This window comes from Streptomyces sp. NPDC048441, assembly GCF_043200235.1.
GTDB lineage: Bacteria > Actinomycetota > Actinomycetes > Streptomycetales > Streptomycetaceae > Streptomyces.
The window spans coordinates 691,313-805,948 of record NZ_JBICXM010000002.1 but is presented as its reverse complement, the minus strand read 5'-3'; the positions used below and the strand labels follow the sequence as shown (position 1 = coordinate 805,948).

93 protein-coding genes (2 of these 93 only partly in view) are annotated in these 114,636 nt (G+C 70.9%); 37 read left to right on the top strand and 56 right to left on the bottom strand.

Going from position 1 to position 114,636, the window contains the following annotated elements; all coding sequences use genetic code 11:
• From ACGFSB_RS07830 to ACGFSB_RS07790, 9 genes are all read right to left on the bottom strand, one after another.
• Nucleotides 1-979: the 5' portion of an alpha/beta hydrolase gene (locus tag ACGFSB_RS07830; protein WP_393395656.1), read on the bottom strand. The gene continues 644 nt to the left of window position 1, outside the view; 979 of the gene's 1,623 nt are visible here — the first part of the coding sequence; the start codon lies at nucleotides 977-979; the stop codon falls past the left edge of the window.
• Nucleotides 980-1,094: 115 nt separating this feature from the next.
• A complete protein-coding gene (locus tag ACGFSB_RS07825) occupies nucleotides 1,095-1,868 on the bottom strand; it encodes a TIGR04222 domain-containing membrane protein (RefSeq protein ID WP_393395840.1) in 774 nt (257 codons plus the stop codon).
• A gap of 40 nt (nucleotides 1,869-1,908) precedes the next feature.
• Nucleotides 1,909-2,721 carry a DUF4142 domain-containing protein gene (locus tag ACGFSB_RS07820; protein ID WP_393395653.1) on the bottom strand — a complete coding sequence of 271 codons (813 nt, stop codon included), beginning with the start codon at nucleotides 2,719-2,721 and terminating at the stop codon, nucleotides 1,909-1,911.
• Between the two features lie 121 nt (nucleotides 2,722-2,842).
• A complete protein-coding gene (locus ACGFSB_RS07815) occupies nucleotides 2,843-3,856 on the bottom strand; it encodes a TIGR04222 domain-containing membrane protein (protein WP_393395650.1) in 1,014 nt (337 codons plus the stop codon).
• 9 nt (nucleotides 3,857-3,865) lie between these two features.
• The gene (locus ACGFSB_RS07810; protein ID WP_393395647.1) at nucleotides 3,866-5,188 is read right to left on the bottom strand and encodes a DUF692 domain-containing protein; all 1,323 of its coding nucleotides are present in this window, start codon (nucleotides 5,186-5,188) and stop codon (nucleotides 3,866-3,868) included.
• Nucleotides 5,189-5,297: 109 nt separating this feature from the next.
• Nucleotides 5,298-6,065: a DUF4142 domain-containing protein gene (locus ACGFSB_RS07805; RefSeq protein ID WP_393395645.1), complete on the bottom strand. Its 768-nt coding sequence runs from the start codon at nucleotides 6,063-6,065 to the stop codon at nucleotides 5,298-5,300.
• 101 nt (nucleotides 6,066-6,166) lie between these two features.
• A complete protein-coding gene (locus ACGFSB_RS07800) occupies nucleotides 6,167-6,745 on the bottom strand; it encodes a TIGR03086 family metal-binding protein (protein WP_393395642.1) in 579 nt (192 codons plus the stop codon).
• A gap of 7 nt (nucleotides 6,746-6,752) precedes the next feature.
• A complete protein-coding gene (locus ACGFSB_RS07795) occupies nucleotides 6,753-7,193 on the bottom strand; it encodes a hypothetical protein (protein WP_393395639.1) in 441 nt (146 codons plus the stop codon).
• Nucleotides 7,194-7,269: 76 nt separating this feature from the next.
• The gene (locus ACGFSB_RS07790; RefSeq protein WP_393395636.1) at nucleotides 7,270-7,959 is read right to left on the bottom strand and encodes a TetR/AcrR family transcriptional regulator; all 690 of its coding nucleotides are present in this window, start codon (nucleotides 7,957-7,959) and stop codon (nucleotides 7,270-7,272) included.
• Nucleotides 7,960-8,112: 153 nt separating this feature from the next.
• On the opposite strand from ACGFSB_RS07790, the gene ACGFSB_RS07785 reads away from it, so the two are divergent.
• The 4 genes from ACGFSB_RS07785 to ACGFSB_RS07770 all read left to right on the top strand — a co-directional run bounded on the left by ACGFSB_RS07785 (nucleotide 8,113) and on the right by ACGFSB_RS07770 (nucleotide 11,429).
• Nucleotides 8,113-8,841: a TetR/AcrR family transcriptional regulator gene (locus ACGFSB_RS07785; protein WP_393395633.1), complete on the top strand. Its 729-nt coding sequence runs from the start codon at nucleotides 8,113-8,115 to the stop codon at nucleotides 8,839-8,841.
• A 70-nt stretch (nucleotides 8,842-8,911) separates the two neighbouring features.
• Nucleotides 8,912-10,063 carry an MAB_1171c family putative transporter gene (locus ACGFSB_RS07780; RefSeq protein ID WP_393395630.1) on the top strand — a complete coding sequence of 384 codons (1,152 nt, stop codon included), beginning with the start codon at nucleotides 8,912-8,914 and terminating at the stop codon, nucleotides 10,061-10,063.
• A gap of 317 nt (nucleotides 10,064-10,380) precedes the next feature.
• Nucleotides 10,381-10,842 carry a helix-turn-helix domain-containing protein gene (locus tag ACGFSB_RS07775; RefSeq protein WP_393395627.1) on the top strand — a complete coding sequence of 154 codons (462 nt, stop codon included), beginning with the start codon at nucleotides 10,381-10,383 and terminating at the stop codon, nucleotides 10,840-10,842.
• Complete coding sequence (locus tag ACGFSB_RS07770; protein WP_393395624.1) at nucleotides 10,839-11,429, top strand: toxin; 591 nt, start codon at nucleotides 10,839-10,841, stop codon at nucleotides 11,427-11,429. The genes ACGFSB_RS07775 and ACGFSB_RS07770 overlap by 4 nt, the downstream gene beginning before the upstream one ends.
• Before the next feature lie 10 nt (nucleotides 11,430-11,439).
• On the opposite strand, the gene ACGFSB_RS07765 is transcribed toward ACGFSB_RS07770, so the two are convergent.
• The 3 genes from ACGFSB_RS07765 to ACGFSB_RS07755 all read right to left on the bottom strand — a co-directional run bounded on the left by ACGFSB_RS07765 (nucleotide 11,440) and on the right by ACGFSB_RS07755 (nucleotide 16,812).
• Nucleotides 11,440-14,901 (bottom strand): aminotransferase class I/II-fold pyridoxal phosphate-dependent enzyme, encoded by a 3,462-nt coding sequence (locus ACGFSB_RS07765; RefSeq protein WP_393395621.1) that lies wholly within the window; start codon nucleotides 14,899-14,901, stop codon nucleotides 11,440-11,442.
• Nucleotides 14,902-14,946: 45 nt separating this feature from the next.
• Nucleotides 14,947-15,888 carry an NAD-dependent epimerase/dehydratase family protein gene (locus ACGFSB_RS07760; protein ID WP_393395618.1) on the bottom strand — a complete coding sequence of 314 codons (942 nt, stop codon included), beginning with the start codon at nucleotides 15,886-15,888 and terminating at the stop codon, nucleotides 14,947-14,949.
• A gap of 150 nt (nucleotides 15,889-16,038) precedes the next feature.
• The gene (locus tag ACGFSB_RS07755; protein WP_393395615.1) at nucleotides 16,039-16,812 is read right to left on the bottom strand and encodes a peptidyl-tRNA hydrolase; all 774 of its coding nucleotides are present in this window, start codon (nucleotides 16,810-16,812) and stop codon (nucleotides 16,039-16,041) included.
• A gap of 42 nt (nucleotides 16,813-16,854) precedes the next feature.
• On the opposite strand from ACGFSB_RS07755, the gene ACGFSB_RS07750 reads away from it, so the two are divergent.
• On the top strand, nucleotides 16,855-17,802 hold the full coding sequence (locus tag ACGFSB_RS07750; protein WP_393395612.1) for an ATP-binding cassette domain-containing protein: 948 nt from the start codon (nucleotides 16,855-16,857) through the stop codon (nucleotides 17,800-17,802).
• Complete coding sequence (locus ACGFSB_RS07745; RefSeq protein ID WP_393395609.1) at nucleotides 17,799-18,467, top strand: ABC transporter; 669 nt, start codon at nucleotides 17,799-17,801, stop codon at nucleotides 18,465-18,467. Before ACGFSB_RS07750 ends, ACGFSB_RS07745 begins: the two co-directional genes overlap by 4 nt.
• Nucleotides 18,468-18,491: 24 nt before the next feature.
• Here ACGFSB_RS07745 and ACGFSB_RS07740 read toward each other — a convergent pair whose 3' ends face one another.
• From ACGFSB_RS07740 to ACGFSB_RS07725, 4 genes are all read right to left on the bottom strand, one after another.
• Nucleotides 18,492-18,638 carry a hypothetical protein gene (locus ACGFSB_RS07740; RefSeq protein ID WP_393395606.1) on the bottom strand — a complete coding sequence of 49 codons (147 nt, stop codon included), beginning with the start codon at nucleotides 18,636-18,638 and terminating at the stop codon, nucleotides 18,492-18,494.
• A gap of 10 nt (nucleotides 18,639-18,648) precedes the next feature.
• Nucleotides 18,649-19,563: a polysaccharide deacetylase family protein gene (locus ACGFSB_RS07735; protein WP_393395603.1), complete on the bottom strand. Its 915-nt coding sequence runs from the start codon at nucleotides 19,561-19,563 to the stop codon at nucleotides 18,649-18,651.
• 207 nt (nucleotides 19,564-19,770) lie between these two features.
• Entirely contained in the window at nucleotides 19,771-21,363 is a 1,593-nt protein-coding gene (locus ACGFSB_RS07730; RefSeq protein ID WP_393395600.1) for a carboxylesterase family protein, read from the bottom strand.
• A gap of 10 nt (nucleotides 21,364-21,373) precedes the next feature.
• On the bottom strand, nucleotides 21,374-21,958 hold the full coding sequence (locus ACGFSB_RS07725) for a dihydrofolate reductase family protein (protein ID WP_393395597.1): 585 nt from the start codon (nucleotides 21,956-21,958) through the stop codon (nucleotides 21,374-21,376).
• A gap of 212 nt (nucleotides 21,959-22,170) precedes the next feature.
• Between ACGFSB_RS07725 and ACGFSB_RS07720 the strand changes: the two genes are divergently transcribed.
• Both ACGFSB_RS07720 and ACGFSB_RS07715 read left to right on the top strand, forming a co-directional pair.
• Nucleotides 22,171-23,376, top strand: coding sequence for a Cmx/CmrA family chloramphenicol efflux MFS transporter (locus ACGFSB_RS07720; RefSeq protein ID WP_393395594.1), 1,206 nt, complete (start codon nucleotides 22,171-22,173; stop codon nucleotides 23,374-23,376).
• Nucleotides 23,377-23,447: 71 nt separating this feature from the next.
• Entirely contained in the window at nucleotides 23,448-24,026 is a 579-nt protein-coding gene (locus tag ACGFSB_RS07715; RefSeq protein ID WP_393395591.1) for a TetR/AcrR family transcriptional regulator, read from the top strand.
• A gap of 71 nt (nucleotides 24,027-24,097) precedes the next feature.
• On the opposite strand, the gene cpt is transcribed toward ACGFSB_RS07715, so the two are convergent.
• Complete coding sequence (cpt, locus tag ACGFSB_RS07710) at nucleotides 24,098-24,631, bottom strand: chloramphenicol phosphotransferase CPT (RefSeq protein WP_393395589.1); 534 nt, start codon at nucleotides 24,629-24,631, stop codon at nucleotides 24,098-24,100.
• A 175-nt stretch (nucleotides 24,632-24,806) separates the two neighbouring features.
• Here cpt and sph point away from each other — a divergent pair, with 175 nt between their 5' ends.
• The gene (gene sph, locus ACGFSB_RS07705) at nucleotides 24,807-25,802 is read left to right on the top strand and encodes a sphingomyelin phosphodiesterase (RefSeq protein WP_393395586.1); all 996 of its coding nucleotides are present in this window, start codon (nucleotides 24,807-24,809) and stop codon (nucleotides 25,800-25,802) included.
• Between the two features lie 48 nt (nucleotides 25,803-25,850).
• Here sph and ACGFSB_RS07700 read toward each other — a convergent pair whose 3' ends face one another.
• Complete coding sequence (locus tag ACGFSB_RS07700; protein WP_393395583.1) at nucleotides 25,851-27,215, bottom strand: alkaline phosphatase PhoX; 1,365 nt, start codon at nucleotides 27,213-27,215, stop codon at nucleotides 25,851-25,853.
• 94 nt (nucleotides 27,216-27,309) lie between these two features.
• Entirely contained in the window at nucleotides 27,310-28,404 is a 1,095-nt protein-coding gene (zapE, locus tag ACGFSB_RS07695; protein ID WP_393395580.1) for a cell division protein ZapE, read from the bottom strand.
• 37 nt (nucleotides 28,405-28,441) lie between these two features.
• Between zapE and ACGFSB_RS07690 the strand changes: the two genes are divergently transcribed.
• The 4 genes from ACGFSB_RS07690 (at nucleotide 28,442) to msrB (ending at nucleotide 31,906) form a co-directional block, all read left to right on the top strand.
• The gene (locus ACGFSB_RS07690; protein WP_393395577.1) at nucleotides 28,442-29,242 is read left to right on the top strand and encodes a pyrimidine reductase family protein; all 801 of its coding nucleotides are present in this window, start codon (nucleotides 28,442-28,444) and stop codon (nucleotides 29,240-29,242) included.
• 145 nt (nucleotides 29,243-29,387) lie between these two features.
• Nucleotides 29,388-29,861: an indole-3-glycerol phosphate synthase gene (locus tag ACGFSB_RS07685; protein WP_393395574.1), complete on the top strand. Its 474-nt coding sequence runs from the start codon at nucleotides 29,388-29,390 to the stop codon at nucleotides 29,859-29,861.
• 213 nt (nucleotides 29,862-30,074) lie between these two features.
• On the top strand, nucleotides 30,075-31,469 hold the full coding sequence (gene murC / locus ACGFSB_RS07680; RefSeq protein ID WP_393395571.1) for a UDP-N-acetylmuramate--L-alanine ligase: 1,395 nt from the start codon (nucleotides 30,075-30,077) through the stop codon (nucleotides 31,467-31,469).
• Nucleotides 31,470-31,498: 29 nt separating this feature from the next.
• Nucleotides 31,499-31,906, top strand: a complete 408-nt coding sequence (msrB, locus tag ACGFSB_RS07675) for a peptide-methionine (R)-S-oxide reductase MsrB (RefSeq protein WP_393395568.1) — start codon at nucleotides 31,499-31,501, stop codon at nucleotides 31,904-31,906.
• A gap of 26 nt (nucleotides 31,907-31,932) precedes the next feature.
• On the opposite strand, the gene ACGFSB_RS07670 is transcribed toward msrB, so the two are convergent.
• The 4 genes from ACGFSB_RS07670 to ACGFSB_RS07655 form a co-directional block, all read right to left on the bottom strand.
• Nucleotides 31,933-35,709: a CHAT domain-containing protein gene (locus ACGFSB_RS07670; protein ID WP_393395565.1), complete on the bottom strand. Its 3,777-nt coding sequence runs from the start codon at nucleotides 35,707-35,709 to the stop codon at nucleotides 31,933-31,935.
• Between the two features lie 54 nt (nucleotides 35,710-35,763).
• Nucleotides 35,764-36,711 (bottom strand): hypothetical protein, encoded by a 948-nt coding sequence (locus tag ACGFSB_RS07665; protein WP_393395563.1) that lies wholly within the window; start codon nucleotides 36,709-36,711, stop codon nucleotides 35,764-35,766.
• 10 nt (nucleotides 36,712-36,721) lie between these two features.
• Nucleotides 36,722-37,072: a hypothetical protein gene (locus ACGFSB_RS07660; protein WP_393395560.1), complete on the bottom strand. Its 351-nt coding sequence runs from the start codon at nucleotides 37,070-37,072 to the stop codon at nucleotides 36,722-36,724.
• 181 nt (nucleotides 37,073-37,253) lie between these two features.
• Nucleotides 37,254-38,609, bottom strand: a complete 1,356-nt coding sequence (locus ACGFSB_RS07655; RefSeq protein WP_393395557.1) for a M28 family metallopeptidase — start codon at nucleotides 38,607-38,609, stop codon at nucleotides 37,254-37,256.
• Between the two features lie 443 nt (nucleotides 38,610-39,052).
• Between ACGFSB_RS07655 and ACGFSB_RS07650 the strand changes: the two genes are divergently transcribed.
• From ACGFSB_RS07650 to ACGFSB_RS07635, 4 genes are read left to right on the top strand one after another with little or no spacing between them, the layout of a single operon-like run.
• A complete protein-coding gene (locus ACGFSB_RS07650) occupies nucleotides 39,053-40,024 on the top strand; it encodes a hypothetical protein (protein WP_393395554.1) in 972 nt (323 codons plus the stop codon).
• Nucleotides 40,025-40,027: 3 nt separating this feature from the next.
• The gene (locus tag ACGFSB_RS07645) at nucleotides 40,028-41,599 is read left to right on the top strand and encodes a CHAT domain-containing protein (RefSeq protein ID WP_393395551.1); all 1,572 of its coding nucleotides are present in this window, start codon (nucleotides 40,028-40,030) and stop codon (nucleotides 41,597-41,599) included.
• A 1-nt stretch (nucleotide 41,600) separates the two neighbouring features.
• Nucleotides 41,601-45,251: a hypothetical protein gene (locus tag ACGFSB_RS07640; protein WP_393395549.1), complete on the top strand. Its 3,651-nt coding sequence runs from the start codon at nucleotides 41,601-41,603 to the stop codon at nucleotides 45,249-45,251.
• The gene (locus tag ACGFSB_RS07635) at nucleotides 45,235-46,635 is read left to right on the top strand and encodes an FHIPEP family type III secretion protein (protein ID WP_393395547.1); all 1,401 of its coding nucleotides are present in this window, start codon (nucleotides 45,235-45,237) and stop codon (nucleotides 46,633-46,635) included. Before ACGFSB_RS07640 ends, ACGFSB_RS07635 begins: the two co-directional genes overlap by 17 nt.
• A 52-nt stretch (nucleotides 46,636-46,687) precedes the next feature.
• Here the strand turns inward: ACGFSB_RS07635 and ACGFSB_RS07630 are convergent, their stop codons facing one another.
• Together ACGFSB_RS07630 and ACGFSB_RS07625 are read right to left on the bottom strand one after the other, a co-directional pair.
• Complete coding sequence (locus ACGFSB_RS07630; protein WP_393395544.1) at nucleotides 46,688-47,152, bottom strand: hypothetical protein; 465 nt, start codon at nucleotides 47,150-47,152, stop codon at nucleotides 46,688-46,690.
• A 141-nt stretch (nucleotides 47,153-47,293) separates the two neighbouring features.
• Entirely contained in the window at nucleotides 47,294-47,704 is a 411-nt protein-coding gene (locus ACGFSB_RS07625; protein WP_393395541.1) for an organic hydroperoxide resistance protein, read from the bottom strand.
• 109 nt (nucleotides 47,705-47,813) lie between these two features.
• On the opposite strand from ACGFSB_RS07625, the gene ACGFSB_RS07620 reads away from it, so the two are divergent.
• Nucleotides 47,814-48,302 (top strand): MarR family winged helix-turn-helix transcriptional regulator, encoded by a 489-nt coding sequence (locus tag ACGFSB_RS07620; RefSeq protein WP_393395538.1) that lies wholly within the window; start codon nucleotides 47,814-47,816, stop codon nucleotides 48,300-48,302.
• A 22-nt stretch (nucleotides 48,303-48,324) separates the two neighbouring features.
• Here ACGFSB_RS07620 and ACGFSB_RS07615 read toward each other — a convergent pair whose 3' ends face one another.
• The 6 genes from ACGFSB_RS07615 to ACGFSB_RS07590 all read right to left on the bottom strand — a co-directional run bounded on the left by ACGFSB_RS07615 (nucleotide 48,325) and on the right by ACGFSB_RS07590 (nucleotide 54,540).
• Nucleotides 48,325-49,332, bottom strand: coding sequence for an ABC transporter substrate-binding protein (locus ACGFSB_RS07615; RefSeq protein WP_393395535.1), 1,008 nt, complete (start codon nucleotides 49,330-49,332; stop codon nucleotides 48,325-48,327).
• A 16-nt stretch (nucleotides 49,333-49,348) separates the two neighbouring features.
• The gene (locus tag ACGFSB_RS07610; RefSeq protein WP_393395532.1) at nucleotides 49,349-50,128 is read right to left on the bottom strand and encodes an ABC transporter ATP-binding protein; all 780 of its coding nucleotides are present in this window, start codon (nucleotides 50,126-50,128) and stop codon (nucleotides 49,349-49,351) included.
• A 1-nt stretch (nucleotide 50,129) separates the two neighbouring features.
• Nucleotides 50,130-51,200: a FecCD family ABC transporter permease gene (locus ACGFSB_RS07605; protein WP_393395530.1), complete on the bottom strand. Its 1,071-nt coding sequence runs from the start codon at nucleotides 51,198-51,200 to the stop codon at nucleotides 50,130-50,132.
• Nucleotides 51,201-51,374: 174 nt separating this feature from the next.
• Complete coding sequence (locus tag ACGFSB_RS07600) at nucleotides 51,375-52,613, bottom strand: MFS transporter (RefSeq protein WP_393395527.1); 1,239 nt, start codon at nucleotides 52,611-52,613, stop codon at nucleotides 51,375-51,377.
• A gap of 41 nt (nucleotides 52,614-52,654) precedes the next feature.
• Nucleotides 52,655-53,482 (bottom strand): Rossmann-like domain-containing protein, encoded by an 828-nt coding sequence (locus ACGFSB_RS07595; RefSeq protein WP_393395837.1) that lies wholly within the window; start codon nucleotides 53,480-53,482, stop codon nucleotides 52,655-52,657.
• Nucleotides 53,483-53,550: 68 nt separating this feature from the next.
• Entirely contained in the window at nucleotides 53,551-54,540 is a 990-nt protein-coding gene (locus ACGFSB_RS07590) for a pyridoxal-phosphate dependent enzyme (RefSeq protein ID WP_393395525.1), read from the bottom strand.
• Between the two features lie 136 nt (nucleotides 54,541-54,676).
• Between ACGFSB_RS07590 and ACGFSB_RS07585 the strand changes: the two genes are divergently transcribed.
• Nucleotides 54,677-55,633, top strand: coding sequence for a kinase (locus ACGFSB_RS07585; RefSeq protein ID WP_393395834.1), 957 nt, complete (start codon nucleotides 54,677-54,679; stop codon nucleotides 55,631-55,633).
• Here ACGFSB_RS07585 and rbsD read toward each other — a convergent pair.
• The 7 genes from rbsD to ACGFSB_RS07550 all read right to left on the bottom strand — a co-directional run bounded on the left by rbsD (nucleotide 55,630) and on the right by ACGFSB_RS07550 (nucleotide 63,812).
• On the bottom strand, nucleotides 55,630-56,019 hold the full coding sequence (gene rbsD, locus ACGFSB_RS07580) for a D-ribose pyranase (protein ID WP_393395523.1): 390 nt from the start codon (nucleotides 56,017-56,019) through the stop codon (nucleotides 55,630-55,632). The two genes, ACGFSB_RS07585 and rbsD, sit on opposite strands and share 4 nt — an antisense overlap.
• Nucleotides 56,016-56,945 carry a ribokinase gene (locus ACGFSB_RS07575; RefSeq protein WP_393395520.1) on the bottom strand — a complete coding sequence of 310 codons (930 nt, stop codon included), beginning with the start codon at nucleotides 56,943-56,945 and terminating at the stop codon, nucleotides 56,016-56,018. Before ACGFSB_RS07575 ends, rbsD begins: the two co-directional genes overlap by 4 nt.
• Nucleotides 56,946-57,017: 72 nt before the next feature.
• Nucleotides 57,018-58,967 (bottom strand): substrate-binding domain-containing protein, encoded by a 1,950-nt coding sequence (locus ACGFSB_RS07570; protein ID WP_393395517.1) that lies wholly within the window; start codon nucleotides 58,965-58,967, stop codon nucleotides 57,018-57,020.
• Nucleotides 58,957-60,552, bottom strand: a complete 1,596-nt coding sequence (locus tag ACGFSB_RS07565) for a sugar ABC transporter ATP-binding protein (protein WP_393395515.1) — start codon at nucleotides 60,550-60,552, stop codon at nucleotides 58,957-58,959. The genes ACGFSB_RS07570 and ACGFSB_RS07565 overlap by 11 nt, the downstream gene beginning before the upstream one ends.
• Nucleotides 60,549-61,565, bottom strand: a complete 1,017-nt coding sequence (locus ACGFSB_RS07560) for a LacI family DNA-binding transcriptional regulator (RefSeq protein WP_393395512.1) — start codon at nucleotides 61,563-61,565, stop codon at nucleotides 60,549-60,551. The genes ACGFSB_RS07565 and ACGFSB_RS07560 overlap by 4 nt, the downstream gene beginning before the upstream one ends.
• 175 nt (nucleotides 61,566-61,740) lie before the next feature.
• Nucleotides 61,741-63,024 (bottom strand): cytochrome P450, encoded by a 1,284-nt coding sequence (locus tag ACGFSB_RS07555; protein ID WP_393395510.1) that lies wholly within the window; start codon nucleotides 63,022-63,024, stop codon nucleotides 61,741-61,743.
• Nucleotides 63,021-63,812 carry an alpha/beta fold hydrolase gene (locus ACGFSB_RS07550; RefSeq protein ID WP_393395507.1) on the bottom strand — a complete coding sequence of 264 codons (792 nt, stop codon included), beginning with the start codon at nucleotides 63,810-63,812 and terminating at the stop codon, nucleotides 63,021-63,023. Before ACGFSB_RS07550 ends, ACGFSB_RS07555 begins: the two co-directional genes overlap by 4 nt.
• A gap of 223 nt (nucleotides 63,813-64,035) precedes the next feature.
• Between ACGFSB_RS07550 and ACGFSB_RS07545 the strand changes: the two genes are divergently transcribed.
• The 4 genes from ACGFSB_RS07545 (at nucleotide 64,036) to ACGFSB_RS07530 (ending at nucleotide 69,385) form a co-directional block, all read left to right on the top strand.
• Nucleotides 64,036-66,315, top strand: coding sequence for a GTPase-associated protein 1-related protein (locus ACGFSB_RS07545; protein WP_393395505.1), 2,280 nt, complete (start codon nucleotides 64,036-64,038; stop codon nucleotides 66,313-66,315).
• Nucleotides 66,316-66,468: 153 nt separating this feature from the next.
• Nucleotides 66,469-67,128, top strand: coding sequence for a tellurium resistance protein (locus tag ACGFSB_RS07540; RefSeq protein WP_393395832.1), 660 nt, complete (start codon nucleotides 66,469-66,471; stop codon nucleotides 67,126-67,128).
• Nucleotides 67,125-68,042, top strand: a complete 918-nt coding sequence (locus tag ACGFSB_RS07535) for a protein phosphatase 2C domain-containing protein (RefSeq protein ID WP_393395502.1) — start codon at nucleotides 67,125-67,127, stop codon at nucleotides 68,040-68,042. Before ACGFSB_RS07540 ends, ACGFSB_RS07535 begins: the two co-directional genes overlap by 4 nt.
• A complete protein-coding gene (locus ACGFSB_RS07530) occupies nucleotides 68,036-69,385 on the top strand; it encodes a protein kinase (RefSeq protein WP_393395500.1) in 1,350 nt (449 codons plus the stop codon). Before ACGFSB_RS07535 ends, ACGFSB_RS07530 begins: the two co-directional genes overlap by 7 nt.
• Nucleotides 69,386-69,408: 23 nt before the next feature.
• Here ACGFSB_RS07530 and ACGFSB_RS07525 read toward each other — a convergent pair whose 3' ends face one another.
• The 11 genes from ACGFSB_RS07525 to ACGFSB_RS07475 all read right to left on the bottom strand — a co-directional run bounded on the left by ACGFSB_RS07525 (nucleotide 69,409) and on the right by ACGFSB_RS07475 (nucleotide 88,027).
• A complete protein-coding gene (locus ACGFSB_RS07525) occupies nucleotides 69,409-71,520 on the bottom strand; it encodes a hypothetical protein (protein ID WP_393395498.1) in 2,112 nt (703 codons plus the stop codon).
• Nucleotides 71,521-71,523: 3 nt separating this feature from the next.
• Nucleotides 71,524-71,970 (bottom strand): hypothetical protein, encoded by a 447-nt coding sequence (locus ACGFSB_RS07520; RefSeq protein ID WP_393395495.1) that lies wholly within the window; start codon nucleotides 71,968-71,970, stop codon nucleotides 71,524-71,526.
• A gap of 29 nt (nucleotides 71,971-71,999) precedes the next feature.
• Nucleotides 72,000-73,649 carry a hypothetical protein gene (locus tag ACGFSB_RS07515; protein WP_393395492.1) on the bottom strand — a complete coding sequence of 550 codons (1,650 nt, stop codon included), beginning with the start codon at nucleotides 73,647-73,649 and terminating at the stop codon, nucleotides 72,000-72,002.
• Complete coding sequence (locus tag ACGFSB_RS07510) at nucleotides 73,646-75,520, bottom strand: Hsp70 family protein (RefSeq protein ID WP_393395491.1); 1,875 nt, start codon at nucleotides 75,518-75,520, stop codon at nucleotides 73,646-73,648. The genes ACGFSB_RS07515 and ACGFSB_RS07510 overlap by 4 nt, the downstream gene beginning before the upstream one ends.
• Nucleotides 75,517-77,658, bottom strand: coding sequence for an Hsp70 family protein (locus ACGFSB_RS07505; protein ID WP_393395488.1), 2,142 nt, complete (start codon nucleotides 77,656-77,658; stop codon nucleotides 75,517-75,519). Before ACGFSB_RS07505 ends, ACGFSB_RS07510 begins: the two co-directional genes overlap by 4 nt.
• Complete coding sequence (locus ACGFSB_RS07500) at nucleotides 77,655-78,110, bottom strand: nucleotide exchange factor GrpE (RefSeq protein WP_393395485.1); 456 nt, start codon at nucleotides 78,108-78,110, stop codon at nucleotides 77,655-77,657. Before ACGFSB_RS07500 ends, ACGFSB_RS07505 begins: the two co-directional genes overlap by 4 nt.
• Nucleotides 78,111-78,159: 49 nt before the next feature.
• Nucleotides 78,160-78,480 (bottom strand): hypothetical protein, encoded by a 321-nt coding sequence (locus ACGFSB_RS07495; protein WP_393395482.1) that lies wholly within the window; start codon nucleotides 78,478-78,480, stop codon nucleotides 78,160-78,162.
• Nucleotides 78,477-84,200 (bottom strand): CHAT domain-containing protein, encoded by a 5,724-nt coding sequence (locus tag ACGFSB_RS07490; RefSeq protein WP_393395479.1) that lies wholly within the window; start codon nucleotides 84,198-84,200, stop codon nucleotides 78,477-78,479. Before ACGFSB_RS07490 ends, ACGFSB_RS07495 begins: the two co-directional genes overlap by 4 nt.
• Nucleotides 84,201-84,210: 10 nt before the next feature.
• A complete protein-coding gene (locus ACGFSB_RS07485) occupies nucleotides 84,211-86,175 on the bottom strand; it encodes a hypothetical protein (RefSeq protein ID WP_393395476.1) in 1,965 nt (654 codons plus the stop codon).
• A gap of 78 nt (nucleotides 86,176-86,253) precedes the next feature.
• A complete protein-coding gene (locus ACGFSB_RS07480; RefSeq protein ID WP_393395473.1) occupies nucleotides 86,254-86,733 on the bottom strand; it encodes a hypothetical protein in 480 nt (159 codons plus the stop codon).
• A 73-nt stretch (nucleotides 86,734-86,806) separates the two neighbouring features.
• Entirely contained in the window at nucleotides 86,807-88,027 is a 1,221-nt protein-coding gene (locus ACGFSB_RS07475; protein WP_393395471.1) for a hypothetical protein, read from the bottom strand.
• 219 nt (nucleotides 88,028-88,246) lie between these two features.
• On the opposite strand from ACGFSB_RS07475, the gene phsA reads away from it, so the two are divergent.
• The 3 genes from phsA to ACGFSB_RS07460 all read left to right on the top strand — a co-directional run bounded on the left by phsA (nucleotide 88,247) and on the right by ACGFSB_RS07460 (nucleotide 92,297).
• Nucleotides 88,247-90,178, top strand: coding sequence for an O-aminophenol oxidase PhsA (phsA, locus tag ACGFSB_RS07470; protein WP_393395468.1), 1,932 nt, complete (start codon nucleotides 88,247-88,249; stop codon nucleotides 90,176-90,178).
• A 110-nt stretch (nucleotides 90,179-90,288) separates the two neighbouring features.
• The gene (locus ACGFSB_RS07465; protein WP_393395465.1) at nucleotides 90,289-91,050 is read left to right on the top strand and encodes a PDZ domain-containing protein; all 762 of its coding nucleotides are present in this window, start codon (nucleotides 90,289-90,291) and stop codon (nucleotides 91,048-91,050) included.
• Nucleotides 91,051-91,175: 125 nt separating this feature from the next.
• Nucleotides 91,176-92,297 (top strand): M24 family metallopeptidase, encoded by a 1,122-nt coding sequence (locus ACGFSB_RS07460; protein WP_393395462.1) that lies wholly within the window; start codon nucleotides 91,176-91,178, stop codon nucleotides 92,295-92,297.
• 18 nt (nucleotides 92,298-92,315) lie between these two features.
• Here ACGFSB_RS07460 and treZ read toward each other — a convergent pair whose 3' ends face one another.
• Entirely contained in the window at nucleotides 92,316-94,061 is a 1,746-nt protein-coding gene (gene treZ, locus ACGFSB_RS07455) for a malto-oligosyltrehalose trehalohydrolase (protein ID WP_393395829.1), read from the bottom strand.
• 154 nt (nucleotides 94,062-94,215) lie between these two features.
• On the opposite strand from treZ, the gene ACGFSB_RS07450 reads away from it, so the two are divergent.
• Complete coding sequence (locus tag ACGFSB_RS07450) at nucleotides 94,216-94,767, top strand: FHA domain-containing protein (protein ID WP_393395460.1); 552 nt, start codon at nucleotides 94,216-94,218, stop codon at nucleotides 94,765-94,767.
• A 35-nt stretch (nucleotides 94,768-94,802) separates the two neighbouring features.
• Here the strand turns inward: ACGFSB_RS07450 and ACGFSB_RS07445 are convergent, their stop codons facing one another.
• The gene (locus tag ACGFSB_RS07445) at nucleotides 94,803-96,053 is read right to left on the bottom strand and encodes a M14 family zinc carboxypeptidase (RefSeq protein WP_393395457.1); all 1,251 of its coding nucleotides are present in this window, start codon (nucleotides 96,051-96,053) and stop codon (nucleotides 94,803-94,805) included.
• A gap of 256 nt (nucleotides 96,054-96,309) precedes the next feature.
• Here ACGFSB_RS07445 and ACGFSB_RS07440 point away from each other — a divergent pair, with 256 nt between their 5' ends.
• Entirely contained in the window at nucleotides 96,310-97,419 is a 1,110-nt protein-coding gene (locus ACGFSB_RS07440) for a cytochrome P450 (protein ID WP_393395454.1), read from the top strand.
• Here ACGFSB_RS07440 and treY read toward each other — a convergent pair.
• Complete coding sequence (gene treY / locus ACGFSB_RS07435; RefSeq protein WP_393395451.1) at nucleotides 97,399-99,825, bottom strand: malto-oligosyltrehalose synthase; 2,427 nt, start codon at nucleotides 99,823-99,825, stop codon at nucleotides 97,399-97,401. The genes ACGFSB_RS07440 and treY overlap by 21 nt on opposite strands.
• 81 nt (nucleotides 99,826-99,906) lie before the next feature.
• On the opposite strand from treY, the gene ACGFSB_RS07430 reads away from it, so the two are divergent.
• A complete protein-coding gene (locus ACGFSB_RS07430) occupies nucleotides 99,907-101,232 on the top strand; it encodes an MFS transporter (protein ID WP_393395448.1) in 1,326 nt (441 codons plus the stop codon).
• Here ACGFSB_RS07430 and glgX read toward each other — a convergent pair.
• Nucleotides 101,207-103,315 carry a glycogen debranching protein GlgX gene (gene glgX / locus ACGFSB_RS07425; protein WP_393395445.1) on the bottom strand — a complete coding sequence of 703 codons (2,109 nt, stop codon included), beginning with the start codon at nucleotides 103,313-103,315 and terminating at the stop codon, nucleotides 101,207-101,209. The two genes, ACGFSB_RS07430 and glgX, sit on opposite strands and share 26 nt — an antisense overlap.
• Nucleotides 103,316-103,473: 158 nt before the next feature.
• Between glgX and ACGFSB_RS07420 the strand changes: the two genes are divergently transcribed.
• From ACGFSB_RS07420 to ACGFSB_RS07405, 4 genes are all read left to right on the top strand, one after another.
• On the top strand, nucleotides 103,474-104,259 hold the full coding sequence (locus ACGFSB_RS07420) for a Tat pathway signal sequence domain protein (protein ID WP_393395442.1): 786 nt from the start codon (nucleotides 103,474-103,476) through the stop codon (nucleotides 104,257-104,259).
• A 64-nt stretch (nucleotides 104,260-104,323) separates the two neighbouring features.
• Nucleotides 104,324-105,637: a copper amine oxidase gene (locus ACGFSB_RS07415; RefSeq protein ID WP_393395439.1), complete on the top strand. Its 1,314-nt coding sequence runs from the start codon at nucleotides 104,324-104,326 to the stop codon at nucleotides 105,635-105,637.
• 103 nt (nucleotides 105,638-105,740) lie between these two features.
• Complete coding sequence (locus tag ACGFSB_RS07410; protein WP_393395437.1) at nucleotides 105,741-106,982, top strand: SAV2148 family HEPN domain-containing protein; 1,242 nt, start codon at nucleotides 105,741-105,743, stop codon at nucleotides 106,980-106,982.
• Nucleotides 106,983-107,130: 148 nt separating this feature from the next.
• Nucleotides 107,131-107,865 (top strand): 3'-5' exonuclease, encoded by a 735-nt coding sequence (locus tag ACGFSB_RS07405; RefSeq protein ID WP_393395826.1) that lies wholly within the window; start codon nucleotides 107,131-107,133, stop codon nucleotides 107,863-107,865.
• A gap of 15 nt (nucleotides 107,866-107,880) precedes the next feature.
• Here ACGFSB_RS07405 and ACGFSB_RS07400 read toward each other — a convergent pair whose 3' ends face one another.
• A complete protein-coding gene (locus tag ACGFSB_RS07400) occupies nucleotides 107,881-108,735 on the bottom strand; it encodes a phosphotransferase enzyme family protein (protein WP_393395434.1) in 855 nt (284 codons plus the stop codon).
• A 184-nt stretch (nucleotides 108,736-108,919) separates the two neighbouring features.
• On the opposite strand from ACGFSB_RS07400, the gene ACGFSB_RS07395 reads away from it, so the two are divergent.
• From ACGFSB_RS07395 to ACGFSB_RS07385, 3 genes are read left to right on the top strand one after another with little or no spacing between them, the layout of a single operon-like run.
• Nucleotides 108,920-109,843: a carbohydrate ABC transporter permease gene (locus ACGFSB_RS07395; protein WP_393395431.1), complete on the top strand. Its 924-nt coding sequence runs from the start codon at nucleotides 108,920-108,922 to the stop codon at nucleotides 109,841-109,843.
• A complete protein-coding gene (locus ACGFSB_RS07390; RefSeq protein ID WP_393395429.1) occupies nucleotides 109,840-110,676 on the top strand; it encodes a carbohydrate ABC transporter permease in 837 nt (278 codons plus the stop codon). Before ACGFSB_RS07395 ends, ACGFSB_RS07390 begins: the two co-directional genes overlap by 4 nt.
• Nucleotides 110,676-111,989, top strand: a complete 1,314-nt coding sequence (locus ACGFSB_RS07385) for an ABC transporter substrate-binding protein (protein WP_393395426.1) — start codon at nucleotides 110,676-110,678, stop codon at nucleotides 111,987-111,989. Before ACGFSB_RS07390 ends, ACGFSB_RS07385 begins: the two co-directional genes overlap by 1 nt.
• Nucleotides 111,990-112,010: 21 nt before the next feature.
• On the opposite strand, the gene ACGFSB_RS07380 is transcribed toward ACGFSB_RS07385, so the two are convergent.
• On the bottom strand, nucleotides 112,011-112,739 hold the full coding sequence (locus ACGFSB_RS07380; protein WP_393395423.1) for a response regulator: 729 nt from the start codon (nucleotides 112,737-112,739) through the stop codon (nucleotides 112,011-112,013).
• Entirely contained in the window at nucleotides 112,736-113,932 is a 1,197-nt protein-coding gene (locus ACGFSB_RS07375; protein ID WP_393395420.1) for a sensor histidine kinase, read from the bottom strand. The genes ACGFSB_RS07380 and ACGFSB_RS07375 overlap by 4 nt, the downstream gene beginning before the upstream one ends.
• A 221-nt stretch (nucleotides 113,933-114,153) precedes the next feature.
• Here ACGFSB_RS07375 and ACGFSB_RS07370 point away from each other — a divergent pair, with 221 nt between their 5' ends.
• Nucleotides 114,154-114,636, top strand: the 5' end (the start) of a protein-coding gene (locus ACGFSB_RS07370) for an MMPL family transporter (RefSeq protein ID WP_393395417.1). The gene runs 1,743 nt beyond the window's last position; only the first 483 of its 2,226 coding nucleotides appear in the window; it begins with the start codon at nucleotides 114,154-114,156; the stop codon falls past the right edge of the window.

Below are 114,636 nucleotides of genomic sequence, written 5' to 3'. Positions count from 1 at the left end.
TGCCGCCCGCGGGCTTGGCCACCAGCTTGGCGCGCACCTTCTCGTAGCTCTTCAGGACGGCTTCGGGGGTCTTGCCCAGGTGGTACGTCTTGTCGTGCTTGGCGACCCACGTGCGGAAGTCGGCCCAGCGCTGTTCGAAGGCCGCGGACTGGTCGAGGTTGTTCTCGTACCAGATCTGCGCCGGGTCGGGGTTGACCGCCGAGTCGAACACCATACGGCGCACGTGCGAGGGGAAGAGCGAGGCGTACACGGCGCCGAAGTAGGTGCCGTACGAAGCGCCCATGAAGGTCAGCTTCTTCTCACCGAGCGCTGCCCGCAGCACATCCAGGTCACGGGCGTTGTTCAGGGTCGTGAAGTGCCGCAGGGCCTTCCCGGAGCGCTTGGCACAGCCCTGCGCGTACGCCTTCGCCTGCGCGACGCGCTTCAGCTTGTACGCGGTGTCGGGGTGGATCGGTGCCTGCGTCGGCGCCTTGACGTACTCCTTCGGGTTCTGGCAGGAGATCGGGGCCGAGCGGCCGACGCCGCGCGGGGCATAGCCCACCAGGTCGTACGCCGCCGCGATGCGCTTCCACTCGGGGAGCATTCCGACCATCGGGAAGTACATGCCGGAGCCGCCGGGACCGCCGGGGTTGAACACCAGGGCACCTTGCCGCTTGACGGCCTTTCCGCGTCTGGGCTCGGCCTTCTTGGTGGCCTTGACCCGGCTGACGGTCAGTTTGATCTGCTTGCCCCACGGATGGGCGTAGTCCAGGGGCACGGAGACGGTGGCGCACTTGACGGAGGGGGGCAGGCTCTCCGCCGCGGCGCAGGCGCCGAAGCGGGTGCCGGCCGCCAGCGCGCGCTGGACGGCGACGACGGTGCCGTGCGCCTCCGGGTAGGGGGAGGTGTCGGCCGCGGACGCGCTTCCCGTGGGGGCGGCGACGAGGGCGGTCAGGACCAAGGATCCGGCGGTTCCGTAGAGGGCGGCTGCTGCTCTCATCGCTCTTCATCCCTTCATTCGGCCATGCGTTTCAATTCGGCCGTGCGTTGCTCGAACAAAAGGGATGATTAGTTTGGTAAATGGCGAAGTAAAGCACCGCCCTGCCGGTGTCGGCTCAATGACCCCGTTGCGCCGTATCCCGCCGCGTGTCCCGGTGTCCGAAGGCCGCGCGCAGCTCCGGGTCGGCGAGCGCGCGGGTGCCGCGTACGGCGACGGCGGTGAGGTCGGAGCCGCCGCGGGCCGGGAGCGCGCTCAGGAGGCGCTGGCCCGCGGGCGACGCCCAGCGGGGGTAGGGGTGGATCTCGAAGCGGGCGACGGCGAGGCAGCTCGCGTTCAGGGCGAGGGGCAGCGCGAACCACGCGGCGACGGGCACCTCCCCGGCGGGTACCTGGCCGGGCATGGCAAGCGCCACGGCCCCCAGGGCGAGCGCCGCCACCGCTGCCGCCCGCACCTGCCGTACCGCTCCCGCGACCCCCGCCGAACTGCCGTCCGGCAGGGCGAGTCCCGCCGCGACCAGGCGGTCGGCGAGGCCGCGCATCGCGTCGGTGGCCGCCGCCGCACGGCGCACCAGGGCTATCCGCGACTGCCCATCGGGGCCTATCGCGCCGAGCACGGAACGCTCCATGTCGTCCCCGCCCACGGGGTCCACCACCGTCGCCCAGCCGGTGTGCGCGAGCAGCAGGCGCCGGGCACGGGCCATCGACACCAGGGTCAGGTCGGCGACGCGTGCGGGGCCCCCGGAGAGGAACGCGGCCTCGTAGAGCGTCAGTTCATGGCGGTGCGCCGGGTCCGCGGTGCGCGGGCCCGCGCGGTAGGCGGTGAGGCAGAGCCGGGCGCAGGCCAGGCCCGTCGTGACCCAGGCCAGGAGGAGGAGCGGGAGCCAGAACATGCCGGTGTTGTATGCGAGGGGGCGGGGTGCGCGCCACGGGTTATTCAGCATGTGGACGTGAGCTCTTGTCCTCCCTGCTCCTCTTGCTCCTCTTGTCCTTGCTGCCCTTGTCCTTCGTCGGCTTGGGGCGGGACGCCGGTGGAGGCAGCGAGAACGTGGGGGAGGGGGAGACCGGGGTCGCGGGGGACGGCGAGTCGGCCGGGCCCGGCGGGGCCGGGGAGCGGGTCACCGGGGCGGGGGCCGCCGACGCCGCGTCGCGCGCCAGCTCGTCGAAGTCCACGAGGCCCGTGCCCTCGAGCACCTTGATGTGGTCGAGGACCGTCGTGTTCGCGTCGTCGGCGAGCGCGCGCACCAGCGAGTTACGGGTGGTCGCGCGGACCTCGGCGACCACCGAGAAGACCCTGCCGTGGGCGGCGCGCAGGATGTTGGTGAACTTCTCGTCGTACGCCTCGCCGTGCGCGTCGCTCAGCTCGCCGAGCCAGTCCCGCTGCTGGGGGTTCGGCTGGCTCGGCAGTTCGAGATCGAGCCGCGTCGCCACCTCGCGCACCCGCGCGTCCAGAAACGTATGGCCCTCGACGAGGTGCTCGCCCGCGGTCTTGACGGCCTTGGTGGTGCCGCGTTCCTCGGCCTGCTGCCCGGCGGGGAGCTCCCAGAGGCCCGCGAGGCGGACCTTGGTGATGAACTCGCGGTCGAGCGCGGAGAGCGGGCCGAATTGCGTCGACACGGTCTCCGCGTCGAATCTGTCCAGGCTGGTGCCCGACCTGTCCTCGTACGACCAGACGGGGAAGAGCAGAGCGGCCAGGGTCGCGACGAGCCCCGCGACGATGAGGCCGGTGCCGTTGATGGATCGCATGACGCCTCCTGTTGCGGCACCGCACGCTAGTGCGCCGCGGGGAGGCAATTTCGGGTTACCGCCCGGAGTACGTCAACTTCCGTACGGGTAGGCAGTATCGAATGCGGGCGGTCACAGCGGCCTAGGAGCTGCCGCCGCCGCAGCCGCCACCCCCGCCTGAGCTGCCGCCACCGCAGGAGGACCCGCCCCCGCCACCGCAGGAGGACCCGCCCCCGCCACCGCAGGAGGAGCCGCCACCGCAGCCCCCGCCGGAGCTCCCGCAACCGGAGCCGCCGCACGACGAACCGCCGCCGCCTCCGCCGCCCCCGCACCACGCGATGCTGCCCGCCCCGGAGCTCGCGTACGACGAGGACCTCCCCGTCGTACGCCCCGGCCGGATGCGGTGCGCGGCCTCCAACTGCGTACGAAGGCCGGGGTCGAGCACGCCGACCAGGCCGGCCACCGCCACGCTGTGCGCCGCACCGGACGCGTGCGCGCCGACGGCGCGGTACTCCGCGAGCGCGGTCCGGCCCGTGGAGGTCACCCGGGCGCGGGTGGTGCGGCTGCAGAGCTGGCCGATCAGGGCGCCGATCAGCCAGGCCGCGATCAGGAGGATGGTCGACCAGCTCACGGGGTGCCACCCGGGGCCGTTGTCGTCCTCGACGGAGACGACGCCGATGACGAGGAAGAACCCGGCGAAGCTCAGGGCGTTGTGCCGGATCTTCCAGCGGCGCAGGCGGTCAAGGGCTTCGGGCCGCACCATCAGGCCGCGCCGGGCCAGTGCGTCGCCGGTCGCCTGCACGGCGGGGCTGCGCATCACGCCGACGCGCAGCGAGTGCAGGGCGCCGCTCGGCGCGGCGGCATGGGCCTGGAGCACCGCGCCCTCCACCGGGTCGCGGACCTCGGCCGAGCGGATCTCGACGATGCCGGGGTACGCGACCACCAGGCGCCCGTCCTCGTGCAGGGCGGCGATCGCGGCGTCGGCGACCCGGCCGGGGCCGCCGGCGAGGAAGGCCGCCTCCAGCGGGTCGAACACGGCTCCGTGCTGTGCGTCGGGCCCCGGAGGCACGGCCCGCCGTATCCGGGAGACGCCGACGACGAGTCCGACCGTCGAAGCCGCGATGAGCAGGGCGAAGCAGCTGGACACGACCCCCATGACCGCCTCCTAACCTCGCCGCAGGGCGAACCGCGCCGCCCGCAGCCACCGCGTGACCGGCCGCGCGTCCAGCGGCGCGGGGCCGGACCGTTCCAGCCACCACTGGGTCAGCCGACCGCGGGTCTCCGCGTCCTCGGGCTGCCCCGCGAGCAGCAGCCGCTCGGCGAAGTCCAGCGCGTCACGCCGGTATCCGCCGGACATCGGCCGTGCCTGGGCGTATGCGAGGAACTCCGCGCGATAGGCGGTGCCGAGAATCTCCGGCAGCTCGGGAGCCACCTTCGCCACGACGTCCGCCCGCTTGCCGGCCAGCGCCCGGCCCTGCACGCCGAGCCGCGCCCGGTCGAACCCTTCGGGCACGGGCGTCCCGGCCACGAGCGCGGAGAGGAGCGCGGTCTGCGCGAGGGCGAGGCGCTGGCGGGTGAGGGCGGAGACGGTGGCGGCAGCGGAGGGCTGCGCGGCCGGTGCCGTGACGACGGCGCACTCGCCGGAGACCGGAGCCTTCGTCCGCCCCCGCACCCGCAACCTCGCCCGTATCGCGTCCAGCTCCCGCTCGAGATCCTCGGGCTCCGGGAAGTTCTCGTCCCGCTCCAGGAGGACGCCCGGCGGGGTCACCCGTGACGCCAGGTCCGACAGGATCGCGAGGACCGGCTCCGGGACCGGGTGCGCGTGGCTGTCGTGCCAGACGCCGTCCCGTTCGACGCCGCCCGCGACATGGACGTACGCGATGGCCTCGACCGGCAGTTCGTCCAGGGCCTTGGCCGGGTCCTCGCCGCGGTTGACGTGGTTGGTGTGGAGGTTGGCCACGTCGATGAGGAGGCGTACGCCCGTGCGCTCGACGAGCTCGTACAGGAACTGTCCCTCGGTCATCTCCTCGCCGGGCCAGGAGATCAGCGCCGCGATGTTCTCCACCGCGAGCGGCACCGGCAGCGCGTCCTGCGCGATACGGACGTTCTCGCACAGCACGTCGAGGGCGTCGCGGGTGCGCGGCACCGGCAGCAGGTGGCCCGCTTCGAGGGGCTGCGAAGCCGTCAGCGGGCCACCGGCGCGTACGAACGCGATGTGCTCGGTGACAAGCGGCGAACCGAGCGTCTGCGCGCGCTCGGCGAGCGCCGCGAGGCGGGTCTCGTCGGGGCGCTCCGCGCCGCCGAGGCCGAGCGAGACGCCGTGCGGCACCACTGTCACACCGCGCTCGCGCAGCCGCAGCAAGGAGTCGGGGAGGTGACCTGGGCACAGGTTCTCCGAGACGGCCTCGACCCAGTCGATGCCGGGCATCCGTTCCACGGCGTCCGCGATCTCCGGACGCCACCCGATTCCGGTCCCCAGGTGCTTCATGTTCCCCCTCCTCCGCCAAGACCCCGCGTCGTGCCCGTGTCTTGTGAACGTGTGCAGGGCTCATGACCCCGACAGACGCCGACGAACCCCTGAGGAGGGACGTTCAGAGCTACATTTGAGGTTCCGGCCGGTCCGTATTGACGTCTCCCGGCGCCGCGGGCGATGGCCGCGACGTGGTGGACACATCGCCGCTCGGGCCTGCGGGCGGCGGCTCGGGGGGTGTGTCGCCGGAGGGCGGGGGAGGCCCGCTGGGGCTGGCTGTCGCGGTGGCGGCGCCGCCGTTCGCGATGCCGTCGAAGTCGACGCGCCCGGTCGCCTCCAGCATCGTGATGTGGTCGAGGACCGTCTGGTTGGAGTCGGTGGCCAGCTGCCGGATCAGCGAGTTGCGGGTGCTGTCCCGCACCTGCGCGATCACGGCGAACACCTTGCCGTGCGATGCGCGCAGCAGATTCGCGAACTTCTGCTCGTACGTCTGCCCGCTCGCCGCGGTCAACTCATCGAGCCAGCCCTGCTGTTGGGGATTGGGCTGGTTCGGCAGCTCCACGCCGAGCTGCGCCGCGACGGCACGGGTCCGCTTGTCGAGGTCCGTGTGGCCGACGATCAGATGGTCACCCGCCTCTTTGATCGCCTTGGTCGGCGCGCGCTCGACGGCCTGTTGCCCCGCGGGTATCTCCCACAGCCCGGCGAGCCGCACCTTCACGAGCAGGTCGCGGTCGGCCGCCGAGAGCGGGCCCCACTGCGTGGCCACGGAACCGGCGGCCAGATTGGCGGGCCCTGTGCCCGAGCGGTCGGCGTAGGACCACATGGGGAACGCGAGCGCGCCCAGTGTGGCCACGAGTGCCGCGATGATCAGAGCCGTGCCGTTGATGCGCCGCAATGTGCCGTGCCTCCTGTGCCCGTCGACTTGCCGTGGAGGGCAAGCTACTTCGTGGTACCGGGAGGTACGGAAGAGGCGTGCGTGATGTTCAATGACGCGCGCTACTGGGGTGATCGTCCAAGGAGTGCCAGCATCTCGTCCAGCGGGGACGCGTTCTCCGGTGTGGGCAGGACCGGCGCGAACGCGGCGCCGGGGCCCCGGCGTTCGGGGTCCTTCGGTACCTGGCGGGCGATTTCGAGTGCGGCCTCGATGACCGGCCGGGCCAGGCCGGGATCGACGCCGATGGCCGTCGCCACGTCCCAGGAGTGGACCACGTAGTCCAGGAAGTGGAAGCCGACGGCGATCCGTCCCGTGAACGTCCCGCCGATCTCGGGAAGCGTGAACCCCCGCTCCAGGACGCCTTCTTCGGCGAACGCGGCGAGCACGTGGCGTACCGACTCGTCGTAGAGCTTGAACGGGTCGCGGCCGAGGTCGGGCTCGATCCAGTACGTACGGTCGGCGCCCGAGCCGCGTGCCGCCGCCGCGAATCCGTGGTGCTGCGCGGTCATGTGCGTCACCAGACGCCGCAAGGTCCAGCCCGCGCAGGGCGAGGGGCGTTCCCAGTCGTCGTCGCGGGCCGTGCGGAGGAGGCGGAACGATTCCTGGACGGCGGTGCGGTCGAGCGCGATGAGGTCGGTCATGAGGTTCTCAAGGTCCTTCCTGGGCGTGAACGGACGGAGCGGGCCAGGGACTTGGGTCGGTGAGCAATGCGTGCGCGGCGGCCCACGCCGCATCCGGGTCGAGCCGGTCCGCCGTCCAGGCGGTGGCGCGCATCGTGCCCCGGTCCCGGTGTGCGCGGACGATCCGTACGTGGTCGGGGCGCCCGACGAACGCGTGCAGTGACCGCTCGCCGGTCCAGATCGAGACGGACCCCGAGCGCTTGCGCCACGGGTCGATCCAGAGCCACATGCCGACGGCGCCGGGCGTCCCGGGCCAGCTCCGGCGCAGCCGCAGCCCCGACAGGGCGATCGGGGCGGTCTGGGTGTGACGGTCGGCGGTGAATTCGGTGACGCTCACCAGGACCGGGCCCCGCGCGTGCGTCTCGGGTCCCGCTTGCCAGGGCGTACGCCTGATCGGTGAAGGAGGCATACGATGAGAGTAAATCTAAACGAACGGTCGTGCTACTTGTTATCGCAGTCGGTACGGAACCCATGTGCGAGGCGGTTCAGGGGAGTTGCCGCGCCTGTACGGGATCTGCCGCCGCCGCGTGCAGACGTGCCGTGATGGCGACGCCCGCCCTGCGGTAGGCGTCCGGCTCGTCGTGCAGTACCGACTGCGCGTTCGCCGACTCCATGAAGGCGATCAGCTCGAAGGCCAGTTGGGGGACATCGGTGTCCGGGCGCAGCTCGCCGGTGTCGCGTGCCTCGGTGACGTACCGCACAAGACGGTCGGTCCAGTCGCGGTCGGCGAGGACCAGCGCGTCGTGCACCGCACCCTCGCGGGCCCCGAACTCGGCGATCACTCCGTAGAAGAAGCAGCCGCCGGGGAAGACCCGCTCCCGTGAGTAGTCGAGCCAGCGCGTACACAGCTGCCGCACCCGGCCGAGGCCGGGCGGGGACAGCCTGTCCGGTTCCACCACGTGGTCCAGGAAGATACGGCCCGCCGCGCGGATGGTCGCGAGCTGCAACTCCTCCTTGGAGCCGAAGAGCGCGAAGACCCCGCTCTTGCTGAGCTTCAGCTCGGTGGCGAGACGGCCGACCGACAGCGCGTCCAGGCCCTCGACCGATGCGATGTCGACCGTGCGGCGCAGGACGAGGCGCCGGGTCTGATTACCGCGCTCGACACGGCCGTCGAGTTTGGTGCCGGCTGGGACTGCGGCCTCGCTCGCGCCGTCGGCCCTGCTCCTGCTGCCCATGTCGGCCTCCTCAGCGCAGGGCGGGTGTCCGTTTCGCTGCTGCGAATCTTACGGGTTGTGACGGTACGGCCGAGTGTCTGGATCACAACGCGGGGCCGAGGCTGTCGGGCGTCCGCTCTCATGGTCGTTGTCGCCGACAGGTACGGTCTGGGCATGGATACTTCCGGAGCAAGCGACGCCGATGAGAACACCGGAACGCGGGCGGCCGCCAAGGTCGCAGCGCGGCAACTGCTCGCGAAACTGGGGGCCGGGGGGCTGTCCCTGGACGCCGTCGCCCGGAGCGGCGGTCTTTCCGTCACCGATGTGGAAGCCGTCTTCCCTCATCGGGACGACCTGCTGACCGCGCTGGTGATCGACGCCTACAACGAGTCCGGTGCCGCGATGGAGCAGGCCGATCGGTCGGCCTCGGACGCCCAGGCGCCGGCGGGCGCACGGCTCCTCGCGGCTACTCGCGCGCTGCGGCAGTGGTCCTTCGACAACGCCGCCGAGTTCACGCTCATCTACGGTTCGCCCATTCCGGATTACCACGCCCCGCAGGACACGGTCCCGCCTGCCTCGCGCACCCCCGCGGTCCTTGCCGGCATCGTGCGTTCGGGTCTTGAGGCCGGGGAAGTCACGCCACCCCGGCGGGCGGTGCCCGGACCTCCGCTGCTGCGGCCCGAGGCCGTGGAGCTCTTCGGCGGCCTGCCCGAGGCGCCATTCTCGGACATCATCGAGCGCGGCATCGTGCTGTGGAGCAGTCTGATCGGGCTCCTGGTCTTCCAGGTCTTCAGCCGTACGCACGACAGCGTCAGCGACGAGGCCGCGTTCTTCGACTACGCCATCGCCGTGGCAGCCGAGAGTGTCGGGCTCGTGGTTCCCGTGGGTGAGACCTCCGCCTGATCCATCCACCGTTGAACTGTCTTTCACTGAACCGCCGTTCACGTGCGCGGCCCTTGCAGGGAATCAGACTGTGAACACCACCAGAACCCTCCTCTTCGCCATCTCGGCGCTCTCCTCATATGCCGCGCTCGGCTACCGGCTGTCCCAAGTCCGGCGCAGCTGGCGGGAGAGCGCCTACCGCACACTGGTCGTCACATTGGTGTTCCAGTGCCTCACGTTCACCATGGGCGCGGTGGCCATGGGAAGCGACAGCTTCCTGGGCGTCGGCAACCTCGCCATACTCCTTATGCACCTGTCGGCGGTCGCCTTCTGCGTCAGCGCGCAGATCATCCTGCTGCGCTGGGCCGCCGCCGACGAGGCGGCGATACGCAAGGCCCGATACTGGATGATCACCGGCGTCGCCCTGAACGCACTCCTTGTGGCTCTCTTCTTTCTCGCCGATGGTCCTGGCCGGCCGGCTTCGGACTTCGACGGCACCGACCGGCCGCTGGTCCTCACCTATCTGCTGTTCTTCGTCGTCTCCCAGGCAGTTCCGTGCGTCACCATCTTCCGCCAGTGCGGCACGTACGCCCGTATGACCGACAACGTCTCACTGCGCCAGGCCTTGCGGCTGCTGTCCGTCGCGGCAATGATCCTTTTCCTCTACTGCACGGCCAGAGCGGTCAACATCCTCACCGGCGCGGCAGGGGTCGACATCGGAGTCTGGCAGGTCGCCGCTTCCGTCTTCAGCGCGGTGGGCATCGCCGTTCTCTCACTCAGCCTGACCCTGCCCTCCTGGGGCGCCTCAGCGGCCAAACTCCTGGAATGGGCGAGTAGTTACCGGTCGTACCGGGCGCTGTACCCGCTCTGGCGTGACCTGTACGAGGCCTCTCCGGACATCGTCCTGGAGCCGCCCGGGACTTCGGTCTCCGACCTCGACTACCGCTTGCACCGGCGGGTCGTCGAAATACGCGACGGATGGCGGGACTTGCGCCCCTACATCGACCGCGGCACCAATGGTGCGGTCGGACCGGACTCAGGTACGAGCGAGGAGTCCCGGCAGGCGTTCTCCGAAGCGGCTCAGATCAGACAGGCGCTGCACGCCAAGCGAAACGGCACCGTGCCCGACGACAACGCGGACACCGGCGACTTCGAAGATCGAGATACGGACAACTTCACGGCGGAAGTAGCCTGGCTCACCCAAGTCTCGGTCGCCTACAGTAAGCTCGGCGACGCAAGTTGAGAGCTCCCGCCCGGTCCGCATCCCCCGTCGGACCGGGCGGGCTTCGTTCCCCCGCTGCCCCCGTTCCCCCGCCTTTTCAACGGCTGGGGTGGGCATGCCCCCATCGCAGCCGGCCTGGCCCACTCCCCGAGAGCCGGACCGACATCGCCGACCGGCCAGCAGCCAACTTGACCACCCCCGTGAGCCAAGTTAGCTGACAGCTATCGGCGAGCCCCAACGTTGGCGGACTCTCGGTCAATTGTCAACTGTCCGCTAATCTGCGAAACTTACAGATAGCCGAGGGCTATGCCGAGGAGGTGACGGGAGGGAGATTCACGATGTCCGAGACCGAGACTGAGACCGAGACTGAGGACCGGCCACTGCTTGCAGTGCGTCTGGACGACCTCTTCAAGACGGTTCGCCCGAAGGGCCGGCACTGGACCAACGCAGAGGTGGCGGAGGAGCTGAAGCAGGCACACTCCGAACTCAAGGTCGGTGGCGTGTATCTGTCGCAGCTGCGGACGGGCAAGCGCTCCAATCCTTCCCCCGACCTGCTGGCCGCCCTGGCTCGCTTCTTCGGTGTGTCGGTTGCCTACTTCTTCGACGACGAGGTCGCCCAGTCGGTGCTCGGCGAGGTCGCCGCCATCGAGGCGCTGCGACAGGCGGGGGTCCGCTCCGTGGCCATGCGGGCGGCCGGCATGAAGAGGGAGAACCTCCAGGCCATCACGGCCATCATGGATCAGTACCGGCACATGCAGGGTCTTCCGCCCGTCGCCGACCCCCCATCGGAGGCGGAGTGAAAGGTCCGAAGAAGGAGCGGAAGGAGCGGTCCACCGATCAGGACCGCCACAGCCAGCTCAAGAGGCTCCGCAGGACGGGCGCGCAGCGGATAGCTGAACTCGAGCTGCCGGAGGTGGCCGATGTGGCCGAGCTGTGCCGCCATCTCGGAGAGATCCGCGACCGCCCGATCACGTTGGTCCCGATGCAGATGCCCGCGTCGCATCCGTGCGGGATGTGGGTTGCCGCACGCGACGAGGACCTGGTCTTCTACGACGCCAAAACGACCAGCACGCATCAGGAGCACATCATCTTGCATGAGCTGGGCCACATCATCTGCTGTCATCGGGGCGCGGGCCTGCTGGACGAGGCGACCGCCCGGCTCCTCTTCCCCAACCTCGACCCCGACCTCGTACGCGACATGCTCCTGCGCGCGACGTACGACGACGTTCAGGAACAGGAGGCGGAGATCATCGCCTATCTGCTCTCCCAACGAGTGGGTGGCACCGGGCAACAACAGGGCGATGCTCCCCCTGCCGAGGAAGCGGCGGACCGCGCGGACTCCGGAAAGAGCGCCATGCTCAGCCGGATCGAACGCACCCTGATCTGACGTGAGTTGCTCATTCCGTGGCGGATGCCACCTCCTCGGCCAGAATCGACACGGTCCTGCGGATGTCGTCCTCACCGTGTTCGCTGGTGACGAAGAACCGCAGCCTCGAGAGGCCCTCCTCCACGGCGGGATGGAAGATCGGATCCGCGATGACGCCCCGGTGGAACAGCCGGTCCGCGACACGCAAGGTCTTCGTCGAGCTACCGAGAAGGCACGGAACGATCGGGGTGTGGGCACTGGATCCCGTCGCCAGACCGGCCGAGGCGGCAAGGCTGAGGAAGAGCTCCGCGTTTCGCCGCAGAGTGCGCACCCGGTGCGGTTCCGCGGTGATCAGCTCGGCGGCGGCCAGCGCCGCGGCCGCGTTGGCCGGGGTCAGGCCGACGCTGTAGACGAAGCCCGGCAGTGTGTGACGCAGCCACCGCACCATCCGGGCCGAGCCGCCGAGGTAACCGCCGCAGCTGGCGAATGCCTTGGAGAGGGTGCCCATCCAGAGATCCACGTCGGACCGGACGGCACCGTGGAACTCGCCGACGCCGCGGCCGCTTTCGCCCACGGTGCCGATGCTGTGCGCCTCATCGACCATCAGCAAGGCGCCGTACCGCTTCTTCAGTTCGATCGCGGCGGGCAGGTCGACGAGATCGCCGTCCATGCTGTAAGCGCCCTCGACGGCGATCAACACCCGCCTGAACCGGGACCGGTTGATCCGCAGCAGGTGCTCCAACTGGCCGAAGTCGTTGTGGGCGAACGGGCGTCGCGCCGCGCCGGACAAGGCGCAGCCTTGAAGGATGCTGTCGTGGGCGAGCGCATCGTGGAGGACGAGGTCCCCCGCGCCGACCAGGTGCCCTATCGCGGTGACGTTGGTGGCATGGCCGCTCACCAGCGTCAGGCAGTCCTCGACGCCGAGGAATTCGGCGAGAGCCCGCTCGAGTCCTACCGTCAGGTCCCGTTCACCGGAGAGCACACGGCTCGCGGAGACCGAGGTCCCATACCGGTCCACCGCCCGGTGCACGGCCTTGTTGACCACCGGATGGCCGGAGAGCCCCAGGTAGTTGTAGCTGCCGAAGGAGACGTACGAACGGCCGCTGATCACCGTCGTGTCGCGAATGTTGCCCTCGTGGACCCGGAAGTACGGGAAGTCCGCACCACTGCCGGTGATCGCGCTCAAGCGCTCCTCGAACTGCCGCACCTCCGGGAAGTCATCGACGCCCGCGGCCTCGGCGTCCCAGGCGGCCCGTGTCTCCTGCGGCAGGGGTTCACCGGGGATCAACGCCTCCGTGAGCCCGGGGGCGACCAGCGCGGCCAGCTGCTCGACGGTGAGGTCCGGCGAGAACAACTCCTCGGTGCGGAAGCCCGGTATTCGCTTGCCGATGCTGACCTCCAGCTCCTGAAGCATCAGGGAGTCGAAGCCGAGATCTGTCACGAGGGACATCTGCTCGCTCAGGTCGGCGAGGGGGAAGACCCCAGTCCGCGAGACCTCTTCGAGCACGATGGACACGGCCGAAGCGTCACCGGCTCGTGCCGCCGCGGGGGCCTCGACCGGAGCGGGCTTGTCCTCTTCGACCGCTTCAAGAGTGTGGGCGGTGGCCTCACTCTCGCGAGCCGACTCGTCCACCGCCCAGTGGTGGCGGGGGGCGAGCGGACTCGGTGGCAGGGTGCACGGGGGTGTGCGCTCTGCCACCGGGCGAAGCCCCGGGCCGGTGACAGAGCGCCGCGCGAGCTCGGTCAACGCGGCCGTGTGTGCCTCGATGGACAGCGCGCCCGGCGCCGGTACGGCGACCTCCGACGGGTCACCTTGGTCAGCTGGGGACACCGTGCCGGCCACCTGCCCCGGCCCGAGCTCTCCCGTACGGCCCGCGGTCAGGCTCTCGGCCGCCGCGGTCAGCTTCGTGACCGCGTCGGCGGTGTCCTTCGCCACCACAGCAAGGCGTTCGGCGAAGGGGGCCCGGTGCGCCAGGGTGGCCGCCACCTGGGCCGTCGGCAGCTGATCGGCGGCCATGGTGTGCGCGAGATCCCCCGCGTAGCGGGCGAGGCCGGCCCGGTCGCGGGCGCTGAGAACCAGGAGGTGCGGCCCCGATTCCGGTGCCGGGAAGCCCGATGCCGTGGTGCACTCCTCCACCACCAGATGGACACCGGTGCCGCCGAAGCCGAACGCGCTCACTCCCGCCCGGCGCGGCTGCCCGGACTCCGGCCACGGGACCGCCTTGGTCGGGACGGTCAGATGCGCGCTTTCGAGCCCGGAGCTGTCGGCCAGATCGAACTCCGGCTGCGGCGGAATCACTCCCCTGTGCACCGCCAGGACGGTCTTGATCAGTCCGGCCACCCCTGCGGCGTTGAGGGAGTGGCCGACCACCGCCTTGACCGCGCCGAAGTAGGCGGGTGCGCCGTGCTGACCACGCAGCTCGCGCAGGACACCGACCTCGACGGGATCGCCGACCGCGGTCCCGGTGCCATGGGCCTCCAGGTACCCCGTCGCATCCGGGGCGAGGCCGGCATCCCGGTAGGCCCGGCGCAACGCCCGGAGCTGACCGGACGGCTGAGGATTCATGCCACCGTGCACGGTCCCGTCGTTGGCCGTTCCCACACCCCGGATCACCGCATAGACCCGGTCACCTGCCGCCAGCGCGTCGGCCAGGGGGCGCAGGACCAGGACCCCGGCGCCCTCTCCCAGGACGAAGCCGTCGGCCTCCGCGCCGAACGGCAGGCACCTGCCGCTGCGCGAGATGGCGCCGACCCGGCAGAGTCCCACCAACAGGTCGGGGGTGAGAATCAGTTGGGCGCCGCCCGCGAGTGCGATACGGCTTCGTCCCGCACGCAGGGCGTGGACGGCGTTGGCGACGGCCATGAGTCCACCGGAGCATGCCGAGTCCAGCGCATAGCTCTCGCCGTGCAGATCGAACACCGAACTGATCGTGCTCGGCCCCATGTTGAGCAGGAGCCCGGACACGGATGTGCCGTGCAGTCCGCCGACCGCACGGACCGTCTGGGCCCACTGAGGGTCGGCCATCCGTGCCCCGAACTCGCCGCCGGCCAGCTGACGCATCCGGATCCGAAGGGTGCTGATCTCGCGGTAGCCGCTATCGGTGAGCGATGTGATCACCGAGGTCTCCTCGCGGTCGAAGCCCTCGGCCTCCCACCCCGCGTCCTGGATCGCCTCGCGGGCGAGGTCGACGAGGAGACGGTGCTGCGGGTCCATCGACCGGGCCCGCCGCGGTGGGATGCCGTAGTGCGACGCGTCGAAGTGACCCACGTCCGGCAGTAGTGCCATGGTGTCCGTATAAGCCGTGGACACGTCCCGGAAGTTGTCACTGAGGAAGGCGTCGCGGCGCCACCGCGAGTCCGGAACGGCGCCGAACTGCGTCTGTGGCGCCTCCAGGAGCCGCCAGTACTGGCTCACATTCCGCGCCCCTGGAAAGCGGCAGGCCATCCCCACGATCGCGACGTCATCACGCCGCGCCCCCGCTGAATCCGCCATGGAATCCGTCCTGTCGGAAGTGTCACCTGTCATCCGGTGCTGGTGTCACCCAGTGCCGGCCAGTCGCTCACGCCACCAGTCCACGGTCGCCTCGACCTGCTCATCGACCGGGGTGGCTCGTACGTCGAACGCGGCCTCGTAGGCACTGGAGTCGACGACGAACGAACGGTCGAACTGATAGCGGAGTTCCCTCAGTTCACGGATCAGCGGAGAGAAGAGCGCCGCGGCGCCGAGCACGGCCGACGGGAGCCTCCGTACCGCGACCGATTCCGTTCCGGACCGAGCGGCCAGGCGGTCGACCATCTCCCGGACGGACAGCGCGGGCTCCGTCGGTACGTGCCAGGCCCGTCCCCAGGCCCGCTCCTCGACGGCGACCTCGACCAGGGTCCTGGCCACATCGGGGAGATAGGTCCAGCTGTGCGGAGTGTCCGGGTCCCCGAGCGTGGAGACCGGCTTGCCGCGCAGCACTCGTGGCACGACCCGCGCGGCCAGATGCCCGCCATCGGTCACGCCGGGCCCGAAGAAGTCCGAGGCCCGCACCTCCACCGCCTTGACGCGACCCTGCTCATGCAGTTTCCGCGCCTGCTCCCAAACGGCGGCGCGCACCCGCCCCTTGGATCCTGTCGCCGCGAGCGGCAGCTGCTCGGTCATGGGACCGTCCACCGGACCGTAGCCATAGAGGTTGCTCAGCACGACCAGGACGGCCCCGGTCGCTTCGGCCGCCTCGCAGATCGACGAGGCGAGCGGCGGCCAGTCACTCGCCCAGCGATGGTAGGGCGGTGCGGCACAGGAGTAGATCGAGGCCGCGCCTTGTGCGGCCTCGATAAGTCGCTTGCTGTCCGTCGCATCCAACGCGACGTGCTCGATGCCGGGTTCTGGGCTGCGACCCGACTTGGTGATGACTCGTACCGAATGGCCCTTGTCGGCCAGCTGCCGAGCAGTGGCCGCACCGGCGGGCCCGAAACCTATGACGACATGAAGACTCACGCGCGCACATTAGCGCGAGCCCGTGGTGCTCTTGCGTCGGGTGCGCCAGGTGGGGCTGGATCGCTGATGATTTCGGCCAAACTTCACGACGGTCCGCGGTTCGACGGTCACCGGTCGCGAGAGCGACCGCGCGCAGCAGCAGAAGCCCGTCTACGGCTGTCGTTCGCGCGGGAGGGGGCAGTAGTGACTGCCCCCTTCTGCTACGACGGTTTTCCCGGGCGCGATCTCCGTGAAGCCCGCGTCCCGCACCACCGGCAGGCCGCTCGCCACGAGTTCACGCCAGAGCGCGGCGTCCGGGGTGCGGACGGAGAGCGGGAAACCGGTGTCCCGCCAGGCCGAGCGCTCCTCGTCCGACAGTTCCCACCATGCCAGTTGGGCGCCGTGACCCGCCTGCGCCATCGACTTGCCCGCCGTCATCTCGACCTCGGGGCTCATCCACAGGACGGGCGCGGCCGGGTCCGCGGGCGGCAGCGGCTCCGGGTCGTCCAGGTCCGTGCCCGAGACCTGGAGCCGGGCCAGATCCTTGGGCCAACCGTCCAGCGGAACCGGCGGGAAGACGCGGACCTCCGCCGACTTGCCGGTGACCGTGATGCCGGGGAGCGCCTCGGCCCGCCGCCACTCGGCGCCGCGCGCCCGCCGCACCACCTTGCGGATCCGGGCGTCCTGCCAGTCCCGCATGGCCTGCGCCCATTCGCCTTCGCCCAGAGACCGCTCGTCGCCGAGCATCACGAGCACCGCGCGGGCCGCTGTCTCCAGGGCGTCCGTACGGTGCGGCGGCTCGGCGCGCTCGATCCGCGCGACCAGCGGCAGTACGTACTGCGGCGCTTCGTCACGTGTCGTCCGCTCGGCGCGGAAGGGGCTGTCCTGGAGGTTCTGGTGGTCCTGGGGCTCGGGGGTTGCCCCGGCGGTCTGGTCGCTGCTCACCTGTTCAGTCTGCCAGGCGGACCCGTGCGCGAGGATGGCCGCATGGACAGCGATCTTGCGGGGGCCGTGCTGCGGCTCGATGGGGTGGGGCGGCGCTATGCCGTCGGCGGGCCGTGGGTTCTTCGTGGTGTCGGTTTCGGCATCCGCGCGGGCACGCTGGTGCGGATAGAGGGGGCGAACGGCACGGGCAAGTCGACCCTGCTGCGGCTGCTCGCCGGGATCGATGCCCCGAGTGAGGGCCGTGTCGTGGGCCGGCCGCGCACGGCGTACGTCCCCGAACGCTTCCCGGCGGCGCTGCCGTTCACGGCCGCCGGGTACCTCACGCACCTGGGGCGCATCCACGGCCTGGCGAAGGGGGCGGCCGAGCGGGGCGCGGAGGAGTGGCTGGAGCGCTTCGGTGCCGGGAGTCATGCGCGTACGCCTCTCTCGGAACTGTCCAAGGGCAGCAGCCAGAAGGTCGCCGTGGCGCAGGCGCTCCTCGCGGGCCCCGGCCTCCTTGTGCTCGACGAGGCGTGGACGGGCCTGGATGCCGCCGCCCGCGACGAACTCGACCGGGCGGTGGCCGAGCGGATCGCGGAGGGTGGCGCCGTGGTCTTCGTTGACCATGATCCACGGCGACTCCCGGGGATGGTGGACGTGACGTACGCGGTGGTGGGGGCGGAGGTCAACCTCCGTACCAGGGAAGGCAGTTCGGATGAGGCAGCTGCCGCGGACGGCGGCCCTGCGGTGGTGATCGAGGCGCAGGGTCCGCCGGGCGCCGCGCCGCCTCATGTGCCGGGCACTGTCACCGGGCACTCTCCGGAGGGGGTGGTGCTGCTGACGGTTCCGGCGCCCCACTCGGATGTCGCGCTGCGGGCGCTGCTGACGGCTCGCCCGCCGTGGCATGTGGTGTCGGTATCCGGGGCGGGGGCGGGGGCGTCCGATCAGGTGTCGGCGTCCGGCTTCGGGGCATCGCCCGCCGCGCCCGCGAGCGAGGTGCGTGACCGGTGAACGCCCTGCTGCACTACCAGTCCGCGCTCCTGCTGCGCTCCCAGCGCTGGCTCGCCCCCGTCATCCTGTACGCCGCGTTCCTCGCCGTCGGCGTACAGAGCGGGCAGCCCGTCCTTGACTCCCTCGCGTACGCCGCTGCCGCGCTGCTGCCCGTCGCCGCCTGGCTGGTACGGATCTGCGTCACCAACGAGCCGCCCGCCGCCCGCAGCTGTGCCGCCGCTGCGGTCGGGCCCTGGCGGGCGCACCTGGCCTGTCTGCTCTCCGCCTGCTTCGCGGCGATCGTGCTCGGCGCCGTCGCCACCGCCGTCGTCGCGATGATCAGTGACGCGGCGAGCACCGATCACCGGACGGCGGTGAACCGGATCGCGGCGAGCGGCGCCGGGCTGCTCGCCATGCTGGTGAGCGCGTTCCTCGGCACCGCCATCGGAGCCGTCACCAGCTGGCCGCTGTTGCGGTCGCCGGGCAGGGCGATCGGGGTGCTGCTGCTCGCCGCGCTGCTCGCCCTCGTCACCACGGGCTCACCCGCGAAGGCGGCTCTGACGGGCCTGGTCACGGGGTCGCGCGACGGGGTGGTGCCGGTGCCGTTGCTGCCGGTCGCGGGGGCGGCGGTGCTCGCGCTGGCGGCGGTGGGCGCGGCCTGCGGGATGGCTTCGCGCAGGGGCTGAGCCCCTCCGGCTGCCGGGGGTGGCTCAGCCCGAACAGGCCGTGCGCTGAGCCTCGTGCCACTCGCACACGGGGCACAGCGTCACGCCCTTGTGCGTCTTTGGGTACTCGGTGGGCTCGCGGCACAGTACGCACTCGGCGAAGGGGGCATCGGCGTCGGGGGAGTCGTCCATGCGGGGAAGGCTATCCCCGTGCGTCGGCCGCCCTGATCTGCTCCGACACCCGGACGAACCGGAAGCCGCGCTCACGCAGCTTAGGGATGATCGTCCGCAGGGCGCGCTCCGTCGTGGGTGCCGCGCTGCGCGTGCAGTGCATGACGACGACCGATCCTGGACGTACCCCGGCGAGCACCTGCTCGGCCACCGCGTCGGCGTCCGTCGCGAAGGCATCGCCGCTCACCACGTCCCACTGCACGGCTGTGACGCCGCCCGGCGCGAGTGCGCGCAGCGCCCGCTTGTCGTAACAGCCGCCGGGGAAGCGGAAGTACGGCACCGGGTGCTCGACGCCCGCCTTGCGGAAGGCGGTGAAGGCGCGCTCCATGTCGGCGCGCATACGGGAGGCGGGGAGGGTCGGCAGGCCGTAGCAGTGCTTGGTGAAGGCGTAGTGGCTGTACGAGTGGTTGGCGACCTCGAAGAGCGGGTCCCGCCCGATGTCCTTGGCCTGAGCCGGGTACTCCTCGGCCCACCGCCCCGTCATGAAGAAGGTCGCGGGGACCTTCATCCGGCGCAGGGTCGCCACGAGCGCCGGATGGTCGAACCGCTCTCCCGCCGCGGCGCGGGGCCCCTGATCGGCGGTCATGTCGGCGTCGAAGGTGAGGGCGACCGTGGGTGCGGCGGCGGCCGGGGCGCGGGGAGCGTTCTTGAAGACGGGGGTGAGGCCCGCCGGGCCGGGGGCGAGGGTCGCGGCGGGCCGGGGCGGCGCGCTCGCGGAGGGGTGCGCGGCCTGGTCCCGGCCGTGCGGTGCGGGGGCGCCGCTGCCGCAGGCGCTGAGCGAGGTGAGCGCGGTGAGGGTGAGGGTGGTCAGGGCGCAGGTGGTGGTCAGTCTTCGTGCCAGACGTGCCGGACGTGCCAGGCGGGCCAGACGTGCAGGGGTGGTCATCTGGCGAACATATAGTCTGAAAAGGCGCAAAACGGTAAAGGTGGGGCGCGCTGACCCGGAAGGCGCTAGACGTCACCTGTCCGCCGGAGCTGCCGGAGCTGCCCGAAGCGTGGGAGCCGTCGGAAGCATCGGAACCGCTAGTACTGCCGGAACCTTCGATAGCCGACCCTGACAAGCGGGGCGTCAGCCTCCCCTCCTCAGGCTCCTTCACCCTCCCCACAGCCTCCGCCGATCCCCCAACGGGTCGAACTCCACCCGAGGCTCCGAATCCAGCACCATCGTCGCCCGCCGGGAAGCATCGAACTGAGGCCACTCGGGGAGGAGTTCAGTTCCAGGGTGACCTCCGCGGGCAAAGCAGGTCCACGCCCCGCTCATCGCATCCGCGAGCCCCTGCGAGGCCTTCTCGCCGACCCAGGCGCGCAGCCCCGGCCCGTCCAGTACGTCGAACACGTACGGAATGTCGAGCGTATGGGCCGAGCCGAGCCCACCCCCGAGCACCGGCGTGGTCGCGCGGAAGAGATACGACCAGGCGGCACCCCCGCCCGCCACCGCCGCATCGAGCAGCGCGTCGGTCTGAGAGCGGAACAGGCGGTCGGTGATGAGCGCGGCGAGCGACTCCGTGGGCGCTGCCGACGCGGGGCCCTCGTACGCCTCGTACACCGCCCGTGCCTCCGCGGCCCTGCCCGGTGAGGGAAACATCGAGGTCAGCGCCTCGTCGAAGGCGCTCGGCTCGATCGCGGGGCCGAGCCCGACGAACAGCCGTGCCTCGTGCTCGTTCGTGCCCGCGATGATCGGGATGTGCGCGCACGAGCCGTCGCGGATCGCCTGCACGGGCGGCAGTGGCAGCACCGCGCCGTCCACGACCGGCGCCAGGGCGAGCGGGTCCGTCGGGTAGTGGCGCGCCAGCTCGTCCTGAGCGGCGAGTATCAACTCGGCAGAAGCCGTACGGATATCGGCCCCCGCACCGCCCAACTCCCTCAGTGCATCAGCGAATACGTCAGCTATCTCGCTCGCCGACTCCCGTGTCTTCACCGTCTCGGCGGGCGCGCTCTGCAGGATCGCCCGATGGAACAACGGCCGCGCGGCGGGCGCGCCGAGCAGCGCGGCGATGCTGCCGCCGCCCGCCGACTCCCCGAAGACCGTCACCGACCCCGCGTCGCCCCCGAAGTGCCCGATGTTGTCGCGCACCCAGCCGAGCGCGGCGATCTGGTCCTGTAGCCCGAGGTTGGCGGACCGCGCGTACTCCTCGCCGAGGAGGTGTGGAACGTACAGCCAACCAAGCGCGCCCAGGCGGTAGTTGAAGGAAACGACGACCATGTCGTAGCGCTCCGCGAGGCGCGCGCCGTCCGTCCACACCTGTAGGCCGCGGCCCTGGACGTAGCCGCCGCCGTGGACCCACACCATGACGGGGCGGCGGCCCGCGGTCGAGGGCGTCCAGACATTGACGGTCAGGCAGTTCGCCTCACCGGTGACGAACCGCTCGTAGCCGACGACGTCCTCGAGGAGCGGATCGCCGCCTTGCGGGGGAGCGGGGGAGGCGGCCAGGCAGTCTCGTACGCCGTCCCAGGGCGCGGGCCCGGCCGGCGGTCGCAGACGAAGCTCGCCGATCGGGTCGGCGGCGTAAGGAATGCCCAAGTAGCGCTGAACATCGCTGAGTTGCTCGCCGCGGACGGTGCCGCTCGCGGTGCGGGTGGTTGCTGTCTCCATCGCCTGGCCGGAACCCGGATGCGGGTCGGGCAGATCCACGTTCGCGAGGACCTCAGGCCCCCCGAACTGCTTGAAACGCGCTGCCTTCATCATTCGTTCCGATCTAGTTGGCGTCGCGAGCCGGCCGACGCGCCACGCGGTAGCGGAGGTAGACGAATTTCGAGCTGAACGTGCGGGTCTCGACGAGTTCGAGATCCACCCGGCGCTCGCGCTGGGGAAAGAACGGAATGCCACCGCCGACAAGGACCGGGTGGACCATGGCCCGGTACTCGTCGATCAGACCTGACGCGGCAGCCTCGGCGGCGAGCGTCGCGCCGCCGATCGCGATCTCGCCCTCGCCCGGCTCGGCCCGCAACCGCTCGATCTCCTCGGCCAGGCCGCCGGAGACCAGACGGGCATTGCCCTGCACCGCCGACAGCGTGGTGGAGAACACCACCTTGGGGAGCGGATTCCAGAGCCCGGCCCACTCGAGCATCGAGTCGTCGAGCGAGGGATCCTGGTCGGCGGTCTCCCAGTACAGCATCGTCTCGTACAGCCGTCGCCCCAACAGGTGGACGCCGACGTCTCGGATCTCGTCGATCCAGAAGCGGAAGACATTCTCGTCGGGCGCCGTCCAGTCGAAGCTGCCGTCCGGCCCGACGATGTAGCCGTCGAGTGAGACGTTCATCGAATAGGTCACCCTGCGCATGAGAGTCCTCCTCGGTAAGGGGTTCGACAGTACGACCGCCGGACGCTGCCCGGCCCTGACTGACGCGCGGATACTCCCGCGCGTCTGCCCGACCGGACGCGGACTCAGATTTTGGAGCGATCGATTCACCATGTGCTAGCGTCCCGACGTGTAGTTATGGAGCAGTCGCTCCAAAACCCGAACTGTGGTCAGCGTGATCAGGAGGAGCGTCAATGCCGCCTGCGGTGTACATACTTGGGCTCGGTATCTTCACCCAAGGGACCTCGGAGTTCATGCTCTCCGGCCTGCTGCCGGGCATGGCCGCGGATCTGGGAGTGTCGATCCCGGACGCCGGGCTGCTGATCTCGGCCTTCGCCCTCGGCATGGTGATCGGGGCGCCGCTCCTCGCGGTGGCCACCCTGAGCTGGCCGCGGCGCACCGCCCTCGTCTCCCTCCAGGCGGCCTTCGTCGTCGCTCACGTGATCGGCGCGCTCGCGCCCGGCTACGGAGTCCTGTTCGTCACGCGTGTGGTCAGCGCCCTCGCCTACGCGGGGTACTGGGGTGTGGCCGTGGCCACCGCGGTCGCTCTCGTGCCCGGGGCGGCGAAGGGGCGGGCGGTCGCCGTCGTGGCGGGCGGGCTCACGCTGGCCACCGTCGTCGGCGTCCCTGCGGGCACTGTCCTGAGCCAGTACTCCAGCTGGCGCGCGGCGTTCTGGGCGGTGGCGGCGGCCACCGTGGTGAGCCTCGTGTACACGCTGCTCGTCGTCCCCGGCGGCCGGAGCGAATCCGGGCGTACGTCGGTGAAGGCCGAGCTGCGCGGCATGGCGCGGCCTCAGCTCTGGCTCTCGTACGCCATCACGGCCTTCGCCTTCGGCGCGGTCATCGTCACCTTCAGTTACCTCGCGCCTCTGCTGACCGAGGTGAGCGGAGTCTCCGAGGGGTGGGTGCCCGCGGTCCTCGCGCTGTTCGGTGTCGGCGGGATGGTGGGCCTGGTCGTCGGCGGACGCACGGCCGAGGCGCGTCCCCTGTGGACCCTCGGCCTGGGGCTCGGGGCGCTCGCCAGCTGCTCCGCGCTGCTCGCGCTGACGGCTCGCTCCACCGTGGTCGTGATCGTGCTGGTCCTTCTCCTCGGCCTGGCCGGCTACGTGACCAACCCGGCTTTGCAGTCAAGGGTTTTCACCCTCGCCCCGGCCGCCCCGACGCTGGTCGGCGCCACCAATACGGCAGCGTTCAACGTCGGCAACACCGTGGCCCCACTACTCGGCGGCCTGGTCATCGACGCCGGGCTCGGCTACGCCTCCGTGGCCTGGGTCGGCGCCGGGCTCGCCGCTGCCGGGGCGGTGGGGGTGCTCTGGGCGGCGCGGCTCCAGCGGGCGGCGGGGGATGCGGGGCGGGATGCCGGGGCGGAGCCCCGGGAGCGTATGAGCGTGGCCGGCTGAGCGCGGTGCTTCCGCCCGCGTCGCGTCGTCAAGTTTTGTACGCATGTTCCAAAACCCGTAGTGTGGGGGACATGGCCAGGCCACGAGAGTTCGACGAGGACCGCGTCATCACCGCGGCCATGGAGACGTTCTGGCGTCACGGGTTCGAGGGCACGTCGACGCGTGCGCTCTGTGACAGCACCGGGCTCGGGCCCTCCAGCCTCTACAACACCTTCGGCGGCAAGCGTCAGCTCTATCTGCGTGCTCTGCGGCGCTACTACGAAACCAGCACCGCCGAGCAGATCGAGATCCTGTGGGGCGAAGGGCCGGTCAAGGAGCGGCTGCGGGACATGATGGTCCATGCCGTCGACGCCGATCTCGACGAGGCGCAGGGGCGCGGCTGCTTCGCGATCAACGCGGCCGTCGAGATCGGCGCGCTCGACCCGGAGGTCAAAGACGCGGTCCGCCGCAACTTCGACCGCGTGGAGGAGGAGCTGTGCGCGGTCGTGACGGCCGGTCGGCGCACCGGGGAGCTCCGCTCCAACGCCGACGCCCGGACCGTCGCCCGCCGTGTGCAGAGCACCTATTACGGCCTCCGCGTCCTCGCCCGCGTCCAGGACGACCGGCAGGCCCTGCTCGACACGGTGGAGAGTGCGCTAGCCGAGCTCTGATGCCTGATGCCTGATGCCTGATGCCTGATGCCTGATGTTTGGTGTCTGATCTCTGACCCCGCGCCGCCACGTCAGTGAAGCGCCATGTGGGCCGCGACGGCCTTGGCACACTCGATGGACTCCGCCCGCGTCGTGCACACCTCGACGTCGTAGCGCACGCCCTGATGCACGGTGTCCGCCTGTGACCTGGCCATGCCCGCCACCCGGTCGCCCCGCGCGGCCTCACGCCCCTCGGCCACCGTGGCCTCGCATCTGACCCCGACCCACAGCACCCCGAGGCCGTGGCCGTCCAGCGCCTTGCGCCATCGCTCCTGGGATGCGGCCTGGCCGAGGAACACCTCGTCGACGATGATCCGGGCGCCCGCACGGGCCATCGCGGCGACGCCCTCGATCCACGCCTCCTCGAGCTCACGGAACTCAGGCCCGACGACCACCTCGCCGTCCGGAGCGAACTCGATCCCCGCGTCCGACGCGCGCAGGGACCTGGGCAGCGCATCGACGAACGTGTCCGTCCCGAAGGTCAGCCAGGGGTCCGGCAGTATGTCTTGCAGGCAGCGGGCGATGTCGGACTTCCCCGAGCTTGAGCCGCCGTTGAGGACAATCACTTGAGTCGAGTGAGTCGCTTGAGTTGTCTTAGTCGTCACAGCGCGACAGTAGACGCGGCAGTAGAACTGAACACGGCACGTGTTCACGTGAAGTATCCCCAGAAGTAGCCACGGCTGATTGGATGTGCGGCGGCCATCACGGCCACAACAACGCCCCCCACCCACAGGAGATTCAGTGCCGCACCCAGCGCTGCGCAGGACTCACGCCGCCGCGATCACCACCGTGCTCGCCGCCGCCACGCTCGCCGCCGTCGCCCCGTCCGCGACCGCCGGCGACGCCCCTGCCGCCTCTGCCGCGACACCCGCACTCAAGGTGCTCACGTACAACGCGTTCCTCATGAGCAAGAATCTCTACCCGAACTGGGGTCAGGACCACCGTGCCAAGGCCATACCGGCCGCGGACTTCTACCAGGGCAAGGACGTGGTCGTCCTCCAGGAGGCCTTCGACAACTCCGCGTCCGACGCGCTGAAGGCCAACTCCGCGGACCGCTACCCGCACCAGACCCCCGTGATGGGCCGGAGCAAGGACGGCTGGGACGCCACCGGTGGTGCGTACTCCTCGGTGACCCCGGAGGACGGCGGCGTGACCGTCCTGAGCAAGTGGCCGATCGTGCGCAAGGAGCAGTACGTCTACAAGGACGCCTGCGGCTCCGACTCGTACTCCAACAAGGGCTTCGTCTATGCCCAGTTGGATGTGAACGGGGCCAAGGTGCATGTCGTCGGAACCCATACCCAGTCCACCGACCCCGGGTGCGGCTCCGGTGAGGCCGCCTCGACGCGCGCCAAGCAGTTCAAGGAGATGGACGCCTTCCTGGACGCCAAGAACATCCCGGCGGACGAACAGGTCATCGTGGCGGGCGACTTCAACGTCGACTCGCACAGTGCCGAGTACGCGTCGATGCTCGCCGACGGAGGGTTCGCTCCCGCCGACGGGCGTACGGGCCACCCGTACTCCTTCGACACCCAGGACAACTCCATCGCCGCCGAGCGCTACCCGGACGACCCCCGCGAGGACCTCGACTACGTCCTGCACCGCACGGGCCACGCCCGCCCCGCCGCCTGGCACAACGAGGTGGTCAAGGAGCAGAGCGCGCCCTGGACGGTCTCCAGTTGGGGCAAGCAGTACACCTACACCAACCTGTCCGACCACTATCCGCTGATCGGCTCTTAGCGGCCACGGGCCGGGTGCGCGGCAGGTCGCCGCGCACCCGGCGTCCGGTCAGGTCCTGTGCCAGGGCCCCGTCACCGCGAACGTCGTGCCGGGGGTGTAGCAGTTCACGTACATCGTTTCGTGATCGGGCGAGAAGCAGACGCCCGCGAACTCGCCCCACTCCGGCTCCTGCGGGGTGCCGATGTTCTGCTGGCCGCGGGCCATCGCGTAGACCTCGCCGCGGCGCGTCAGGCCGTACACGTGCTGCGCGCCACCGCCGTCCTCTGCCACCATCAGGCCGCCGCTCGGTGCGAGGCAGATGTTGTCGGGGGACTCGCCCGGCAGCTGGATGTCGGTGCTCGGGCCGAAGACGATCACGAGGGTGAGGCGGCGCTCGGACGGGTCGTAGCGCCAGATCTGGCCGAAGTGATCGGCGGCGGAGCCCTCCGCGCTGTGTGCGAACGACGAGACGAAGTAGACGGACTTTCCGCCCCAGTAGCAGCCCTCCAGTTTCTGGGCGTGCGTGACGCCCTTGGGGCCGAAGTCCTGGTTCCTGATGGGGGTTTGGGCGGCCAGTGGGTCCGGTACGTCGACCCACTCGACGCCCTCGAAGTGCGCGCCCGTCTCCTGGATCGCGGACAGGTCGGGCACGCCGGGCACCCGCATGGCCTGGAGCTTGCCGCCCGCTCGGAGCGAACCGCGGCCGCCCTCGGGCTTCTTGGGCAGGAAGCGGTAGAAGAGGCCGAAGGGCTTGAGGAAGGCGTCCTCGGTCTCGTAGACGACACCACGTCTGGGGTCGACGGCGATCGCCTCGTGCTGGAAGCGGCCCATCGCGGTGAGCGGCACGGCTCCGGTGCGGTGCGGGTCGACGGGGTCGACCTCGAAGATGAAGCCGTGGTCCTTGGTGTAGCCGTTCGTGCCAGCCTTGTCCTCGGTCTCCTCGCAGGTCAGCCAGGTTCCCCAAGGGGTGGGCCCGCCCGCGCAGTTGACCGCGGTCCCGGCGATCGCGACGCGCTCGTCCAGGACGTTGTTGTGGCGGTCGAGCGTGAGCGCCGTACAGCCGCCCTTGCCCATCGGGTCGTAGGTGAGTCCCTTGACCGTGGGCACGGGGATCTTGCCGGTGACGCGGTTCTCGTGGTTGCGGACGAGGTTGGTGCCGCCGTGCTTGCCGCGGAACGTGGCCATGCCGTCGAAGTTGCTCGGCACCTTGCCCTCACCGGACGGCAGATCGGTGCCCTCCCGTGAGAGGACCTTATAGCGGAAACCTTTCGGCAGATCGAGCAGTCCGGCGGGGTCGGGCACCAGGGGCCCGTACCCGCCCTTGCCCTGCGCGGCCGCGCTCCCGGCGAAGAGCTCCGAGAGGGCGCCGGTGAAGGCGATGCCCGCACCCACCGCTCCGGTACGGGCAAGGACTTGACGTCGTGTCGTGGACATAAGAGGCCGACCTCCTGCTGGCGGACAGGAACATGACCGGATGTGTGTACCACGCGCCCTGGCGCGCGGGAACCACGCGCGTAGCGGTGAGTCGCTACGGCTTCACGAGTCCCTTCGCGTCCCGCGCGAGCGCCGTGAGACGCGATATCGCCCGGAAGTACTTCTTCCGGTAGCCGCCGTTCAGCATCTCCTCGCTGAACAGCTGGTCGAAGGGGACACCCGATGCGAGCACCGGGACCTCGCGGTCGTACAGGCGGTCGGCGAGCACGACGAGGCGCAGGGCCGTCGACTGGTCGGGGACCGGCGTCACATCGGTGAGGCAGACGGCCTTGAGCCCGTCGGTCAGCGCTCCGTACCGGCTGGGGTGGACGCGCGCGAGGTGGTCGAGCAGATGCGGGAAGTCGTCGAGGCTCGCGCCGTCGGTCGCGTAGGCGGTCTTGGCGACCTGCTCATCCGAGTACGGAGCGGGCGCCTCCGGAAGACCCCGGTGGCGGTAGTCGTCGCCGTCGATGCGCAGCGACTTGAAGTGGGTGGAGAGGCCCTGGATCTCGCGCAGGAAGTCGGCGGAGGCGAAGCGGCCCTCGCCGAGCTTGCCCGGCAGTGTGTTCGAGGTCGCGGCGAGCGCCACGCCCTCCTCGACGAGGCGCGCGAGCAGCGAGGAGACGAGCACCGTGTCGCCCGGGTCGTCGAGCTCGAATTCGTCGATGCAGAGCAGCCGGTGCCCGCTGAGGGTGCGCACGGTCTGCTGGAAGCCGAGCGCACCGACCAGGTTCGTCAGCTCGACGAAGGTGCCGAACGCCTTCTGCTCGGGCGCGGCGGGCGTCGCGTGCCAGAGGGAGGCGAGGAGGTGGGTCTTGCCCACTCCGTAGCCACCGTCGAGGTAGACGCCACGGGGTCCGGCAGGCGCGGCGGGCTTCGAGCGCGCGAACCAGCGGCGCTTGCCCGCGCCGGACGCGTGCGCCCCGCCGAGCCCGGCAGCGAAGCCGCTCAGGACCCGCACGGCCTCGGTCTGGCTGGGCTGATTGGGGTCCGGGATGTACGTATCGAAGCGGACGGAGTCGAAACGCGGCGGCGGCACCATCTCGGCGACCAGACGGTCGGCGGGGACATGGGGCGCGCGGGCGCACAGTGACTGGGGACCCGCTTCGGCTATGGGGCTCTGCCCGGGGGCGGCGGTGGAGGACGACACGGTTCCTAACTCTAAGCGCCGTGCAAGACTGCTGGATATGCGACGCCTGTTCCCTGTGACAGACCAGACAGACGAAACATCAGTACGAGAGTGGGGGCTGGGGGAGCTGGCCGACGCGTACGCCTATCCATCGAGTTCTTCGGGCTCCTCGGGTTCTTCGGGCTCCTCGGGTGGCGGCGCCTGGCTGCGCGCCAACATGGTGTCCACGCTCGACGGTGCGGCCCAGCACGACGGCCGGTCGCAGCCCATCTCCAGCGCCACGGACATGCGGATCTTCGGCACCTTGCGCGGAATCGCCGATGCCGTGGTCGTCGGGGCCGAAACGGTCCGCAAGGAGGGCTATCGGCCCGCACGCGCGCGTGAAGCCTTCGCTGAGCGCAGGGCGGCCGCCGGGCAGGCGGTGGCGCCCGCGATCGCCGTGGTCAGTGCGAGCCTCGACCTGGATTTCACCCTTCCGCTTTTCACCTCGCCCCTGGTGCCCACGCTCGTGGTGACCGGTGCGGCGGCGCCCGCCGACCGGATCGCCGCGGCCGAGAAGGCGGGCGCCGTGGTGGTGACCGCGGGCGACGGGGCGGTGGTCGAGCCCGAGCGGGTCGCGCCCGCCCTGGCCGAGCGCGGCCTCACCCGGCTGCTCACGGAGGGCGGACCCCGGCTGCTCGGCCAGTTCGTGGCGGCGGATGCCCTTGATGAGCTCTGTCTGACGGTGTCCCCGATGCTCACCGCGGGGGACGCGCAGCGGATCTCCTGGGGGTCCGCGGTGGCGGCGCCGGAACGATTCGCACTGGCGTCCGTACTGGAGGAGGCCGGGTTCCTCTACACCCGATACCGTCGAATCTGACAATCGGCGGAATCAGCCGTTCCGTTTGGCTTCCGTTGGGCACACTAAAAGTCGCAGACCCCGTGCGGCCACGGGGCAGGATGGTTTCCGCAGGGGCCTGTCGAGACAGACTCTCGGCAGCCCACGGATGAGAAGGGCGCCTGTCGTGTTCACAAGCGTATTGATGATCGAGAAGGCCCTGACCTCCGCTGATGTGGAGTTCGTCACCACCTTGCACGGGGACGAGACGGTCACCTTCCGGGTGCTGCTCCAGCCCCGCGGCGACCAGGCGGACCGCCTGCTGCGGGCCATCGACGACGTCGCTCTGGGGGAGCTCGACGAAGCGGCGAAGGAAGGGGAAGTGCCGGAGGGGCAGGATGCGGCGGCTTTCGCGCAGAAGGCGCTGGAGGTCTCGCTGAAGGCGTTGCATTCGGCGGGGTGTGAGGCTGCGGGGCAACTGATCGAGGATCACCCGCTTGACGCACTCAAGCAGCTGGTCGACGAGGCGAATGCGGATGAGGTCATCGTGCTGACCGATCCGCACTACGTGGAAGAGTTCTTCCATCGAGACTGGGCGTCGCGTGCCCGGCACAAGGTGGGCGTACCGGTTCTGAAGCTGTTCTCGCATACGGAGGACTAGAGGACTAGAGGACTAGGCGTGGCGCTGGGTGCGGTGATTTTCCGCGGGCCCGGTGGGGGCTGGTCGCGCTCGCGCGGCGGAGCCGCATGTGTCACAGCCCCGCGCTCCTTACGGGGCCCTTGCGGGACGCAGATGTGCTTGCTGGACGGCCTAGGCAATAGTCTGGGCTCTGCTCATCTGCCGTAACTCTTGGACTCTTGGGGAGACACACGTATGGCACCCGGCCTGCCCACCGCCATGGATCGACCGCACTTCATCGGCATCGGCGGCGCCGGCATGTCGGGGATCGCCAAGATCCTGGCCCAGCGTGGTGCCAAGGTCGCGGGGAGCGACTCGCGGGAGTCCGCCACGGCCGAGGCCCTGCGGACGCTGGGCGCCACGGTCCACGTCGGCCATGACGCCGCGCACCTCGCGACCGACGCCACCTGTGTGGTCGTCTCGTCGGCGATCCGTGCCGACAACCCCGAGCTGGCCCGTGCCACCGAGCTCGGCATCCCGGTGGTCCACCGTTCGGACGCCCTGGCCTCCCTCATGGAGGGCCTGCGTCCGATCGCGGTGGCGGGCACGCACGGCAAGACCACGACGACGTCGATGCTCGCGGTCACCCTCTCCACCCTCGGCCTCGACCCCTCGTACGCGATCGGCGGCGACCTGGACGCGCCGGGCTCGAACGCCCTGCACGGCGACGGCGACATCTTCGTCGCCGAGGCGGACGAGAGCGACCGCAGCTTCCACAAGTACGCGCCCGAGGTCGCCATTGTCCTGAACGTGGAGCTCGACCACCACGCCAACTACGCGTCGATGGACGAGATCTACGAGTCCTTCGAGACCTTCGCGGGCAAGATCGTCCCCGGTGGCACGCTGGTGATCGCCGCTGACCAGTCGGGTGCGGCGGAACTGACGAAGCGCGTGCGCGAGCAGGGCGAGCTGAAGGTCGTCACCTACGGCGAGTCCGAAGGTGCCGACCTGCGCATCCACAAGGTCACCGCGCGCGGCCTGACCAGCGAGGTCACGGTCGTCCTCAACGGCAAGTTCCTGACCTTCACGGTCTCGGTCCCCGGCCGCCACTACGCCCACAACGCGGTGGCCGCCCTCGCCGCGGGCATCGCCCTCGGCATCCCGGCGCACAACCTGGCATCGGCCCTCGGCTCCTACACCGGCGTCAAGCGCCGCCTTCAGTTGAAGGGCGAGGCGTCGGGCGTCCAGGTCATCGACTCGTACGCGCACCACCCCACCGAGATGTCGGCGGACCTGGAAGCGATGCGCTCTTCCGCGGGCGACTCACGCCTCCTGGTCCTCTTCCAGCCCCACCTCTTCTCCCGCACGCAGGAGCTCGGCAAGGAGATGGGCCAGGCCCTGGCCCTCGCGGACGCCTCCGTGGTCCTGGACATCTACCCGGCCCGTGAGGACCCGATCCCCGGCATCACCAGCGCCCTGATCATCGAAGCGGCCGTGGCCGCGGGCGCCGATGTACGGGCCGTGCACGACAAGAGCGAGGCCGCCGCAGTCGTCGCGGGAATGACGCGGCCCGGTGATCTCGTTCTCACCATGGGAGCGGGCGACGTCACGGACATCGGCCCGCAGATCCTGGCCGAACTGTCGAAGTAGCAAGTCGAAGAAGTAAGGGGTTCAGTCTCATGTCGTACGACGTCGAGAAGCCGGACGAGCAGTGGCGCGAGGAACTGAGCCCCTCGGAGTACGCGGTCCTGCGCCAGGCGGGCACGGAGCCCGCCTTCGTGGGTGAGTACACGGACACGAAGACCAAGGGCGTCTACTCCTGTCGCGCATGCGGCGCGGAGCTCTTCACCTCGCAGGAGAAGTTCGAGTCGCACTGCGGCTGGCCGAGCTTCTTCGACCCGAAGGACACGGACGCGGTCGAGCTGCTCCAGGACACCTCGCACGGCATGGCACGTACCGAGGTGCGGTGCGCGCGGTGCGGGTCGCATCTTGGGCACGTGTTCGAGGGCGAGGGGTATGCGACACCGACGGACCAGCGGTACTGCATCAACTCGATCTCCTTGACGCTGGCGCCTGACGAGGGCTGAGCGACAACTTCGCCGGCGGCCCGCCCTCACGCCCCCGCGTGCACCAGGCTCGCCCATGTCCAGGGGCGGTCCCGGTGGCTGTGCCGCAGTGAGCTGACCGTGCGGTGCAGGGCGAGGGCCGCGGGCAGTGGGTCTGCCGCCGCCATCGACGGGGCCAGGGCGCGGTGGAACACCGAAGCCGCCGTCGAGGCGAACGCGTCGCCCACCTCCCACAGAGTGGCGACCGACTGGGAGTAGCCCGCGAGCTGGAAGGCCGACGCGAGGTGCACCGCCTCGTCGGCCAGGGCAGGCGACGCGCTGCCACGGGCCGTGCCGCAGGCCGAGAGGTAGGCGAGCTGGGCGTTGTCCAGGCGCAGCGCGGCGATGTCGTTGAGCTGAAGGTCTCCGTCGGACAGCAGCAGCCGGCTCGCGGCCAGGTCTTCGGGGTCGCTGCCCGCGTGGCAGGCGAAGTGCACCACGGCCGCGTCCACCAGGGCCGCACGGACCGCGTCCCGGGTGGCGGCGGGCCCGATCAGCGGAAGCCCGCCGCCCGAGGCCACGGCATCGGCGGCCTCGGCGACGGTACGGGACAGCGAGGGGTGCCCCGAGGTCTCCGGCACGGCCACGGCCAGCGTGTGCCGCCGCCCCGAGGCCGCGCGCGTCCTGGCCCGGCTGAAGAGCAGGGCCCGCAGCGTCGGCGTATAGGAAGAGGCCACTCGGTCGAGCACGGAGGCGCCCTCTGTGTCCTGACCGCCGTGGCGTCCGGCGGCGTGCAGCGGGAACGAGTTGAGTACGCCCGACGGCGACCACCACAGGCGGGGCCAGGGCACCCCCGGCTCGGGCGGTCCGGTGAACCCGAGGGCGTCGAGGACCGGTTCGGCGAGGACGTCCCACAGCCAGGCGAGCGTCCCGGTGAAGACCTCCCGGGAGTCCTCGAACAGGGGGTCGCGCGGCCCGGCGTTCAGCGTTTCCACCGCGAGGCGGAAGGACTCCGCCTGGGCCGCCAGATCGGCGGCGTCGAGCCGGGGCAGCGGGATCGAGTGCAGTCCGTCGGGGCACAGGGCCAGGGCGTCGCAGCGGCGCGGGTTGACGTTGATGCTGACCACGGGGCCCTCCGCGGCGGCGGGCAGCAGGTTGTCGAGGCTCAGCGGCAGAGGCGTCAGGAAGCGCTGGAACTGGGGGCGTTGCTGGAGTTCCGCGACGATCCGGGCGGCTTCCTCGGCGGCCGTGCGGTACTCGGCCTCCTTATCCGGAGCGGGCCACCGGCCGGGACCGATCGCCTGGCGGTGGGTGCGGACCCGCTCCAGGGCGGCGCGCAGCCTGGCGTGCAGGGCGGCATCGGTGCCGTGCAGCTCCGCCAGTTCCCTGCGGGCGTTAAGCGCTCCGGAGAGCAGATGCGAGCGGCCGTCCTCCAGGGTTTCCAGGGCTTCCACGGGGTCGTGGCGTTCGAGCGCGGTGACGGCGCCGTCGGAGGCGAGGCGGGTCACCAGGCTCGGCGACCGGCCTTCCTGTGGGGGCCCCGACCTCAGCAGGCCGGTGTTCTGGACACGCCGCAGGGTGACGGAGGACCACTGCGTCAGGAGCAGGGCGGTGCGAGGCGGGGGTTCGGGAGCCGCGGTCAGTTCGCGGGCGATGTCCTGGGCCTCCTCGAAGTCGGCCTCGTCGGACCAGATCACGTGGCGGGTGAACAGGCTCATGGCCAGGGTGATGCGGGCCTCGGTGCGTTCCGGTGAGTCTGTCTCCGGTGAGCCCGTGGCCAGGGTCGCGAGCTCCCGGCGGCTGGTCTTCACGGCGTCCTCGAGCAGCTCCAGCTGATCGAACGGGGACTCGTCCGAGAACATCAGTGCCGCGTGCGCGCCGAAGAGCTCGGGGGTGATGCCCACCTCCTTCAGAAGGGCGGGGAGCGTCTCGAGGAACTCCTGCATCAGCGGCAGGGTCTGCCGCATCGCCCGCAGCCGGGTCTTCACATCACCCGGTGTGTTCATGGCCTTCGCCATGAGCAGCATGGCGCGCATGGCACGAAGGAAGCGGTGCTCGCGGGAGCCGGCCGGTATCCGTGGCTCCAGGCGCTCGTGGCATTCCAGGAGTTCGTCGACGCCGCGGGTGTCCACGACCTCCTGCGGCGGTTCGCTCGCCGCCGCGTCGCCGTCTGCCCCCTCCAGTTCCCCCTCCAGGAGCGCGGCGAGCGCCTGGGCCCGTTCCTCCTCGGGCAGCCGCGCGATGCGCTTGGCCTCGAGCTCCATCGCCTTGGCGAAGACGTCGGCCACGCCGGTCCGGTCGCCGAAGCCCACGACCAGATTGGCGAACTCCATCATTTCCGCGTTGCGGCTGCCGTTGGTCTGCGGGCCGAGGCCGACGAGCCGCATGACCGCGGACAGGGGGTTGTCGGGGGTGTCGGCGGCTTCTCCCGAGAGCGCGGGGCGCAGCATCTCGTCGATGGCCTGCCGGGCCTCCTCCTGTTCGGGAGTCAGCTCCGACCGGGCCCTGACTTCCCCCTGGAGCATGGCCGCCTGGACCAGGAGCGTCTCGACGGCCGCCATCCGCTCCGTGTCCCCGGCGAACACGCTCTCGCCGCCCACCAGCAGATCGGTGGCTTCCTGCGGGTGCCGCGCCGCGATCAGGTTCGCGGCGAGGCGCAGCGTCACATCCGCGTGGTCGGGGTGGCCGTCGGGGGTGAGGGTGAGCAGCCGGCGCAGCGGCTCGACGGCTTCCCCGGCCTGCGCGGCGGCCTGCGGCCGGTCGTCGCCGGGGCAGCCGATCAGTGCGGCGTCGGCCAGTCGGTCGAGGCGTACGCGCAGGGATTCCTCGTCCTGGGCGGGGGTGAGCTCCAATGCCTGCCGGAGGGCCTGGACGGCCTCCTCGCGTACGGCGGGCTCCACTTCGTCGCCCGCCTCGGCGGACCGGCCGTACAGGATGAGGGTATGGCCCAGGTCCGCCCACATCTGCGGAAGGTTCTCGTCGAGCTCGGTGGCGGTCCGAGTGGCGATGCGGAACATCGCTGCCGCTTCGGGCAGTTGCGTACGGTCCTCGGCGTGCGCGGCGGCGTTGAGCAGCGCGAGCCCGAGGCCGTTGGCGCAGCGGGCGTGGTTGGGGTGCTCGCGCGCCGTGGCCGCGAAGGCGGTACGCAGGACGGCGACGGCCTCGGTGATCTGCTCGGGGCCGGGGCCGGGGCCGGGGCCGGGGGCGGGGGCGCTGAGGAGCAGGGCGTAGCCGAGGTTGCAGCCGGCCACCGCGCGGTCCGGGCCCTCGGCCGCCAGATACGGCAGGGCGGCGCGCAGGAGCCCGGCCGAAGCGGGGGCAGCGGCGGGGTACGGCAGCCCGATGGCCAGTTCGATGAGGAGCATCGCCAGATTGGCGAGGGCCTCGGCGTGTGCCTGGACGGCCGCGTCGGGGTCGGCGGGGCGTCGTCCGTCGGGGCCGATGATCTGGTCGAGCCCGGCGCGCAGGGGCGGCGGCAGCACGTCCTGCTGGCCCGGCGGGTTGTAGTAGAAGGAGCCGAGGAGCAGCAGGGCGAGCCGTGCCTCCTGTTCACCGGTCGGGGCCTGGGGCCGGTCGTCGGCGCGGCACAGGTACAACACCCCCAGGACGTACGCCACTTCGGCGTCCACCCCGGCAGCTGCCGGATCGTCGCCGGGAGTGAGGACGAGATGCCGCAGCAGCCGGTCGGCCTCCCCGCCCGCGTCCTCCGTATGGAGATGGGCGTTGCCCGCGGGCCCGCCCACCGCGTCGATGCGGTGGCGTACGGCCCGCAGTAGGTGATCGCGCTCGGTGGGCCGGTCGTCGTTGCCGTTGCCGTCGTCGGCTGAGGCTTGCGGATCTGTCATGGTCGGTGCACCCCCGTAGGTCGTACTGATCCGTGGTCAGTAGTGCCGTGATGCTCAGTGGTGCCGTGGCCCCGCGCCCTTGCGGAACCGCTCGGTCATAGCCGGGCCGAGGCTCGGCCGGATCGGCGCGGCCTCCTCGTCGAACCGCTCGAACAGCTCCTGGACGTGGACGTCGACGGCGGACTCCACGAGCTCGGCATAGTCATCGGCCCGGTCACGGCCGCGCCGCCAGGCCACCAGCGCCGCCCCGGTCCCGGCCACGGCGCTCGGCCACCACACCGCGCCGAGAAGGAGATAGAGAGCGGCCCAGCCACCGAGCCGCATCACCTCGTCGAAGCGCTGCCGTGACTCGGTGAGTGGCTGCCGTGTGCTGTCGGGGAGCAGTAGCCACAACCGGGGCCAGGCGTCCGCGAGTTCGAGGCGGTAGTCGCGCCGGACCCGGTCGGCGGGAGCGCGGAGCCGGTCGCCCATCCAGGTCGGGCAGTGCGGAGGGATCAGCGAGAGCTCGTTGCGCTGAGCTTCCAACTCTCCGGCCTGGGTGGCGAGGTCGGCGAGTCGCGTCCGCCCCTCCGGAGTCTCCGCGTCATCGTGCTGCTCGGCGTCGAGGCGGGCGCGGTGACAGGCGTCGGCCGCGTCGTCCCTCTCCCGCCATGCCCTGCGCCGCCGCTCGGTGAGCGCGGCGGCCGGTCGGCGCAGCGGTCCTGGCCAACGGCCGAGAATCAGCTGTTCGTAAGGGCCTGCGAGCCCCTCGGCCACCAGAGCCACGGCGAAGGACGCGGCGAGGACGGCGATGAGCAGCACCGCCGTACGCGTCGAACCCGATCCCGCGGCGGTGAGATCGGCCAACTCGCCGCGCAGCATGGCGGCATCGGACCAGTGGCTCTGGCGCAGGACCAGGGCGACGGCCGCGACGGCGGTGAACACCAGGCCTGGCATGACCATCGTGGTGGCCCAGCGGTCGACGAGCCGTCTGCCGAAGTCGGTGACGAGTCCGGTGAACATGCCCGGCCGCTCAGGCCTCGGCGACGAAGCGCAGCGCCAGATCGAAGACCGCGCACACCGGCCGCTCCCCGTCGGCCGCCCGGCGCTCCTGCCGCTCGCAGACGCCCTGCGGGCAGATGTGGTAGCCGGGCAGCGTCCGCGGGGCGCTGTCCGGGACTCGGGTCGGCCGGTGCGAGACCCGGTGGGATTCCCCCTCCTCCAAGTCCTCCGGATCGCCTGCCGACGGCGGCGCGGGCGGGGGTCCGAAGCCCAGCAGTTCGAGGTGCCCGTCGACGGGTTCCCCCGCGCGGGCGGCACGCAGCGCACTGTCGATCACCGACCGCTTCTCCGCGCCGACAGGCCCTCGGTGCAGTCTGCGCAAGCGGGGCAACTGTGAGCAGAGAAGGGCCAGTTGATGACTCTGATCCGAGTGTGACAGCACGTCGGTCATGGTAGCCGGGTATCTGTCCCATCGGCGCGATGCCCCGTCGCTGAGGGCATCGCGCCGACCGGTCACCGTATGCAGGTCATACAGGTCATGCAGGACAGCAGGTCAGGCAGAACTAGAACGTCAGCTTCCAGCTGTTGATGTAGCCCGTGTCCTGCGCCGCCACATCCTGGACGCGGAGTTTCCAGGCGCCGTTCGCCGCCTCGCTCGACGCGTTGACCGTGTACGTGGCGATGACGTTGTCCGCCGAGTCGCTGCCGCTCGAGTTCTTCAGGCGGTACGCCGTGCCGTCGGGGGCGACCAGGTCGACGACCACGTCACCGCGCCAGGTGTGCCGGATGTCGACGTCCACCTTGAGGGTGGCCGGGGCGTTGCCCGTGCGGCCGGTGACGTTCACGGTCGAGGTCACCGCGGCGCCGTTGTCCGGGATGGCGACGTCGGCGGTGTTCTCGTACGTGTCGCCGGGCGGGACGGGGGTGTCCGCGCCGAGGGTCCAGACGGCGTGGGCGATGGCGTCGCTGTTGCGGTCGAGGGCGGTGTCGTTGATGTTCGCCGAGGTGTCACAGGACGAGTGGTAGCAGCGGTCGAAGGCCTGGCCCGCCGTGCCGCCCCACTTCTGGGCCTGCGCGGAGGTCTTGGTGTAGTCGGCGCCGGAGAAGAGGCCGCCGACCGGGATGCCGACGTTCTTGAAGCTGGCGTGGTCGGAGCGGCCGTCGCCCTCGGTCTCGATCTCCGTGGGGACGTTCAGGCCCGCGTAGTAGTCCTTGAAGGTCTTCTCGATGACCGGGTCGTCGTCATAGACGAAGTAGCCGGGGTTCGGGGAGCCGATCATGTCGAAGTTGAGGTAGCCGGAGATCTTCGAACGCTCGGTGGACGGGAGGTTGTTGACGTAGTACTTCGAACCGACCATGCCCAGTTCCTCCGCGCCCCACCAGGCGAAGCGCAGATGGCGGGTGGGCTGCAGCTGGGCGCGGGAGACAGCGAGCGCGGTCTCCAATATGCCGGCCGAACCCGAGCCGTTGTCGTTGATGCCGGGCCCCGCGGTCACGCTGTCGAGGTGGGCGCCCGCCATCAGGACCTTGTTGGCGTCGCCGCCCGGCCAGTCGGCTATGAGGTTGTAGCCGGTGGCGCCGCTGGAGGTGAACTGCTGCACGCTGGTGGTGAATCCGGCCGCGTCCAGCTTGGCCTTCGCATAGTCGATGGAGGCCTTGTACCCGGCTCGGCCGTGGGCGCGGTTGCCGCCGTTGGCCGTGGCGATGGACTGGAACTGGGAGAGGTGCGCCTTGACGTTGGCGAGCGGGATGTCGGGGGCGGCGAGAGTCGGCGAGGGGGCTGCGGGTCTCGCGGGGGCGGACGGTGCTGCGAAGGCCGCGGGCGCGGCGGTGGCGAGCAGTCCGGCTGCCGTGAGGGTGGCGACGCCCGCGGCGGCCCGTCTCAGGGCGCGGGGCAGGGCGGGTCGGGAGATTCTCATGTGGGGCTCCGAATTCCGAACAGTGGGAGGGACGGAACGTACGAGACGCCCTGCGACATGGATGCCGCAGGGCGCTGGAGCTGTACAGAGGTGCTGGGTGCGTGTGCGTTGCCTGATGTTCGGGGTGCGGGGACCTGTAGTCAAGAGAGGAATCCGGTCAGATGCCGGACAGGCGTGTTCGCCTACCGGACGCTGCGGTCTGGCCCTCTGCCCGGAGCCGACCAGTCCGGAGCCGACCGGCGGCCCGGCGACGTATGACGACCGGCCCGGCGACGTATGACGACCGGCCCGGCGACGTATGACGATCGGCCGGTCATCGCCAGGAGGGGTGCCGGTGACCGCCTACAGTTCCCCGCCCAGTTCCCCGCCGCCGCGAGCGTGACGCGACGCGGCGGCGGGGAGATACTGGAGGCCTTCTGGCGCCGTTGGCAGGGAGGCCTGAAGTGGCTGACATCCCACCGGAATTCAGTGTCGCGACGGATGATGCGGCGAATGTCGACCGTGCGGCCGTCCTGTTGGAGTCGGCACGGCGGATCGACACGCTCTCCGGTCATCTGGGAGAGCCGCGGACGCCTGACGACTCCGAATACGGCAATCTCCTGCGCGCGTTGGCCGAGGACACGGCCGAATTCGCGGCCTTCCCCGATGTGTACCCGGTGCCCGTCGAGGCACTGCCGAAGGTCGAAGCCGAGACGGCATCCCGGATCGCCGCGCTCGAAGAGAACTACTCGTTCTGGTGGACCGAGTTCCCGATCAACCTCTTCCCGCGCCGGAATTGGGGATTCCACCGGCTTGAGGTCAGGCTGGAATTCAATCCGGACACACCGGCCGACTACCGGAGGCCCAAGGCGTACGACATCCTCCCGCACCGGCGGTTCGACCAGCTGCTGAAGGTCGAGGGGACGATCGGGCTGCGACTCGGCGGTGACCTGCGCTTCGGTGCGGACGCCGGACCGCTGGACGCCGCGGTCGGCCCGGTGTCCGTCACGGCGGGAGCGGGCGCCGACGCCGGATTCGGCGCGCGGGCGAGTGTGGCGGCGGGACCGTTCAGCTACAGCTCGAGCGCGGCGCGCATCGATCATTCCGCCACCGGTGCGGAGAAGGTGTTCTGGCGTCTCGACGGCAAGGAGTTCTTCCAGGCGGACGCGCCGAAACTCATCGTCATTCTCCAAGTCCCCCGGAAAACAAGGGAAGAAACACCGGACGCGCAGGTCCCGCAGGTCGCGCGGGTCGCGCGGGAAACGCGGGTGCGTGCGGTGTTGCAGGCCTACCGCCATTTCACCTATTTCCCCGCCGGGTTGCAGTCGCTGATCCGTGAATTGCCGCGAGCCCTCCAGGTGTTCTTCCGGAACGGATCACCGATCGGCGACCGGCGCGAGTACGTGCTCTTCCCGGACGCGACCGAGGGTGGGTGACTGATGGGCGATGTCCATATCGAGGAATTCCGGGTCACCGTCGACAGCAAGCAGCACATCGCGGCCCGCTGGGGCGACTTCTCCGTGTCCGCCCGGGACCCGCTGGAGATCGATCCGTTGCGGTTGAAGACCGTCAGGCTGCTCATCCGGCTCCTGCGGCGCAACCGGATGCAATCCCTCAACGACATGCGGGTGCTGGGCGAGCATCTGTTCCTCACGCTGTTCGGAGTGGAGAACAGCCGGGAGTGGAACGCGGTCGGCAACCTGCTCACCCAGGCCATGGAAGGATCGGCCGAACCGGCGGGCGAGGGGCGGTTGCTGTGCGTCTCACTCAATATCGAGCCGACGCCGATGGGGCTTGCCACCTGGCCGTGGGAATACCTCCACATTCCGGTGGACGAGGACGGGAACAGTGGATTCCTCACCGAGCGCGCGCAATTGGTGCGTACTCGTACCGTCGGCGGGCGGGAGCAGATGGGCATCCACGTGGCTCCACCGGCCCGGGTGCTCTTCGTCGCGCTGGGCCCCAAGGACATGCCGGTGGACTACGAGAGCGTCCTGGAACAGCTCACCGAGCTGCGTGACACCAAGCTGATCGAACTCACCGTACTGGCGAACGGCCTTGAACCCACCGGGGCCGAGACCACGCCGTACGACCAGGCCGCGCCGCCCCGCGCGACGCTCGACGCCTTTCTCTCCATGGTCAACCATGTGGATCCGCACGTGATCCACATCATCGGCCATGGCCGCTACCGCTCCGCGGACCCCGACTCCAGCGATACCGATGCCCTCGGCGGCCAACTGGCCTTCTGCCAGTCGGACCACTCGCCGAAATGGGTGTCCGACCAGGCGCTGGCCAACCTGCTGCCGCAGGGCGGCAGTCTGCGACTGATCTTCATGCAGACCTGCGACAGCGCTCGCTCGGGCCAGGCCATGCCGTACGAGGTCATCTCCGGGATGGCGAGCCATCTCGCGGGCAAGAAGATCCCCGCGGTCGTCGCCATGCAGTTCCAGGTGGAGAACCGGCTCGCGAACGAGTTCGCCCGCGTCTTCTACACCACGCTCGGCAAGCTCAAGCCGGTCGAGAGCGCCATGTACGAAGCGCGGAGGAAGCTCTACGTGGACGCCGTGGGGGACAGCGGGCAGAGCCGGGGATTCGGGCTTCCGGTGCTCTATCTACAGGGTTCGGGCCCGCTGCTCGTGCCCCTGGAACCCGGATCCGCCGAAGCAGGAGCGGGAGCGGGAGCAGGAGCAGGAGCAGGAGCAGGAGCGGGAGCCGGAGCGGGCGCGGCAGGCCGACGCGTCTCGGCGGTGCCCGCGGCGGAACTGGACTGCGTCTGGTGCGGTGAGCCGACCAGCGCCCGCAAGCCCTACTGCCGGTTCTGCAGCCACAGCGTGCGGTGCCACAAATGCGAGGAGCGGGTCAAGAGTTCCAGGGCCCAGTTCTGCGAAGCCTGCCGGACCGCGCTGGTGAGGCCGCCGCCCGGCTGGAAGCCCCAGGGCGCCGAGGTGCGCCTTGTGGAGCGGGAACATCCGCAGCCGCGCGCGGTGGGCAGCGCGCTCGGGACGGTGTGACATGCGGCCGCTCGCCGAGATCTTCGTCGAACTCGGTGAGGCTCTCGGCTCGCGGGGCCGGCACGCCGAGGCGGCGGAAGCGCTGCGGCAGGCGATCAGGGAGCGCGACGACGGGCAGCCGGACTACGGGCAGTCCGACGACGGTCAGCCGGACGGCTGGGTACTGACGCTGCTCGCCGACCAGTTGGAGCAGGACGGCCGGGTCGAGGAGGCGTTCACGGCCGCTCTGGACGCCCTGGTCGGCGCGCCGGCGCGCGCCGAGGATCTGCTGCCCCGCCTTCAGAGGCACGTACAGGGCGGTGCGCTGGCCGGGAAGGCGGAGCGTTTCGCGGATGAGGACTGGCTCGCGGTCGTCGGCGCGCCGGGCCTTGCCGACAGCGTCCGGGAGGACATCGCCGTCTTCCTCTCCGGCTCGCTGCTCCGCCTCGGGATGCCGACGGAGGCCGTGAGCGTGCTTCGTCGCGCCCTGTCGTACGGGAAGGAGTCGCCACGGCTGCTCGAAGAGCTGGCCACGGCGTGCGAGGCGTGCGGGCTGCTGCCCGAGGCCGTGGCCAGGCTGGGGCGTGCCGCCGGTCTGGCGCGGGCGGCGGGGCGGCGTGACGCGCTCTCATCGCTGAGCCTGCGGCTGGCTGTGCTGCTCGAGGCCGTCGGTGAGGTCGATGACGCCGAGGCCCGTCTCTCGAGCGTCTGGGTGGTGGAACCCCCGGCTGCCGCCCGGCTCCTGGCCGTCACCGCTCGCTGCCGGCTGCGGCGCGGCGAGAGCGAGGAGGCGCTGCGCAGGGCCAGGTCGGCCGTCGGACTCGACCCGCGATCAATGTACGGGGCACGGACCTGCGCCACGGTCCTGCTCGCGGGCAACGACTACGAAGAGGCCATCAAGGCCGCGGACGCCGGACTCGCCCGCGTACCCGAGGACAGTGAGCTCTCCTTCCTGCGCATGGCCGCGCTCCTGGAGAGCCAGCAGGACCTGCCCCGTGCAGAGGCCCGCTTCGAGCGGCTGATCGCACGCATCGGGGCTGAGACCGCTTCAGGCCTTGCCGAGCGCACAGCTGTCTATCGGCGGCCGGAGGACGGCAACGGCCACTACCTGCGGGCGGTTGTGGCCCATGCGTCGGGCGATCGCCCGCAGGCGTTGCGCGCCATCGAGCGGGCCCTGGAACTCGGTCTGTCCACAGGCGAACTGGACGCGGACGTGCCCGCTCTGCGCCTCCGGGCGGTGCTGAACGAGAAAAGCGGCGACCCTGAGGCCGCAGCCGCGGACTACGCCGCTGCCGGCGCCGCCGCGTACAACCGCTCTCTGTTCCCGCTGGCCGGTGAGCTGTTCGAGACGGCGGAAGGCCTGTGGCCCCTGCCGCCCGAATCGCGCTGGGTGTACGCCGCTGTGCTGGCCATGACCGCTTTCCACGACGCCGAATGGCCCGAGCCGCCGGACGAAGGGCTGCTCGGCCGGGCGCTCGAGCTCTGGGAACAGGCGGCCGAGTACGGAGAACCGGAGGGCGACCTTCTCTGGGCGTACATCTCCCGTGCCCAGATCCGTGTGGAACTCGCCAAGCTCGGGACCGCGCACGCCACCGCACTGCTGTGGTCGTCCGTCGGCGACATCGAGACCTATCTGCTTCTGGGCCCCGGCAACAGTGTGGCCCACCGGACGCTGTCGGATGCCGCCCGCGGACTGGAGCTGTACGCGAACGCGGCCGCGGAACTGGAGGCCGCCCATGCACAGGAGCCGGACGACCCCTACCTGTGGTCGACGGAATGCGTGTGGTGGCTCAACGCCGGGGACCCCGCCCGGACCGAGCGGCTCCTTACGGACGTCCCCGTCGCTGTGCCCGAGTGGGAACGGGCGAGCAACGAGGCCAGACTCCGGGTTCTGCAGAAGCGCCCACGCGAGGCCAGGAAGGTACTGGAGTCGATCGGGTTGCCGACGGGGGAACTCGGCGCGGTCGAGCAGTGGCTGTGGCTGCGATGCCACTGGGCGCTGGGCGACCGGGCCGCTTTCACCGCGCTGGTCCGGGAGTGCCTCGCGATGTGGCGCGGCGGAGTCTACGGACGCCACGGTCGGCCCGACGTACGTCGGAACATCGGCTGGATGATGCTCTACGCCGGCGAGGCGGACCAGGCGCTCGCGCACTTCAAGAGCCTGTCCGCTGCCGAATCCTGGGTGAACGACGCGGCGGCCGAGGTCGCGATCGCCCGGCTTGCGGGCGGGGAGATCGCCGAGGGCGAGGGCGAGTTCGCCCGCTATCTGCGAGCGGCCCGTTCGTTCGAGGACCTCTCCAACAGTGTGTACATGGACCTGCCGGTACTGGACCTTGTGTACGGGGACCGGGCGTACGCCGATGAACTCCACGCGGCCACGGCGCGTCTCGGCGCGCTCGCCGCCGCACGGCTCGCCGATGACCCATGGCCGTCGACCCCTGCCGGAGAGGCCGAGAAGGCCCTGGAGTCCCTTGCCGCCGGCCAGGACACGGCGCCGCGGCTGCTGTCGGCACGGCAGTACACACAAGCGGGGGACTGGGCGGCGGCACTGGCGCAGTACCGGCAGGTCGGCGGCGCCCCTGGACCGGTGGGGGACATGGACGCCACGGAGATCCTGGCGATGGTCGCCGCACAGCGCATCGTCGGCGGGGGGATCGGCTTCGTGGAGCTGGATTCGCAATGGGCCAGGGCCGATGAGCGGATCCGTGCCGCGGGGGACGACCGGGGGGCCTTCGCCGAGGCCCGGGGGCGGCTGCTGCGGCTGCTGAGCGACCGGCTCGGCGGCGGCGCGGGCCTCGCCCACTTCGATGAGCAGGCGGAGCGGATCGTTCTTGAACTGGGTACGGAGCTCATTCCCGCGTATGTCGGTGCCGGGTGGGAACTGTGGGACCGGCTCCGCGAGATGAAGGACACCGTGCTCTCGGCATCCGGAGTCGACCTTCCGGACATCGTCGTACGGGAAGGGTCGGCGAATCTCGGGCCGCGCACCTTCTGTGTGCTCATCGACGGTGTGACGTCCGGGACTTGGGAACTACCCACCGAGGACGAGGACGAGGACGTCGCCCGTGCGGCTCCCGAGGGCACGCGCGAGAGCGTCACCGGGTACCTCGGCGAATTCGTGGGAACGGACGCGGCGGCCCGCGTGGTCGAGAGCTGGACATCCGGCCGGGCCACGACCCCCTGGGGGACGGACGGTGCCGTGGGCGGCAGGGCGCTGGTCCGCATCACGGCCGTGCTGCGGCGACTGGCCGCGGACGGAGTGCCGCTGGGCGAGCCGGAGCCGATTCTCGACGCGCTCGCGGACGGCGCGCTGGACGCCGGATCGGTGGAGGAGGCGCTGCGCCGGGTCCGCCTGGCGATCGCACCGCGGTTGCCCGGTGCCGAGGACTCGTCGCCGCGCGGGCAGCTCTTGCCGGACACGCTCGCGCTGATCGCCCGAGCGGGCACCGGGGACAGGGAATGGGAGGAGCAGCTGGCGCAGGCTCTCGGCGAGGAGATCAGCGCCATGCCGCCGGGTGCGGCGCTGATCGTCCCCGCGTGGGAGGACCGGCGCATCCTGCTGGCCTCGGTCGACTTCGGCCGGACGCCCGTCAGGCTGCTCACCCAGGAGGAACTCGACGCCGCACAGCAGCAGTCCGGCCCCGGGGGAGTGACTGATGAAGACGGAACCTGACGCGTTCGTCGAACTGCGTCTGGAAGCCGCTCCGGAACTGGAGTCCATCGGCAGCCCCGAGGCGCTGGAAACCCTGGCGAGCCGAGCCGGCGGCATTCTCGCGAAGCTGGGCCTGCCGGACCGAGTCCGCCTGGAGTATGCGAGTGCGCCCGCACAAGCCCCTGAACCGCTGCGGATCAGCATGGACGGAGTGCGCTGCCGTCTCCCTCGTCGCCTTGTCGACGAGGCCGCGGCCTATGTGGGCGACAACGTGGCGCCCACGGCCGGAGACGAACTGACGGAGGCGGTGGCGATCGCTGTGGAGCGGGCCCTGGTCGTCCATGCCGCGCGCAGTCCCGCGGACACCGCGGCGACGGACCGAGGCGATGTGCACAGCATCGACATCCGGGTGGAACGGGAGTACTTCGGCCTGCTCACCTCCCCCTGGCCGTCGGACGCGACCGGGCACCTGGCCAGTCTGAGAGAGCAGTTGTTCAAGGAGACAGGCTCCCTCTTCCCGCCCTTCGTGTTCTCCGCGGCGGACGACCTGCCGCCTCGCGGCATCGTTGTGGTCGTCGACGGCCTGCCCGACATGCCGTTCCGGGGAATCCCGGCCGGCAGCCGCTTCGTGGACCGCACCTCTGCGGAACTGCTCGAGAACGGGGTGCCGGGTAAGTCGGCGTATCTGCCGGCTGCGGGGTTCGAGGGTGCCCTTGTCGAGGTCGCGCACGTCGAGGAGCTGGGGGACGACGTGCGCGTCTGGGACCCCTGGGGCTATCTGCTCATGCTGCTCGCCGTCCAACTGGAGCCCTACGCCGAGTCGATGCTCATGCCGGAGGATGTGAGCGCGAGGCTGGACAGGCTGGCCGGCGCGTATCCGGAAACCGTCCACCGGGTGCGGGACCGTTTCCCGCTGCCGGAGCTGACCGGAATCCTGCAAGGCCTCCTCGCGGCCCGTGTCCCCGTCCTGGACCTGCGCCGGATCTGTGAACTGCTGCTGATGTCCGATCCGGCGGACCAGGTGTGGATCCACCCGGACCAGGAGGCCGAGGCTCTCCACTGGTACGTGCGCCGGGGGCTGGGAAATCAGACCGTGTCCGCGCTCTTCGGCGAACCGAGTGACAACGGCCGGTGGTATGTGGTGGACCTCGCGGTCGAGGCCCGACTCGCGGAAGCGGACGAGGACGAGCAGCTGGACGACGAGGTGGTGGCGGCCGTACGCGCGCGGCTCACGGACATCCCGGCGTACGAGATCCTGCCGGTCGTCGTCGTCAGAACCGCGGGCGCCTGGCAGCCCCTGCGAGATCTGCTGGTGCTTGAGTTCCCGCTGCTCATCGTCCTCGACGTACGGGATGTGCTGGAGGCAGGCGGGGAGATGATGGGCGAGATCGGCGTCGGAGCCTGAGACGCCGCAGCCCCTGTCGGGTTCTTCGGCCTGCTGGAGCCAGGCTGGAGGCTCAGTTCTCCTCTGCCGGCGTCTCCGGACGCAGCAGCGGATGCTTCACCCCGGGGAACACGCGGGCCCGGATCACCGGCTCCGTGGACGCGCCCTGGATCACTTCCTCCGCGATGCCCCACGGGCGATCGGGCAGGACGACGGTGATGTTGTACGTCGACGCGCAGCCCATGCACTCGTAGCAGTCGACCCAGGTGTCGACCTCGGTGCGGCTGCCGGGGTAGCGGGCCACGTGGCGGTGGCGGGCGTGGCAGTGGCCGCACTTCTCGCCGGGCTCGCAGGTGCCGCCGCAGGGGCAGGGCACGTCCAGGGTCTCGGCGGGTTGCCAGCGCTGTGTGACGACGGCCTCACGGGTGGCGCCCATGTCCTTCATCGCCTTGAGATTGCGAGCGGCGACGTTGTACGACTCGCCGGTCGACGTCATCCGGTTACGGATCACGTCCTTGCGTCCGCGGTTCGTCGTCATGCTGGGCCTCCTGGGGTTCACGCAGCCCACCAGGAGGCCCATGAGATCGGTCCCTCTAAGGTACCTGCCGTCCGGCCCTCTCTTGTTCGATCTCTGCGTCGATCTCTGCGTCGGTCCCTACGTCGGTCCCTGCGTCGGTCCCTACTCGACGACGAGCTCGACCTCGATGTTGCCGCGGGTGGCCTTGGAGTACGGGCAGTACGCGTGCGTCGCCTCGACCAGCTGCTGCCCGGTCTCGCCCGCCAGGGAGTCCGGCAGCTCCACGCGCATCACGACCGCGAGCCCGAAGCCCGCGTCGTCCTTGCCGATGGAGACCTCGGCGGTCACCGAGACGTCCTTGGTGTCGACCTTCATCTCACGGGCGACCGCCCCCATGGCGCTGGCGAAGCAGGCCGCGTACCCGGCGGCGAAGAGCTGCTCGGGGTTGGTGCCCTGTCCGTTTCCGCCGAGGGCCGGGGGCATGGAGAGCGCGAGGTCGATCTGGCCGTCGGAGCTGACGGCACGGCCCTCGCGGCCGTTGGCGGTGGCGACGGCGGTGTACAGCGCGTTCATGGGGTGTCCTCTTCCCTCGGTATTCGTTCGCTCTGCGGTAATGGTTGCACACGATTCAGTTGTGCACAACTGAATGGCGCGTGCCAGGCGCCCTGCGTACCCTGGATCCATGACGCCACCGCCGACCTCCGTAACCCCCGTGGGCGAGCTGCCCGACGTGCCCGACGCCGAGCTCCTGCGCCTCGACCACCAGGTCTGCTTCTCGCTGCACGCCGCATCGCGCGCCTTCGGCGGCGTCTACCGCGATGCCCTCAAGGACCTGGGCCTCACCTACCCCCAGTACCTGGTCATGCTGGTGCTCTGGGAGCACGGCCCCCAGCCCGTCAAGGCGATCGGCGAACGCCTGCGCCTCGACTCCGGCACGCTCTCGCCGCTCCTCAAGCGGCTCGAGACCGCGGGGTTCGTGCGGCGCGAGCGCAGCGCCACCGATGAGCGCTCCGTCAGCGTCCTGCTGACGGACGACGGGGTCGCCCTGCGGGAGCGCGCGCTGCCCGTCCCGCGCCGGATCCTCGCCTCGACCGGCCTGACGGTCGAGGAGATCCTCTCCCTGCAAGGACTCCTCGGCCGTCTGACGGGCGCTCTCGACGAGGCTCAGTGAGGCGCGGCGGGCGTCTCCGGCATCACCGCTTCAGCTCCCGCACGTACTTTCCGAACTTCTCCAGGCCGTCGATATCGCGCGGCCCGCTGATGCCCTCGTTGTAGTCGAGGACGAAGAAGTTGTTCTTCTTCACGGCGGGCAGTTCCTTGGTGTGCGGGGACTTCTTCAGGAAGTCGATCTTCTTCTTGGCGGGCATGTCGCCGTAGTCGAAGATGATGATGACCTCGGGCTCGGCCTTGGCGACGGCCTCCCAGTTCACCTGGGTCCACCGCTCGTCGAGACCGTCGAAGATGTTCTTGCCGCCCGCGGCCTTGATGATGTCGTTGGGCGGGACCTGGCTGCCCGCCGTGAAGGGCTGGTCGGTGCCGGAGTCGTAGAGGAAGACGGGGACAGGGTCGCCCTTGGGAGCCCTGGACTTCACCGCCGCCACGCGCTTCTTGAGGCCGCCCACGACGTCGTTCGCCTTCTTCTCGACCTTGAAGATCTTGCCGAGGCGGTCGAGATCCGAATACAGGGCGTTGAACGGGGTGACCTTCTCCGGGTACTTGGGGTAGTTGAAGCAGCTCTCCGTGTGCATGAAGCTCTGGATCCCGAGCTTGTCCAGGATCTTCGGGGTGATGCCGCGCTGGTCGCTGAAGCCGGAGTTCCAACCCGCGACGACGAAGTCGGACTTGGCCTCCACGACGAGTTCCTTGTTGAGGAGATCGTCGCTGAGCATCTTCACCTTGGCGTACTCCGACGCCCAAGGGGACTCGCTCACCGGCGGGTTGGCGGGCGGCATCACATAGCCGTGGACGTGCTTCGTCAGGCCGAGGCTGAACATCTTGTCCGCGCTGCCGCCTTCGTAGACCACCGCGCGCTGCGGGGTCTTGTACGCGACGGGCTCACCGCAGCGCTTGACGGTGACCGCCTTGGAGGAGCCTTTGGAGGAGCCCTTGGAATCCGATTCGACGTCCGCGCCGCAGCCGCTGAGCAGCAAGGCCCCTGCGAGCGCCGATCCGATGGTGGTACGTGTTCGTGTTCTGGGCATGACTTCGTGGTGCCTTTCAGAGGGGAGCCGAGGGGCTCAGTGCGTAGAGAAGTTGCGGGTCGCCGGTCAGGGGGTGGCTGATCACGCTGGCCTTGACGCCGAACACCTCGTCGACAAGGCCCGTGGTGAGCACTTCCTCCGGGGTCCCCGCGGCCACCAGCTCGCCGCCGGAAAGCACTCCGACGCGGTCGCACGCGGCCGCCGCGAGGTTGAGGTCGTGCAGGACCACGAGGACGGTGAGACCCGAGCCCTTCAGGAGTGAGAGGAGCTCTATCTGGTGGCGTACGTCGAGGTGGTTGGTCGGTTCGTCCAGGACCAGGATTCGCGGTTCCTGGACCAATGCCCGTGCCAGCAGGACGCGTTGGCGTTCCCCGCCCGACAGGGTGAGTACGCCGCGGTCGGCGAGGCGGGTCAGGTCGAGTCGGGCTGTCGTCCGCTCGCACAGCTCCCGTTCGCGCGCGCTGAGCGCCTGGTTGCCGCGCAGATGGGGTGCGCGGCCCAGGGCGATGACCTCCGCCACCGTGAAGTCGAGGTCCACCGTGCCGTCCTGCGCCATCGCGGCGACGACCTGCGCGCCACGGCGCGGCGAGAGGCGGGAGAGGTCGTCGTCGCCGACCCGCACGACGCCGGAGCTCGGACGCAGCGCGCGGTAGACGCACTTGAGGGCGGTGGACTTGCCGCTGCCGTTCGGGCCGACCAGGCCCACGACCTGGCCGCTGCCCACCTCCAGGGACAGGTCACGGACGAGGAGCTTGCCGTCGATCGTCACGGAGAGTCCGTCGAGTTCGAGTCGCATCTCAACGGCCCCCGAACATATAGCCCTTGCGCCGCATCAGTGCGACGAACACCGGCACCCCGACAAGCGCCGTGATCACCCCGAGCGGCAGCTCGCGCGGCGCCACAAGGGTCCGCGACACCAGGTCGACCCAGACCATGAACACCGCCCCGACCAGCGGCGCGACAGCGAGCACCCGTGCGTGCGTGGCGCCGACCACCATGCGTACGAGATGCGGCATGACCAGGCCTACGAAGCTGATCGCGCCGCTCACCGCGACCATCACCCCGGTGATCAGCGAGGCAAGGAGGAGCAGGCCCTTGCGATGCCGGTCGGGGTTGATGCCCAGGCTCGTCGCCGTCTCGTCGCCGAGCGCCAGGACGTCGAGTGCCCTGCTGTACCGGTGGAGCACGGCAAGGCCGAGCAGCACGGCGAGCGCCACGACGGGCAGCGCGCCCCAGGTGGCGGCGCCGAAACTGCCCATCGTCCAGTAGAGGACCATGCTGGTCGCCTCGCTGTCCGGCGCGAAGTAGATGATCACGCTCATCACGGCCTGGAAGCCGAGCGCCATGGCCACGCCCGTCAGGACGAGCCGCAGCGGCGAGAGCCCGCCACCGCGGCTCGCCGACGCGACGTACACGAGAAGGGAAGCGACGAGCGCGCCGATGAACGCCCCCGCCGACACCGCGTAGATGCCGAGCGCCGCGAGCCCGCCCGTGACCGTGACGCCGACCGCGCCGACCGAGGCACCGGACGAGACGCCGAGGACGTAGGGGTCGGCGAGCGCGTTGCGCACGAGCGCCTGGATGGCGACGCCGACCGCGCTGAGACCGGCGCCCACGAGTGCCGCGAGGAGCACACGGGGTGTGCGGATCTGCCAGATGATCTGATACGTCGTCACTTCATCGGCATCGATGCGCCCGCCGCTCAACGCCGCCCACAGCAGCCGGGCGGTGTCGCCCGGCGTGACCACAGCGGAGCCGAGGCCGATGGCCACGACGACGGAGGCGATGAGGGTGACGAAGAGCGCGGCACATGCTGCCGCCAGGCCTGCTGGGGAGGCGAGCCGGCTCCGTACGACGGGCGGTGGCATGACAGTCTGACCTTTCAAGTCGGGTCGGAGACAGGTGCGTTGTGGTCAAGTGAGATGCCGGGAAGACTGGACGAAGCCAGGCGTTGTGTGGCGCCCTCAAGGGGCGCGGGGAACTGCGCGACCAGCCACGATGGCGCCGCAGGCGATCGACGGCACGGCACGGCAGAGGAACGCTCAGGGGGCGGCGGCCTCCTCCACCGCCCCAGCCCTCAGCACGAGCCCCGCAGCCACCAACGCCACCCCCACCAGCACCCCGAAGACCACGGCGATCCCCGGATACCCGGCAAGCCCGAGCCCGAGCCCGCCGAGCCCCGCGCCCACGAACACCCCGAGACTCATCCCCGCGGCATTCACGCTCAGGGCCGCGCCCCGCCGCGCCCCGCAGCGCCGGACGAGCAGGCTGATCACGCACGCGGCCACGACGGCGTGGCTCGCCGCGTGCAGCGACGTCATCGCGAGGGCCAGCGGCAGCCAGTGTGTGAAGTAGAAGCCCACAACCGAGACGAGCGCGGCGACCAGTCCGATGGCCAGCATCCGCTCGGTGCCGACGCGGGGTTCGGCGGAGTTGGTGACCCGCCCCGTGAGGAGATTGCTCACGAAGAACGACGCGCCGGACAACGTCCACACGAACGCGAAGAGCGCGGGGTCGAGGTCGAACCGGTCGTCGTAGTAGGCCGCCAGATAGGAGAGGTAGCCCATGAACACCGCGGTGCGAAGGAGCGCGATGAGCAGCAGCGGCACGACACCGGGGATCGCCCCGAGCGCCTTGAACGAGGCGATGTAGCCAAGGCGTTCGGAGTCCGCCCGCTTCTCGACCGGCTTGTCCTTGCCCCGTACGAAGAAGACCGCGGCGAGCAGCAGCGACACTCCGGTCACGGCGTACAGGTCGCCCTGCCAGCCCCAGAACAGCGCGGGCAGCGCGATGACGGGCGCCGCCAGCATCGCGGTCATCGACTGAGTCGCCGTGACGAGCGTCGCCGCGCGCCCGGCCGCTCTGCCCGAGCCGAAGCGGTCGGCGGCGGCGGCCGTGAGCGCCGGGTTCAGCACCGACGTACTCGCGCCGACGAGCAGACAGAAGACGGCGAGCAGGATGAAGTCCCCGCTGGCGCCGAGCGCCGCGGACAGGCCGAGCGCGGCGAGACCGCCGGCGGCGGCCCACTCCTTGCGCACGCGGTCGATCAGCGGGGCGAGCGCGGTGCCCACCAACAGGGCGGCGAGTCCGCCGAGTCCGCGCAGACCGCCGAGGGTGGCGACGCTGCTTCCCGCGTCATCGGCCATGGGTACGAGATACGTACTGAAGACGGTGAAGGGCAGCAGGCCGACCGCGGAGGCGATCAGGACGGGCCACAGCGTGCGGGCCATGCGCAGGTCGCCGGGCAGTTCCTCGTCGGTCGGGGAGGTCCGGGAAGCCACTTCAGCATCCTTGGAGCTGACGCCATCCTTGGAGCCGACGCTCACGCCGCCTCCCGGTAGCGGTAGAGCGGCGTCTCGTCGGCGCTGAACTGCGAGAACGCGAAGGGCTCCGCGGAGAGTCCGGTGACCCCCGCGGGCAGGAACGCGCGGGCCACGGCGCTGCCGCTCTGCGCGTACACCACCAGGGGCACCTCGTGCTCGCGGCAGTGCGCGAGGATCAGGTCGAAGGTGCCGTTGCTCAGCGTCATGCCGGTGGCGACCACGGCGTCGGCTTCCTTCAGGACCTCGGTCATGTCGTCGGTGATCCGGTCGCCCCACTGGGTCGTACGGAGATTCAGATCGCAGGGCAGGCAGATGCCGCCGCGTTCACGTATCGCCGCGACCAGGGGATTGACCACGCCGATCAGCGCCACCTTGGCGCCGTGCTCGATGTCGAGCAGTCCGGCGACGGCCGCGTCACGTGCCTTCGCCCGGACCTCAGGGGTGCCGGTGGGCAGCATGACGCGCTCGGCTCCTGCGGAGTCCCGGTGCGGGACCACCTGCGCGAGATAGGCGTCGAGCGCGGCGATCCGGACGGGAGTGGACTCGGCGCGCAGCAGCTTGGCGAGGGAGTTCCCGGAGGCGTTCTCGCAGAAGTCCGGGGCGAGTTCACCGGCCTCGAAGGAACAGGCGCCGAAGGCGGTGCCGACCCGGAGCAGCAAGTAGTGGTTGTGGTAGGTGACGTGGCTGCCCGCGAGGCGGGTGGTGTTGTACAGCCAGAACGCGCTGGTGACGGAGAGGTCCTCGGGGGAGGGGCCGAAGTCGCCCGCGAGGACGGCGTCGATGAGTTCCGCGACGGTATGGGGCGGGTGCGGCTCGGGGTGTGACATGGGGAGTTCTCTCCGTGTGGTGATGGACGCGGTGGTGAACGCGGTGGTGGACGTGGTGGTGGACGTGGTCATGGAAGGTCGGGCCAGGAAGTGGTCGACCAGGGGTGCCTCAGCTCGTCGAGCGAGGTGATCTCATGCGGCTTCAAGGTGTCGATGTCCGGCGTCTGCGCGTGTTTCGCGTAGGCGCTCTCGACATAGCGGTGGCCCGTGTCCGCCGCGATGAAGACGTACGTACGGGAATCGTCGCGGCGCTGTTCCCAGAGAGCGGTCAGATAGGCGGCCCCGGCCGAAAGCCCGGCGAAGATGCCGCTGGTCCTGAGAAGCGAGACCGCGCCGGACACCGCGCAGTCGAAATTCACCCAGTGCACACGGTCGTACGCCTCGTGCCGGACATTCTTGAATTCGATGGCGCTGCCGATCCCGGCAATGATCATGTCCGGGTCGGCGACATGCTCCGAGCCGAAGGTGACACTGCCGAAAGGCTGCACGCCGACGAGCGACACATCCCGGCCCGCCTCCCGCAGATAGGCGGCGATGGCGCCGGTCGAGGCCCCCGATCCGACCCCGCCGACCAGGGCCAGCGGCCCCGCGGGGACCTCGGTGTCGATCGTCTCGGCCACTTCGCGATAGCCGTAGTAATGAATGCTGTCGTGGTACTGCCGCATCCAGTGGTACGACGGATTCGCCTCGAGGATCTCGGCGATGCGCCGCACTCTCAGCTCCTGGTCGAGCCGGAGATTCTTGGACGGTGCGACCTGCTCAAGGGTGGCGCCGAGTATGTCCAGCTGTATGCGCAGGGTGCGGTCCACCGTCGTGGAACCCACGATGTGGCACTTCATTCCATAGCGGTGACAGGCGAGTGCCAGAGCTTGTGCGTAGATTCCGCTGGAGCTGTCGATGAGAGTGTCGCCCGGTTTCACGGCACCCGATTCGAGAAGGTGACGGACCGCCCCCAGAGCCGAATAGATCTTCATCGTCTCGAACCGGAGACAAATCAAGTCCGGCTCGATGGATATGAGATCGGGTCTCTTCACCGCTTCGGCTATGTGGTCGTGCATGTCTGCCGCTGCCCCCTGTCGATCGGTCGCCGAGCCGAGAGCATCACACTAGATGAAAATGATTGTCAAGACGAATAGTGTTGTGGCAGCCTGTCGGCGACGGGGGCGTCGAGACGTTGCGAGGAGACCTGTGAAGCTGTCCCAGGAGCAGAAGGCCGGGCGGCGGTCCGGCCTGTCATGTGCGGGGTCGGCCGGAACCGGAGTGGGCACGGCCTTCGGGACATTCGGCGAACTGCTTCAAGGTGTGCTGCCCGAGGAGGACGGCGACTTCCTGGTGACGCTGCCCGTCGCGCGCTGGACGATGGCCACGTTCCGGCAGGAGCCCGGCGCGAGGGATGTGGTGGTCAGGCCGGGAGGAAAGACGAAGGCGCTCCAACTGGCCCGCACCATCAGTGATTTGGCGGCCCGGCGGACGGGGCTGCCGACCGGGGGGACCCTCCACGTCAACAGTGTGATCCCCGAGGGGAAGGGCCTTGCGAGCTCGTCCGCCGACCTGGTCGCGACCGCGCGGGCGGTGGGGCAGGCGCTGGGGGTCGAGATGCCGCCGTCCCGGATCGAGCGGCTGCTCGCGGGCATCGAGCCCACGGACGGGGTGCTCTACCCGGCGATCGTCGCGTTCCATCACCGCAGCGTGCGCCTGCGCCGCGTCCTCGGATCACTTCCGGTCATGGCCGTGGTGGGGATCGACGAGGGCGGCTCGGTCGACACCGTCGACTTCAACCGCATCCCCAAGCCGTTCACGACGGCCGACCACCATGAGTACGCCCGGCTCCTGGACCGCCTGTCCCGCGCCGTTCACCGAAGCGACCTGGCCGAGGTGGGCCGGGTCGCGACCCGCAGCGCGGAGATGAATCAACTCCTGCGCCACAAATGGTCGTTGGAGCCGATGCGGGAGATCTGCCGGGAGGTCGGCGGCCTGGGGGTCGCGGTGGCGCACAGCGGTACGACGCTGGGCATCCTGCTCGACACCCGCGACCCCTCGTACACCCAGCGCGTCAGTGCGGCGGCGCAGGCGTGCGGGGAGCTCGCGGGTGGGGTGACGGTGTACCGGACGCTGAGTTTCGCGAACCAGGGGAGCTACCAGAAGCGCTAGAAGAACACCCCGCACCGCAGCAGCACATTCGCGTACGGGGTGGCCTCGCCGGTCCGCACCACCAGGCGTGCTGTCGCCGTGCGCCGCTTGAGTTCCTCGTGCGGGATCAGGGTGAGGGGCGTGACGCGGGAGGCCAGGAGCCCGGCCGTCGCCGGGTTGGCATCCTGGACCTCCGTCGCCGCTGTGCCGCCCTCCGTCACCAGCTCGGCGAGCAGCCCGTCGAGGACCTCGGCGAAGGACGGGACGCCTGCACGGAAGGCCAGGTCGACGACCCGCGGGCCCGGCGGTATGGGCATTCCCGCGTCACAGATCAGGACCGTGTCCCCGTGGCCCAACTCGGCCAGGGCGCCGGAGAGATGGCGGTTGAGGATGCCGGTCTTCTTCATGCGGGGAAGACCTCTTCAGCCGTCGGGTACGACTCCTGCGCGCCCTGCCGGGTGACCGACGCCGCGCCGACGCGTGCCGCGTACGCCGCCGCCGTCGGGAGGTCGTCGCCCAGGCCGATGCGCCAGGCGAGGGCCGCCGTGAAGGCGTCGCCCGCGCCCGTCGTGTCCACCGCGTCGGCCTTCGGACTCGGCACGCGGGTAGGGGAGTTGACGCCGTCTGCCGTCAGCGCACCCTCCGCGCCCAGAGTGATGACCACCGAGCGGGGGCCGAGGGCGAGCAGCGCCCGCGCCCAGTCCTCCGGGGTGTCGGAGGGCCCGGCGGCGGAGCCGCCCAGGATGTAGCGCGCCTCGTGCTCGTTCACCACCAACGGGTCGCACGCCGCGAGGACTTCGGGTGGCAGCGGGGCCGGTGGCGAGGGGTTCAGGACGAAGCGCGTGGCGGCGGGCAGGGTGCGTACGACCTCTGTGACCGTCTCGATGGGGATCTCCAGCTGGGTCGAGATCACCCGGGACGCGGCGAGCAGACTGCCCGCCGCACGGATGTCCTCGGGGGTCAGCCGGGCATTGGCGCCAGGCGAGACCACGATGCTGTTGTCGCCCGACGGGTCGACGGTGATCAGCGCGACGCCGGTGGGCGCCCCGCCGACCAGGACGCCGACCGTGTCCGCGCCCGCGGCGCGCTGCGATTCGAGCAGGAGCCTGCCGTGCGCGTCGTCGCCGACCCGCGCGAGCAGGGCGGTACGGGCACCGAGACGGGCCGCCGCGACCGACTGGTTCGCGCCCTTGCCGCCGGGGTGCGTGACGAGGTCGGAGCCGAGGACCGTCTCGCCGGGGGCGGGGCGGCGCTCGACTCCGATCACCAGGTCGGCGTTGGCCGAACCGACGACCAGGAGGTCGTACGAGGCGTCGTCATCATGGTCAGGCATCTCTGAATCCTGCTCCTGCTAGTGCGCGTGCTCGTGCTCGTGCCTGGATACGGCGATGGGGATGAGACGGAGTCAGGAGAAGTCGGCAACATTCTTCTCCGTGACCACCTTCACCGGGACCTTGACCATCGTGTCGACATCCTTGCCCCGCGCCGCGTCCACCGCGTTCCGCACGGCGATCCGGCCGAGCTCCTTGGGCTGCTGCGCCACGGACGCGTAGAGCGTGCCCGCCTCAACTGCCTTGATACCGTCAGGAGTTCCGTCGAAGCCGACCACGGAGACCGACTTGCCCGCCTTGCCGCCGAGGGCCTTGGCGGCGCCGAGCGCCATCTCGTCGTTCTCGGCGAAGACGCCGTCGATGCCGGGGTTGGACTGGATCAGGTTCGTCATGACGTCCAGGCCCTTCGTGCGGTCGAAGTCCGCGGGCTGGGAGGCGACGACCTTGATGCCGGGGTACTTCTTGATGCCTTCGGCGAAGCCCTTGCCGCGCTCGCGGCTCGCCGACGTGCCCGCGACACCTTGCAGGGTCACGATCTTGCCCTTGCCGCCCAGCTTCTCCGCGAGGGTCTTGGCGGCCAGCTTGCCGCCCGCCACGTTGTCGGATGCGACGAGCGTCGCCGCCTTCGCCTTGTTCACGCCGCGGTCGGCGGCGATCACCGGGATGTCCGACTTGTTGGCGGTGCGCACCGCGGGGCCCACCGCGTCCGAGTCGACCGGGTTGACGATGATCGACTTCACGCCTTCGCCGGTGAAGTTCTGTAGCTGGTTGGTCTGCTGCGACGCGTCGTTCTGCGCGTCGGTGACCGTGAGGTCGATGCCCGCCTTCTTGGCCTCCGCCTGCGCGCCCTCCTTCATCTGTACGAAGAAGGGGTTGTTGAGGGTGGAGAGCGACATGCCGACCTTGGTCGTCGTGCCGGACGAACCGTTGTTGAAGAGGGAGACGGCGCCGACCACGGCAGCCACCAGGGCGGCGGCGATCCCGAGCTTCAGGACCTGGGGTCCCTTGCGCCCGCCACCCGCGCCGGACGCCCCCGAGGAGGCTCCGGGAGTCGCCCCCGCCTTCCTGCGCAACGTATCGAGAAGCACCGCGAGCGCGATGACGACGCCGATCACGACCTGCTGCCAGAAGGCCGACACCGAGAGGAGGTTGAGGCCGTTGCGCAGGACCGCCAGGATCAGCGCGCCGATCAGGGTGCCCGACGCCTTGCCGACGCCGCCCGCCAGGCTCGCGCCGCCGATGACGACCGCGGCGATCGCGTCCAGCTCGTACCCCTGCGCGGCCTGCGGCTGCGCGGAGACGAGACGCGAGGCGAGGACGATGCCCGCGACGGCGGCGAAGAGTCCGGCGAGGCCGTAGATGACGAGCTTCTGCCGCTTGACGCGCAGGCCGGAGAGGCGGGCCGCTTCTTCGTTGCCGCCGATCGCGTACATGGAACGGCCGATGTACGTACGGGCCAGGATGACGGCCGTGATCAGACCCATCACGATCATCACGATGACCGGGACCGGCAGCCAGCCGCCGATCGTGTCACCGAGGTTGGAGACCGAGTCGGGGAACGCGATCGGGCTGCCCTGCGAGATGACCAGGGAGAGACCGCGGGCCACCGAGAGCATCGCCAACGTCGCGATGAACGGCGGGAGTTTGCCGTACGAGACGAGCAGCCCGTTGACGAATCCGCACGCTATGCCGGTGCCGACGGCGAAGATCACCGCGAGCCAGACCGGCAGACCCTGTGAAGTCGCCGTCCACGCGAGGACGGTCGCGGAGAGCGCGGCCACCGAGCCGACCGACAGGTCGATGCCCGCCGAGACGATGACGAACGTGACACCGAACGCCAGGATCGCGGTGACGGCGGCCTGCACGCCCACATTGAGGAGGTTCTGGGTGGTGAGGAAGTCGCCGGAGAGCAGCGACATCGCCACCACCAGGACGACCAGGGCGCTCAGCGCGCCATTGTCGAGCAACATGCGGCGGAGACCGGTGGCGCCACCCGCGTTGCTCTTCAGCGTTTCAGTGGCCACGGGAGGCCTTCCCTTCGGTTGCTTCGTCTGTCTGAACTGCCGTACTACTGACGGCGGTGTTGACGGTGGTGCTGACGGCGAGCGCCATCACCGCGTCCTGAGTCGCGCTGTCCGCCGTGAGTTCGCCCGCGATGCGGCCCTGCGCCATGACGAGCACGCGGTCGCTCATGCCGAGGACCTCGGGCAGATCGCTGGAGATCATCAGGACCGCGTGTCCGGAGGCCGTCAGCTCATTGATGAGCTGGTAGATCTCGACCTTCGCGCCCACGTCGATGCCGCGGGTCGGCTCGTCGAGGATCAGTACTTTGGTGTCGGCGAGGAGCCACTTCCCGATGACGACCTTCTGCTGGTTGCCGCCGGAGAGCGTGCGCACGTGCTGGCCGAGCCCGGCCATCCGGACACCGAGCTGCTCGGCGATCCCGGCGGCTGCCACACGCTGCCCCTTGAGATCCACGAGCCCGGAGCGGGTCGCCGAGCGCAGCGTCACCAGACCCAGGTTCTCCTGCACGGAGGCGTCGAGCACGAGCCCCTGGCCCTTGCGGTCCTCCGGTACGAGGCCGATGCCGGCGCCCATCGCGGCGTTCACGTCGTGCCGGGGCAGCCGCTCACCGCCCACGTCGACGGAGCCCGCGTCGTAGGGATCGGCGCCGAAGACGGCGCGCGCCACCTCGGTGCGCCCGGCGCCGACGAGTCCGGCGAGGCCGACGACCTCACCGGCCCGCACCTCGAAGCTCACGTCGTGGAAGACGCCGTCGCGGGTGAGCCCTTCGACGGTGAGCAACGCGCCCCCGGTGTCCGGGCGTTCGCGCGGATACTGCTGGTCGATGCTCCGGCCCACCATCAGCCGTACGAGCTCGTCCTCGTCGGTCGACGCGGGCACCTGGTCGATGCTGCGGCCGTCACGCAGGACGGTGACGCGGTCGCCGAGCGCGGCGATCTCCTCCAGGTGGTGGGTGATGAAGACGACGCCGACACCGTCCGCGCGCAGCTGCCGCACGATCGCGAAGAGCTTGTCGACCTCTTCGGAGGTGAGCACGGCGGTCGGCTCGTCCATGATCAGGACGCGTGCCTCGAGGCTGAGCGCCTTGGCGATCTCGACCATCTGGAGCCGGGCGATGCCCAGCTCACGCACCTTGGCGCGCGGCGACACCTGGAGGCCGACCCGCTTGAGGAGTTTCTCGGCGTCCGCCTCCATCGTCTTCCGGTCGATCATCCCGAAGCGGCGCGGCTGGCGCCCCAGGAAGATGTTCTCGGCGACGGTGAGGTCGGGTACGAGATTGAACTCCTGGTAGATCGTGGCGATCCCGAGCCGTTCGGCGTCCTGCGCGCCATGGATGCGGGCTTCTTTCCCGTCCACGAGGATGCGGCCGCTGTCGGGGCGGTAGGCGCCGGAGAGCATCTTGATGAGCGTGCTCTTGCCCGCGCCGTTCTCGCCGAGCAGGACGTGCACCTCGCCGCGGCGCAGGTCGAAGTCGACGGAGTCGAGCGCGACGACGCCGGGGAAGGTCTTGCGTATGCCTTCGATGCGCAGCAACTCGTCCGCGTCGCGGGCCGCGGTGCGCGGCACCTCGTCCGGTGTGCTCACGTGGTGCTCCTCGGGTCGATGGGGGGCTCGCCGCAGGAGCGGCGTACGACGAGACGGGCGGGCAGGGTGACGGACTGCGGGCTCCTGCCCTCGATCCGGTCGACCAAGGCCTGCACGGCTGCCCGGCCCAGATCGCCGGTGGGCTGGGCGATGGCGGTGATCGGCGGATCGGTGTGCACGAACCACGGGATGTCGTCGAACGCGGCGAGCGCGATGTCGTGCGGTACGCGCAGACCGTGGGCGCGGATCGCGTCGAGCGCGCCGAGCGCCATCAGGTTGTCGGCGGCGAAGACGACCTCCGGCGGTTCGGGCAGTGCGAGGAACCGCTCGGTGGCCCGGCGCCCGCTGTCGGCCTGGAAGTCGCCCTGCCCGATGTAGTCGTCGGGCAGCGGGATGCCGTACGCGCCGAGCGCGTCCCGGAAGGCCTCGACGCGCTCGCTGCCCGTGGTGGTGGCCGCGGGCCCCGCGATGATGGCCAGCTTCCGGTGGCCGATGGTGTGCAGATGGGCGACGAGGTCACGTACGGCGGCGCGGCCGTCGGCCCGCACGACGGGGACGTCCACGCCGGGGATCCACCGGTCCACGAAGACCATCGGGGTGCTGGAGCGCGCGGTGTCGAGCATCAGCGGGGAGCCGCCATCGGTGGGGGAGACCAGAAGGCCGTCGATCCGGCGGTCCAGGAGCGTGCGCACATGGTGGTCCTGCAACTCGGGCCGCTCGTCGGCGTTGCCGATGATCACGCTGTAGCCGAGCGCGCGGGCCGCTTCCTCGACGGAACGGGCCAGGGCCGTGAAGTACGGATTCAGCACGTCGCTGATGACCAGGCCGAGCGTGCGGGTCTGGTCGGTGCGCAGCGACCGGGCGACGGCGTTCGGCCGGTAGCCGAGGCCCTCTATCGCGGCGAGAACGCGGGCACGGGCCGCCGGGCTCACCGAGGGGTGACTGTTCAGGACGCGAGAGACCGTGGCGACGGATACGCCTGCCTCGGCCGCGACGTCCTTGATGCTCGCCATCGCCGGTCCACCTCCTTGTGGAATCGATTACACGGAGGATTGGAATCGATTACACGGGTGGGATGCAAGGGGGTGGAGGGGTAGCGAGACCTGATTGTGACGTGAGGTGCTCAGATGAGCGGGGGGTGGTCCGGGGCGCCCCTGGGGGCTCTGCCGCGGACTTCGTAGCGCCCGCTCAGCGTGCGGCCGGCACCTGGAGCCGTAGCGACTTCAGGCCATTGATGAAGTTGGAGACCAGGCGCCTCGGCGGGGCCGCCAGCTGGGGAGGTGTGGGGTGCGTGGTGCGGAACTCCTCGTACAGGACCCGGAGTTGGAGGCGCGCGAAATGTGCGCCCAGGCAGACGTGCGGGCCCTCGCCGAAGGCGACGTGGGGGTTCGGGGTGCGGGACAGGTTCAGGCGGTGGGGGTCCGTGAAGACCCGTTCGTCGTGGTTCGCCGATGCGTGGAAGACGACCACCTTGTCTCCGGCGCCTACAGCCTGGCCTGCCAGCACCGTGTCGCGGGTGGCCGTGCGGCGGAACGAGAGTACGGGAGGGTGGTGGCGCAGCAGCTCGTCCACGGTGGTGGCGATCGGGGCTTCGCCCTCGTGGAAGCGGCGGTACTCGTCCGGATGCCCGGCGAGCGCGAGGAGGCCGCCGGGTGCCGCACCGCGTACGGTGTCGTTGCCCGCCACGGTGAGCAGGAAGAAGAACATCTCCAGCTCGGGGGCCGTCAGTTCGGGGTCCGTCGCCAGGGTGGTCATGATGTCGTCGGCGGGCTCGCGGCGCTTATGGGCCGCCAGGTCCTGCGCGTACGCGAACATGTCACGCAGCATCGCGGGTGAGCGCGGATTCAGCGGCTTTCCGTCCAGGCCGCGGCTCAACTCGCCTGACTCGTCGGGGTCTTGATAGCCGATCACGCGCTGCGTCCACTTCAGGAGCAGGCTGCGGTCGCTCTCCGGCACGCCGAGGAGATCGGCGAGATTGAGCAGTGCGTAGTCGTCGGTGACGTCGGTGACGAGATCGCAGGTGCCGTCGGAGGCTCGGGCCCGGTTCACCGCCGCGGCGAGCAGGGTGCGGGCCCGGTCGCGGGCCAGGGACTCGAAGCGCTCCACGCGTCTTGGCGTGAAGGCGCGGCTGACGAGGCGCCGGAGCCGTCCGTGATCCGGGGGGTCCTGATTGAGCATCATGCGGCGGATGAACGGCAGGTCGTCCGGGTCCGGGTCGCGGATCTGGGTGGCGCCCAGGTGTGAGGAGTACGTGCTGGAATCCTTGAGGACATGGACCACGTCCGCGTGCCGTGTGACCGCCCAGAAGCCGGGGCCGGACGGCCAGTCGAGCACCTGCGGTTCGTCCTGCCAGGCGACGGGGTGCCTGTCACGGAGTACGCGGTAGCGGTCGTGGGGGACTCCGGCCGCGTACTGCCGTGGGTCGAACACGTCGGGTACGGCAGCCACGGAAGCGAGTTCACCGCCGCTCATGACGTGCCGTCGCCGCCCTCGCCGTCCGCCCGCAGGAAGTCCTCCACGGCGCGGACAAGCGCCAGCGGCGTCTCGTCCATCGCGTAGTGGCCCGACTCGCCGAGCTCGGTGAGTTCGCCGCGCCCGTACCAGCGCAGCCACGTCCGGCGCATCAGATCCGCCCCGAGCGCCGGGTCCTGGGCCCCGACCACCGCGAGCGCCGGCACGGTCGAGCCCTCGATGAGGTCGTGGAAGTCCTCGCGGGCCCAGGAGTCCAGCCAGCTGCGGAAGGCCTTCGCGTCGCTCACCTCGAGGGAGCGCGCGACCATGCGGTCGAGCCAGGCCGCGGGCCGTACGCCGCCGGTGGTGAAGTCGATGATCGCGCGGCGGTTCTCCGGCAGGCGGTCGGCTTCGGAGAACAGCTCCCACTGCTCGGGCGGGAGGTCGAGGCCGGACGCGGGTACGGGTGAGACGCCGACCAGCCTGCGGACGCGGTGCGGGGCGCTCGCGAGGACCCGCTGGGCGACACTGGCACCCATCGAGTGGCCGACCAGCGAGAACCGGTCCCAGCCGAGGCGGTCGGCCAGGCCGACGACATCCGCGGCCCCTTCGGTGGTCGTGTAGGTGCCGGTGGCGTCCTTCGCGTCCCCGTACCCGCGCAGATCTACCACCGCGTACTGGAACGAGGCGAGGTCGAGGTCGGCGAGCACCGGGGCGTAGGCCGAGCGGTCGGCCAGCCAGCCGTGCACGGCGATCACCTTGTGGGGCCCTTCACCCAGCACGACATGGGGAAGCGGGAAGGAGGCCACGGCTACTCCGATCAGCGTCAACGTCAACGTCGGGAAAGGGGCCGGTCGGTCGGGCCCGCGAACAACCGTGGCCCCAACCCACGTGTACCGCAAGGGCGCACAGCGTCATAGGGAAGCGGGCCGCCGGGGGGAGGGGGTCGCGAGGGAGCCGTGTGTGTCGCGCGGAATGGGGAAACTTGGTGGACGGCCTGCGATCGAGGCACGCGCGTGGTCAGAATGTGGCATGGCCATCCGCCACCTCAGCTATCGGCTCGACGAGGAGCCGGTCACCGGAGCCGTCCGTCTCATCCCCGCGCAGGCGGGACCCCAGGAGAAGGAGAAGGAACAGGAGAACGGGCAGGAGAACCGGCAGGAGAAGGAACCGAACCTGCGGGACGCGGAGTTGGCCGAGTTCGTGCTCGCCGTCGGGCACCGCCATGGCCTCAGCCGCAGCAGGCTCCCGGGCGGCGGCAGCCTCCTGTGCAGCACGCTCGCAGAAGGTCGTGTCGACGTCGCGTACTCGGATACCTCGGACGAACTTCCGGAGCCCTTACGTGAGTTCGACCCGGAACAGCTGACCTCCTTCGCCCGCGAGCACGCCGCCCGCGTCGAACCCTTCCTCGCCGATGTGCGGCGCCTGTTCGGGGAGCGGGCGGGGCGGCAGATCGTCATCGCCGAGCACGATCCGCTGACCGTGGCCCACTGGGTCGCCCTCGCCTGTGCCTCGCTGCCCGACGCGTACGCCATGTCGCTGACGTACAGCACATGGACGGCGGAGCCGGGGCGCGCGCCGCAGCAGATCCTCGGCATCGGCCCCGACGCGGACTTCGACCGGTTCGACGGCCCGACGCTCGACCACTTCTACCGGGTGCACGACGGGGTGGGCGGCCAGGGCAGCACGCCGATGCCCGACACCTGGGCGGAGGTGACCGCCCAGCAGTGGATCGACGGGACACCGCCCGAGCCGGGGAGCGACGACGACCCGTTCGCGCTGACCCGTGCGTCCCTCGACGTACGGCAGCTGGCCGCGATGTCCGGCGACGCCCGCCGTCAGAGCGTCCTCGCCCATGCCGCGACCGTGGCGGAGCAGGGTGCGGGCAGCCCCGTCGTGGACGATCTCTACCGGCTCTGCCAGGAGCTCGGCGCCGAGGACCGCGCCGTCGTCGAGCCACTCGCCATCGCCCTGGCCCGGCACTACATGGCCGTGGCCGACGGCCAGGGCACGCTGCCCGACCTCGCCGCCTGCGAGCAGCTTCCGCTGAGCGCCGACGCCTGGCAGCGGCTGCGCGGGGAGTTCGGCGGGCGCGCGGACGAAACACTGCGGCGCAGGCTGCGCGACCCCGTCGGCACCTGGACCGAGCCGCTGCGGCTCGCGCTCGCCGTGGGAGCGGACGCGGGGCCTGGCCTCGACGAAGCCATGGAGCGGCTCGCGGGCGCCCTGCTCAACCCCGCGCGGCGCGAGTGCGCGGAGGCCGTCGAGGTCCTGGAGGCGATCCGCCACCCCGGCCTCGACCGGCGGGTCATGAAACTCCTCGCCAGGGGGCTCACCGCATCGAAGCTGGACAAGCTCCGCGGCCTCGCGGGGGCGCCGCAGGGGGAGTGGCTGCGGCGGCGCGTCGAGGAGGCGGGCGACGCACCCCAGGTCCTGCGGTTCGTCGAAGCCGCCGCTCGCTGGGGCGGGCAGCCGCACTGCCTGCGGGGCACCCGGCTCTTCGCCGCGCTGACCGAACTGCTGCCGGGCGGACGGGTGGAGGACGACCCCGCAGCGCTGAAGCAGCTGTGGCGGATCGTGTGGGGCGGCGCGCAGCCCGACCTCGCCGACGTGGCGGAGCTCATCCGTGTCTGCCCGCCACGCCTGATCGTCGAAGCGGGGTACGGCATCCGCCTCGTCGGCCTGCTCAGGACTCCGGAGCGGGTCGACCACCACCTTGTCGCCTTCGCCAGGGACCTGCGGGAGGAGCAGCAACTGCGCCCGGCCGAACGCGCCACCGCCGAACTCATCGTGACAGTCGATGAGTTCGCCGAGGGACGGATGCCGCTGCGCCTCGCCGTCGAACGCATCCGTATCCAGTCCCAGCAGGCGTCGCCGCTCGGTGCCGTCCTGCGGGCAGGGACCGGCGTCATGATCGGCCGGGGATTCGCCCGCGCCGCACCCGTCGAGCTGTGCCATCGCCCCGCCCTGGAGTTCCTGATGGGCACGGACGGCGATGTCCTGCGGTCCTATCGCGAGCTCCTCGTCGACGAAGGCGCACGGGAGCGGATGATCCGGGCGCTGCCCCGCCAGCCCGCCGAGGTCGCCGCCCTCTACCACGTCTGGCGCCCGCGCACTGCCCGGCGCGGAGTCACCGTGGAGTGGCAGCGGGTCGCCGACGAGCTGCTCACCCGCGTCCTGGCTCCCGTGGTGCCGTATCTGGACGACTGGACGCTGGGCCAGATCGCCACGGAGATCACCCGGCAGCCGCACGGGCGCGGTGCGCAGCGGGTCCAGGAGTGGAATGCGTGGCGCAGTCGCCAAACCTATTGATCCATCGGCCCATTGGCCCATCGACCCCGTGAACTACTGATTGACCCCTTGAACTACTGATCCACGATGCGCGAGAGGACCAGCGTGAGGAAGACCAGCGAAAGCGTGACTGTCGAGGCCGGTGGGGCCGCCGACAACTTCCCTGGCGGCAGCATGGCGAACCGCCCGGTGCATTTCATCTGGATGCTCGACTGCTCGGGCTCCATGGGCGTGAACGGCAAGATCGGCGAGCTGAACTTCGCCATCCGCGAAGCCATCCCCGAGATGCAGCAGGCCGCCGAGTCCAACCCCGCCGCCTCGCTGCTCGTGCGTGCCATCTCCTTCGCCAGCGGCGCGAGTTGGCATGTGAACGAGCCGACTCCGGTGGACCATTTCGCATGGGAGGACGTGCACACGTACGGCGGTACGGACATGGGCGCGGCGTTCAAGCTCGCGGCGGGCGCGCTCCAGACCCCGCCGATGCCACAGCGCGCGCTGCCCCCGGTGCTCGCACTCGCCTCCGACGGGCAGCCCACCGACGACTGGCGCGCGGGCCTGCGCGAGATCGACGCGACGCCGTGGGGCAAGCGCGCCGTGCGGGTCGCGGTGGCCATCGGGGACGACGCGGACAAGAGCATGCTCAAGGAGTTCCTCGGCAACCCCGAACTCGAGCCCCTACAGGCCAAGAACCCCCGCCAGCTCGCCGCGGCCATCCGCTGGATGTCGACGGCCGTGGTGAAGGACGCGTCGACGCCGAAGGTCGAGGACGCCAAGCCTCCGTCGCCGCTCGGCCCGGCGCCGCTGACCAAGGACGACGAAGACGACATCTGGTGAGCGGGCCTTCGGCACCGGCAGGGTCCCAAGCGCCGGAGGGCAGATGGGCGCTGCTCAGCGCGACGGTCAAGGGCGTCGGCAAGAAGTACAGCCAGGACAGCTGCGGCGCACTCTCCGTGGCCCAGGGGCGCGCCGTGGTGCTCACGGTGGCCGACGGCCATGGTTCCGCCGCGCACTTCCGCAGCGACCTCGGCTCCCGGTGGGCCGTCGAGGAGTTCACCGCATGCGCGGAGGGCTTCGCGCGTGAGGTGGTGCGCGTGGGCGCCGACGCGACGGGCTGGACCGGCCTGCGGGCCGAGGCGCGTCGGCTGCCGCAGCAGGTGGCGCACCGCTGGCGCGAGCGGGTGCTGCTGTATGACTGCAATTCCCCGGCGAGCGGTGGACGCCATCTGCCGGGCAGGGCCGACGAAGCCACCGACCTCGCCGTGTACGGCAGTACCCTCATCGGTGCCGTACTCACCGAACAGATGGTGTTCTGCTGGCAGTTGGGCGATGGGGACCTCGTCCTGGTCGAAGCTGACGCCACCCCGCACACCCCGCACATCCCCCTCTCTACAGGGCCCGAGATGGGCGACGAGACGGACTCGCTGTGCGAGCCGGAGCCCTGGCGCAAGATGCGGTCGCACTGGCAGCCCTTCACCACGGGTGCGCCGCCGGTCGTGCTCCTCTCCACCGACGGCCTCTCCAAGAGCTTCGCCGACCACCAGGGATTCCTGGACTTCGCCACCGGCGTCACCGAGCGCGCGGCAGGGCAGGGCGTGCCGGCGGTGCAGGCGCAGCTGGCGGACTGGCTGGAGCGCGCCGCCAAGTACTCCGGTGACGACACGACGTTCGTGGGCGCCTTCGCGACCACGGCACGCACCGAGAACGAAAGCTCAGCCGAACAGGAAGCCGAGAAAGGAACCGCATGGTGAACGGGATGCTCGCCGCCGGAAAGACCCTGGTGGCCGAGTCGGGGGAGAAGGTCAAGGTCGCCGAAATCTTCGGCTCCGGCGGCCAGGGCGAGGTCTACCGCGTGACGACGCCGCAGGGCGACCGTGCGCTGAAGTGGTACTACCCGCAGCTGGCCGACGCCCGCCAGCGGCAGATCCTCGAAGGGCTCATCGCGCGCGGCTGGAGCGACGACCGTTTTCTCTGGCCGACCGCCATCGTCCTTGACCCGGAGGGCAAGGAGGCGGGCTTCGGCTATCTGATGGACGTACGCCCCGCGCGCTTCCAGGACCTGCCCGCGCTGTTCCGCCGCGATCCCTCGGTGTCCGCGGCGACGATGCGCACGCTGGTCACCGTGGCGCTGCACACCGTCGAGGCGTACCGCTCGCTGCACTCCAGAGGGATCGCCTACCGCGACATCAACTGGGGCAACATCTTCTTCGACCCGCACACCGGGGACGTCCTCGTCTGCGACAACGACAACGCGGTGGTGGAGGGCGAGTCCGCAGCGGTCGCCGGGACGATGGACTTCATGGCGCCCGAGCTGGTCCGCCGCGACAAGGGGGCGCAGCCGGGCACGCAGACCGACCTGCACTCGCTCGCGGTGCTGCTCTTCCTGCTCCTCATGAACGACCACCCGTTCAACGGCGCGCAAGCCCTGGAGATCCGCTGCATGGACGAGGCGGCCAAGCGGCGTCTCTACGGCACCGACCCGGTCTTCATCTACGACCCGGCCGACGCCCGCAACCGCCCCGTGCCCGGCGAGCAGCCGACCGTCGTCGCCACCTGGGGCGCGCTGCCGCAGATCCTGCGGGACCTGTTCGTCCGTACCTTCACGGAGGGGGTACGGACGCCGGTCAAACGGGTCCGCGAGTCGCAGTGGTGCGTCGCTCTGAGCCAGGTTCTCGACGCCATCACGCAGTGCGGTTCATGCGGCAAGCAGAACCTCACGCAGCCGGAGGGCGCTGCCCCCGACTGCTGGAAATGCGGCCGTACGCTGCTGTTGCCGCCGCGGCTGGAACTGGTCACGGGTACGGGAACGTTGCGCACCCGGCGCGGCATCAGGCTCGCGCCCCACGCCCGGGTCTACGCCCACCACCTGGTCGAGTACCCGGACCGGCACGACTTCCGGGCCGTAGTGGGAGAGGTGACCGAACACCCCCAGAACCGGGGCAGGTTCGGGCTCACGAACCACACGAAGGACGTGTGGACCGCGAGGAAGGACGACGGCACGGTGCGCGACGTGGAACCGGGCCGGACGATCGCGCTGCGGGCGGGTCTTTTGCTGGAGTTCGGGGGAGGGGCGGAGGCGGAGGTGAGGGACTGAGGGAGCGGTCTGTGGGAGACCGTCTATGGCCGCGGTCTCCGGGGGCGGTGGCGCCACCGCCGCCACCACACCCTCCACCACACCGCAGAGGCAGGCGGAACCGCCGGAGGCGGAGGCGGTGCCGCAGGCAGCACGGCTCGCGCGGACGCCGAGCCGACGGCCACGGCATCCGGCCGGGGCAACGCGGTCACAGTGAACCGGCTCTCCCCGGCAGAGACGGGGAGAGCCACCACCTGCCCCGCCCCGTACCGGCTCCGTGCCACCCGCAGCTGCTCACGGCGCACCCCGTCCTCCCACGCGATGAGCGTGAGCACGGCAGGCTCCGGCCAGGAGAACCGCAGCTCGGCACGGTCGGCGGCGACCCGCCGTACCGCCAGGTCCCGTACGTCTCCCGGATGCTCGATGACGATGCTCGGCCCCGACACAGCCCGCTCCCCGAGCACGCTGACAGCCGTCATCCGGAGCCGCTCGCGGGGTGCCGGCAGTACGTCGACGGAGGTGGTCAAGTCCCCTTCGACCAAAGCTAGTTGACCGACCTGCCCCGACACGTCTGTACCCGCTGCGACAGGATGCGCGGACCAGGGTACGAGATGGCCGTGGCCACGCACGGGAGGCCGCCAGGCGACCCGCACCTGGCCGCCGCCGTCCAGACGCCGGACGCTGAGCGCCTCCACGGGCGAGGGCCAGTGCTCCGCGCGGGCGGTGATGCTGAGGCCCGGGGACCAGACGAGGTGACCGGCGGGGCCGGGGTAGCCGCAGCTGACCTCATAGACGTACAGGCCGACGGGCAGCGGCGAGTCGACGAGCCGGCCGAGCTCGCAACGCACGTTCTCCGCCGGGTCGTTGTCACCGTCGCGCGTGCGTACGGCGCGGACCTCGGTGGCGGCGGGGTCGAGCCGCCACTCCACCCGCACCCCGTCCGGCACGGCGTCTGCGCGGAGCTCCGTCACATCCGGGGTGATAAGCACCGGCGCGGTGACGCGCGGAACTCCGGCGATGCGGTCCCTGCGCACCGGGAACACGGCGTAGCGGAGTGGCCGTCCCACGGGCGCGTCGGGGTCGGCCGCCGTGAGCGCGGTGTCGTACGGCGATACCTCGACGGCGAGTTCGGGCGCGCCGTCAGGGAAGCGGAGCACGCGGTACGAGACGGCACCGCTGTCGCTGTGCGGGGCGCGCCAGGCCAGTCGTACGGCCCGGTCGTCGATGACGGCCGACACCTCCGACTCGTCCGGGGTGAAGGGCGCGTCGGCGATGAGCGCCGCGACACGCAGGAGACCCGCGTGCGCGACCTCGTCGTCCCGCGCCTGGCGCAAGGCGCCGAGCCAGGCGTCGGCGGCGGCGCGGAGATCGCCCCTGGTCTCGAAGTCCCGTGCGCTGTCGCTGAGTTGGGCTACGGCAGCGGACCGCATCCGCAGGGAGCTGAGCAGGCCACCCAGTACGTGATCGGCGGAAGAGGCAGGAGCGGCAGGAGCGGCGGGGATGAGGGCGGCCAGCTTCTCCGCCTCGCGCAGCCGAGTGCCGGGCCAGATGTCGTTCAAGGTCTCGGCCGCGTGCCGGGCGGCTCCCGCCGCCGGGAAGCGGGCGGCGGCGAAGGCGGAGGCGAGCAGCCCCGCCTCACTGCGGTGGACGCCGAGCGCGGCCGCTGCGTCAGCTGTGGCTGCTCCCTGCGGCGCGGCATCGTCCCGCAGGCGGCAGCACAGCTCCCACAGCACGACGCGGCGCAGGCCCATCGGGTCGTCGCGGATGACCGTTTCGAGGGTGTCCACCACGGCCGCCGCCTCCGGGGCGCGCGGGTCGGGCGAGGCGAGCCAGCGGGTGCGCGACTGCTGGACGTACGCCAGGCCGACGCGCTGCCACAGACCTCCGCGGGCCGGGAACCACAGGCCGTCGAGGATGCGGAAGCCGTCGTCGGTCTCGGCCTTCGGCAGGGTCCCGAACAGCGCTTCCGTCGACCCTTGCGCCGATGGCGCGGGCGCGGGCGCGCGAAGGGCGTCGGCCGCGTGACGGAAGCCCAGTTTCTTTATGGCTTCGTGCAGTTGGAGGTAGCCGCGCATCGCGGGGGATGCGGGCAGCGTCGGCGACGGGAGCCCGGTTGCGTCGTCCGGCGTGCGCTCGCCGGGGTGCCAGCTCGTCATGGCTCAGCCGCCCGGCGTCGTGTAGAAGTACACCCTGACCTTCGCGGTCGACGCGGGGGCGACCAGGTTGTGGAAGTCGTCCGTCGCGGTCTTCTTGGTGAACATGCCGGGACGGCCCTTGTTCAGCAGCGAGTTGACGCGGTGCGCGTAAGCTTCGCCGTTGCCCGATCCTCCGAAGGTCAGCACGAGCGCCGCCTCGCGACCGGCCCATTTCCCGGTGTTCTTGTGGATCTGCGCGGCGAGATCCCCCTTGTCCGAGCCCTTGACCCGGAACTCCTCCGGTTGCAGTTCCACCGAGCGGGGGCCCGTAGGGGTGGGTGACGCGGAGGGCTTGGAGCCGTGCTTCGACGCCTTGGGGTGGTTGGCCAGGGGATCGGGCCTGTCGGCCATCGACACCAGGGCGAGTACGAGGAGCAGGTCGGCGAAGAGCCACCCCGCGAGGACGACCACGCCGGGCCTTCCTCGACGCCGCGGTCGGCTCACGCGTCACCCCCGGCGGACGGCCGGTCCTGCGGCTGCGGTGGCGGGTCCACGGGGCCTGCGGGGGAGGGGGGCTGACGCCTGGGCGAGGGCAGGACGCGCGTCGCCTCGCTCTTGAGGCTGTCGTCGTCGGCGTGTCCGTCTCCCGGTGTTCCCGCCGGGTCGGCTCCCGGTGTTCCCGCCGGGTCGGCCCCTGGTGTTCGCGCCGGGTCGGGGGCGCGGTGCCCCGCGGGGATGGTGCGCGTGTCGCCCACGCTGTCCGTGCCGCTCCATGCGGAGTTCTGCGCGGAGTTCTGCGCGGTGCTCTGTCCGGCGTGGCCGTTGGTCTCGGGGCCGCCGCCGGGCCCCGCGGAGGCCCCGGAAGCCCCCGTGGCGTCGTGCCCGTATCCGTACCCAGCGGCCGGATCGCCGTTCGTGCCGCTGATCCACGGCACCCCGTGCCCGCTCACCCCGAACCCGACCCCGGCACCGGGCTCCGCCGAAGCGGGCATCGTCATCGTCTCCGGCAGGGGCGACGCCCCCACCAACGCCCCGATCCGTGCGTCGAGCCGCGCCGCCGCGTCCTGCCAGTGCGCCGCAGCCGCGTCCCACCGCTCCGTCGCCTCGCGCATACCGTCCACCGCGTCGCCCGTACGCCCCGTGCTCGCGACCAGCGCCTGCGATGCCCGGTCGGTGGCCGACGCCACCGACTCCGACTTGGTGACGAGTGACTGCTGGGCGGCGATCAGAGATCTCAGGGAGGCCTCGACCGTGTCGCCCGCCGCCTTGACGCGGTCCGCGATGCCGCGCGCCGCGTCCGCACCGGCGACGCTCGCCTTGTCCGCCGCCGTCCGGCCGTCGCGCAGGGTCTGCTCGATACGGGACGCCGCGACGCCCAGCTTCGGCACTTCGAGGGTGAGCGCGTCCGCGGCGGCCTTCAGCGCGTCGATGGACTTGCTCACCGTCGTCGTCGTGCCGGTCAGCGCCCGGTGGCTGCTCGCCGACTTCGACGCCAGGTCCCGCATCTGTGTGGCGGCCTTGGTCAGCTCGGCGGCGAACTGCTGGGGAGACGCGCTCCGGTGCGGGGCGAGCACCATCTGCGTACGCGTGAGGACGGACGCGAGCTCGGCGAGGAGCTGCTCCCGTTCACTCTGCCGCTCCGTCTCCTCCCGCTCCGTCCGCGCCCGCACCCGCGCGTGCCACACCGAGAGCAGGACGAGGAGGGCGATGAGGAGCACCGCCATCAGCGCCACGTTCTCGAAGCGGCCGAGCGCCGACAGATGGCCGCCGAAGCCGGACTGCCACAGCTGGAGGAAGGGCCGCGTCGATTCTCTGGGGTCCTCCTCGCTCAGTTCCCCGTACGCCCGCACCGCTTCCCGCAGCCCGAACCAGGTGACCAGGAGCGGGATGAAGACGAGGATGCCGAGCGCGGCCTCGAGGCGGCCGTCGTGCCGCACCGCCTGCCCGACGGGCGGCGTGATCACGCTCTCCGGGCGGACATAGGCGTCCGCGAGGCCCACCTCGGCCCATTGGTCGAGCCGGTTCGCCGACTTCAAGTCCTTGGCCAGTACGGAGAGTTCGGCCGAACGGGGCGCGAGCGATGGATGGTCCGCCAGACGCTGCAACTCGTCGATGAGTTGCTGCTCGTCCAGCAGTTCTGCGGGCGTCAAGCGTTTCCCCCTGTTCTCGGGCCTAGCCGGTTCCTTCCGTCGCGGTTCAACCGCCGCAACAGAGCCTCGGCATCGGCGTGTTCAGGTTCCCACGTGAGGCACTTCCCCAGAGCCTCAATCGCCTCATCGCGCCTCCCGAGACGCTGCACCTCGACCGCGTGCCGGTAGGTGCGCTCGGCGAGGAGCCCGCGCACCCGTTCGCTGGTCGGGTCATGGCTGTACGCGCACCTCAGCCACTGCTCGGCGGCGGGGAAGTGGCCGGGCGATGTGTCGGCCATCGCCGCCGTGCAGTGCACGTCGATCATCGCGTCGAGCACGTCGGCTCCGGCGGGCCTGGTGGCAGCGTCCAGCCAGGCGATATGCGCGGCATGGACGGCTTCGTCGTACTGCTCGAGCTCCAACAGATGCTCTATATGAGCGAGTTGACGCATCGCCACCCGATCGGCGGGCGGTGGCGTGTCCGGCTCGGCGGCAACCGGCGGTGCCTGCGGTGCCTCCCGTGCCTGCCGTGCCTGCGGTGCAGCTTCCGTCGGCGGTTCCGGTCGCTCCTCCGTGGTCAGCGCATCGAGCAGCGCCTCCGCCTCCGCGACGATCTCCCGCAGCAGCGCCACCGCCTCCTCCGTGCGCCCCTGCCCCGCGAGCAGCCGCGCCTGCTCCACATCCCCGCTCCCGCCCCGTGGAGCGCCGCCCGGCACCGGCTCCGCGCACCGCACCAGCGTCGCCGTCAGGGCGGGCGCGTCCGCGAGTGTGTCGTCGGCCGGGTCGGCGGGCTGTAGTGGGCCCTCCTCGAGCGCCGCGGCCCCCGCCGCCCCGCCCGCGAGCCGCACCGCGTGCTTCAGCGCCCCCAGGGCGAGCAGCTCGGGCGGCGCCTGCACCTGGTGCCGACCGAGCGCGGATGCACCCGAACGGACCTGTTCCATCAGGGTGTTGCCACCGGTCAGGAGCAGCGTGTCGACGTCCGACGGCAGCAACCCCGACTGGTCGAGCAGCGACCGGCCACGGTCGACCGTGCGACGCACATGCAGGTCGAGGAAGGCGTCCAGATGAGGCCGGGTGATCCGCACATCGAGCGGCGGGCCGATGCCCAGGTCCAGGGAGAGCTCGGCCGCCCCCGCACTCCCCGGCACGCTCAGCGACTCCCGCGCCGCCTGCGCCCGCTGCCGAAGGTCCAGCCACACCCCCGTGTCCAGGCCCGTCACCGAACCGGGGCCGCGGTGCTCGCGCAGCAGCCGTACCGCCGACGACAGGACCTCCCCGTCGAAGGCGCGCCCGCCCGAGGTGGCCGCACCCTCGTGGCCGAGCGCGCGGTAGTGCCCCCGTACGCAACGGACCAGGCCGAGTTCGAACCCCTCGTACCCCATCCCGTACACAAGAAAGGTGCCGCTGTCCCGCTCCGACGCGTATCCGACGACCGCGGCCATCGCGTCGCTGATGAGCCGCGCGGGAGCGAGCCCCGCCTCCAGTGCCGCGTCCCGCAGCGCCGAGCGCTGCGCCGACTGGTAGGACGCGGGCACGCTGATCACGGTCTGCGCGACCGTCCCGGAGGTCTCCCTCTCCACTCGTTCCCGCAGCAGCCGCAGCATCCGGGCGACGAGGCCCTCCGGAGAGACCGATGCCCCAAGGGTATGGACGGGGCGCCCGCTGCCGACCCGGCTCTTGAGGCCGGGGAAGGAGACGGGCAGCACACCGACGGGGGCGGGCTCGCACAGGAGCCACGGCCAGTCGGCCGCCGCCGCTTCGAGCCGCCGCGCCGGCTGTCCTGGCAGCGCGAACAGTGCCCGCAGGCCCGTACTCCCGAAGTCGAGCCCGAGGCACACCCGGGCGGCCGGATCCCGGCTCGGGTCCCGGGCCTCCTGCCGTGCAGAACTCATCCGTCGACCGTGTCTTCCCCGACCTGGAGGATGCCGCCGTAGTCGGGCCGGTCGGGCAGCGACTGCACCCGGCGCTCCGACTGGGCCACGGCCACCAGGCTGCGGAGGTTGCGGGCCTGCTGCGCGGTCTGCACGCGATTGCCCTGCCGGTGGGCCTGCTTGACGTAGTCGACCGCTTCGTTGATCTGCCGGACGGTGTCCGGCGGCGCGCCTTCCGACGCCAGCTCGGCCTGCCGGAACTGGCTGGCGAGACCGCACTGATTGAACACGTCGGAGAGCAGCAGCTCGGTGAGCCGCTTGTACTCGCCGCTGTCGCCCATCGCCGCCGCCCGCTGGGCCTGCTCGATGTCCCTGCGCACCTTCATCGCCTGCACCGGCTCGATGTAGGTGCCGTACCGCCTCAGGAAATGGTCGGCCTCCCGCTCGGCGTACCCCAGTTCCTCGCGCAGCACATGGCTGTCGACCTCCACGCCGGTCTCCGGCGGCGGGGTGCGCGGGCGCTCCCGGTTCGGGGTCGCCTCCAGGGTCATGTCCGTGCCGCGCACACTGATGCGTACGGTGATGATGCGGTCGGCGGAGTAGTTGAACGACACGTCCACGTGCCGGTTGATCTCGATCTCCTGCGGCAGATCGAACTCGACGACCCCCTGTTCGTGGTTCTCGCTCGCCACCCGGCTGTCGCCCTCGAAGACCGGGACGCGGATGCGGCGGCTGTCGGTCGCGTGGAAGGTCCGCTGCCGCGGCTCGGGCAGCGGATAGGGCGAACCCGCCGGGATGATCTCGACGAACACATCGCGCTGCGAGCCCTTGACCGCGGCGATCCCCATCGCCATGGGCGTCGACTCGTAGAGGCCCGTCGAGCCCACAGGGCGGGCGTTGATCAGGCTCTCGTCGCAGTCCTCGCAGGTCTGCGCGGCGTACTCGTTCACCTTCAGGCACTGCGGGTCCGGGCACTCCACGCCGTCCAGGGTCTCGGCGAGCACCCCCGCGCCGAACGCGACACACTCCATGGGGTTGATGTTCCTGCGGACCTTGTTCTTGCCGAAGTACGCCTCGACCGCCTCGTAGACGGGACGCGTGAGCGTGCCCCCGCCCACCAGGAGGACGTCGGAGATGCCATCGGGCGTGAGCTGGTAGCGGCCGAGCGTCTCCGTCACCAGGTCCATCGTCCGGGACACGAGGGGCGCGATCATCGAGTTGAACTCGCCCTGAGTGAGCGTCATTTCGACGTCAAGGACGCCCTTCGGGCTCTTGTAGGCCGCCGGGATCACGATGTACGTCTCTTCCAGGTCGTTCAGCTCCCGCTTGGCGCGCTCGGCCGCCTTCTTCGCCGCGAAGAGGAACGCCTTGTCGCCTGCCGGATCGACCTGGTGCTCGTCCCGCATCCACTGGATGATCCGCTCGACGATGGCGAGGTCGAAGTCGTCCCCGCCGAGCCAGATGTCACCCGCCGAACGCAGCACCTGGAACTGGCTGTTGCCGTCCTGGTCCTTGACCGCGTTCAGGACCGAGATGTCGAACGTGCCGCCCCCCAGGTCATAGACCAGGACCCGGCTGCGCTCACCGCCCGGCTTGTGCAGACCGAAGGCGACCGCGGCCGCCGTGGGCTCGTCGACGATCTTCTTCACGACCAGACCCGCCCGCTCGGCCGCCTCACGGGTGGCCGCACGCTGCGCGTCACGGAAGTAGGCGGGCACGGTGATCACGGCGTGGGTGACCTGCTCGCCGAGGGTCCGCGTCGCGTCCCGGACGAGCTTCTCCAGGATCACCCGGGAGACATCGGCCGGCGTCAGCGTCTTCTCGCCGAGCACCACGTGGGCGCGCGGGTCGTCGTCGGGCCCCGCGACGATCTCGTAACTCAGCCTGCCGCGCGCCTCGGCCACCGAGGTGTCCGCGAAGTCGCGTCCCATCAGGCGCTTCACGGACACGATGGTGTCCTTGGGCTGTCTGATCGCCCAGTTCAGCGCGTCCTCGCCGACCAGCGGCTGGTGCGGGCGGTCCTGGCGGGCCAGGCCCACCACGGACGGGGTGAGCCGCTCGCCCTTGCTGTTGGTGAGCACCGCGATGTCCGCGCGGTGCGGATCGTGGGCGGCGACCGCGCTGTTGGTGGTGCCGAGATCGATGCCGATGGCCTTCATGAACGCTCCGTTCCCTGCTCGGTGTCGCCGGGCACGGCGACAATTACCCGGGCGGCGCGCAGGACCTGCCCCCGGTATCGATATCCGCGCTGAAGGATCTCCAGGACCTCGTCGTCGGCGGCTCCGGGTGCGGTCCGGACCTCGGCCACATGGTGGGTAGCGGGCTCGGCGCGCTCGCCGACCCGGCCGACGGGCTCGACTCCCTGCCCGGTCATGGCCGTTTCCAGCTGGCGTGCGATCAGCTCAAGACTTCTGCGGTACGACGCCGGGTCGGCCGTCGCTTCTTCGGCGAGCAGCCGGTCGAAGGAGTCCAGGGTGTCGGCGAGCACGAGGAGCAGCTGTTCGGACAGCGCGCGGTGGGCGGCGTCCTGTGCGGCGAGGGCCAGGGAGTTCTCGTAGGCGAGGCGCGCGGTGGTGGCCGTCGTCTCGGGTGACGGGTCCTGCGTACTCATCGAAGGCGGGCTCCTCGGTGTCGCGGGGTTGTCAGCGTCGCGGGGGCGATCAGATGTCGAAGGTGATGAGGTCGTCGAGGAGCCGGGCGGTTTCCTCCGTGAGCGTCGAGTCGGGCGTTCCTGTCAGCTCGGGGGCGGTCGCCAAGTCGACGTCGTACAGAAGCAGTTCGGCCAGCATTCGGCGTCGTACGACCCGCAGCTCGTCCCATGCCTGCTGGGTGACCGGCGTCATCAGGCGCCGGGCGAGCAGCTCGAAGGAGACGTCCTGGAGGCCGGCGTGCGATGTCCACGGGGTGACGCCCACCTCGGCGAGCGCGTCGTAGGGGAACGGGCCGCCGTCCCAGCTCGTCGACGGGTCTTTGATCATCACGTTCCCTCTCCTTCTGCCGCGCTGTCCGTGAGGCCGTCGAGCCGACGCTGCACCGCGTCGAGCAGGGCACGCCGAATGCGGCTGTTCGTCGGGTCGGCGCGAGTGGCGCGGATCAGGTGGTGCAGGGCGCGGCCGACGTCGCCGCGGCCCAGGGACTCCTCTGCCCAGTCCGTCAACAGGCTTGCCCAGGCGGCCAGTTCCGACTCGTCCGCAGGTGTCTCCTCGCTGTCGCTGCGCATCAGGTCGCGCAGTCCGTCCACTCCGAGATCCCGGGCGAGCAGCCGCTCAAGCTCGTCGAGAGCCTCGCCGAGCGTCTCGCGGTAGCCGTGCGTCAGGGCCTGGCCGAGGCCGACGTCCAGGAGGTCGAGCGCCTCGTGGAGGATCTTCAGGCGGCCCGGGATCGTGTGCGTGTGCGCGTCGAGAGTGAAGGCCAGGGCGCGCGCCAGATTGTCGCGGGCGTGACTGGACGCCGGGTTGAGCGTCAGGGCGCGGCGCAGATCCGCCTCGGCGCCATAGGCGTCGGAGCGCATACCGTACTTGGTGCGCGTATATCCGCGCCATACGCCGCGCATGGAGAGCAATGCCGAGTGCCGCGCGCTCAGTTGGTCCACCAGGTCGCGGTCGAGCGGGTGCAGGACCGGCGGTACGGCCTCGACGAGCGCGACGGCTTCGTCCAGGCAGTCGCCGCGCTGCGCGCCGCCCCGGTCGACCAGGGCCTCGACGCGGCCGAGCACCGTGCCGATCACCGCTTTCTTGCTGCGGGCCTGCATTCCGGCGCGCCGCGACACGCGGACGAGCTCGGCCCACTCGTCGAGGGCGCGGGCCAGGCCGCCCGCCCCGTCGGCCAGGGCGGTGCGGGCGAGGGCGAGACGGACGCGCACGGCGAGTTCGACGCCGTCCTGGAGGAACTTGGAGTGCCGCTCGGGGATCTGGACGTACGCGGGATTGCGGCGCAGGAAGTCCTGGCAGTGCGCGCACTCCTCGACGTGCTCGCCCGGAGCGGGCGTCGACGCGGGGCCCGCGCAGTCGTCGGGCAGCGTGGTGAGGGTGGCGAAGGCGGGCAGCGCGCGCAGGGCCGGCTCGAACTTGTGGACCTCGGAGAGGACGAAGCTCTGCGCCAACTCCGAGAACGCCCACCGCAGTTCTCGTACGGCATAGACGCCAGGGTCCCTGCCCTGCTCGGCCGCCGCGTCCAGGGCGGCGGCGAGTGCGGCGAGGGGGGCCTCCAGGTGGAGCAGGCGCAGATAGCGGGGCCCGCAGGCGAGCGGTGCGGAGCCGGCGCCCGGCACGTCGCGCAGGCCGCCCATGTCTTTCAGGACGCGGGCCGCGCTCAGCTCGGCTTCGAGAAGGGCCGCCAACTCCTGGTAGGCAGCGGCCTGTTCGGGGCGGTTCTGTTCGGTATGGCGCTGTTCGTAGACGCAGAGCTGCCCGAAGAGATGCTGGCTGAGTTCCAGGCGGAGCTGCGCCATGTCCTCGCCCGGCAGCTCCCGTTCGTAGCAGGCGGCGCGCTCGGCGAGCCAACCGTCCCAGTACTCGTCGTCGCTCAGCAGCGTCGCCCAGTAGGCGAGCGCGGACTCCCAGGCGGTGACGGCATGTTCCCAGGCCCCGCTCTGCTCCAGCTCCTGCGCCTGCCACAGCCGGGCAGCGGCGAGTCCGTGGACGACGGTCATGTCGCCGGGAGCCGCCGCGAGCCGCCGCTCCCACTCGGCGGCGGCCGCCTCACGGTCCCGGCCGAGGAGCAGGAGCAGAGGGGCATCATGCGGGAACCGCTCGCACAGGCCGCCGAGCAGCCCGGCCCCCGCCCCCTCGTCCGGTGAGAGCCCGGCCATCGCGTCACGCAGTGCTGCGGGGGAGTGCCAGCGGTACAGCAGGGCGTCCAGCTGGAGCCGCCGCGCCGGAAGCCGCAGCCGGTCCCAGGCGACGCGCTCGTCCCAGGTCATGCCGCCGCGTTCGAGCAAGGTGTACGAGGCGTCGTTGACCACGTCCATGGAGGCGCCGGGATCTACGCCCGCATCGCGCAGCGCGAAGTAGGGGTAGGCGGGGTCGCCGGACACGAAGGGGTCGGCGACGAGCGGGGCGCTGGTCAGCCCGTCGGCCCAGGGAAGGAGTTCGAGCAGCCTCCGGAGCCTGCGGCACCGCGCGTCGGCCCGGTCGAGACCGCCACCGGCCCGCTCGTACGCGGCCACGGCCTCGCCCCACTTCCCCGCGGCCTCCAGCAACCTCCCTTGTGCGTACGCGAGATGAGCGCCCGCGTCCCGGTGCCCCGCGCACCGCCGGAAGGCGTCGGCGGCCCGCTGCCACTCCTGGTGGGCGTCGGCGAGGCGCCCGCGCGCGTAGGCACCGAGGGCGGCGGCGTCCCGGTGGTCCCCGAGCGCGGCGGCCTCCTCCTGGACGCGGGCCCATTCCCCCTCGGCCTCGGCGAGCCGCACCAGGGCGTACCGCCGACGCGGGGCGGCATCCTCGAACTCCCCGGATTCCGCCGCCACCGCGCCGAAGGCCTCTACGACTCCACGCCACTGGGCGGCGCATCCGGCGGCGCCCTCGGCGATCCGCGCCCGGACGTACCGCTGCCGCACCTCGACGTCGGCCCAACTGGCGGGCAGCGCTTCGTAGGCGAGGAGGGCGTCGGGCCAGGCGGAGGCGCGTTCGTGGGTGCGGGCGAGGGCGTAGAGGTGGAGGTGGCGGGGTTCTTCCCTGGCGTCACTACCTTCCCCGGCGTCACTCTCCTCCTCGGCGAACGCCCGAGCGTAGATCTCGCAGGCCCCCGCCCAGTCACCCGCCGCCTCCGCGATGCGGCCCTCAGCCTTGCGGCGCAGGGCGCCGACCGCGCCGTCGCGGCCCGTGTCGGGCACGATGTCGAGCAGGCTCAGGACCGCGCCCCAGTCGCCGCGCAGATCGGCGGCCACGCGGGCGCGTGCGTAGAGGCGGCGGTCGCGTACCTCGCCGTGTGCGTACGTGTCGGGCAGCCTGCCGAAGCCGTCGATCACCCCCGACCACTCGGCGCGGGCGTCGGCGGCGCGACCGCGTGCGTACAGGACGCGGTCGGGCACGTCGAGGAGGTCCGAGGAGAGTTCGGTGAAGCAGGCGAGCGAGTCCTGCCAGCGCTCCTCGTCCTGGCAGGCGCGCCCCCTGGCGTACGTCCGGAGCTCCCCGGCGTCGTCGTACCCGCAGTGCTGCCCGGCCGCTCCCGATGCGGCGCACTCCGCGAACGCGTCCGCCGCATCGGGCCAGTCACCGGCGGCGGCAGCCACCTGGCCGTGGACGTAGCGCTTGCGTGGCCGCACGTCGCGGTACTCCGGAGGCAGCAGGTCGAGCTCCGCGAGCGCCTCGGCCCAGCCCCCGGCGCCCGCCGCGTCCAGCGCCCCCTGATACGTCCGCTCCCGCAGCCCGCTCAACCACGGTTCCGCGTCCCACCCGTGAGCGGCCACGGCCTCCAGATCGGCCAGGGCTTCCGGCCAGGCCCCGACTTCATCCGAGCGCCGCCCGCGCGCGTACAGCATCCGTACGCCGCTGTCCTGGAACCCGCTCGCACCGGCGAACCCCTGGACGGCATCGGCCCAGGCCCCCGCGGCCTCGGCGGCACGCCCCGCGGCGTAGGCGTGCCAGGCGGGGAGGTGAGGGCCGGGGCCGCCGTCGCTCCCCCCACTGCCACTGCCACTGCCGTCGCCACCGCCCCTGTCGCCCCCGCTCAACGCCACCGCCTCGCCGAACGCCCTGTACGCCGCCGCCCACTGCGCCGCCTCCGCCGCCGCCCGCCCGCGTACGTACGCGGCCCGCGCCGCGGAGTCCGCAAGCCCTCCGGAGGCCGCAAGCCCCTCGGAGCTCTCGAACCCCCCGCACGCCGCGTACCCCGCGCCTGCCGCGCCCCACTCCCCGGCGTCCTGCGCGACCCTGCCGCTCGTGTACGCCGCGCCCGCCATGGCGCCCTCGTGGCCGGGACGCCGGGCGAGGACAGCGGCGTACGCGGTCGCTGCGGTCGGCCAGTCGGCGTGGTGCCTCGCGTGCTCGGCGGTGTCGAAGGCCTCGGCCACGTGGAGTTCGTCGCGGGCCGCGGCGAGGCGGGGCGCCGTGTCGCTGAGGCCCGCCGGGTGCGCGCCGAGCAGTTCCTCGTACCGTCCGATGGCCCCGGCCCAGTCACCGGCCTCCTCCGCCGCGCGGGCCTGCCCGGCGAGCCCGGTGAGGTACCGGAGTCGCTCGACCTCCGCCGTCAGACAGCCGGGCGGCGATCCTTGCAGCGCGTCGCGCAGGGACGCCAACTGCTCGACCGCGGCGTCCGCGTCCCGCTCCGCGGCCAGCAGACCGCACAGCTTCTCCAGCTCGTCCCAGGCGATCTCGAACGCCGCCTCGGCGCGCAGCCGCTGCTGCTCATCCTCGAACTGGCGTGTCTCGGCCCGCAGTATCCGCTGCACCTGCGCCCACTGCCCCAGGTCACGCTGGTACCGCGCCGCACCGATCAGGACCGTCGAGTCGACATGCCCGAAGGGGCTCTGGAAGGCCCGCAGCGCGTCGGCGCCCTCGCGCAGCGGATCGGCGACGGCGCCACCGTCGTCCCGCACCTCACGCGCCTTGAACAGCCAGCCCTGGCGGCAGGACTCGTGCAGGAAGAGCGCGGGCGTCGCCCACTCCACCGCCGTGTGTCCCGGCAGATGCGAGATGCGGCGGCGCGCGGCACCCATGGCCTCGTCGATGGTCCGGTTCGCCGCGAGCCCCTTGAACAGCTCGGGGCTGAACCGCCCCGCCGACAGATCACTCACCCGGCCCCGCATCGCCACCACGGCGGGCACGCCTCCGCCGATCAGCGCCTGGGCGAGCCCGGAGAAGGGCTCGGCGAGTGAAGTGTCGGCACCGGCACAGAGGTTGAGGGCGACGAGGCGCAGTCCAGGCGCCTTCAGCAGAATCCCGCTGAGCAGATCCGCCGGTACGCGGTCGATGCCGCCGCCCTCGGTCTCCAGGGCCACCACGCCCTTGCCGAGTTCATGGTCGTACGTCCCGTGCGCGATCAGCAGCACTGCGGTGGGCAGATCGGAGTGGGCGCCGATGGCCGCCTCCAGAGTCGTGCGCGTCGCCCGTTCGAGCACGGTGGTCTGCACGGAAACCTCCGGCAACTCCTGTCGGAGCGCGGCGACTTCGGCATCGGGGCACAACTGCGGCAGGCCCGCGTCGGCGGGTGACGCGCAGGCCACGAGCAGCCGGATCAGACTCGGCTCGTCCGCGGGTTCGGGAAGTCGCTGACCCAGCGGGCCACCGGGCAGCGAACGCACCAGCGAGTAGCCGTGGTTGAGGGCGAGCGACTGCTGCGGCTGCCCCGGCGGCGCACACAGCGCCTCCAGCGGCAGATCGCGCAGCTCCTCCGGTACGTCGAACCGGATGCGGAGCCCCCGAGCGGGCCGCATCCGCTGCGCCCGTTCCAACGCCAGGTCTACGCAGGCGCCGACGGGGGTGCCGACGGGGGTGCCGACGAGATCCCCGTCCCCCTCACCGAACAGCAGCCGGAAGACGTCACGGCCGAGCCCCCGCAACTGCGCCACCGTGTGCTGCTCACCCATGGGGGCCAGGCCGAGCTCGGCCGAGATCAACCGGTCCCACTGGTCGCGGAACGCGGCGGGCTCGCCGTTCACCGCGATCACTTCGGCGGCGGCAGCGGGGCCGTTGGCACTGACGAGGTAGCGGGACGTGCCGATGGGGCGGATGCGGATGCGGAGTTCCTCGTAGGCGAGCATCGGCCTGCCGTCACCTCCCGCTCTCTTGGTGCGCCCCTGTGGCCTGGTGCGCTGTTGTGGCCTGGTGCTCCGCCGCGACGTGGTCCAGGTCAGCCGCCGCCGCGTCGAACTGCTCGGTCAGATCTGGGTCGTCGGGGAAGTGGACCAGGGCGGCGGTCAGTTGGTCCATGGCCTCGCGCAGGGTCGCCCTGGCCCCGGACACGCTCCCCGAGCGCCAACGCCGAGCAGCAAGGCCGCGCAGTACGACGCCGAGGCTGACCTGTGCGCGCAGCAGATGCGGGTTGAAGGCGACGGAGCGCCGCAGATCGTCCGCCGGGGCGTCGAGCAGGCTGCCGTCCCGATTGGCGACGGAGATCCCCCGGTCGGCGAGCAGCCGCGCCAGCTGCCCTTCCAGGCGCCCCCGTTCATTGGCCCCGGTGATGGAGTGAGCCACCTCGAGCGTGGCCACGGCACGCGTCAGGTCGCCCGCGCGATGCGCTGCCCGTGCCGCGCCGAGCGCCAGGTCGACGACGGCGGTCTGGGTCTCCCGGTAGCGTTCGAGCTCCCTGCTGTGCACGAGGGCACGTCGCCAGGAGGCTGCTGCCGAGCCGAAGTCAGGTCGCCCTGCGGAGAGTTCGGCTCGACCCAGGTCGAGCCGGGCCCGCAGTGCGAGGCCGCGGGCGTCCCGCGCGAGACGCCGATGCTTGTCGGGGTGCCCGGCGTAGGCGGGGTTCAGCTCGTCGAAACGGCCGCAACCGGGCTCGCAGACGGCGGCGGGTGCACCGGCGCGCCCTGTCCCGTCCTTGCGCTCGCGGCATTCGCGGCAGCGTAATTCGGTGAGGGCTGCGAGGGCGTCGGCTGGCTTCTCCTGCTTCAACAGAAGCTGGGCAAAGCCAAGTTCGGAGAAGGCGTACGTCAATGAGGACCCGGGGGTCCCGGCCGCGAAGGCGCCGAACGCATCGACCAGGCCGAGCTGCGCGATTCGTAACGGCCCGCACACCAGGGGAGCACTGGCCTCGTCGGCGGCCGGAAATCCGCCCACCCCGGCAAGGATCCTCGCGGCATCCGACTCCCGCTGAAGCAGCGCCCCCGGCGGCACACGTCCACCGGCGTCGTGCTCCGGCATCCGCCGCTCGAGGAGCTCCCGCAGATCGGCCCGGAGCTCCGCGTCAGTCACCGCCTCCACAGTCACGCCGAACCGTTCCTCGGCCGAGGAACGTCTGCTCTCCCAGAAGGAGTCGTCGTGCAGGAGAGCTCCCCAGGCGGCAACGCACCGCTCCCAGCGCCGGGATGCCGACGAAACGTCCTTGCGGTCCTCGGCGCCGGTCGAGTTGAGCAGTGCGAGAGCGAGGGTGTGGGTGATCCGGTGGTTGCCGGGGTCGCGATGAGCGGCGTGCTCAAGCAGTTCGATGGCAACCTCGCGCCGCCCACGGAGGACGAGGGCGACGGCGTACTGCGGCACGGACTCGAACTCGCCCTCCGCCTTGCCGGACAGCGCCGCCATGAGCCACCGCGCATCGGCGTCCAGTGAACCCAGTGAGCCATCGCCATCGCCGGGGGCAGCGGCAGCGGCACGCAGATCGTCGAGCGCGTCCTCGTACCGCCTCAACCGCACACGCGTATAGGCCCGCTGGACGAGCGACCGGGGATGCGGCCTCGCGCAACGGAGCGCCGAGGTGAAGTACTCGTCCGCGGACTCGTACGCGGCCCGGTGCGCCGCCGCGCACCCGAGCCAGTGCAGAGGGTCGGCGCCGTCGGGGAGCAGTACATGCGCCCGCTCGAACTCCACGGCGGCCTCATCGGCGTCCCGATCCGCGAGCTGGACCCGCCCGAGGCCGACATGGACCCGAGCCCGGAGGGCATCACCATCAGCCCCGTCGCCGTCGCCGTCGCCGGCCAGGGCGAGCGCGGCCCGGAAGTCGCGCTCGGCGGCCACGCGGTCGTGTCGCTCAAGGCCCAACTCGGCGGTGACACACGCCTGTTCCGCACGGATCACGTCAACATGCGGCGGCCCCACGTCACCCACCCCCCGATCCCGTCCCGATCCCCGTCCCCGTATCCGATCCCCGGCGGGTCAGCCGCCCGCCTCGTCCAGCACGGAGCGCCAGCGCCCCAGCTCCCTGTCGTAGTGCAGCGGGCCCTCGCTGAACCGGGCCAGGTCGAGACCGAGGAGCTGTTCGTACGCCTCGCCCGGCAGGCCGGGTTCAAGGACCACGCGCAGGCCCGTACGCCGGTCCTGGAGAACCAGCGGCCGAGGAGCGGGGGTGGCGGGATCGGCAGGGTCCGCCGCCCGCGACGACCGGCGTACGACATCCTTGAACGCCGCGTACGAGTCCTTTACCGCTTCGGCGCCGAGGCCGCTCAGGAACGCCTGGAGGGGAAGGGACGCCAGCATGATCCAGGGAAGGTCCGCCGCGCCCCGGTGATCGACCGTGCGCCGCACCCGCGCCGTGTGGACGCCGAGCCCTTCCAGCGCGGAGACGAGCTCCCGCCGCAGGTCGTCGGAGGCGTCCCGGTCGATGAGCAGCTCCGCGGGCAGCGGCGCTTGGTTCATGGGGGGCGGTCCTTCCCGGAGCTGATCTCAGTCCCGCAGCCTAGAGGCGCCGACCGTACCCGTGCGGGGAAACCTATGATTCCGCCGCGGCCCCGTCCACCGCCTTCCGTTCGAGGTCGGCGAGGCGCGCGTCGGCTGCCGCGCGGCCTTGGTCGGTGTCCTGGAGCGACCGGTACAGACGCTGGGCCCGCACCGCCTGCGTGTAGTCGCCGAGGAGTGCCAACTCTTCGGCGAGGAAGGACAGTTGGGCGGCGTCCGGGCCCGTGTCGTCCAGCTCGCGGATCAGATAGGCGCGCGCCACCTCCACCATGCCCTGGTCCCGCGCGAGCTCCAGCCAGGTGGATTCCGGTTCGTCGTCGGGGTCCACCCCATAGTTGGAATCGTCGAACGAGCGCGCCCATTCCTGTACGCGACCGGCCTCGTCCGGGAGTCCGGCGAGCCCGCACCACGTGTCGTACGTCGTCCCGTGCGCCTCCCGCAGCAGCGGCAGGTCGTCGGGAAGGCCGTGGAGGCCCACGAGGACGACGGCGAGCCGCAGTTCGTCGGACATCGACGCGTCCGCCTCGTGCTTGAGGAGGTGGCGCAGGAGCGTGCGATCGGTGTTCCGCCGGTCGTACTGCGCGGCGCGCAGGGCCGCCACTCTGCGCACCCGGTCCCCTGCCACGCCGTCCCAGACGGCGCGGTCGCCGGTCCGCAGCAGGGCCAGGTCGGTGCGGCCCCTGGTGAGCACCTGCTCCCACAGGGGCGGGCGCGGGTGCGGATCGAGGCGTTTGTACGCGAGGTGCTCGCGGGCGTTGAGGAGGAGGTGGTCGGGCTCGGTGCGCAGGAGCGCGGCGTGCAGGCGCGCGACGAGCTGCACGGGAGAGCGCTCCGGGAGCCCGAGCGCGGCACGCAGCTCGGCGCGCCGCACATCGAGGTCGGGCACGCAGTCCTCGCGGAAGTCGCCCTCGGTGTCGGCGATCTCGGCGAGTATCCGCGCCTCTCCGTCGGTCGGCGAAAGGCCTACGTAGTCCTCCCAGCCGGGCAGGCCGACGAGGATCTCCAGGGCCTCGTCCACGCTGTCCCCGATGACCCCGGCCGAGCCCTCGGAGTCGGCGTAGAGCACGGACCCGTCCCCGCACACGAAGTACGTGCCCCCGGAGTCGTCCCCCGCGATCGGTTCGAGCGGCCCGCCGGACGCGAGGTGGACCTCTTCGACGTGGTCCGCGCGGGACAGGTCGAATGCGAAAGGGAATGCGGCCAGCTCGGCCAGACGCGGGTCCTGTCGCAGCAGACGGAGTGCACGTTCGGTCATGCTCCGAAAGTAACAGCGGTCACTGACAGCAGACCCACAACAGGACTTACCACTTCCATATGTGGTTTCCGAGACTTTTCTTGCAGAATGAGGGATTCATGGAACTTGGCTGGGGCGCCGGGAGTCTTCTGATGTGAGGGGCGGCCACTGACCAGGCCGCTCAACCAACGGCCCGGCAGGGGCCATCGCATTGCATTACTGAACACGGGGGTGTTCATCTTGACCGACATCATCGAGCGCATCACAGACCGTCTGACGGGCGCGGAGGGGGAAGCGGGCACGACGCCCGCCGATGGGGAGTTGGCGCCGTACGTGACGCCGCTGCCGGTTCCGCCCGTCCTGCGGCCGGACTCCGTCGACGTACGCGAAGAGGCCGAAGCGCCCGCGGAGACCGAGATCGCCCTGCGCCCGGCCTGGATCCGGCTGCACCCGCAGCTGCCGCCGACCTTGATGTGGGGTTACGACGGCTGCGTGCCGGGCCCGACGATCGAGGTGCGGCGGGGGCGGCGCATCCGGATCGCGTGGACCAACCGCATCCCGAAGGGCAGCGAGTATCCCGTCACTTCAGTAGAGGTGCCGCAGTCCGACCCGCGTCCGAGCACGCTCCCGGGGCGCGGGGGCGCCGAGCCGAACAAGGACGTGGCCGCGCTCCCGGCCTGGTCGGTGACGCATCTGCACGGCGCGCAGACCGGCGGGGGCAACGACGGGTGGGCGGACAACGCGGTGGGGTCCGGTGACGCACAGCTCGCCGAGTACCCGAACGACCACCAGGCGGTGCAGTACTGGTATCACGACCACGCCATGAACATCACCCGCTGGAACGTCCAGGCGGGTCTGTACGGCACGTACCTCGTCAGGGACGACGAGGAGGACGCGCTCCGCCTCCCCTCCGGGGAGCGGGAGATCCCGCTGCTGCTCGCCGACCGGAACCTGGACACGGACGAGGACGGGCGCCTGAACGGCCGCCTGCTGCACAAGGCAGTCGTCGTCCAGGCGAAGAACCCGGAGACGGGCAAGCCGGTCTCCGTGCCCTTCACCGGCCCGTACAGCACGGTCAACGGCCGCATCTGGCCGTTCGCGGACGTCGAAGCGGCCTGGCACCGCTTCCGTCTGGTGAACGCGTCGAACGCCCGTGTCTACGACCTCGTCCTGGTCGACGAGGACAACAACCCGGTGCCGGATGTCCTGCACCAGATCGGCAGCGACGGCGGCCTGCTGCCGCGCCCCGTGCCGATCGACTTCGACGAGTCGCTGCCCACGCTCACGGTCGCCCCGGCCGAGCGTATGGACCTGCTGATCGACTTCCGCGCTCTCGCCGGCCGGCGGGTGCGCCTGGTGAACAAGGGCAGCGGCCGGGCCCCCGGTGTGCCGGACCCGGCGAACGACGTGCGCTATCCCCAGGTGATGGAGTTCCGCGTGGGCGACGGAGAGGTCGATGACCCCTTCGTCCTCCCCGAGGTCCTTTCCGGCTCGTTCCGCCCGCTGAGCCATGACATCGAGCACGGCCACCGCCTGATCGTGCTCACCCCGCCCGCCACGAAGGGCGGCGGCGGTCACCCGGAGATCTGGGAGATGACCGAGGTCGAGGACGCGGGCGACGTCCTGATCCCGACCGAGGGGGTCATCCAGCTCCAGGGCGCGGACGGGAAGACCAAGACCTACCGCAGGACCGCCCGCACCTTCAACGACGGCCTGGGCTTCACCATCGCCGAGGGCAGCTACGAACAGTGGAGCTTCCTGAACCTCGCGGTGAACCCGATCGTGACCCACCCCATGCACATTCACCTGGCCGACTTCCAGCTCCTGGGCCGCGATGCCTACGACGCGTCAGGGTTCGACGTCACGGTGGGCGGCACCCTCGCCCCGATCACCTTCGACCCGAAGAAGGAGATCCCCCTGGCCCCGAACGAGCGCGGCTGGAAGGACGTCTTCCTGGTCCCCGGCGGTCAACTGCTTCGGGTGATGGGCAAGTTCGATGGTGCGTACGGCCGCTTCATGTACCACTGCCACCTCCTGGAGCACGAGGACATGGGCATGATGCGCCCCTTCGTGGTCATGCCGAAGGAGGCCCTGAAGTTCGACCACGGGGCGGGCCATGGGGGCCATGGGGACCATGACGGCGGTGGACACGAGGGAGGTCACGCGGCCTGACGGAGACCGGCCGCACGTTCTGACAGAGACCGGCCGCACATCTGGACGTCACTCTTTCGTGAATCGTCGCTCCGGGTCACGCCGGGTAGGGCTGTGGCCGGAGGCGAGCCATGGAACAGACTGCGTTGCGTCCCAAGCCGCTGCCGGGGCAGCAGCCCGGCAGCGGCGGCAAGTTCGGTATCGGCCGGAAGTTCGGTATCGGCCGGAAGTTCGGTGTCGGCCGGAAGTCCGGCACCGGGCGGAGGTTCGGCACCGGGCGGAAGGCAGCCGGTGCAGGCCGGGCAGCCGGCTCGGGTCACAGATCCGGAGCGGGGCACCGGCCGCACGCCGCCCGGCGGCGCGGGCGGCGGCTGATCACTCTGCTCCTCGGGCTGCTCTTCTCGGTCGCCCTTGTGCTGGTCGGGGTGGGGCTCGGCACGGTCAGCGCCACCGTCATCGGCATGAGCAAGCTCGCCGATATGCAGAAGGCGGCAGGGGCGGGACCCAAGCCCGCCACCCCGCCGAAGCCGCCGCGGAAGCAGCCGGGCAGGGAACCGAGCACGGAGCCGACCAAGAGGCCGGAGAAGGTGCCGGAGAAGGCAGGCAAGGCCGCCGAGGGCGGGGCGCGTCCCACCCTCGGCGTGGAGGCCGTGGACGCCCCCGGCGGCGCCGGAGCCCTGCTCGTCGGCGTGCACAGTCCGGGCCCCGGCTACACGGCGGGTCTCGTACGCGGCGACGTACTGCTCGCCTTCGGCAAGCACCGCATCGGCTCGGCCAAGGCCCTGGCGGCGGTGGTCGCCGCGGCGGATCCGGGCAGGAACGTCACCGTGACCGTCCGCCACACGAACGGAGTGCGGCAGTCCCTGTCGGTGACGTCGGGCTTCGTGACATGACATGGGCCGGGCTTCGTGACATGAAATGAAACGACTCGCGAGCGCGCGCCCGCGCGGGCAGGATCGGCACCAGGACTGCGCCGTACGCGCAGGAACGAGCAGCGAGCAGCCCCTGGAGGCCCGACATGACCGGCATACCCGCGCCCTTCACCGCCGACGACTACAAGGCCCGCATGGACCGCGCCGCGTCCGCCGCGGCGGACGCGGGGCTCGCCGGACTGCTCGTCGCACCCGGCCCCGACCTGGTCTGGCTCACCGGCTATCAGCCGGTCGCCACCGAGCGCCTCACCGTGCTGGTCCTCGCGGCGGGGCAGGAGCCGGTGCTCGTGGTGCCCACCCTGGAGGCCCCGGACGCGGAACGGTCGGCGGGCGCGAGCGCACTCTCCCTGCGCGACTGGACCGACGGCAAGAATCCGTACGCCACGACCGCACCGCTCCTGGACGTCGACGGCCGCTTCGGGATCAGCGACAACTCGTGGGCGATGCATCTCCTGGGCTTTCAGCAGGAGCTGCCGAGCACCTCCTACGTGTCCCTCACCGAGGCCCTGCCCATGCTCCGTGCCGTCAAGGACGCCGCGGAGCTTGAGCGCCTCACGGCGGCCGGTGCCGCTGCTGACTCAACGTACGAAGAGATCAAGAAGGTTCCCTTCGCGGGCCGCAAGGAGACCGAGGTCGCCGCCGATCTCGACGGTCTGCTGCGGAAGTTCGGGCACACGCAGGTCGACTTCACCATCGTCGGATCCGGCCCGAACGGCGCCAACCCGCATCACGAGGCGGGCGACCGCGTCATCGAGAACGGCGACATGGTCGTTCTCGACTTCGGTGGCCTGCTGTACGGCTACGGCTCGGACACCTCGCGCACCGTCCACGTGGGCGAGCCGAGCGCGGAGGAGCAGCGGGTCCACGACATCGTGCGCGAGGCGCAGGAGGCCGGCTGCCGCGCGGTGCGGCCCGGCGCCTCCTGCCAGGAGATCGACAGGGCGGCGCGTGCGGTGATCACCGATGCCGGGTACGGCGAGTACTTCATCCACCGCACCGGGCACGGCATCGGCGTCACCACCCATGAGCCGCCCTACATGATCGAGGGCGAGGCACTGCCGCTCGTGCCCGGAATGTGCTTCTCCGTGGAGCCCGGCATCTATCTGCCGGGCCGCTTCGGCGTGCGCATCGAGGACATAGTGACGGTCACCGATGGCGGCGTACGGCGCCTCAACACCACGCCGCGCGAGCTGGCGATCGTCAACTGACCCCGGCCGTCCGCCTGCTCATGGCATCGCGAGCACCACGCACGACTCGGCGGGCAGCCGAAGGACGCCGTCCGCGCCGGGCGCCGTGACCGGCTCCCACGCCGCGACGACCCGTGCGCCCCGGCCGCCCACGGGGATGTCGGCCGCCTCCTTGCCGAGGTTCACGGCGATCCGGAGATCACCGCGCCGGACCGCGAACCAGCGGTCCTGTTCGTCGTAGGCGACCCGGAGCGCCGCCAGATCGGGGTCGAGGAGGTCGACGCGGGCGTGGCGCAGGGCGATCAGTTCGCGGTACCAGGCCAGTACGCGCGCGTGGGGGTCGGTCAGGGGCTCGGCCCAGTCGAGACAGGAACGGGTCCTGGTGGCTGGGTCCTGCGGATCGGGGATGTCCTCCTCGGCCCAGCCGTGCGCCGCGAACTCCCGCCGTCTGCCCCGGCGTACGGCATCGGCGAGCTCGGTGTCGGTGTGGTCGGTGAAGAACTGCCAGGGCGTGGCCGCGCCCCACTCCTCGCCCATGAACAGCATCGGCGTGAAAGGCCCGGTGAGGGTGAGCGCGGCCGCGCAGGCGAGCAGGCCGGGGGAGAGGGTGGCGGAGAGCCGGTCTCCCTGGGCGCGATTGCCCACCTGGTCGTGGGTCTGCGTATAGCCGAGGAAGCGGTACGCGGGCGTCCGCGCGCGGTCCACGGGGCGGCCGTGCCGTCGCCCCCGGAAGGTCGAGTACGTACCGTCGTGGAAGAAGCCGCCCGTCAGCGTCTTGGCGAGTGCGGCGAAGGGAGCGCGGGCGAAGTCTTCGTAGTAGCCGTGCGATTCGCCGGTGAGCGCCGTGTGCAGGGCGTGGTGGAAGTCGTCGTTCCACTGCGCGTGTACGCCGAGCCCGCTCTCCGCGCGCGGGGTGACGACCCGCGGATCGCCCTGGTCGGACTCGGCGATCAGCGAGAGTGGCCTGTCGATTTCTACGGCCAGCTCGTCCACGGCGGCCGAGAGCTCCTCCAGGAAGTGGCACGCGCGCGTGTCCCGCAGCGCGTGCACCGCGTCCAGGCGGAGGCCGTCCAGGTGGTAGTCGCGCAGCCAGGCGAGAGCGCTGCCGATCAGATAGGCGCGCACCTCGTCCGAGCCGGGGGCGTCCAGATTGACCGCCGCGCCCCACGGAGTGTGATGGGTCTCCGTGAAGTAGGGCCCGAACGCGGGCAGATGGTTGCCGGAAGGGCCGAGGTGGTTGTGGACCACGTCGAGCACGACGCCGATGCCGTGCGCGTGCGCGGCATCGACAAATCGCTTCAACGCCTCAGGACCGCCGTACGGCTCGTGCACGGCCCACAGGGAGACACCCTCGTACCCCCATCCGTGCTGACCGGGGAACGGGCAGAGCGGCATCAGCTCCACATGGGTGACGCCCAGTTCGGCGAGGTGCCCGAGCCGCCCCGCCGCCGAGTCGAGCGTGCCGTCCGGTGTGTACGTCCCCACGTGCAGCTCGTACAGGACCGCGTCCCGCACCCCGCGCCCCGACCAGGGCGCGCGCCAGGCGTACCGCTCGTGGTCGACGACGGCACTGAGGCCGTCGGGGCCGTCGGGCTGGCGCCGTGAGCGGGGATCGGGCAGCACGGGGCCGTCGTCGAGCGCGAAGCCGTATCGCGCCCCGTCCTCCGCCGCGGCCTCCGCCCGCCACCACCCGGACCGGTCCTCGGCGCGCTCGAGCGCGCGCGTGGTGCCCTCGCACACCAACGCGACCTGCTCGGCCTCCGGTGCCCATACCGCGAACTCCATCGACAGTTCCCCCTCGTCTGCCATCCGGCCTGCCTGCCGTCGGATAACCGATATCCGACAGATGATGCCCGTCCATCGTGCTGCAGAAGTGATCGTCCCGCGGTCGTTCGCCGTTTTCTGGACACGTCGGCCGGGCTGCCCGACAATCACGAGGGTGACGTCGTCCTTTGAGATCCACACGTACCCCGCGCGGCTGACCGATGCCGAGCGCGACAGGGCGCTGAAGGTGCTCAGGGAGGGCGCTGCCCTCGGGAAGCTCTCGCACGACACGTTCGTACGGCGCATGGAGCTGGCGCTCGCCGCTCGTCAGCCCGACGAACTCGCGGCGCTCACCGCCGATCTGCGGACCGAGGGACGTCTCTCGCGGGCGGTGTTCGGCACCGTCGGCGCGGTCTCCGGGTTCACGGTCCGGCTGCGCAGGGCCTGGCAGGCGGAGCGGCTGCCGAAGCTGCTCCTTCCGGTGCCGGCGAACCCGTACCCCCTGCGGATCGGCCGCGACCCGGCGAACGGGCTCCGGCTCAGCCACGAGACGGTCTCCCGGGTGCACGCCGAGCTGAGCAGGCAGGGCGGCCTGTGGGTGGTGCGTGACCTCGGGTCGACCAACGGCACGTCCGTGAACGGCCGGAGGGTGATCGGCGCGGCCGTCGTCCAGGACGGCGATCAGGTGAGCTTCGGGACGATGGTGTTCCGGCTCGCCGCTTCGTGAGGCTGCCCCTAGAGCCTGTCCACGCGAAGCTGCCGCTAGAGCCTGTCCACGCGCGCGTGGCGCGCCGCCGCGACCGTCGTCCGTGACTGGTGTTCGACCTGGTCGTCGAGGGGCACCCAGCGCGCCCTGAACCGCTCGGCGAACGTGTCGCTCCAGTGCGTGACGAGCCGCTCGAGCCGGGGCGCCGCCGGGTCGCCCGACGCGTCGAGGACCCGCAGCAGCATCGCGGCCGCCCGCAGCGGAAGGCGCCGCCCGAAGGCGTCGACGCTGCCGATGTACGCCATCGATGTCCCGGCGGGCGGCAGCCTGGCCCAGTCGTCGGCCAGGCCGGGCACCAGGTCGAGGGCCCAGCGCGCCGCGCGGAGCAGCGGCCCTCGCGCCTCGGGGAGTCTGGGCAGCGCCTCGCTGAGGATGTCCTCGACCAGGCCCGCGTCATGGCGCAGCCGCCGCGAGAAGCCGCGCAGCGCGAGCACCGGGGCGGGATGGGGAGCGGCGTCGTCCACGAGGTCGCTCGCCCACATCGGCACCTCGACGATGGCGGTCAGGCCGCCGTACCGGTGGGCGTGGTGCCAGGTGGTGTGCCGGGCGTCCTCGGGGAGGCTCGGGTAGGCGGCCGCCGAGCCGGGGCCCGGCAGCACATGCACCCCCGGCCCCGACACGGGCCAGCCCGCGGCGTCCGACGCCCCCGTCTCGACCGGGATGTGCAGCTCCGCCGCGGACTTCGCGAACGGCTCGGCGAGCCCCGGGATGTCCCGCGTCAACTGCACCCAGCTGCCGCCGAGGTCGGTGCAGTGCAGGGACACCTGCAAGTAGGGCCGCAGTTCGTCGATGACGCCGGTCAGGGCGCGGGTCTCGGGCGGCAGCCGGTCGGGCGGCAGCACGGAGGGGGACCACTCCGGCTGTTCGGGGCCCGCGGGGCGGAAGAAGTGCCGGTGGTAGTCCAGGAGGGTGCTCGGGGCGGGCGTGCGGTGCAGGTTCGCGCCGTCCGGGTCGGCGCAGAGCAGGAAGTGCCAGGAGGTGTCGGCGCGCAGGTCCTCGTCCCGCAGGGCCCACTCCGCGAGGTGGAGCAGTGTCGAGCCGCCGGTGGGTTCGTTCGAGTGCGCGCCCGCGACGACCAGGACGGCGCGGGGAGAACGGCCGACGGACAACAGGTGCAGGGGCCGCCCCGCACGCGATCTGCCCACCTGGCGCAGGATGCTGAGACCGGGACGGTGTGCCGCCAACTCCCTGGCGGACAAGACGAGTTCGGCCACATTGGGATAGCGCTGCTCCGCCAGTTGACTCACCCCCGTCGTGTCCGCTGAACGCAATCCGCAGTACGCCACGCGGTCGGGTGGGTGTCAAGCGTGTGGCCCAAGGGATGTCATCCCATAGGGGGCTCCGGCGGCTATGTCACCCGAATGGGTGTACGGGAGCTGCGTCAGCCGCCTCCCGGTGATCCCCTGAAATTCCTCCGCACGGCCACCCGCCGCGCTGAATCCAGGCGGGAGCCCGGCGTTGCTGTGTCTTTCCGGACTGACCGACATATCCGTGGCGACTGGCATGTCCGCGGCGACTGGCATGTCCGTAGCGGGGGCGCCCGTCATGGGTGCGCCCACCCCCACCCCCGCGCCGAGCCTCCTGGCCCCCGGCGTGGCACGTGACCCGTACCCGCTCTACCGCATCCTCCGTGAGGACTTCCCCCTCGTCCGTGACGAGCCGCTGGGTGCCTGGCTGGTCAGTCGGTACGCGGATGTGCGGGCCGTGCTCGGTGATGCGCGGCTCGTTCCGGGGGAGCCGGGTCCAGGACCGGCGCACCGGGCGCTCGTCGAGCCTTCGCTGCGGGCCGCCGCCGAGCGCACCGCCTACGTCCTCGCCCGGCGCATCGCGGGGCGGCACGAGGTCGATCTCGTCGCCGAGTTCAGCGGGTGGCTGCCCGCGGCGGCCGCCGTCGCCGCGCTCGGACTGCCCTTCGACGATGCCGCGCGCGTGCAGGAGTGGTGCCGCACGGGGCGCACTCGTCTGGGCGGCTCCCACCCGGAGTTGGCGGGGGTGCTGCGGCCCCTGATCGGGCGGCGCCGCGCACATCCCGGTACGGACCTGCTCTCCGTGCTGTGCGGCACCCGCGTGCACGGGCGGCCACTCTCCGACGAGGCCGTCACCGGCCTCGTGGGCACGCTCCTCGGTGGCGGCGGCGAGGCCACCGCCCACGCCCTCGCCGCCTTCCTCGCCAACCTCCTCGACCACCCCGCTCAGCTGGACCTCCTGCGCACGCGTCCGGGGCTGATACCCGCCGCCTGGGCGGAGTCCCTGCGCCGTGATCCGCCCACCCCCATCGTGCTGCGCCGCGCGACCGCGCCGGTCACCCTGGGCGCCGCCACGCTGCCCGTGGGAGCCGTCGTGGCCTGCCTCATCGGCTCCGCGGGGCGTGACCCGTACCGCTTCGCCGACCCCGACCGCTACGACATCTTCCGCGCGGACCCCGCGCACCTCGCGTTCGGTGCCGGCGGACACTTCCGGCTGGGCGCCGCCCTGGCCGGGCTCGCGGCCGAACTCGGTCTGCGGGCCCTGCTCGACGCCATGCCGGGCCTGCGCTGGGCGCCCGGCTTCAGGCCCGCGCCCCGGGGCCTGATCGCGCGGGCGCCGCGCGTGCTACGTGTCCGCCTCCGCTGACACCCGCTCAAGAAGCACCACCGGCAGCTCCCCGAAAAGCTCCGCCACGCGCGCGTGGCCCGTGAACTCCCGCCCCGGAGTGAGCAGATCCACCCACCGCCCCTCCGGAAGCTCCAGCTCCGTCGTGCGCCAGCCACCCGCGTCGGCGAGGCGCAAGGAGAGCCGGGTCACCGCCGAAAGCACCTCTCCGGAGCGCGTGAACGCCACGCAGTGCGCCGCGCCCGGACCCCGAGCCCTCAGCGGCTCGTACGCCGCGGCGCCACCGAAGAGCTCCGGGCGCCGCCTCCGCAGCCGCAGCGCTGCGGAGGTGAGCGCCAGCTTCTCCTCGGAGAGGTCCCAGCGGTCACGGTGCTGCTCCAGGTACTCCAGGACATGCGGCTCGAACCGCACGGGCCGCCGGTTGTCCGGGTCCACCAGGGCCCGGTACTCGCCCTCCGTGCCCTGGTAGAGATCAGGCACCCCGGGCATGGTGAGCTGGAGCAGCGTGGCCCCGAGGATGTTCGCCCGCACGTGGGGGCGAAGGCCGCCCGCGAACTCCGCGACCGTGTAGAGCGGCGGTCCGCAAGGGCCCGCCTCCACGAACGCCGTCACGGCCTTCTCGTACGCCTCGTTCGGCTCGGTCCAGCTCGTGTGCAGGCCCGCCTCGCGCACGTGCTTGAGCAGGGCCTTCTGGAGGCGTTCGTCGTAGGGGAAGCCGAAGCCGACGGCGGTCTGCCAGGCCGCCCACGCCAGTTGGGGATCCGGCGCGCTCGTACCGCCCACGCGCGCGGTCTGCTCGGTCACGTCGACAAGCAGGTCGGCCCACCGCTGTGGGCACTGGGTGAGGACGGCGATCCCGGCCCGCACATCGGCGCTGCGTTTCGTGTCGTGCGTGGTGAGCACCGTCCCCGCGTACGGCCAATCGCGCTGCACGCGCGCGCAGTAGGCGTGGAAGGCCTCGGGAGCCACCGCGGGACGCTCGGGCGAGCCGCCCACCTCGGCCGCCGACAGCAGCGGCGCGTGCCGGTAGAACGCGGTGTCCTCGACCGCCTTGGCCCGCAGCGCCGACGACGTCTGCGCGAACCGCGCACGGAAGGAGTCGAGCCCTGGCCCCGACCCGATGCGCCCGAGGAGCAGGTCCCGTACGACATCGACCGCCTCGGCCTCCTCCCGCACCGCGAAGGCCGCCTTGGCGTCGGCGGCGGCACCCATGGTGAGCACCGATGCGGGTTCGGCGCCCCCGGAGACGTACGGCCGGTACACCGGAAGCCGTACGAGGAGCTCCAGGAGCGCGGTACGCAGCGCCCACGGAGCGTGGTCGCGCAGCGCCGGGTCCGGCGCGCAGAGCGTGACCGCCTCGCGCGTGAGGCGGTCGGTCTCGGTGGCCAGCTCATGAGTGAGCACCTTGTACGCGGCGCGCCGTACCGTCGACTCCCAGTCACCGCCCCGGTCCACCGCGGACGCCGTGAACCTCCGGTACTGGCCGAGGAGTTCGCCCGCTCCCGCCGGGTCGGTGAAGAGGCCGTCGAGGTGGCGCAGCGAGTCGTATCCGGTGGTGCCCGCGACGGGCCACGCGGCGGGCAGCTGCTCCCCGTCGGTGAGGATCTTCTCGACGACCGTCCAGCGCCCGCGGGTGGCCTCCTGGAGCCGCTGGAGGTAGGCCCCGGGGTCCGCGAGCCCGTCGGGGTGGTCGATCCGAAGCCCCTCCACGACCTCGTCCCGAAGGAGTTCGAGGATCTTCGCGTGGGTGGCGTCGAAGACCTCCGGGTGCTCGACGCGTACGCCGATGAGGTCCGAAATGGTGAAGAAGCGCCGGTAGTTGAGCTCGGTGCGGGCGAGCCGCCACCACCCGAGGCGGTACCACTGGGCGTCGAGCAGCTGGGGCAGCGGCAGCTCCGCAGTGCCCTCACGGAGCGGGAAAGCATGTTCGTGGTAGCGCAATACCTCCCCGTCGACCCGCAGGCGCTCCAGCTCGTCCCCGAGCCCGCGTGCGAGGACCGGGAGCAGCACCTGTCCGCCGCCCGCGTCCCAGTCGATGTCGAACCACCGCGCGTACGGCGAATCGGCACCCTCCCGCAGCACCTCCCAGAGGGCGTGGTTGTGGCGCGGCGTCGCCGCCATGTGGTTCGGCACGATGTCCACGACCAGACCGAGCCCGTGCCCGCGCGCCGTGCGCGAGAGGGCCCGCAGCCCCTCCTCGCCGCCCAGCTCGCCCCGCACGCGCGCGTGGTCCACGACGTCATAGCCGTGCGTGGACCCAGGGACGGACTCCAGGACCGGCGACAGATGCAGATGCGAGACACCGAGCGAGGCCAGGTACGGGACGGCAGCCTCGGCGGCCGCGAACGGGAAATCGGGCTGGAGCTGCAGCCGGTAGGTGGCAGTGGGCGGTGGCGGAACCGCAGGCTCTGAGGGCTCTGGCGTCATGCGAACGTACGTACCCGCCCGGCGAGCTTTCGTCCCATCGACTCATGCGTATGTCCGTCGGAGCGTGGCTAGCTTTGGACGATGGCTGCGAAAGCACAGGTCGAACGGGACGAACAACAGGGCGAACAAGGGAGCGAAGGGGGAGCACGAGGTCTCCTGGACACCTACCGGCAAGTGATCGGACACACCGGAGCGGCCCTTCCGGTGATCTCGTTCCTCGGCAGGCTCCCTGTGGCCATGATCCAGTTCGGCAGTGTCCTCCTGGTGACCGAGACCAGTGGATCGCTCGCCACCGGAGGCGTCGTCGCCTGCGCGCTCGCGCTCGGCCAGGTGACCATGGGCCCGCTCGTCGGCCGCCTCGCGGACCGGCGCGGCCAGCGCTCCGTCGTCCTGGCCTTCTCGCTGCTCAACGCCGTGGCGATCACGGTGTACACGATCGGCGCACTCCTGGAGCTGCCCACGCCCGCGCTCGTCGTCCTCGCCGTGCTCGCCGGGGCGAGCATCCCGGGGATCGGCCCGCTGGCCCGTGCGCGCGCCGTCCCGCTGGTCCGCCGCGCGGGCGGGGACGACCGTCTGGTCAACACCGTGCTGTCCCTGGAGAGCACCATGGACGAGCTGTCCTTCGTGCTCGGCCCCGCCCTGGTGGGTCTCGCGGCCGTGGTGGTCCATCCGGCGTACGCCTTCGGGGCGGCCGCGCTTCTGGTCGCCGTCTGCGGTTCGGGCTTCGCGCTGCACCCCACGGGCCGGACGGTACGAGCGGAACCCGCGGATCCGGCACACCCACGCGGCGAGCGGGCACCCGACCGGGAACATCTTCCGCGCGCGGTCGTCGTCGTACGCGTCGGTCTCGTCTTCGTCGGCGTCCTGCTCGGCGCCTGTGGTGCCGGTATCACGGCCCTCACCGACGAGCTGGGGCAGCCCGGCCAGGCGGGCCTCGTCTACGCCGCCATGGGCGTCATGAGCGCCTTCGTGGGCCTCTCCATGGCGGCGCTGCCCGAGCGCTTCGGCCTGTACACGCGCTGGCGCGTGGCGACGGCCGCCGCGGCGCTGCTCTCGCTGCCGCTGGTGTGGACGGACAGCATGACGGGGCTCTACCTCGTGGTGACCGTGTTCGGCGCCATCTACGCGCCGAATCTGATCACTGGCTTCGCGCTGACCGAGCGCTCCTGTCCGCCGCGGCGCCTCGCCGAAGGCATGACGTTCGCCGCGAGCGCGTTCGTCGGCGGCCAGGCGGTCGCGCTGGCCGTGGCGGGCCGCCTGGCCGAGGCCCACGGCCCGGAGGCGGCCTTCGCCCTCGGCAGCGCGGCCGCCGCCGTCGCGTTCCTCGTCGCCCTCGTCGCACGCCCCGCGAAGGACGACGGTGCGAACGCCACCTCCCTGGTCACGCGGGGCGTTGCAGGACAGTGAGGCTCCGGTCGGCGAGCGTCAGGCGCTCGCCGGCCCGTGCCTTCGGACCCGTGCCCGGCGGCACCCCCTCCGCACGCGCGGTGTCGACGACCACCTGCCACTGGCGGCCGTGATTGACCGGAACGACGAACTCCAGTGGTTCCGCGGAGGCGTTGAACATCATCAGGAACGAGTCGTCGGCGATCCGCTCTCCGCGCGTGCCCGGCTCGGAGATCGCGTTGCCGTTCAGGAACACCGTCATCGCCCTTGCCTGCGACGCGTCCCAGTCCTCCGCCGCCATCTCCTCGCCCTCCGGCGTGAACCAGGCGATGTCGGAGAGTTCGTCGTGCGTGCCTTCGACAGGACGGCCGTGGAAGAACCGCCTCCTACGGAAGACGGGATGGTCGCGCCGCAGCCACGTCATCGCGCGCGTGAACTCAAGCTGCGTGCTCTCGCCCTCCGGCCAGCGCACCCAGGCCACTTCGTTGTCCTGGCAGTACGCGTTGTTGTTGCCTCCTTGCGTCCGCGCGAACTCGTCGCCGTGGCTGAGCATCGGGACGCCCTGGGAGAGCAGCAGCGTCGCGATGAAGTTGCGCATCTGCCGCTCGCGCAGCTCCAGGACGCCCGCGTCGTCCGTCTCGCCCTCCGTGCCGCAGTTCCAGGAGCGGTTGTGGCTCTCGCCGTCCTGGTTGCCCTCTCCGTTGGCGTCGTTGTGCTTGTCGTTGTACGCGACCAGGTCGTGCAGCGTGAATCCGTCGTGGCAGGTGGCGAAGTTGATGGAGGCCAGCGGGCGCCGCCCGTCGTCCTGGTAGAGGTCCGACGAACCCGTCAGCCGCGAGGCGAACTCCGCGAGCGTGCGCGGCTCACCGCGCCACATGTCCCGCACGGTGTCGCGGTACTTGCCGTTCCACTCCGTCCACATCGGCGGGAAGTTGCCCACCTGATAGCCGCCCTCGCCGACGTCCCACGGCTCGGCGATCAGCTTCACCTGGCTCACCACCGGGTCCTGCTGCACCAGATCGAAGAACGACGACAGCCGGTCGACCTCGTGGAACTGCCGCGCGAGCGTCGCCGCGAGGTCGAAGCGGAAGCCGTCCACATGCATGTCCGTGACCCAGTGCCGCAGCGAGTCCATGATCAGCTGGAGTACGTGCGGGGAGCGCATCAGGAGCGAATTGCCCGTCCCCGTAGTGTCTGTGTAGTAGCGCTGATCGTCCGCGAGCCGGTAGTACGAGGCGTTGTCCAGGCCCCTGAAGGAGAGCGTCGGGCCCAGGTGGTTGCCCTCGGCCGTGTGGTTGTAGACGACGTCGAGGATCACCTCGATGCCCGCCCCGTGCAGCGCCTTCACCGCCTGCTTGAACTCCAGGACCTGCTCGCCCCGGTCGCCCCAGGAGGCGTACGCGTTGTGGGGCGCGAAGAAGCCGATCGTGTTGTAGCCCCAGTAGTTGTTGAGATTCATGTCGACCAGACGGTGGTCGTTCACGAACTGGTGCACCGGCATCAGCTCGAGCGCTGTCACTCCCAGTCGCGTGAGGTGATCGAGGACCGCCGGATGCGCGAGCGCCGCGTACGTACCGCGCAACTCAGCGGGGAGATCCGGGTGTCGCATGGTCAGGCCCTTCACATGGGCCTCGTAGAGCACGGTTTCGTTGTACGGGGTGCGCGGCGGCCTGTCGTCACCCCAGTCGAAGTACGGATTGACCACCACGGACGTCATCATGTGCGGCGCCGAGTCCAGGTCGTTGCGCTTGTCGGGGGCGCCGAAGCGGTAGCCGTACACCTCCTCGCCCCAGTCGATCCGGCCGCTGACCGCGCGCGCGTACGGATCGAGCAGCAGCTTCGCGGAGTTGCAGCGGTGCCCGCGCGCGGGTCTGTACGGAGCATGCGCCCTGAAGCCGTACCGCTGGCCGGGCATCACGCCGGGCAGGTACGCGTGCCGCACGAACGCGTCGGACTCGCGCAGCTCGACGGCCGTCTCCGAGCCGTCGTCGTGCAGCAAACACAGCTCTACTCGTTCGGCGGCCTCGGAGAAGACCGCGAAGTTCGTTCCGGCGCCGTCGTACGTGGCACCCAGTGGATACGCCTGCCCTGGCCACACCTGCATGCATATGACTCTTCCACTACCGCCCCCTCGGCCCGGGGCCACTTTCGGCAGAGTCTCCCCGAAAGTGGGGCAACCACACGGGAGTTGAAGCCGTCTAACCGACCGACCACATACTCGGTATGCCCCTTCTTGGGGCTCGTGGGGGAAAAGGGGAGTAAGTGCGAGAGCTAGTCAGACGCCACCTGGGGAAGGTGGTGGCGGGCGCGGCAGTAGCCGTGGCCGCCACCGCTGTGTTGGTGGGCGTCACACTGCCGGGGGCGGGCGAGTCGGGGGACCGCCAGGCCAACGCGGCATCGGAGAAGCAGAACGCGATCGCGAAGGACGGCGTCGTCGAGGCCGCGCCCGACGAGGGGGAGAAGGGCATAGGCAGCGACCCGCTGACCGACGCCGAGATCGAGCGCGCCGAGAAGGCCTCGGTGACGGGCGCCTTGCGCTCGAGTGCCAGGGATGTCGAGGGCGACCGGGGCCCGCAGCTCCTGTCGACGAACCTCAGCGAGTCCGAGCCCACCGACGCGGGTGCCGCGGCCCCGCGCAGTGCGGAGGTCGTCTACTACGACTACAAGAAGGACGCGGTCATCACCAAGACGGTCAACGTGGAGACCGGCAAGGTGGAGAACACGAACACCACGCAGAACGTCCAGCCGCCGCCGAGCCAGGAAGAGCTCGCCGAGGGCGCCAGGCTGCTGATCGCCGACCCGCTCGGCAAGGGCCTGAAGCAGGACTTCAAGCACGCCACGGGCAAGGAACTGACCGGCCCGGGGCAGCTCCAGCTGAGCGGCATGGTCTTCCGCAAGGAGACCATCAAGAGCGTGCCGTCCGACCTCACCGAGTGCGGCAAGCACCGGTGCCTCCAGGTCGTCACCAAGGTCAAGAGCGGCCCGTGGATCGACACCCGGTCCCTCGTCGTCGATCTGAGCACCCGCTCCGTGGGCCGCCTCGGCTGATTCCGGCCGCCCGCGCACGACACCACACTTCTGCTTCTCCTCGTACGAGGGAGTTCACACCGCAATGCACGTCAACAGACTTTCGCGCGCCCGAAAGAAGGCCACCATGGCCTTCGCGGTCGCCGCACTGATCGGTGGCGCCGTCACCGTCGCATCCCCCGCATCGGCCACCCCCCAGGCGCCCAGCGCCCCGGCGGCGGCCGACTGCAGTGACGCCTACAAGATCGAGCAGACCGTCGACGGCGGCACGACCTGGCGCATGTGCTGGCACTACAACAGCCTTTCCGGCCTGGTCCTCGACAAGATCAGCTACCAGCCCAAGGACGAGCCGAAGCCGATACCCGTGCTGACCAGCGCCAAGCTTGCACAGGTCCACGTCCCCTACGACGACGGCGAGGCCGAGTACGACGACGTCACCGGCACCGACTTCGGCCAGGCCCTGCAGAACCTGAATCCCGGCGAGTGCCCCGGCGGCACCATCAAGACCGTGAAGGTCCCGCAGCGGGGCAACGTGAAGGGCCTGTGCACCACCACGCGCGCGCGTGGGCACGCGTACCGCCTCAACGACGACGAGAGCACCGGCGGTACCGGCAAGGTCTACAGCGCCCAGGGCAAGGACCTGCTCGTCTATACCGTGAACAAGGCCTCCTGGTACGAGTACATCACCGAGTGGCGGTTCTCCTCGGACGGCACCATCACCTCCCAGGTCGGCGCGACCGGCAGCCTCTCGCCGTACGACTACGACGGCGGCGACGGCCGCGGCTGGCCCATCGGCAAGGGCGACCAGGCCAAGGCCGACAGCCACGCCCACAACGTCTTCTGGCGGCTCAACTTCGGCCTGGACGGCTCCCCGAAGGCCAAGGTCGAGCAGTACGACTCCAAGGTGACCCCGCCGACGGGACAGGGCAGCCCGACGACGAAGACCACCCGCACCAAGGTCACCAAGGAGCTCGCCGGTGACCGTAAGGACATGCGCTGGTGGCGCGTGGTCAGCGGGGCAGGCAAGAACAAGGACGGCCACCCCCGTTCGTACGAGATCGTGCCCGGGGCCAGCAGCAAGCACGCCGGACGCCCCTTCACCAAGCACGACGTGTACTTCACCGAGTACAAGAAGTGCGAGCTGTACGCGAGCAACAACCCGGGGTGCCCCAACGGCACACCGAAGAGCGTCGACAAGTGGGTGAACGGTCAGTCCCTGACACACCCGGTCACCTGGGTCCACATCGGCTTCCACCACATCGCCCGTGACGAGGACCAGCAGCCCATGCCGGTCCACTGGCAGGGCTTCTCGCTGGCCGCGCGCGACGTGACCGCTATGAGTCCGCTCACTCCGCAGGACCTCGCCGACAAGAACGGCCAGCCCACGCCTACCGGTTGAGAATCCACCCTTGCCATCCGGCTGCACCGGCCGCCGCTCCCGGAGTACCCTTCCTTGATCATTGAACGGGGGAGTGCTCGGGGGAGCGGAAGGGGTGCGCTGGGTGAGCTCGGGAGGGCGGGAGCTCCCCCCTGGTGACGAGGGTCACGAGGGGGGTTCCGCGGACGGCCCGCCCGGAGCGGTGTCCTTGGCGCGGCCGATGGAGATGGGATCTCAGATCGGACCCGAACTGGACTGGGGCGCCGACGCCTGGCGCGAGGTGCGCACCCGCGCCCAGCGCGCCGGGCGGGCCTACATCTGGCTGAATCTCGTGGAGCAGCGGCTGCGCGCCGTCGTGGCCGCTGTGCTCCGCCCCATCTACGAACCCGTCCACGCCGACGACTGGGTGGTCGCCGCCGCGGGCCCCGCGGGGCAGGAGTGGGTCCAGCGGGCCGTCGCCGTACGGGAAGTGAGCCGCCGCAAGGGGTACTTGCTCGACCCGGCCGACGACAACGTCCTCAGCTTCCTCACGCTGCCCCAGCTCCGCGAGCTGATGGTGCAGCACTGGCCGTGCTTCGAGCCCTATTTCGACGACCGCCGGGACGTCGAACTCGCCCTGGACGAGCTGGAAGTCACCCGGAACGTCGTCTCCCGCAACCGCGCCCTGTCCACCGCGGTGCTCGCCCAGGCGGAGCGCGCTTCGGCGAAGCTCCTGGACATACTCGGCGCGGGCACCGACACGCCTTCCGCGCGCCGGTTGCCCGTCGACGCCGTCGAGTCCCTGGTCGGCGACCGGTACGCCGATGTGGTCGGCGTCCACTCGGACCGGGTGCGCCTGCTGCGGCAGTTCCCCGCGGAGGACATCTTCGGTGGGGCCCGCCGCCTCGACGCGATCGGGATCGGCCTGAACCTCCTGGTCCAGAACTTCTCCGGGCGCCGCCTGATCCGCCTCGCGGAGTCCGGGTGCCGGGTGCGGCTGCTCTTCCTCAACCCGGCGAGCAGTGCGGTCAAGCGCCGGGAGCGCGAACTGGGCCTGAAACGCGGTGAGCTGAGCCGCAGCGTCGAGATGAACATCCTGCACATGCGCCGGGTGCGGGCCCGCCTCCGCGATCCGGGCGCCTTCGAGATCCAGGTGTACGACGAGACGCCGCGCTTCACCGCGTATCTGGTCGACGGGGACGGCGCCGACGGCATCGCGGTCGTCCAGTCGTATCTGCGCAGGACGCGGGGGATGGAAGCGCCGGTGCTCGTGCTGCGGGGCGGCCGCCGGGTGGTGAAGGCGGACGAGCCGGACGAGAGCGGACTCTTCGAGACGTACCGGGAGGAGTTCGAACTGGCCTGGGCGGACTCGCGACCGGTCTCCTGAGCCGTCCGGGGAGCTGCCCGGGGAGCCACCCGAGGAGCCGCCCGAGGAGGCGCCCGAGACGGTAAGCGGAACGCGCACCTCGGATTGTCAGTGGCGCGTGGGATCGTGGTGGTCAATGGGGGAAAGCACCACAGAGAAGGGGGCGGCCATGGGCTGGCACCGGGAGCTGCTGATCGGGTTCGACCTGGAGACGACGGGGACGGACCCGCTCGAGGCACGCATCGTCACCGGGGCGGTGATCGAGGTCAGGGCGGGCGAGGCGCTGGGCCGCAGGGAGTGGCTCGCCGACCCGGGAGTCGAGATCCCGGCGGACGCCGTGGCGGTGCACGGCATCTCGAACGAACGCGCCGCGGCGGACGGCCGGCCGGCCGCGGAGGTCGCCGACGCGATAGCGGCCGTGCTCGTGTCGTACTGGCAGTCGGGCGTCCCGGTCGTCGCCTACAACGCGACCTTCGACCTGACCCTGCTCTCCGCCGAGCTGAACCGACACGGCCTGGCGTCCCTGCGCGAACGGCTCGGCGGCGCGGAACCGGCCCCGGTCATCGATCCGTACACCATCGACCGCTCGGTGGACCGCTATCGAAAGGGCAAGCGGAACCTCGAAGCGGTCTGCACGGAGTACGGCGTGACGCTGGAGTCGGCCCACGACGCCACATCGGACGCCCTGGCCGCGGCCCGCCTGGCCACCGCCATAGCCGACCGCCACCCCAAGGTCGCCGCCTTCGGTCCTGCGGAGCTGCACCGCCGCCAGATCGAGTGGTATGCGGAGTGGGCGGCGGACTTCCAGAAGTTCCTCCGGAAGAAGGGCGAGGCGGACGCGGTGATCGACGGCGCATGGCCCCTGCGGGACGAGGTCAGCAGTCCAAGACCGTCCGGCGTCTGAGGACCGGGTCCACTGTCAGAACGGAAACCACCGCACACCCGAGTCCCCGTCACGCAGCGAGGCGACCCGGCGGCGGAACTCGGCCAGAGCCTTCGGATTGCCGGGGGCGTGCTGTGCGACCCACGCACAGCTGGCCGTCTCCCGGGCGCCCCGAAGCACCGCGCACCCGTCCCACTCCCGTACGTCCCATCCGTACTCCGCGACGAACCCGTCGTACGCATCGGCGGGCAAGCCGTACCGATCCCGCGAGAGCGCCATCACCACGAGGTCGTGCTCCCGCAGATCGGTGGAGAACGTCTCCAGGTCCGCCAACACGGGCCCGTCCGTGCCCACCAGGACATTGCGGGGCAGGGCGTCACCGTGAATGGGCCCAGGGGCAAGACGCGGCGAAAGCGCCGAGGCTGCCGCCTCGAACCCGTCCCTGCGCTCTCGCAGATAGTCCGCGTCCTCGACATCGATCGCGGCACCGGCGAGCCGCAGCCACCGCTCGACACCACCGAGGAGTTCACGACGCGGCAGTTCGAACGACGGCGCGGGCAGTGCGTGCACGAGGCGCAGCAACGCGGCGAGGTCCCGCGGTTCGGCGGCCCGCACGGCCGACGGCAGCCGCCGCCACACCGTCACCGGATGCCCGTCCACCAGGCGAGGCTCCGGCTCGGCCGCCCGCACCGCGGGCACCCCTGACTCCTCCAGCCACCGCGCGACCCGCAACTCCCGCCGCGCACGGTCGAGAAGCTCGGGCGCCGCACGCCCGACCTTGATCACCGAATCACCGCTGCCGAACACCGCGTTCTCGCCCAGCGCGAGCAGCTCCGTGTCCCGTTCGAGACCCGCCGCGCCCAGTACGTCCCGTGCCCGCGCCTCATCCACCGATTGCCTCCCGCACCATGTGCCCCGTTCGCGGACACAGTCTCCCATTCGCACAGGCCAAGCGGCTGCGAAGGCGGCCCGTACGGCCTGCGTAGCTGCTTGACGTATCAAGATCCCATCAGCACGATGACGGGGGCCGCCTGGGCGGCCAAACCCCGATGAGCCGCCCAAAGGAGCCGATTCCGTGACATTGGCGACCGCAACGAAGCGGTCAGCGAAAGGCGCGTCCGCCCGCAGAGGCGCGGACCACGGCGCCTGGTTCCTGGTGCTTCCCGCGCTGATCCCGATCCTGATCCTGAGCGTGGGCCCGCTCCTCTACGGCATCGCGCTCGCGTTCACCGACTCCCAGTCGGGCCGCACCGAGCCGACCCAGTGGGTCGGCGCCCTCAACTTCCAGGACCTGCTGCACGACACGCTGTTCTGGGACTCCTTCCGGATCGGCCTGCTCTGGGCGTTCGGCGTCACCGTGCCGCAGTTCTTCCTCGCGCTCGGCCTCGCCCTGCTGCTCAACCAGCCGTTGCGAATGCGCTGGCTGGCACGGGCGCTCGCGATCATCCCCTGGGCGATGCCCGAGGTGGTCGTCGGCATCATGTGGCGGCTCGTCTACCACCCGGACGCGGGCGTGCTGAACGAGACGCTCTCCAACCTGGGCCTCGGGGAGGGCAAGGACTGGCTGACCGGGACGGCCACCGCCCTCTTCGCCGTCATCGTCGTCGGCGTCTGGGCCGGTATGCCGCAGACCACCGTCGCGCTGCTCGCCGGGTTGCAGAACACCCCGCGCGAGTTGCACGAGGCGGCCGAGATGGACGGCGCGGGCGCCTGGCGCCGCTTCCGCACCGTCACCTGGCCCGCGATCAAACCGATCGCTCTCGCCATCACAGCGCTCAACTTCATCTGGAACTTCAATTCCTTCGCCCTGGTCTACGTCCTCACCCAGGGCGGCCCCGGCGGCCGCACCCGCCTGCCCATGCTCTTCGCCTACGAAGAGGCCTTCCGCTACGGCCAGTTCGGATACGCCGCGGCCATGGGCTGCGTGATGGTCGCGGTGATCTCCGTGATCCTCGCCTTCTACCTGGTCGGCCGTCTGAAGGGAGGCGACGAGTCATGACGCGTACGAAGAAGTCGACACGCGCCGCGCAGTACGTGGCCCTCGCCGCCTATCTCGTCTTCCTCGCCTTCCCGTTCCTCTGGCTGATCTCCACGGCTTTCAAACCCGCACGGGAACTGGGCAGTCTGCACCCCACCTGGATTCCCAAGGACCCGACCCTCGACAACTTCCGGCAGGCCTTCGACGAGCAGCCGTTGCTCCAGGCCGCGGGCAACTCCCTGATCGCGGCGCTCAGCGCGTCCCTGATCGCGGTCGTCATCGCGACCCCCATGGCGTACGTCATGGCGCGGCACCGCAATCGCATCTCGAAGGCGGCGACGGGCTGGGTGGTGATCAGCCAGGCGTTCCCCTTCGTCCTGATCATCATCCCGCTGTTCCTGATCCTGAAGAACCTGCACCTGATCAACTCACTGCTCGGCCTGATCATGGTCTACGTGGTGTGGTCGCTGCCCTTCGCGCTGTGGATGCTCGTCGGGTACGTCCGCGCCGTGCCCACCGAACTGGAGGAGGCGGCCTCGGTCGACGGCGCGAGCAAGGTGCGTACGTTCGTCTCGGTCGTCGCGCCCCTGCTCGCCCCCGGCATCGTCGCCACGGCGATGTTCGCCTTCATCACCGCATGGAACGAGTTCTTCTTCGCGCTCGTCCTGCTCAAGACCCCGGAGAAGCAGACCTTGCCGGTCATCCTCAACCGCTTCATCGGCACCGAGGGCGTCGCGGACCTCGGGCCGCTCGCCGCGGCGGCGTTCCTCGCGACCATCCCCTCGCTCGTCATCTTCGCCATCATCCAGAAGCGGATCACGGGCGGCATGTTGGCCGGGGCGGTGAAGGCCTGATGCGCGCAGCACCACGCTTCGTGACCGCGGCCACCGCCGTCACCGCCGTCACGACCGCTCTCGCCCTGCTGCTCAGTGGTTGCAGCGGCGACTCGGGTGACGATGGCGGCAAGATCACCCTCCAATTCCAGTCCCTGGCCTGGCAGAAGGAGTCCGTCGACGCCAACAAGGCGCTCGTCAAGGAGTGGAACGCCACCCACCCCGACGTCAAAGTCGAGTACGTACAAGGGAGTTGGGACAGCGTCCACGACCAGCTGCTCACCTCCTTCGAGGGCGGCGAGGCGCCGGACATCATCCACGACGCATCGGACGACCTCGCCGACTTCGCGTACGGCGGATATCTCGCCGACATCGGCGACCTGCTCCCCGAGCGGCTCAAGTCCGACATCCCGAAGCGCAGTTGGGAGACGACGACCTTCGGGGGCAAGGTCTACGGAGTTCCCTTCCTCCAGGAGCCGCGCGTCCTGATCGCCAACGCGAAGTGGCTGAAGAAGTCGGGCGTCCGGATCCCCACGCCCGAGAAGCCGTGGAGCTGGCAGGAGTTCCGGTCGGTCACCAAGGAACTCGGCGACGGCAAGGACGGGAAGTACGGGGTGGCCTGGCCGCTCAAGGAGCCGGTGTCCGCGACGCTCAACCTCTCGCTCTCGACCGGCGGAAAGATGTTCCATCGGGGAGCGGACGGCAAGGTCGACGTCCGCTTTGACCAGGCCGACGAGATCATGCCGCGCACGGTCCACGACCAGGTGGCCAACGACAAGAGCGCGTCCAGCACGACCCTGGGCATGGGCGGCTCCGACACCCTGCCGGGCTTCTTCGGCGGCAAGTACGCGATGGTCCCGCTCGGCTTCTCCTACCGCCAGCAGATCGTCCAGCAGGCGCCCAAGGGCTTCGACTGGCAGGTCCTTCCCGCGCCCGCCGGGTCGGAGGGGCTCGCACAGGGCGTCAGCCCGCAGACCCTGTCCGTCTCCGAGGACAGCCCGCACAAGAAGGAGGCGGCCGAGTTCATCGACTTCTTCTTGCAGCCGGACAACATGGTGAAGCTGGCGCGCGGCGACTGGATGCTGCCTACTGGCGCGGAGGCCCTGAAGAATCCCGCCCTGCGGACGGAGAAGGACGACTGGGCGGCGGGGACGGCCCTTGCCGAGCATCTGCGTCCGGCGCCCGCGCAGTCCGTGCGGGGCTATCCGGAGTGGAAGGACAAGGTCGCCACCCCGGCGCTCCAGGAGTACTACAGCGGGGCGATCGGGCTCGGTGAGCTTCGCAAACGCCTCGTCAAGGACGGGAATCTGGTGCTTGCGAGGTATCAACGCTAGGCCGCCGCCGCTGCCGGGGGTTCAGTGGCGGGCCCCGTTCCCCTGCCCCGCTCGCACGAGCCCCGTCTCGTACGCGACGATGACCGCCTGCGCGCGGTCCCGGACGCCCAGCTTGGTGAAGATGCCGGTGGCGTGGTTCTTCACGGTCTGGACGCCGATCTCCATCCGCTGTGCGATCTCGGTGTTGTCGAGGCCCGCGGCGATCAGACGGAGCACGTCGACCTCACGCGGGGTGAGTCCGGCGAGGTCCGCCGTCGGCGGGTGCGAGGCCGGAGCCGGGGTCACGAACGTGGCGAGGAGCCTGGTGAGCAGCCGCGGAGCGACGACGGACTCGCCGCGGTGGACGGTGCGCAGCGCGGCCACCAGCTCCTCGGGGGAGACGTCCTTGGGCAGAAAACCCGAGGCCCCCGCCCGCAGGGCACCGACCACGTGCTCGTCCATGTCGAAGGTGCTGAGCGCGAGGACCCGGCACCGGGGCAGCTCGGCGGTCAGGCGCTCGGTGGCCTTGACCCCGTCGAGCACGGGCATCCGGATGTCCATCAGGACTACATCGGGGCGCAGTTCATGCGCCGCCGCGACGGCCTGCTCGCCGTCGCCCACCTCGCCGACGACCTCGACCGCGGGGTCCGAGAGCAGGATCAGCGACAGGCCCCGGCGCACCAGCGGCTGATCGTCCGCGATGAGCACGGTGATCCGCTCGGGCTCGCTGTTCCGCTCGGGCTCGTTCTCGGGCTCGGTGGGTGAGGTCATCTGGTCCCGTCCTTCTCGTACGTGTCTACGGGCAGCGGCACGCTCGCGGTCACCTGGAACCCGCCTTCCGCACGGCTGCCGACGTGCAGGGAACCGTCGTGCAGAGCGATACGTTCCCGCATACCCAGCAGACCGTATCCGCCGCCCTCGGCGGGTGCCTTGCCGTCACCGGCACCGTCGTCGGCCACTTCGACGGTGACGCGGTCCGGTAGATAGGCCAGCCGCACCGTGGCGCGGGCGGGGCCCGCGTGCTTGCGGGCATTGGTCAACGCCTCCTGCACGATGCGGTAAAGGGTGAGGCCGACGGTCATCGGCAGCGGGCGTGGCCGCCCGGTGACGTGGAGTTCGGCAGGCAGGCCGGCGGCGGTCGAATCGGCGACGAGCCGCTCGATGCCGTCCACTCCGGGCTGCGGCTCCGACGGCGTCTCCTCCAACGTGTCGGTGCTGCGCAGGACCCCGAGGAGCTGCCGCATCTCGTGCAGCGCGGTGCGGCCGGACTCCTCCAGGGTCACGAGCGCCTCGCGGGCCGTCTCGGGATCGCGGTCCAGGGTCGCCCTGGCCCCGCCGGACATCAGGTACATGGTGGTGATGTGGTGGGCCACGATGTCGTGGAGCTCCCGCGCGATGCGGCGCCGCTCCTCGGTCACCGCATGGTCGGCGAGGAGCTTCCGGTTGATGTCCAGCTGCCGCTGCCACTGCCGCACGGCCAGACCCACGGCGACGATGAGGCAGGGCGTGAGCAGAACGTCGGTGAGGCCCATCCCCAGGAAGGGCACATCGTTGTGCACGTACCGCACGAGCTGCACGGGCGCCGTGGCCACGACACCCAGCGCCACGGCACGCCGCCCGCTGTACCTGGCCACGGTGTAGAGCGCCACCGCGACGGCGCCGCCGTAACTGTTGGACATCGGCGAGCCCGGGTTGACGACAAGGCCCAGGTTGACGGCCGTCTGCACGGCGAGGACCGCGCCGAGCACCGGCACGGGGTGATGGCGCCTGAAGAGCAGCGGGAGCACGGAGACGGCGACCAGCAGGACACCGAGCACGGTGACGGGCGCCCCCGGGCCCTCCTCGCCCGGCGCGAGGTACGCCAGCACGTCGAGCCCCACCGCGACGAGGGCGACCGTCACATCACCCGGCGTCGGCCGCGCTCCGCCCGTGGGCGGTACCGGAGGGAAGAAGTCGCGTCCCATCCGGGCGCCTCCAAAATCGAGCAGATCGAGCAGATCGAGCAGATCGAGCGTCTTTCCTGCCCCATTACATCCCGGCCCGCCGGGCCATGAATGCCCGCAGGGGCGGTTTTCCCACCCCGTACTGGAGTACTGCCCGCGGTGAAGTACCGGACCAGGGTCAGGGGTGCGTCCCCTTCCGGCGGCCGACGCTCTCAAGGGGCTTCGCGTGATGACCTATTGGCATGATCCGCAAGCTGACCTCTTTCTCCACCCGGCATCGATGGCTGACCATCGTCGTCTGGACCATCCTCGGAGCGGCACTGTCGTTCGTGGGGAAAGCGATGATGTACGACGTCACCGACTCCCAGGCCGGGGATTTCCTGCCCAAGAAATACGACTCAGCGGTGGCGCTGCGTATAGCCGAGGACGAATTCGGCACCAAGCCCGACCCCAACGCCCTGACCGTGCTCGTCGCCAGGGACGACGGCGGCCGGCTCACGGCGGGCGACCAGCGGCGGATCACCGCCACGGCGGACGGCCTCGGCCGGGAGCGGATCGTCGCGCCGAAACCCGAACAGCTCATGAAGGACCACTCCCAGACCCCGCGGGTATCGCCGGGCGCCGTAGCCCCGGACAAGAGTTTCCGGCTCCTGACCGTGTCGCTCGACGGAAATCCCAACGACCCCGGTCTGCAGGACGTCTACAAGGAATTCCGCGACACAGCG

What these genes read in the sequence shown, in the direction of transcription:
- ACGFSB_RS07825 (WP_393395840.1), bottom strand. Translation starts at nt 1,868, where the DNA reads ATGTTCTGGCTCCCGCTCCTCCTCCTGGCCTGGGTCACGACGGGCCTG.
- ACGFSB_RS07820 (WP_393395653.1), bottom strand. Translation starts at nt 2,721, where the DNA reads ATGCGATCCATCAACGGCACCGGCCTCATCGTCGCGGGGCTCGTCGCG.
- ACGFSB_RS07815 (WP_393395650.1), bottom strand. Translation starts at nt 3,856, where the DNA reads ATGGGGGTCGTGTCCAGCTGCTTCGCCCTGCTCATCGCGGCTTCGACG.
- ACGFSB_RS07810 (WP_393395647.1), bottom strand. Translation starts at nt 5,188, where the DNA reads ATGAAGCACCTGGGGACCGGAATCGGGTGGCGTCCGGAGATCGCGGAC.
- ACGFSB_RS07800 (WP_393395642.1), bottom strand. Translation starts at nt 6,745, where the DNA reads ATGACCGACCTCATCGCGCTCGACCGCACCGCCGTCCAGGAATCGTTC.
- ACGFSB_RS07795 (WP_393395639.1), bottom strand. Translation starts at nt 7,193, where the DNA reads ATGCCTCCTTCACCGATCAGGCGTACGCCCTGGCAAGCGGGACCCGAG.
- ACGFSB_RS07790 (WP_393395636.1), bottom strand. Translation starts at nt 7,959, where the DNA reads ATGGGCAGCAGGAGCAGGGCCGACGGCGCGAGCGAGGCCGCAGTCCCA.
- ACGFSB_RS07785 (WP_393395633.1), top strand. Translation starts at nt 8,113, where the DNA reads ATGGATACTTCCGGAGCAAGCGACGCCGATGAGAACACCGGAACGCGG.
- ACGFSB_RS07775 (WP_393395627.1), top strand. Translation starts at nt 10,381, where the DNA reads ATGTCCGAGACCGAGACTGAGACCGAGACTGAGGACCGGCCACTGCTT.
- ACGFSB_RS07765 (WP_393395621.1), bottom strand. Translation starts at nt 14,901, where the DNA reads ATGGCGGATTCAGCGGGGGCGCGGCGTGATGACGTCGCGATCGTGGGG.
- ACGFSB_RS07750 (WP_393395612.1), top strand. Translation starts at nt 16,855, where the DNA reads ATGGACAGCGATCTTGCGGGGGCCGTGCTGCGGCTCGATGGGGTGGGG.
- ACGFSB_RS07740 (WP_393395606.1), bottom strand. Translation starts at nt 18,638, where the DNA reads ATGGACGACTCCCCCGACGCCGATGCCCCCTTCGCCGAGTGCGTACTG.
- ACGFSB_RS07735 (WP_393395603.1), bottom strand. Translation starts at nt 19,563, where the DNA reads ATGACCACCCCTGCACGTCTGGCCCGCCTGGCACGTCCGGCACGTCTG.
- ACGFSB_RS07730 (WP_393395600.1), bottom strand. Translation starts at nt 21,363, where the DNA reads ATGATGAAGGCAGCGCGTTTCAAGCAGTTCGGGGGGCCTGAGGTCCTC.
- ACGFSB_RS07725 (WP_393395597.1), bottom strand. Translation starts at nt 21,958, where the DNA reads ATGCGCAGGGTGACCTATTCGATGAACGTCTCACTCGACGGCTACATC.
- ACGFSB_RS07720 (WP_393395594.1), top strand. Translation starts at nt 22,171, where the DNA reads ATGCCGCCTGCGGTGTACATACTTGGGCTCGGTATCTTCACCCAAGGG.
- ACGFSB_RS07715 (WP_393395591.1), top strand. Translation starts at nt 23,448, where the DNA reads ATGGCCAGGCCACGAGAGTTCGACGAGGACCGCGTCATCACCGCGGCC.
- ACGFSB_RS07700 (WP_393395583.1), bottom strand. Translation starts at nt 27,215, where the DNA reads ATGTCCACGACACGACGTCAAGTCCTTGCCCGTACCGGAGCGGTGGGT.
- ACGFSB_RS07690 (WP_393395577.1), top strand. Translation starts at nt 28,442, where the DNA reads ATGCGACGCCTGTTCCCTGTGACAGACCAGACAGACGAAACATCAGTA.
- murC (WP_393395571.1), top strand. Translation starts at nt 30,075, where the DNA reads ATGGCACCCGGCCTGCCCACCGCCATGGATCGACCGCACTTCATCGGC.
- msrB (WP_393395568.1), top strand. Translation starts at nt 31,499, where the DNA reads ATGTCGTACGACGTCGAGAAGCCGGACGAGCAGTGGCGCGAGGAACTG.
- ACGFSB_RS07670 (WP_393395565.1), bottom strand. Translation starts at nt 35,709, where the DNA reads ATGACAGATCCGCAAGCCTCAGCCGACGACGGCAACGGCAACGACGAC.
- ACGFSB_RS07665 (WP_393395563.1), bottom strand. Translation starts at nt 36,711, where the DNA reads ATGTTCACCGGACTCGTCACCGACTTCGGCAGACGGCTCGTCGACCGC.
- ACGFSB_RS07655 (WP_393395557.1), bottom strand. Translation starts at nt 38,609, where the DNA reads ATGAGAATCTCCCGACCCGCCCTGCCCCGCGCCCTGAGACGGGCCGCC.
- ACGFSB_RS07645 (WP_393395551.1), top strand. Translation starts at nt 40,028, where the DNA reads ATGGGCGATGTCCATATCGAGGAATTCCGGGTCACCGTCGACAGCAAG.
- ACGFSB_RS07640 (WP_393395549.1), top strand. Translation starts at nt 41,601, where the DNA reads ATGCGGCCGCTCGCCGAGATCTTCGTCGAACTCGGTGAGGCTCTCGGC.
- ACGFSB_RS07635 (WP_393395547.1), top strand. Translation starts at nt 45,235, where the DNA reads ATGAAGACGGAACCTGACGCGTTCGTCGAACTGCGTCTGGAAGCCGCT.
- ACGFSB_RS07630 (WP_393395544.1), bottom strand. Translation starts at nt 47,152, where the DNA reads ATGACGACGAACCGCGGACGCAAGGACGTGATCCGTAACCGGATGACG.
- ACGFSB_RS07625 (WP_393395541.1), bottom strand. Translation starts at nt 47,704, where the DNA reads ATGAACGCGCTGTACACCGCCGTCGCCACCGCCAACGGCCGCGAGGGC.
- ACGFSB_RS07620 (WP_393395538.1), top strand. Translation starts at nt 47,814, where the DNA reads ATGACGCCACCGCCGACCTCCGTAACCCCCGTGGGCGAGCTGCCCGAC.
- ACGFSB_RS07615 (WP_393395535.1), bottom strand. Translation starts at nt 49,332, where the DNA reads ATGCCCAGAACACGAACACGTACCACCATCGGATCGGCGCTCGCAGGG.
- ACGFSB_RS07610 (WP_393395532.1), bottom strand. Translation starts at nt 50,128, where the DNA reads ATGCGACTCGAACTCGACGGACTCTCCGTGACGATCGACGGCAAGCTC.
- ACGFSB_RS07605 (WP_393395530.1), bottom strand. Translation starts at nt 51,200, where the DNA reads ATGCCACCGCCCGTCGTACGGAGCCGGCTCGCCTCCCCAGCAGGCCTG.
- ACGFSB_RS07595 (WP_393395837.1), bottom strand. Translation starts at nt 53,482, where the DNA reads ATGTCACACCCCGAGCCGCACCCGCCCCATACCGTCGCGGAACTCATC.
- ACGFSB_RS07590 (WP_393395525.1), bottom strand. Translation starts at nt 54,540, where the DNA reads ATGCACGACCACATAGCCGAAGCGGTGAAGAGACCCGATCTCATATCC.
- rbsD (WP_393395523.1), bottom strand. Translation starts at nt 56,019, where the DNA reads ATGAAGAAGACCGGCATCCTCAACCGCCATCTCTCCGGCGCCCTGGCC.
- ACGFSB_RS07575 (WP_393395520.1), bottom strand. Translation starts at nt 56,945, where the DNA reads ATGCCTGACCATGATGACGACGCCTCGTACGACCTCCTGGTCGTCGGT.
- ACGFSB_RS07560 (WP_393395512.1), bottom strand. Translation starts at nt 61,565, where the DNA reads ATGGCGAGCATCAAGGACGTCGCGGCCGAGGCAGGCGTATCCGTCGCC.
- ACGFSB_RS07555 (WP_393395510.1), bottom strand. Translation starts at nt 63,024, where the DNA reads ATGAGCGGCGGTGAACTCGCTTCCGTGGCTGCCGTACCCGACGTGTTC.
- ACGFSB_RS07545 (WP_393395505.1), top strand. Translation starts at nt 64,036, where the DNA reads ATGGCCATCCGCCACCTCAGCTATCGGCTCGACGAGGAGCCGGTCACC.
- ACGFSB_RS07540 (WP_393395832.1), top strand. Translation starts at nt 66,469, where the DNA reads ATGGCGAACCGCCCGGTGCATTTCATCTGGATGCTCGACTGCTCGGGC.
- ACGFSB_RS07530 (WP_393395500.1), top strand. Translation starts at nt 68,036, where the DNA reads ATGGTGAACGGGATGCTCGCCGCCGGAAAGACCCTGGTGGCCGAGTCG.
- ACGFSB_RS07525 (WP_393395498.1), bottom strand. Translation starts at nt 71,520, where the DNA reads ATGACGAGCTGGCACCCCGGCGAGCGCACGCCGGACGACGCAACCGGG.
- ACGFSB_RS07510 (WP_393395491.1), bottom strand. Translation starts at nt 75,520, where the DNA reads ATGAGTTCTGCACGGCAGGAGGCCCGGGACCCGAGCCGGGATCCGGCC.
- ACGFSB_RS07505 (WP_393395488.1), bottom strand. Translation starts at nt 77,658, where the DNA reads ATGAAGGCCATCGGCATCGATCTCGGCACCACCAACAGCGCGGTCGCC.
- ACGFSB_RS07500 (WP_393395485.1), bottom strand. Translation starts at nt 78,110, where the DNA reads ATGAGTACGCAGGACCCGTCACCCGAGACGACGGCCACCACCGCGCGC.
- ACGFSB_RS07490 (WP_393395479.1), bottom strand. Translation starts at nt 84,200, where the DNA reads ATGCTCGCCTACGAGGAACTCCGCATCCGCATCCGCCCCATCGGCACG.
- ACGFSB_RS07480 (WP_393395473.1), bottom strand. Translation starts at nt 86,733, where the DNA reads ATGAACCAAGCGCCGCTGCCCGCGGAGCTGCTCATCGACCGGGACGCC.
- ACGFSB_RS07475 (WP_393395471.1), bottom strand. Translation starts at nt 88,027, where the DNA reads ATGACCGAACGTGCACTCCGTCTGCTGCGACAGGACCCGCGTCTGGCC.
- ACGFSB_RS07465 (WP_393395465.1), top strand. Translation starts at nt 90,289, where the DNA reads ATGGAACAGACTGCGTTGCGTCCCAAGCCGCTGCCGGGGCAGCAGCCC.
- ACGFSB_RS07460 (WP_393395462.1), top strand. Translation starts at nt 91,176, where the DNA reads ATGACCGGCATACCCGCGCCCTTCACCGCCGACGACTACAAGGCCCGC.
- treZ (WP_393395829.1), bottom strand. Translation starts at nt 94,061, where the DNA reads ATGGAGTTCGCGGTATGGGCACCGGAGGCCGAGCAGGTCGCGTTGGTG.
- ACGFSB_RS07440 (WP_393395454.1), top strand. Translation starts at nt 96,310, where the DNA reads ATGTCCGCGGCGACTGGCATGTCCGTAGCGGGGGCGCCCGTCATGGGT.
- treY (WP_393395451.1), bottom strand. Translation starts at nt 99,825, where the DNA reads ATGACGCCAGAGCCCTCAGAGCCTGCGGTTCCGCCACCGCCCACTGCC.
- ACGFSB_RS07430 (WP_393395448.1), top strand. Translation starts at nt 99,907, where the DNA reads ATGGCTGCGAAAGCACAGGTCGAACGGGACGAACAACAGGGCGAACAA.
- glgX (WP_393395445.1), bottom strand. Translation starts at nt 103,315, where the DNA reads ATGCAGGTGTGGCCAGGGCAGGCGTATCCACTGGGTGCCACGTACGAC.
- ACGFSB_RS07415 (WP_393395439.1), top strand. Translation starts at nt 104,324, where the DNA reads ATGCACGTCAACAGACTTTCGCGCGCCCGAAAGAAGGCCACCATGGCC.
- ACGFSB_RS07405 (WP_393395826.1), top strand. Translation starts at nt 107,131, where the DNA reads ATGGGCTGGCACCGGGAGCTGCTGATCGGGTTCGACCTGGAGACGACG.
- ACGFSB_RS07390 (WP_393395429.1), top strand. Translation starts at nt 109,840, where the DNA reads ATGACGCGTACGAAGAAGTCGACACGCGCCGCGCAGTACGTGGCCCTC.
- ACGFSB_RS07385 (WP_393395426.1), top strand. Translation starts at nt 110,676, where the DNA reads ATGCGCGCAGCACCACGCTTCGTGACCGCGGCCACCGCCGTCACCGCC.
- ACGFSB_RS07380 (WP_393395423.1), bottom strand. Translation starts at nt 112,739, where the DNA reads ATGACCTCACCCACCGAGCCCGAGAACGAGCCCGAGCGGAACAGCGAG.
- ACGFSB_RS07375 (WP_393395420.1), bottom strand. Translation starts at nt 113,932, where the DNA reads ATGGGACGCGACTTCTTCCCTCCGGTACCGCCCACGGGCGGAGCGCGG.